At 72.1% G+C, this 114,604-nt stretch carries 98 protein-coding genes, 2 pseudogenes and 1 riboswitch (1 of these 101 cut by a window edge); of the genes and pseudogenes, 22 read left to right on the plus strand and 78 right to left on the minus strand.

Annotation, left to right across the window (positions count from 1 at the left end):
- The first annotated feature begins 439 nt into the window (after positions 1–439).
- Positions 440–895 (plus strand): PTS glucose transporter subunit IIA, encoded by a 456-nt coding sequence (locus ACIP8W_RS08900; RefSeq protein WP_402202474.1) that lies wholly within the window; start codon positions 440–442, stop codon positions 893–895.
- Between the two features lie 90 nt (positions 896–985).
- Positions 986–2,656, plus strand: a complete 1,671-nt coding sequence (gene ptsP, locus ACIP8W_RS08905) for a phosphoenolpyruvate--protein phosphotransferase (RefSeq protein ID WP_401949550.1) — start codon at positions 986–988, stop codon at positions 2,654–2,656.
- A gap of 98 nt (positions 2,657–2,754) precedes the next feature.
- Here the strand turns inward: ptsP and ACIP8W_RS08910 are convergent, their stop codons facing one another.
- On the minus strand, positions 2,755–3,660 hold the full coding sequence (locus ACIP8W_RS08910) for a hypothetical protein (protein ID WP_401949553.1): 906 nt from the start codon (positions 3,658–3,660) through the stop codon (positions 2,755–2,757).
- Positions 3,661–3,710: 50 nt separating this feature from the next.
- Complete coding sequence (locus ACIP8W_RS08915; protein WP_402202476.1) at positions 3,711–5,717, minus strand: acetoacetate--CoA ligase; 2,007 nt, start codon at positions 5,715–5,717, stop codon at positions 3,711–3,713.
- A 180-nt stretch (positions 5,718–5,897) separates the two neighbouring features.
- On the opposite strand from ACIP8W_RS08915, the gene ACIP8W_RS08920 reads away from it, so the two are divergent.
- The gene (locus ACIP8W_RS08920) at positions 5,898–8,255 is read left to right on the plus strand and encodes a TIM-barrel domain-containing protein (protein ID WP_401949557.1); all 2,358 of its coding nucleotides are present in this window, start codon (positions 5,898–5,900) and stop codon (positions 8,253–8,255) included.
- Positions 8,256–8,273: 18 nt separating this feature from the next.
- On the opposite strand, the pseudogene ACIP8W_RS08925 reads toward ACIP8W_RS08920, so the two are convergent.
- Positions 8,274–8,824: pseudogene (locus ACIP8W_RS08925) on the minus strand (NUDIX domain-containing protein).
- A gap of 60 nt (positions 8,825–8,884) precedes the next feature.
- Here ACIP8W_RS08925 and ACIP8W_RS08930 point away from each other — a divergent pair.
- Complete coding sequence (locus ACIP8W_RS08930) at positions 8,885–9,691, plus strand: M15 family metallopeptidase (protein ID WP_401949559.1); 807 nt, start codon at positions 8,885–8,887, stop codon at positions 9,689–9,691.
- 295 nt (positions 9,692–9,986) lie between these two features.
- On the opposite strand, the gene ACIP8W_RS08935 is transcribed toward ACIP8W_RS08930, so the two are convergent.
- From ACIP8W_RS08935 to ACIP8W_RS08950, 4 genes are read right to left on the minus strand one after another with little or no spacing between them, the layout of a single operon-like run.
- Complete coding sequence (locus ACIP8W_RS08935; protein ID WP_402202479.1) at positions 9,987–10,592, minus strand: GTP-binding protein; 606 nt, start codon at positions 10,590–10,592, stop codon at positions 9,987–9,989.
- A complete protein-coding gene (locus ACIP8W_RS08940; RefSeq protein ID WP_401949563.1) occupies positions 10,573–10,968 on the minus strand; it encodes a DUF742 domain-containing protein in 396 nt (131 codons plus the stop codon). The genes ACIP8W_RS08935 and ACIP8W_RS08940 overlap by 20 nt, the downstream gene beginning before the upstream one ends.
- A gap of 10 nt (positions 10,969–10,978) precedes the next feature.
- Positions 10,979–11,422, minus strand: coding sequence for a roadblock/LC7 domain-containing protein (locus ACIP8W_RS08945; RefSeq protein WP_401949565.1), 444 nt, complete (start codon positions 11,420–11,422; stop codon positions 10,979–10,981).
- A complete protein-coding gene (locus ACIP8W_RS08950) occupies positions 11,419–14,136 on the minus strand; it encodes a nitrate- and nitrite sensing domain-containing protein (RefSeq protein ID WP_402202481.1) in 2,718 nt (905 codons plus the stop codon). Before ACIP8W_RS08950 ends, ACIP8W_RS08945 begins: the two co-directional genes overlap by 4 nt.
- Before the next feature lie 458 nt (positions 14,137–14,594).
- Between ACIP8W_RS08950 and ACIP8W_RS08955 the strand changes: the two genes are divergently transcribed.
- On the plus strand, positions 14,595–15,095 hold the full coding sequence (locus ACIP8W_RS08955) for a hypothetical protein (RefSeq protein WP_402202485.1): 501 nt from the start codon (positions 14,595–14,597) through the stop codon (positions 15,093–15,095).
- Here ACIP8W_RS08955 and ACIP8W_RS08960 read toward each other — a convergent pair.
- The 5 genes from ACIP8W_RS08960 to ACIP8W_RS08980 form a co-directional block, all read right to left on the minus strand.
- Positions 15,064–19,755 (minus strand): hypothetical protein, encoded by a 4,692-nt coding sequence (locus tag ACIP8W_RS08960; RefSeq protein ID WP_401949573.1) that lies wholly within the window; start codon positions 19,753–19,755, stop codon positions 15,064–15,066. The two genes, ACIP8W_RS08955 and ACIP8W_RS08960, sit on opposite strands and share 32 nt — an antisense overlap.
- An 85-nt stretch (positions 19,756–19,840) precedes the next feature.
- On the minus strand, positions 19,841–20,752 hold the full coding sequence (locus tag ACIP8W_RS08965; RefSeq protein ID WP_401949576.1) for a hypothetical protein: 912 nt from the start codon (positions 20,750–20,752) through the stop codon (positions 19,841–19,843).
- A 54-nt stretch (positions 20,753–20,806) separates the two neighbouring features.
- Entirely contained in the window at positions 20,807–22,351 is a 1,545-nt protein-coding gene (locus ACIP8W_RS08970) for a hypothetical protein (protein ID WP_401949579.1), read from the minus strand.
- 161 nt (positions 22,352–22,512) lie between these two features.
- Positions 22,513–23,931, minus strand: coding sequence for a HEAT repeat domain-containing protein (locus ACIP8W_RS08975; protein WP_401949581.1), 1,419 nt, complete (start codon positions 23,929–23,931; stop codon positions 22,513–22,515).
- 372 nt (positions 23,932–24,303) lie between these two features.
- Positions 24,304–24,696 (minus strand): ankyrin repeat domain-containing protein, encoded by a 393-nt coding sequence (locus tag ACIP8W_RS08980; protein WP_401949583.1) that lies wholly within the window; start codon positions 24,694–24,696, stop codon positions 24,304–24,306.
- A 215-nt stretch (positions 24,697–24,911) separates the two neighbouring features.
- Between ACIP8W_RS08980 and ACIP8W_RS08985 the strand changes: the two genes are divergently transcribed.
- On the plus strand, positions 24,912–25,106 hold the full coding sequence (locus tag ACIP8W_RS08985) for a hypothetical protein (protein WP_114658195.1): 195 nt from the start codon (positions 24,912–24,914) through the stop codon (positions 25,104–25,106).
- A 38-nt stretch (positions 25,107–25,144) separates the two neighbouring features.
- Positions 25,145–26,734 carry a hypothetical protein gene (locus tag ACIP8W_RS08990; protein ID WP_402202488.1) on the plus strand — a complete coding sequence of 530 codons (1,590 nt, stop codon included), beginning with the start codon at positions 25,145–25,147 and terminating at the stop codon, positions 26,732–26,734.
- Between the two features lie 15 nt (positions 26,735–26,749).
- Here ACIP8W_RS08990 and ACIP8W_RS08995 read toward each other — a convergent pair whose 3' ends face one another.
- Positions 26,750–28,249 (minus strand): PLP-dependent aminotransferase family protein, encoded by a 1,500-nt coding sequence (locus ACIP8W_RS08995; RefSeq protein ID WP_401949589.1) that lies wholly within the window; start codon positions 28,247–28,249, stop codon positions 26,750–26,752.
- A 100-nt stretch (positions 28,250–28,349) separates the two neighbouring features.
- Here ACIP8W_RS08995 and ACIP8W_RS09000 point away from each other — a divergent pair, with 100 nt between their 5' ends.
- The 3 genes from ACIP8W_RS09000 to ACIP8W_RS09010 all read left to right on the plus strand — a co-directional run bounded on the left by ACIP8W_RS09000 (position 28,350) and on the right by ACIP8W_RS09010 (position 31,153).
- Entirely contained in the window at positions 28,350–29,018 is a 669-nt protein-coding gene (locus ACIP8W_RS09000) for a YitT family protein (protein ID WP_402150891.1), read from the plus strand.
- A gap of 160 nt (positions 29,019–29,178) precedes the next feature.
- Complete coding sequence (locus ACIP8W_RS09005) at positions 29,179–30,525, plus strand: MFS transporter (RefSeq protein ID WP_401949594.1); 1,347 nt, start codon at positions 29,179–29,181, stop codon at positions 30,523–30,525.
- A 253-nt stretch (positions 30,526–30,778) separates the two neighbouring features.
- Positions 30,779–31,153: an RNA polymerase-binding protein RbpA gene (locus ACIP8W_RS09010; protein WP_114627560.1), complete on the plus strand. Its 375-nt coding sequence runs from the start codon at positions 30,779–30,781 to the stop codon at positions 31,151–31,153.
- 211 nt (positions 31,154–31,364) lie between these two features.
- Here the strand turns inward: ACIP8W_RS09010 and fxsA are convergent, their stop codons facing one another.
- The 4 genes from fxsA to ACIP8W_RS09030 all read right to left on the minus strand — a co-directional run bounded on the left by fxsA (position 31,365) and on the right by ACIP8W_RS09030 (position 35,604).
- Positions 31,365–31,961, minus strand: coding sequence for an FxsA family membrane protein (gene fxsA, locus ACIP8W_RS09015; RefSeq protein WP_402202491.1), 597 nt, complete (start codon positions 31,959–31,961; stop codon positions 31,365–31,367).
- Positions 31,962–32,036: 75 nt separating this feature from the next.
- On the minus strand, positions 32,037–32,840 hold the full coding sequence (locus ACIP8W_RS09020; RefSeq protein ID WP_402202493.1) for a polyprenol monophosphomannose synthase: 804 nt from the start codon (positions 32,838–32,840) through the stop codon (positions 32,037–32,039).
- Between the two features lie 622 nt (positions 32,841–33,462).
- Positions 33,463–35,115, minus strand: coding sequence for an amidohydrolase (locus ACIP8W_RS09025; protein ID WP_402154012.1), 1,653 nt, complete (start codon positions 35,113–35,115; stop codon positions 33,463–33,465).
- 48 nt (positions 35,116–35,163) lie between these two features.
- A complete protein-coding gene (locus ACIP8W_RS09030) occupies positions 35,164–35,604 on the minus strand; it encodes an Lrp/AsnC family transcriptional regulator (RefSeq protein WP_401949607.1) in 441 nt (146 codons plus the stop codon).
- Between the two features lie 204 nt (positions 35,605–35,808).
- Between ACIP8W_RS09030 and ACIP8W_RS09035 the strand changes: the two genes are divergently transcribed.
- A complete protein-coding gene (locus ACIP8W_RS09035; protein ID WP_401949610.1) occupies positions 35,809–36,246 on the plus strand; it encodes a hypothetical protein in 438 nt (145 codons plus the stop codon).
- A 94-nt stretch (positions 36,247–36,340) separates the two neighbouring features.
- Here the strand turns inward: ACIP8W_RS09035 and ACIP8W_RS09040 are convergent, their stop codons facing one another.
- A complete protein-coding gene (locus ACIP8W_RS09040; protein ID WP_402202610.1) occupies positions 36,341–37,516 on the minus strand; it encodes an acyl-CoA dehydrogenase family protein in 1,176 nt (391 codons plus the stop codon).
- 380 nt (positions 37,517–37,896) lie between these two features.
- Here ACIP8W_RS09040 and ACIP8W_RS09045 point away from each other — a divergent pair, with 380 nt between their 5' ends.
- A complete protein-coding gene (locus ACIP8W_RS09045) occupies positions 37,897–39,072 on the plus strand; it encodes a glycoside hydrolase family 18 protein (RefSeq protein ID WP_402202611.1) in 1,176 nt (391 codons plus the stop codon).
- A gap of 68 nt (positions 39,073–39,140) precedes the next feature.
- Here ACIP8W_RS09045 and ACIP8W_RS09050 read toward each other — a convergent pair whose 3' ends face one another.
- From ACIP8W_RS09050 to ACIP8W_RS09060, 3 genes are all read right to left on the minus strand, one after another.
- Positions 39,141–39,809: a TetR/AcrR family transcriptional regulator gene (locus ACIP8W_RS09050; protein WP_402154815.1), complete on the minus strand. Its 669-nt coding sequence runs from the start codon at positions 39,807–39,809 to the stop codon at positions 39,141–39,143.
- A gap of 86 nt (positions 39,810–39,895) precedes the next feature.
- The gene (locus tag ACIP8W_RS09055) at positions 39,896–40,066 is read right to left on the minus strand and encodes an SCO1431 family membrane protein (protein WP_401949615.1); all 171 of its coding nucleotides are present in this window, start codon (positions 40,064–40,066) and stop codon (positions 39,896–39,898) included.
- A gap of 258 nt (positions 40,067–40,324) precedes the next feature.
- A complete protein-coding gene (locus tag ACIP8W_RS09060; RefSeq protein ID WP_402202496.1) occupies positions 40,325–41,689 on the minus strand; it encodes a peptidase C39 family protein in 1,365 nt (454 codons plus the stop codon).
- A gap of 166 nt (positions 41,690–41,855) precedes the next feature.
- On the opposite strand from ACIP8W_RS09060, the gene ACIP8W_RS09065 reads away from it, so the two are divergent.
- Positions 41,856–42,485, plus strand: a complete 630-nt coding sequence (locus ACIP8W_RS09065) for a uridine kinase (protein WP_401949620.1) — start codon at positions 41,856–41,858, stop codon at positions 42,483–42,485.
- Positions 42,486–42,846: 361 nt separating this feature from the next.
- Complete coding sequence (locus tag ACIP8W_RS09070) at positions 42,847–44,736, plus strand: AAA family ATPase (RefSeq protein ID WP_401949622.1); 1,890 nt, start codon at positions 42,847–42,849, stop codon at positions 44,734–44,736.
- 156 nt (positions 44,737–44,892) lie between these two features.
- On the opposite strand, the gene ACIP8W_RS09075 is transcribed toward ACIP8W_RS09070, so the two are convergent.
- From ACIP8W_RS09075 to ACIP8W_RS09125, 11 genes and pseudogenes are all read right to left on the minus strand, one after another.
- Positions 44,893–45,936 (minus strand): hemolysin family protein, encoded by a 1,044-nt coding sequence (locus tag ACIP8W_RS09075; protein WP_401949624.1) that lies wholly within the window; start codon positions 45,934–45,936, stop codon positions 44,893–44,895.
- On the minus strand, positions 45,933–47,411 hold the full coding sequence (locus tag ACIP8W_RS09080; RefSeq protein WP_401949626.1) for a hemolysin family protein: 1,479 nt from the start codon (positions 47,409–47,411) through the stop codon (positions 45,933–45,935). Before ACIP8W_RS09080 ends, ACIP8W_RS09075 begins: the two co-directional genes overlap by 4 nt.
- A gap of 197 nt (positions 47,412–47,608) precedes the next feature.
- A complete protein-coding gene (locus ACIP8W_RS09085; protein WP_401949628.1) occupies positions 47,609–48,082 on the minus strand; it encodes a PH domain-containing protein in 474 nt (157 codons plus the stop codon).
- A gap of 44 nt (positions 48,083–48,126) precedes the next feature.
- The gene (hisG, locus tag ACIP8W_RS09090; protein WP_401949631.1) at positions 48,127–48,975 is read right to left on the minus strand and encodes an ATP phosphoribosyltransferase; all 849 of its coding nucleotides are present in this window, start codon (positions 48,973–48,975) and stop codon (positions 48,127–48,129) included.
- Positions 48,976–49,035: 60 nt separating this feature from the next.
- Positions 49,036–49,308 carry a phosphoribosyl-ATP diphosphatase gene (locus ACIP8W_RS09095; RefSeq protein WP_401949633.1) on the minus strand — a complete coding sequence of 91 codons (273 nt, stop codon included), beginning with the start codon at positions 49,306–49,308 and terminating at the stop codon, positions 49,036–49,038.
- Positions 49,309–49,321: 13 nt separating this feature from the next.
- Complete coding sequence (gene ribH, locus ACIP8W_RS09100) at positions 49,322–49,828, minus strand: 6,7-dimethyl-8-ribityllumazine synthase (RefSeq protein WP_401949636.1); 507 nt, start codon at positions 49,826–49,828, stop codon at positions 49,322–49,324.
- Between the two features lie 53 nt (positions 49,829–49,881).
- Complete coding sequence (locus ACIP8W_RS09105; RefSeq protein ID WP_401949639.1) at positions 49,882–51,171, minus strand: bifunctional 3,4-dihydroxy-2-butanone-4-phosphate synthase/GTP cyclohydrolase II; 1,290 nt, start codon at positions 51,169–51,171, stop codon at positions 49,882–49,884.
- Positions 51,168–51,833, minus strand: a complete 666-nt coding sequence (locus ACIP8W_RS09110; RefSeq protein WP_401949641.1) for a nicotinamide riboside transporter PnuC — start codon at positions 51,831–51,833, stop codon at positions 51,168–51,170. The genes ACIP8W_RS09105 and ACIP8W_RS09110 overlap by 4 nt, the downstream gene beginning before the upstream one ends.
- On the minus strand, positions 51,830–52,435 hold the full coding sequence (locus ACIP8W_RS09115; RefSeq protein WP_401949642.1) for a riboflavin synthase: 606 nt from the start codon (positions 52,433–52,435) through the stop codon (positions 51,830–51,832). Before ACIP8W_RS09115 ends, ACIP8W_RS09110 begins: the two co-directional genes overlap by 4 nt.
- Positions 52,436–53,557, minus strand: a complete 1,122-nt coding sequence (gene ribD, locus ACIP8W_RS09120; RefSeq protein ID WP_402202613.1) for a bifunctional diaminohydroxyphosphoribosylaminopyrimidine deaminase/5-amino-6-(5-phosphoribosylamino)uracil reductase RibD — start codon at positions 53,555–53,557, stop codon at positions 52,436–52,438.
- Between the two features lie 187 nt (positions 53,558–53,744).
- Positions 53,745–53,875: riboswitch (FMN riboswitch) on the minus strand.
- Positions 53,876–53,976: 101 nt separating this feature from the next.
- A pseudogene (locus tag ACIP8W_RS09125) lies at positions 53,977–54,488 on the minus strand (ROK family transcriptional regulator); the annotation flags it as partial.
- A 99-nt stretch (positions 54,489–54,587) separates the two neighbouring features.
- Here ACIP8W_RS09125 and ACIP8W_RS09130 point away from each other — a divergent pair.
- Together ACIP8W_RS09130 and ACIP8W_RS09135 are read left to right on the plus strand one after the other, a co-directional pair.
- Positions 54,588–55,823 (plus strand): MFS transporter, encoded by a 1,236-nt coding sequence (locus ACIP8W_RS09130; protein WP_401949645.1) that lies wholly within the window; start codon positions 54,588–54,590, stop codon positions 55,821–55,823.
- 161 nt (positions 55,824–55,984) lie between these two features.
- Positions 55,985–57,343: a uracil-xanthine permease family protein gene (locus ACIP8W_RS09135; protein ID WP_401949648.1), complete on the plus strand. Its 1,359-nt coding sequence runs from the start codon at positions 55,985–55,987 to the stop codon at positions 57,341–57,343.
- Here the strand turns inward: ACIP8W_RS09135 and ACIP8W_RS09140 are convergent, their stop codons facing one another.
- From ACIP8W_RS09140 to ACIP8W_RS09150, 3 genes are all read right to left on the minus strand, one after another.
- Positions 57,344–58,594: a glycoside hydrolase family 6 protein gene (locus ACIP8W_RS09140; RefSeq protein ID WP_402202501.1), complete on the minus strand. Its 1,251-nt coding sequence runs from the start codon at positions 58,592–58,594 to the stop codon at positions 57,344–57,346.
- 151 nt (positions 58,595–58,745) lie between these two features.
- The gene (locus ACIP8W_RS09145; protein ID WP_401949654.1) at positions 58,746–60,437 is read right to left on the minus strand and encodes a flavin monoamine oxidase family protein; all 1,692 of its coding nucleotides are present in this window, start codon (positions 60,435–60,437) and stop codon (positions 58,746–58,748) included.
- Positions 60,438–60,494: 57 nt separating this feature from the next.
- Positions 60,495–61,292 carry a carbon-nitrogen hydrolase family protein gene (locus ACIP8W_RS09150; protein ID WP_401949657.1) on the minus strand — a complete coding sequence of 266 codons (798 nt, stop codon included), beginning with the start codon at positions 61,290–61,292 and terminating at the stop codon, positions 60,495–60,497.
- A gap of 204 nt (positions 61,293–61,496) precedes the next feature.
- On the opposite strand from ACIP8W_RS09150, the gene ACIP8W_RS09155 reads away from it, so the two are divergent.
- Positions 61,497–62,051: a Repetin gene (locus ACIP8W_RS09155; protein WP_402202503.1), complete on the plus strand. Its 555-nt coding sequence runs from the start codon at positions 61,497–61,499 to the stop codon at positions 62,049–62,051.
- Here the strand turns inward: ACIP8W_RS09155 and ACIP8W_RS09160 are convergent.
- The 7 genes from ACIP8W_RS09160 to fmt form a co-directional block, all read right to left on the minus strand.
- Positions 62,048–62,500, minus strand: coding sequence for an Lrp/AsnC family transcriptional regulator (locus ACIP8W_RS09160; protein WP_401949663.1), 453 nt, complete (start codon positions 62,498–62,500; stop codon positions 62,048–62,050). The two genes, ACIP8W_RS09155 and ACIP8W_RS09160, sit on opposite strands and share 4 nt — an antisense overlap.
- A 541-nt stretch (positions 62,501–63,041) precedes the next feature.
- Positions 63,042–63,917 (minus strand): RNA polymerase sigma factor SigF, encoded by an 876-nt coding sequence (locus tag ACIP8W_RS09165; protein WP_402202505.1) that lies wholly within the window; start codon positions 63,915–63,917, stop codon positions 63,042–63,044.
- A 120-nt stretch (positions 63,918–64,037) separates the two neighbouring features.
- Positions 64,038–65,501 carry a GuaB1 family IMP dehydrogenase-related protein gene (locus ACIP8W_RS09170; protein ID WP_401950433.1) on the minus strand — a complete coding sequence of 488 codons (1,464 nt, stop codon included), beginning with the start codon at positions 65,499–65,501 and terminating at the stop codon, positions 64,038–64,040.
- A 246-nt stretch (positions 65,502–65,747) separates the two neighbouring features.
- Positions 65,748–66,797, minus strand: coding sequence for a sugar-binding transcriptional regulator (locus ACIP8W_RS09175; RefSeq protein ID WP_401949669.1), 1,050 nt, complete (start codon positions 66,795–66,797; stop codon positions 65,748–65,750).
- Positions 66,798–66,910: 113 nt separating this feature from the next.
- Positions 66,911–67,594: a ribulose-phosphate 3-epimerase gene (rpe, locus tag ACIP8W_RS09180; protein WP_401949672.1), complete on the minus strand. Its 684-nt coding sequence runs from the start codon at positions 67,592–67,594 to the stop codon at positions 66,911–66,913.
- A 114-nt stretch (positions 67,595–67,708) separates the two neighbouring features.
- Complete coding sequence (locus tag ACIP8W_RS09185) at positions 67,709–69,139, minus strand: RsmB/NOP family class I SAM-dependent RNA methyltransferase (RefSeq protein ID WP_402202507.1); 1,431 nt, start codon at positions 69,137–69,139, stop codon at positions 67,709–67,711.
- Positions 69,140–69,176: 37 nt separating this feature from the next.
- Complete coding sequence (fmt, locus tag ACIP8W_RS09190; RefSeq protein WP_402202509.1) at positions 69,177–70,115, minus strand: methionyl-tRNA formyltransferase; 939 nt, start codon at positions 70,113–70,115, stop codon at positions 69,177–69,179.
- Positions 70,116–70,485: 370 nt separating this feature from the next.
- On the opposite strand from fmt, the gene ACIP8W_RS09195 reads away from it, so the two are divergent.
- Entirely contained in the window at positions 70,486–71,007 is a 522-nt protein-coding gene (locus tag ACIP8W_RS09195; protein WP_401949680.1) for a hypothetical protein, read from the plus strand.
- Positions 71,008–71,227: 220 nt separating this feature from the next.
- On the opposite strand, the gene ACIP8W_RS09200 is transcribed toward ACIP8W_RS09195, so the two are convergent.
- The 14 genes from ACIP8W_RS09200 to pyrR all read right to left on the minus strand — a co-directional run bounded on the left by ACIP8W_RS09200 (position 71,228) and on the right by pyrR (position 88,129).
- Positions 71,228–73,504 (minus strand): primosomal protein N', encoded by a 2,277-nt coding sequence (locus ACIP8W_RS09200; protein ID WP_402202511.1) that lies wholly within the window; start codon positions 73,502–73,504, stop codon positions 71,228–71,230.
- A 106-nt stretch (positions 73,505–73,610) separates the two neighbouring features.
- Positions 73,611–74,819 (minus strand): methionine adenosyltransferase, encoded by a 1,209-nt coding sequence (gene metK / locus ACIP8W_RS09205; protein WP_401949685.1) that lies wholly within the window; start codon positions 74,817–74,819, stop codon positions 73,611–73,613.
- 288 nt (positions 74,820–75,107) lie between these two features.
- On the minus strand, positions 75,108–76,349 hold the full coding sequence (coaBC, locus tag ACIP8W_RS09210) for a bifunctional phosphopantothenoylcysteine decarboxylase/phosphopantothenate--cysteine ligase CoaBC (RefSeq protein WP_402202513.1): 1,242 nt from the start codon (positions 76,347–76,349) through the stop codon (positions 75,108–75,110).
- A gap of 118 nt (positions 76,350–76,467) precedes the next feature.
- On the minus strand, positions 76,468–76,740 hold the full coding sequence (gene rpoZ, locus ACIP8W_RS09215; protein WP_005319902.1) for a DNA-directed RNA polymerase subunit omega: 273 nt from the start codon (positions 76,738–76,740) through the stop codon (positions 76,468–76,470).
- A gap of 64 nt (positions 76,741–76,804) precedes the next feature.
- Complete coding sequence (gene gmk, locus ACIP8W_RS09220) at positions 76,805–77,368, minus strand: guanylate kinase (RefSeq protein ID WP_401949692.1); 564 nt, start codon at positions 77,366–77,368, stop codon at positions 76,805–76,807.
- A gap of 38 nt (positions 77,369–77,406) precedes the next feature.
- Positions 77,407–77,730 carry an integration host factor gene (locus ACIP8W_RS09225; protein WP_401949695.1) on the minus strand — a complete coding sequence of 108 codons (324 nt, stop codon included), beginning with the start codon at positions 77,728–77,730 and terminating at the stop codon, positions 77,407–77,409.
- A 267-nt stretch (positions 77,731–77,997) separates the two neighbouring features.
- A complete protein-coding gene (pyrF, locus tag ACIP8W_RS09230; RefSeq protein WP_401949698.1) occupies positions 77,998–78,852 on the minus strand; it encodes an orotidine-5'-phosphate decarboxylase in 855 nt (284 codons plus the stop codon).
- Positions 78,849–79,958 (minus strand): quinone-dependent dihydroorotate dehydrogenase, encoded by a 1,110-nt coding sequence (locus tag ACIP8W_RS09235; RefSeq protein ID WP_401949701.1) that lies wholly within the window; start codon positions 79,956–79,958, stop codon positions 78,849–78,851. Before ACIP8W_RS09235 ends, pyrF begins: the two co-directional genes overlap by 4 nt.
- A 126-nt stretch (positions 79,959–80,084) precedes the next feature.
- The gene (gene carB, locus ACIP8W_RS09240; protein ID WP_401949704.1) at positions 80,085–83,396 is read right to left on the minus strand and encodes a carbamoyl-phosphate synthase large subunit; all 3,312 of its coding nucleotides are present in this window, start codon (positions 83,394–83,396) and stop codon (positions 80,085–80,087) included.
- Positions 83,389–84,546, minus strand: a complete 1,158-nt coding sequence (gene carA / locus ACIP8W_RS09245) for a glutamine-hydrolyzing carbamoyl-phosphate synthase small subunit (protein ID WP_401949707.1) — start codon at positions 84,544–84,546, stop codon at positions 83,389–83,391. Before carA ends, carB begins: the two co-directional genes overlap by 8 nt.
- Entirely contained in the window at positions 84,543–85,133 is a 591-nt protein-coding gene (locus tag ACIP8W_RS09250) for a hypothetical protein (RefSeq protein WP_401950436.1), read from the minus strand. The genes carA and ACIP8W_RS09250 overlap by 4 nt, the downstream gene beginning before the upstream one ends.
- 5 nt (positions 85,134–85,138) lie before the next feature.
- The gene (locus tag ACIP8W_RS09255; RefSeq protein WP_401949710.1) at positions 85,139–86,425 is read right to left on the minus strand and encodes a dihydroorotase; all 1,287 of its coding nucleotides are present in this window, start codon (positions 86,423–86,425) and stop codon (positions 85,139–85,141) included.
- A gap of 2 nt (positions 86,426–86,427) precedes the next feature.
- Positions 86,428–87,438, minus strand: a complete 1,011-nt coding sequence (locus ACIP8W_RS09260) for an aspartate carbamoyltransferase catalytic subunit (RefSeq protein WP_401949713.1) — start codon at positions 87,436–87,438, stop codon at positions 86,428–86,430.
- A 91-nt stretch (positions 87,439–87,529) separates the two neighbouring features.
- Complete coding sequence (gene pyrR / locus ACIP8W_RS09265; RefSeq protein WP_401949716.1) at positions 87,530–88,129, minus strand: bifunctional pyr operon transcriptional regulator/uracil phosphoribosyltransferase PyrR; 600 nt, start codon at positions 88,127–88,129, stop codon at positions 87,530–87,532.
- Positions 88,130–88,380: 251 nt separating this feature from the next.
- On the opposite strand from pyrR, the gene bldD reads away from it, so the two are divergent.
- Positions 88,381–88,881, plus strand: a complete 501-nt coding sequence (gene bldD / locus ACIP8W_RS09270) for a transcriptional regulator BldD (protein WP_023542978.1) — start codon at positions 88,381–88,383, stop codon at positions 88,879–88,881.
- 149 nt (positions 88,882–89,030) lie between these two features.
- Here bldD and nusB read toward each other — a convergent pair whose 3' ends face one another.
- The 15 genes from nusB to rpsD all read right to left on the minus strand — a co-directional run bounded on the left by nusB (position 89,031) and on the right by rpsD (position 103,444).
- A complete protein-coding gene (gene nusB, locus ACIP8W_RS09275; RefSeq protein ID WP_401949719.1) occupies positions 89,031–89,468 on the minus strand; it encodes a transcription antitermination factor NusB in 438 nt (145 codons plus the stop codon).
- A 2-nt stretch (positions 89,469–89,470) separates the two neighbouring features.
- Positions 89,471–90,037: an elongation factor P gene (gene efp / locus ACIP8W_RS09280; protein WP_401949722.1), complete on the minus strand. Its 567-nt coding sequence runs from the start codon at positions 90,035–90,037 to the stop codon at positions 89,471–89,473.
- Positions 90,038–90,087: 50 nt separating this feature from the next.
- A complete protein-coding gene (locus tag ACIP8W_RS09285; RefSeq protein WP_401949724.1) occupies positions 90,088–91,194 on the minus strand; it encodes an aminopeptidase P family protein in 1,107 nt (368 codons plus the stop codon).
- A 145-nt stretch (positions 91,195–91,339) separates the two neighbouring features.
- Positions 91,340–92,155 (minus strand): AAA family ATPase, encoded by an 816-nt coding sequence (locus ACIP8W_RS09290; RefSeq protein WP_402202518.1) that lies wholly within the window; start codon positions 92,153–92,155, stop codon positions 91,340–91,342.
- 141 nt (positions 92,156–92,296) lie between these two features.
- Entirely contained in the window at positions 92,297–92,737 is a 441-nt protein-coding gene (gene aroQ, locus ACIP8W_RS09295) for a type II 3-dehydroquinate dehydratase (RefSeq protein WP_401949730.1), read from the minus strand.
- Entirely contained in the window at positions 92,734–93,828 is a 1,095-nt protein-coding gene (gene aroB, locus ACIP8W_RS09300; RefSeq protein WP_401949733.1) for a 3-dehydroquinate synthase, read from the minus strand. Before aroB ends, aroQ begins: the two co-directional genes overlap by 4 nt.
- A complete protein-coding gene (locus ACIP8W_RS09305) occupies positions 93,825–94,412 on the minus strand; it encodes a shikimate kinase (RefSeq protein ID WP_401949736.1) in 588 nt (195 codons plus the stop codon). Before ACIP8W_RS09305 ends, aroB begins: the two co-directional genes overlap by 4 nt.
- Entirely contained in the window at positions 94,409–95,593 is a 1,185-nt protein-coding gene (aroC, locus tag ACIP8W_RS09310) for a chorismate synthase (RefSeq protein WP_401949739.1), read from the minus strand. Before aroC ends, ACIP8W_RS09305 begins: the two co-directional genes overlap by 4 nt.
- Before the next feature lie 251 nt (positions 95,594–95,844).
- A complete protein-coding gene (locus ACIP8W_RS09315; protein ID WP_402202521.1) occupies positions 95,845–96,696 on the minus strand; it encodes a shikimate dehydrogenase in 852 nt (283 codons plus the stop codon).
- Complete coding sequence (mltG, locus tag ACIP8W_RS09320) at positions 96,693–98,582, minus strand: endolytic transglycosylase MltG (protein WP_402202523.1); 1,890 nt, start codon at positions 98,580–98,582, stop codon at positions 96,693–96,695. Before mltG ends, ACIP8W_RS09315 begins: the two co-directional genes overlap by 4 nt.
- A gap of 121 nt (positions 98,583–98,703) precedes the next feature.
- Complete coding sequence (gene ruvX, locus ACIP8W_RS09325; RefSeq protein ID WP_401949747.1) at positions 98,704–99,168, minus strand: Holliday junction resolvase RuvX; 465 nt, start codon at positions 99,166–99,168, stop codon at positions 98,704–98,706.
- Between the two features lie 6 nt (positions 99,169–99,174).
- Entirely contained in the window at positions 99,175–101,844 is a 2,670-nt protein-coding gene (gene alaS, locus ACIP8W_RS09330) for an alanine--tRNA ligase (protein WP_401949750.1), read from the minus strand.
- Positions 101,844–102,167, minus strand: coding sequence for a hypothetical protein (locus tag ACIP8W_RS09335; protein WP_401949753.1), 324 nt, complete (start codon positions 102,165–102,167; stop codon positions 101,844–101,846). Before ACIP8W_RS09335 ends, alaS begins: the two co-directional genes overlap by 1 nt.
- A 7-nt stretch (positions 102,168–102,174) precedes the next feature.
- Positions 102,175–102,621 (minus strand): DUF948 domain-containing protein, encoded by a 447-nt coding sequence (locus tag ACIP8W_RS09340; RefSeq protein WP_401949756.1) that lies wholly within the window; start codon positions 102,619–102,621, stop codon positions 102,175–102,177.
- Between the two features lie 208 nt (positions 102,622–102,829).
- The gene (gene rpsD, locus ACIP8W_RS09345; RefSeq protein WP_401949759.1) at positions 102,830–103,444 is read right to left on the minus strand and encodes a 30S ribosomal protein S4; all 615 of its coding nucleotides are present in this window, start codon (positions 103,442–103,444) and stop codon (positions 102,830–102,832) included.
- A 194-nt stretch (positions 103,445–103,638) separates the two neighbouring features.
- Here rpsD and ACIP8W_RS09350 point away from each other — a divergent pair, with 194 nt between their 5' ends.
- Positions 103,639–104,343 carry a DUF2470 domain-containing protein gene (locus ACIP8W_RS09350; protein ID WP_401949762.1) on the plus strand — a complete coding sequence of 235 codons (705 nt, stop codon included), beginning with the start codon at positions 103,639–103,641 and terminating at the stop codon, positions 104,341–104,343.
- Positions 104,344–104,378: 35 nt separating this feature from the next.
- On the opposite strand, the gene ACIP8W_RS09355 is transcribed toward ACIP8W_RS09350, so the two are convergent.
- From ACIP8W_RS09355 to ACIP8W_RS09370, 4 genes are all read right to left on the minus strand, one after another.
- Entirely contained in the window at positions 104,379–105,731 is a 1,353-nt protein-coding gene (locus ACIP8W_RS09355) for a replication-associated recombination protein A (RefSeq protein WP_402202526.1), read from the minus strand.
- A 94-nt stretch (positions 105,732–105,825) separates the two neighbouring features.
- Positions 105,826–106,461: a vitamin K epoxide reductase family protein gene (locus ACIP8W_RS09360; RefSeq protein ID WP_401949768.1), complete on the minus strand. Its 636-nt coding sequence runs from the start codon at positions 106,459–106,461 to the stop codon at positions 105,826–105,828.
- A 146-nt stretch (positions 106,462–106,607) separates the two neighbouring features.
- A complete protein-coding gene (hisS, locus tag ACIP8W_RS09365; protein WP_401949771.1) occupies positions 106,608–107,870 on the minus strand; it encodes a histidine--tRNA ligase in 1,263 nt (420 codons plus the stop codon).
- A 13-nt stretch (positions 107,871–107,883) separates the two neighbouring features.
- A complete protein-coding gene (locus ACIP8W_RS09370) occupies positions 107,884–108,603 on the minus strand; it encodes an MBL fold metallo-hydrolase (protein ID WP_401949774.1) in 720 nt (239 codons plus the stop codon).
- Between the two features lie 170 nt (positions 108,604–108,773).
- On the opposite strand from ACIP8W_RS09370, the gene ACIP8W_RS09375 reads away from it, so the two are divergent.
- Together ACIP8W_RS09375 and ACIP8W_RS09380 are read left to right on the plus strand one after the other, a co-directional pair.
- The gene (locus ACIP8W_RS09375; protein ID WP_402202615.1) at positions 108,774–109,562 is read left to right on the plus strand and encodes a peptidylprolyl isomerase; all 789 of its coding nucleotides are present in this window, start codon (positions 108,774–108,776) and stop codon (positions 109,560–109,562) included.
- Between the two features lie 150 nt (positions 109,563–109,712).
- On the plus strand, positions 109,713–110,942 hold the full coding sequence (locus ACIP8W_RS09380) for a DUF349 domain-containing protein (RefSeq protein ID WP_401949777.1): 1,230 nt from the start codon (positions 109,713–109,715) through the stop codon (positions 110,940–110,942).
- 101 nt (positions 110,943–111,043) lie between these two features.
- Here the strand turns inward: ACIP8W_RS09380 and ACIP8W_RS09385 are convergent, their stop codons facing one another.
- The 3 genes from ACIP8W_RS09385 to secF form a co-directional block, all read right to left on the minus strand.
- On the minus strand, positions 111,044–113,551 hold the full coding sequence (locus tag ACIP8W_RS09385; protein ID WP_401949780.1) for a RelA/SpoT family protein: 2,508 nt from the start codon (positions 113,549–113,551) through the stop codon (positions 111,044–111,046).
- A gap of 172 nt (positions 113,552–113,723) precedes the next feature.
- Positions 113,724–114,269, minus strand: a complete 546-nt coding sequence (locus ACIP8W_RS09390; protein ID WP_401949783.1) for an adenine phosphoribosyltransferase — start codon at positions 114,267–114,269, stop codon at positions 113,724–113,726.
- On the minus strand, positions 114,266–114,604 hold the final stretch of the coding sequence (gene secF, locus ACIP8W_RS09395; RefSeq protein ID WP_401949786.1) for a protein translocase subunit SecF. The gene runs 774 nt beyond the window's last position; 339 of the gene's 1,113 nt are visible here — the last part of the coding sequence; its start codon lies beyond the right edge, outside the window; it ends in the stop codon at positions 114,266–114,268. Before secF ends, ACIP8W_RS09390 begins: the two co-directional genes overlap by 4 nt.

The raw sequence follows: 114,604 nt of genomic DNA on the forward strand, positions 1-114,604 counted from the left end.
TTGACTTTTGGCACACTGTTGAGTTCTCAAGGAACGGACGCTTCCTTTGTACTCACCCTCTCGGGCTTTCCTCCGGGCTTTCCCTTCGGTGTTTCGTTCTTGCGTTTCAAACTCTAGCAGGCCTTTTCGTTCTCCCTGACCACCGTTCCGCAGACATACGAAAGCAGAACCCTGGTAAGGATCAAGACTTGCTGGATTCCGCCGACCCCCGACTCAATGTCGTGTTGGTGTCAGGCAGGAGTACGACAGTACATCTCGTCGGACGACGCAAGCAAATCGTCTGCCGTGCGCCACCGGGTCGATCAACCCGCGGACAACAGGTAGCTCTTACCCGGAACCGTCACTTCCTATGACTTACCCTTCTGAACAGCGCGTCGCTCCCTCACGGAGGGTGACGACCGCCCCCTTGATCTTCTGCTTTGCCTCCGGGAGGCTCCCCATGACTGTCGTGACAGCTCCGCTGGGCGGACGGGCCATCGGGCTCGCCGCGGTGCCCGATCCGGTATTCGCCGGCGAGATGGTGGGGCCGGGGACCGCCATCGATCCCGTACGGGAGCCGGGGGTTGTTGTCTCACCGGTCGACGGCGTTGTGGTTTCCCTGCATCCGCACGCCTTCGTGGTGGTGGACGGAGAGGGGCACGGGGTGCTGACGCATCTGGGGATCGACACGGTGCAGCTCAATGGCGCCGGGTTCGAGCTGCTGGTCAACAAGGGCGACACGGTCGTCCGGGGACAGGGCATCGTGCGCTGGAACCCCGTCGAGGTGGAAGCGGCCGGCAAGTCCCCCATCTGCCCGGTCATCGCGCTGGAGGCCACCGCCGACTCCCTGACGGACACGCACGCCGGGAAGGGCAGTGAGGTAGCGACCGGCGACACGCTCTTCAGCTGGCGATGACACCTATGTCGTACATCAGGGACGGGCGCGGGACGCTCGTCATACATCCAACGCGGCGACCTCGTCGCCGCATAACCGCGGACGGGTGAAATGCAGACAACGCTGCGAGGCGTCGGGGTCAGTCACGGAGTGGCGATCGGTGAGGTCCGGCACATGGGCACCGCGGTGCTGGAGCCGCCGGCCAAGCAGATCCCGGTGGAGGACGCGGAGCGCGAACAGGCCCGCGCCCACCGGGCCGTCGAGGCCGTGTCCGCCGATCTGATCGCCCGCGGCAATCTCGCCGGTGGCGAGGCGCAGGCCGTGCTCGAGGCGCAGGCCCTGATGGCGCAGGACCCGGAGCTGATGGCCGATGTGGAGCGGCGGATCGCCGTTGGGTCCACGGCCGAGCGCGGGGTGTACGACGCGTTCGCCTCGTACCGCGCGCTGCTCGCGAACGCCGGGGAGTATCTGGCCGGGCGCGTCGCGGACCTGGACGATGTGCGGAACCGTATCGTCGCCCGGCTGCTGGGCGTTCCGATGCCGGGGGTGCCGGACAGCGACGAGCCGTACGTACTGATCGCCCGTGACCTCGCGCCGGCGGACACGGCGTTGCTCGACCCGGCTCTGGTGCTGGGGTTTGTGACCGAGGAGGGCGGGCCGACGAGTCACAGCGCGATTCTGGCGCGGGCGCTCGGGGTGCCCGCCGTTGTCGCGCTGCCGGGGGCCGGGGAGATCGGTGAGGGCACCGTGATCGCGGTCGACGGCAGCACCGGTGACATCTTCGTCGAGCCGAGCGCCGAGAAGCGGGCGGAACTGGCGGAGGCCGCCGCCGCGCGGAAGGCCGCGCTGTCCGCGTCCTCCGGGCCCGGCGCCACCTCGGACGGTCACACGATGCCGCTGCTCGCCAATATCGGTGGGCCCGCCGATGTGCCGGCCGCGGTCGCGGCGGGCGCCGAGGGCGTGGGTCTCTTCCGTACCGAGTTCCTGTTCCTGGACGACAGCGAGCGGGCTCCGTCCGAGGAGAAGCAGGTCGCCGCGTACCGGGCGGTGCTCGAAGCGTTCCCCGAGGGGCGGGTGGTCGTACGGGTGCTGGACGCGGGCGCGGACAAGCCGCTGGACTTCCTGACCCCCGCCGACGAGCCGAACCCGGCGCTCGGTGTGCGTGGTCTGCGGAGCCTGCTGGACCACCCCGAGGTGCTGCGGACCCAGCTGACGGCGCTGGCTAAGGCCGCCGCCGGGCTGCCGGTGCATCTGGAGGTGATGGCGCCGATGGTGGCCGACCGCACCGATGCCAGGGCGTTCGCGGACGCCTGCCGGGAGGCGGGGCTGACCGCGAAGTTCGGTGCGATGGTGGAGATTCCGTCCGCCGCGCTGCGCTCCAGGTCGATCCTCCAGGAGGTCGAGTTCCTGTCGCTGGGGACCAACGACCTCGCGCAGTACACCTTCGCCGCCGACCGGCAGGTGGGCGCGGTGTCACGGCTCCAGGACCCGTGGCAGCCCGCGCTGCTCGATCTGGTGGCGCTGTCGGCCGAGGGGGCCAGGGCCGAGGGAAAGAGCTGTGGTGTGTGTGGTGAGGCCGCGGCCGATCCGCTGCTCGCGTGTGTGCTCACCGGACTCGGTGTGACGTCGCTGTCGATGGGCGCGGCCTCCATTCCCTACGTACGGTCGACTCTGGCCAAGCACACGCTGGCGCAGTGCGAGCGCGCGGCCGCGGCCGCGCGGGCCACGGACACCGCGGAGGACGCCAGGGCGGCCGCGCAGGCGGTGCTGTCCGGCGAGTGAGCGGATGTGGGTGAGGGGGAGGGACTTCCCGCCGTCGTGCGGCGGGGAGCCCCTCCCCTTTTCGGAGCCCTTTCGGGGCCTTTCCGGGTGCCTTTCGGTCAGTGGTGGGTGCCGGTGTCGGCCGGGCCGAGGTCGAAGCCCGCGCAGTACTCCACGCCGGGCTCGGGGGAGAGCGGCTCTCCGGTGTCCGCGTCGGTGCAGTAGGCGCTGAAGACCTCGCCCACGGTGAGCGGGGTGAGGGCGCCGTGGCGCAGGCGCCAGCCGTGGAGCCGGTCCGGGGTGCCGGGCGCTGTCGTCCGCAGGACCACTCCCCCGGCGCTCTCCAGGGCGATGCCCGCCGCCAGGACCGTGACGAACTCGGCACCCTCGGAGGTGCCGAGGCGGGCAGGCGTCCCCGACGGCCCTGCGGTGGTGTGGAGGACGGCCATGAGCTGTTCGTCGGCGGCGGTGACGCTGCAGACGAGGTGGTGGGCGCCGGGCCCCGCGCCTTCGATGAGCCGCGGCAGAAGCTCGGACGCCCGCTCGAATGCCTCGCGTCCGATGTCCTGACCGCAGTCGGCGCACTCCCCCAGGTCGGCGAGGAGCATCGTCGCGTACTCCCAGGTGGCTCTGCGGACCGCCGTGTTGATGAGCAGCGGGATCAGGGCGTCGATGGGCTGGCCGGTGTAGGCGACGGCCGCGCCGGTCACCGGGATGACGGCGGTGAAGCGGCTGCGGCTCTCCGCGCTGTCGGGGGCGAGGCCCTCCTCCGCGCAGTATTCCGCGTACTCCTCCGGGTCGAAGAGCGCGACGGTGGTGTGCCCGCCCCGGGCGGCGAGGGATCTCAGCAGGGCCTCGACCTGCCGCAGATAGGCGGAGTGGTCGTCGAAGGTGAAGGTGCGGTACCCCCGCATCGCGGTGAAGTCCCGCTCGTCGGCCAGCAGGCCCACGGTGCTGGGGACTTCGCGCCGCAGTCTGCGGCGTGCGGTCCTGAGTGTCCTGTCACGGTGGTCGGTGTGCGCCATGGCTCCCCCTGAGCGCTGATTACTGAGTGCTGAGCACGGTCGAACCTTGCTCACTCACCGTAACCGAGGGGTCTGACAGCGCGGGTGCGGCCGAGGTCCTCGTAGAAGCGGAGCAGTTCCACGTTGTCCACGGAGCCCGCGTTGACGGCCTTGTCCAGCGGCGCGCCCTGGAGGAGGCGTTTGACGGGGACCTCGATGCGTTTGCCGGTGAGGGTGTGGGGGATGCCGGGGACTTCGATGATCTCGTCGGGGACATGGCGCGGGGAGAGCTGGGTGCGCAGGGCGGCGGTGATGTCGGCGCGCAGCCGTTCGTCGAGGGTCGCGCCCTCCGCGAGCTGGACGAAGAGCGGCATCCAGTAGCCGCCGTCCGGTTCCTCCACACCGATGACCAGGGATTCGCGGATCTCGGGGAGGCGTTCGACGACTTCGTAGATATCGGCGGAGCCCATCCGGACACCCTGGCGGTTGAGGGTGGAGTCGGAGCGGCCGTGGATGACGACCGAGCCCCGGTCGGTGAGGGTGATCCAGTCGCCGTGTCGCCAGACGCCGGGGAACATGTCGAAGTAGCTGTCGTGGTAGCGGCTGCCGTCCGGGTCGTTCCAGAAGCGGACGGGCATGGACGGCATGGGGTTGGTGACGATCAGTTCGCCGACCTCGCCGGTCACCGGCTCGCCCTGCGGGTTCCATGCCTGGAGGTCGGTGCCGAGGCAGGCGGCCTGGAGTTCCCCGATGTGGACGGGGAGGGTGGGTACGGCCCCGGCGAAGCAGCTGCACACATCGGTGCCGCCGCTGACGGAGGCGATCCACAGGTCGTCGGCCACCTCGTCGTGGAGCCAGCGGAATCCGTCGGGAGGCAGGGGCGATCCGGTGGTGGCGACGCAGCCGATACGGGAGAGGTCGTGGTCGCGGCCGGGGTGTACGCCGGCCTTGCGGCAGGCCATGACGTACGCCGCCGAGGTGCCGAAGAGGGTGGCGCCGGTGCGTTCGGCGACGGCCCACTGGGCGTCGACGGCGGGGAACCCCGGACTGCCGTCGTACAGCACGATCGTGGTGCCGGTGAGCAGACCGGAGACGAGGAAGTTCCACATCATCCAGCCGGTGGAGGTGTACCAGAAGAAGCGGTCCGCCGGGCCGAGGTCGCAGTGCAGGCCGAGCTGTTTGAAGTGTTCCAGCAGGATGCCGCCCTGGGACTGGACGATCGCCTTGGGCAGGCCGGTGGTGCCGGAGGAGTACAGGACCCACAGGGGGTGGTCGAAGGGGACCTGTTCGAAGACGGGGGCGGTGTCCTCGGCGCCCGTGGTGACGGCCGACCAGTCGAGGGCGCCCTCGGGGGCCGGGGTGCCCAGCAGCGGGACGTGGATCACGGCGCGCAGGGTGGGCAGTTCGCGGCGGAGTTCGGCGACCGTTTCCGTACGGGCGTGTTCCTTGCCGCCGTAGCGGTAGCCGTCGACGGCGAACAGGACGACGGGTTCGACCTGCTGGAAGCGGTCCAGGACACCGCGGGCGCCGAAGTCGGGGGCGCAGGAGGTCCAGACGGCGCCGACGGCGGCGGTGGCGAGCAGGGCGGTGACGGCCTGCGGGATGTTGGGGAGGTAGCCGCTGACGCGGTCCCCGGGGCGTACGCCCAGCGCGCGCAGTTCGGTGGCGAGCGAGGCCACTTGGCGGCGGAGTTCGGACCAGCTGACCTGGGTCTGTTCCGCTGTCTCGGCGACGTGCAGGAGGGCGGGTTCATGGGCACGGGAGGGGTCCTCGGCGGTGCACAGGGCGTGTTCGGCGTAGTTGAGAGTGGCGCCGGGGAACCACTGGGCGCCGGGCATGGTCCGGGCGCCGAGGACGCGTTCGTACGGGGTGGTGAAGCGGATGGCGAACCAGTCGGCGACGGCGGTCCAGAAGGTCTCCAGCTCCTCGACGGACCAGCGGTGCAGCGCCGCGTAGCCGCCCTCGGCGGGGGCTCCGTACCGTTCGGCGGCCCAGCTCTGGAAGCGGGTGATCCCGGCGGCGGCGATACGGTCGGGGCTCGGCTGCCAGAGGGGTTCGGGGCTGGCTGCTGCGGTCATGGGGGCGGCTCCCGGGACGTGTGTAAGCGCGTGGTGCGGGCTGTCACGGACGATGCCATGTGATCGTCCCGGGCACCAGACGCGGGCCTTCGTGGCGGTTCGGCGACATCGTGCGCCACCGCGGGTGAACGGGAGTTGAACGGTGCTTCGGAAGATCTCCGCGGGTGGCAGGCTGGCGTCATGGACGGTCGTGAGCTGGTGCGTTCGATGAAGGCGGTCGGTTCGGCGCGGGGGCTTCGCTCCCTGCGGTCGGCCTGGCGCGGGCGGCGTGCGGACGCCCGGGAGCGGGTGGCGCGCGGTCCGGAGCGGGCGCGGGTGCCGGGGCCGGTCGTCGCCGCCGAGCCGCTGCCGGGCGGGGGGACCGTGCGGTTCGCCCGCGCGGAGCTGAAGGTGTGCGTCATGGTGGGCGGCGCGGTGTTCTGGGGGTGGGACGGCGCGGCGCCGCTGCCGTCGTACGCGCTGGCCGACGCGGGGCCCGAGCCGGATCCGCGGGCGCTGCTGGAACCGGACAAGGACGGCGGCTGGCGGGTGGTGTCGGAGCGGGTGACGGTGGCGGTCTCCCGGCACGGCGGGGTCGAGGTGCGTACGCCGGGCGGTGTGGTGCTGCGGCGGGAGCTGCCGCCGCGCTGGTGGGAGCCGGTGGCGGGGGGTACGGCGCGCTGGGTGCAGCGGACGGAGGTGGCCGCGGACGCGCGGTTCTTCGGGCTGGGCGGCCGGGGGTCGGGGCCCCGGCTGCGGGACGGGACGTACCGGCTGTGGAACACCGATCCAGGTGGTGGGTTCGGTCCGGCCGACGATCCGCTGTACGTGACGATGCCGGTGCAGCTGGTGGTGGCGGACGCGGGGACGCATCTGGCGTTCCACGACAACGCGTGGGACGGCCGGGTGACGATCGGGGAGGGCGAGGAGGGGGCGGGTTCCGGCCATGACCGGCCGGGGACCAGTGAGTTGCGGATGGACGGCGGACCGTTGCGGTGCTGGGTGGTGACCGGGACGCCGGCCCGGGTGCTGCACGCCTGGACGGCGCTGAGCGGGGCTCCCGTGCCGCCTCCGTCGTGGGCGCTCGGGCCGCAGCACGCGCGGTGGGGGTTCGGCAGTGAGCGGGAGGTGCGGCGGATCGTGGCGGGGTACCGGGAGCGGGGGCTGCCGCTGTCCGCCGTCCATCTGGACATCGACCACTACGACGCGCACCGGGTCTTCACCGTCGACCGCGCGCGTTTCCCCGATCTGCCGGGGCTGGCCGGGGAGTTGCGGAAGGCCGGGATCCGGCTGGTCTCGATCGTCGATCCGGCGGTGCGGGCGGAGCCGGGTGTGGCGGTGTACGACAGCGGTGCGGCGGTGGGTCCCGCCGGGGCGTTCGTACGGGACGGGCGGGGCCGGGAAGTGCGGGGCGAGGTCTGGCCGGGCACGTGCGTCTATCCGGATTTCACCGATCCGGCGGTGCGCGACTGGTGGGGCGGGTTGTACGAGGAGCGGCTGGCGCAGGGGTTCGCCGGGGTGTGGCACGACATGAACGAGCCGGTGTCCTTCGCCCCGTTCGGCGATCCGACGCTGCCGCGTTCGGCGCGGCACCGGTTGGAGGGCCGGGGCGGTGACCACCGTGAGGCGCACAATGTGTACGCGCTGGCCATGGCGCGGGCGGGGTTCGAGGGGCTGCGGCGGCTGCGGCCGGACGAGCGTCCCTTCCTGTTCTCGCGCGCGGGCTGGGCGGGGATGCAGCGGTACGGCGGGACGTGGTCGGGGGATGTGTCGACGGGCTGGCCGGGGCTGCGGGCGTCGCTCTCGCTGGTGCTGGGGCTGGGGCTGTGCGGGGTGCCGTACTCGGGGCCCGATGTGGGCGGGTTCGACGGGAGTCCGTCGCCGGAGCTGTATCTGCGGTGGTTCCAGCTGGGGGCGTATCTGCCGTTGTTCCGTACGCACGCGGCGATCGACGCGGGGCGCCGGGAGCCGTGGGAGTTCGGTCCCGAGGTGCTGGAGCACGCGCGGGCGGCGCTGCGGGAGCGGGAGCGGCTGCGGCCGTATTTCGTGACGCTGGCCCAGCTGGCGCGGCTGACCGGGGCACCGTACGCGCGGCCGGTGTGGTGGGGGACGCCGGAGGACCGGGCGCTGCGGGACTGTGAGGACGCGTTTCTGCTGGGGGACGCGCTGCTGGTGGCGCCGGTGCTGGAGTGTGGCGCGGACCGGCGGGCGGTGCGGCTGCCTCCCGGGCGGTGGTACGACACGGCGACGGAGGAGGCGTACGAGGGCGGCGGCCAGGTGCTGCTGGACGCGCCCCGGTCGCGTATCCCGGTGCTGGCGCGCGCGGGTGCGGTGATTCCCGTGCGGGGTGCGGACGGTGGGCCGGCGCTGGAGGTGTGGGCTCCGGCGGCGGGGCGGGTGGGCGGCGGGCTGGTGGTGCGGGATCCGGGGGACGGCTGGGCGGTGGCGGAGGTCGAGCGGTACACCTCGCGGCTGGTGGACGGGGCGGTGCGGGTGGAGCGGGTGGGGACGGAGGGGACGGCGGTGCCGGACTGTCCCGTTCAGGTACGGGGGCGGTGAGCCGGGGGCGCCGTTCCGTCAGGCGTGCCGCGCGGTGTCGTAGCGGCCCGCGAACCAGGCGTACACCGCCTGCGTGTGCAGGGGGAACGCCGGCTCGGCCGGTGCGCGCAGGAGGTCGCGGCCCGCGGTCTCGTCGGGGATGGCCGGGGGTGGCAGCCGGTCCGCCGGGAGGGCCGGGAGCAGGCCGAAGAGCAGCAGGTGGCCGCCGGGCGAGCTGAGCGCGTCGGCGAGGCGGACCTCGTCCTGGCCGCCTCGATGCCGGTCTCCTCGCGCAGTTCCCGTACGACCGCGTGGCGCCGGTCCTCGGCGTGGTCGACGAAGCCGCCGGGCAGGGCGGCCTCCGTAGGCGGGTTCGACCGCGCGGGTGATGACGACGAGCGCGGTGCCCCGGTCGTCCGTGACGGGCTGGAGCGCGAGAGCGCGACGGCGACGGGCAGCGGGGTGCCGTACGCGGTGGTGCCGCAGCGGCCGCAGGTACGGGGCCGGCAGGCCGGGGCCGTGTACGGGGTGCCGCAGGCGCCGCAAGGGGAGTCGGGGACGGGCCGGGGTTCGTTTCCGGGGGCGGACACGCGCGGACGTATCCGCTCGCTCTTCCGCCCGGCCACGGGAACTGATAGATCCCTGTGCCCATGACAAAACTTGCGTCCCTGTTCCGTGCCCTGGCCGCCTCGGCCGCCGCCCTGCTCGCCGTCACCGCCGTCGCGCCCACCGCTCGGGCGGACGGGGAGCCCTCCGTACCGAAGGAGTTCGTGGCGCTGCGCCGGATCGCGCCGACGGTCATCCAGGAGATGCGCTACGTCACGCCGCACACCTTCCTGGGTGTGCCGGTGGACGGCTACCGGCAGCCCGTCTGCCTCGTGACCCGCTCCACCGCCGAGGCGCTGCGGCGGGCGCAGCTGAAGCTGGTGCGCCGGGGCTACTCGCTCAAGGTGTACGACTGTTACCGGCCGCAGCGGGCGGTCGATCACTTCGTACGGTGGGCCGGGGATCTCCAGGACGAGCGGATGAAGGCGGAGTTCTATCCGCGCGTCGACAAGTCGGCTCTGTTCGAGGACGGTTACCTCGCGGAGAAGTCCGGGCACAGCCGGGGCAGTACGGTCGATCTGACCCTGGTACGGCTGCCCGCCCGGCCGACGCGTCCGTACCTGCCGGGTGAGCCGCTCGCGCCCTGCTACGGACCGCGGGCGGAGCGGTTTCCCGACAACTCCGTCGATATGGGTACCGGTTTCGACTGTTTCGATACGCTTTCGCACACCGACGATCCCCGGGTGACGGACGAGCAGCGTGCCCACCGGCGGCTGCTGAGGTCGGCGCTGGCCGAGGTCGGGTTCGCCAACCTGCCCGAGGAGTGGTGGCACTTCACGCACCGCCCGGAGACCTTCCCGGACACGTACTTCGACTTCCCGGTGGCCTGGCCCCCGGGCGCCGGGCACTGAGCGCGGGCGCCGGTGGGCGGGACGGGAGACGGGCGGCCGGGACCACCCCCGTGGGCTCCGGCCGTCCGTCCTCCCTGGGGTGGGACGCCGGCCGGGCCCTTTCGGTTCTCGGGGCGCGCGGGTCTCTCGTACTCCACCGGACAGGCCGTGCCGCCGACGGTCTTGACGTGCCCCGGGCGCCGGTGAAAACTGCCCCTTCTCCGGCCGCCCCTCGGTGGCCCGCACGAGCCACGGCCCGTACCCCGGTCGGTGGGGGTGCGGGCCGTGTTCCGTAACCGGGGGCGGGTCCCGGAGGTCAGGTCGCCGCGGGCGCGTGCCGGGTGGCGGCCCGGTTCATGGCGTGTTCCACGACCGAGACGAGCACCTCCTTGACGGACTCGCGGTCGCGCGCGTCGCACATCAGCAGCGGGACCTCGGGGTCGAGGTCGAGCGCCGAGCGCACGGTCTCGCCGGGGAAACGGTCCGCGCCCTCGAAGCAGTTGACGGCGACGGTGAACGGGATGCCACGCCGCTCGAAGTAGTCGACCGCGGCGAAGGAGTCCGCGAGGCGCCGGGTGTCGGCGAGCACGACCGCGCCCAGGGCGCCCTGGGCCAGCTCGTCCCAGAGGAACCAGAAACGGTCCTGGCCCGGGGTGCCGAAGACGTACAGCACCAGGTCCTCGCGGAGCGTGATCCGGCCGAAGTCCATGGCGACCGTGGTGGTCGTCTTCTCCTCGACCCCCGCGATGTCGTCGACGGGGCGGCCGGCCTCGCTGAGTATTTCCTCCGTGCGCAGCGGCCTGATCTCGCTGACCGCGCCCACCAGGGTGGTCTTGCCCACCCCGAAACCGCCCGCGACCAGGATCTTCAGCGATACCGGATCGACCGGACGCGGTCTGTGGCTAGAGCGCCCGAAGACCATTGATCACCTCGCGGAGAATGCTCACGTCCGGCAGCTCGGCCGGCGGAACGGGACGGGTTACATGCACGAGCTCGTCCTCGACGAGATCGCCCACGAGGACCCGGACCACCCCGACGGGCAGGTCCAGGCTCGCGGCGAGCTCGGCGATCGACTGGGGGCTCGTGTAACAGCGTTCGACGATCTCCACATGCTCGGGGGAGAGCGTCTGGTCGCGGCCGGGGTCACCGGCCGCGGGTTCGCACACGACGAGCGCGATCAGGTCGAGCCTGTGGCGCGTGGCGGTGCTGGTGCGACCGCGTGTCATCGCGTAGGGACGTACGACCGGTCCGGCTTCGCCGTCGAACCAGTGCTGTTGATCCTGGCCTTCTTCACTCATGCCGGCCCGCTCATCCGCCGGCGGACAGGCCGGTGCGTGGTGCCGTGCCGAGATGGACTCCGACTCTCTTGACCATGAGGGTCATCTCGTAGGCGACCTGGCCGACATCGGAGTTCGCGTCGGACAGGACCGCCAGGCAGCTGCCGTCGCCCGCCGCGGTGACGAAGAGGAACGCGTCGTCCAGTTCGACGACGGTCTGCCGCACCGTGCCCGCGTCGAAGTGGCGGCCGACGCCCTTGGCGAGGCTGTGGAATCCGGAGGCGACGGCGGCGAGATGCTCGCCGTCCTCACGGGTGAGGCCCTTGGAGGTGCCGGTCGCGAGACCGTCGCCGGAGAGGACCAACGCCTTGCGGATACTGGCGACCCGCTCGACCAGCTCGTCGAGGAGCCAGTTCAGCTCCCCCATCGCATTGGGGCCGTTGGGGTTGCGTGCTGCGATGTTCGGTGCGGTCATCGACCGTCTCCCTCAGATGTGGTTCCTTGTGTCTCACCCGGGCCGGTGGTGTCGGCGTCATTCTGCCGACGACCGCGCTGCCAGCCCCGTTGGAGCGAAGCCATGCGACTGCGGACCTCGTCCGCGTCCCGCTCGTCGTGCCCCCGCGGGGGGGCGGAGTCGGCGGTCCGGTCCTGGGTGATGTCCCTCAGCTGGGGGGCGAGGCTGGCCTGCCGGACCCGGCGGGGCAGCCCGTCGATCAGTGACGGGGCGTCATCGGACGGCGCGCGGCGCGAGGTCTGCGCCGGTACGCCGGAGAAGGCGCGGCCGGTGGCCGGTTCCGCCACCGTACGGGAACGGCTCGGGTCGTCCACGCGGCGGCCCCGGTCCGCGACCAGGGCGGGGCGCTTGCGGCGGGGCAGGACCGGCTCGCCGAACCCGGTTCCGGCGCGGTCCGTTCCCGCGTCCGGTACGGCGTGGCCGTCGCGCCGCTCACGGGCGTCCCGGATGTCGCGGGTCCCTTCGGGCCCGTCGGACGGCTGTCCGGCGGCGGCGTGTGCCCGGTCCCTGGCGCGGAACAGGCCGCCGCGCTCGCTCTCCGTGTCATCGATGTCGCCGATGCCGTCACCTCCGCCGAGTACCGGAGGGCCCTGGCCGTCCAGAGCCCCGACCGGTGGTTCGAGCTCGACCGGGCCGTCGAGCACGGACGGGGCGGCGCCCTGTCCGGTGGCGATCTTCCCGAGCGCGGCGAGCCTGCCGCTCTTCTCGGCACGGCCACGTCCGCGCTCCACCCGCTCCGGGGCGTTCTTCCGTTCGAGCCGGAAACCGGTGCCCTCGGTCTCGGGGGCGTCGGTGAGCAGCACGACGGGCAGGAAGACGATCGCGGTCGTCCCGCCGTACGGGGAGGGCTGGAGGGAGATACGGACGTTCTGCCGCTGGGCGAGCCGGCTGACCACGAACAGACCGAGGCGGTCGGTGTCGGACAGCTCGAACTCGGGGGTCTCCGCGAGCCGCAGATTCGCGTCGAGCAGGACCTCGGGGGCCATGCCGAGGCCGCGGTCGTGGATCTCCAGGGTGAAGCCGTTGGCGACCCGCTCGCCGTGCACCTGTACCGCGGTGTGCGGCGGCGAGAACACCGTGGCGTTCTCCAGGAGTTCGGCGATGAGGTGGGTGAGGTCGGCGACGGCGGGGCCGCCGACGCCGATGCGCGGGAGCCTGCGGACCTCGATGCGCTCGTAGTCCTCGACCTCGGCGACGGCCGCGCGCACCACGTCCATGAGCTGGACCGGCTTGCGCCACTGCCGGGAGGGCGCGGCTCCGGAGAGGATCACCAGGCCCTCGGCGTGCCGACGCATACGCGTGGTGAGGTGGTCGAGCCGGAAGAGGTCGGCCAGTTCCTCGGTGTCCTCGGTACGGCGCTCCATGGTGTCCAGGAGCGTGAGCTGACGGTGGAGCAGGACCTGGTTGCGGCGGGCGAGGTTGACGAACACCTCGGAGACGCCGCGTCGGAGGTCGGCCTGTTTGACGGCCGCCTCGACGGCGGCGCGCTGGAGGGTGTTGAGCGCCTGGCCGACCTGGCCGACCTCGTCCTTCTCGTAATCCAGCCGGGGCGCCTCGGTCTCCACGTCGACCGGCTCGCCGGCGGCGAGGCGGCGCATCACGCTGGGCAGGCGTACGCCGGAGACCTCGTGGGCCTCCTTGCGGAGCCGGGACAGGTCTCTGATCAGGTCGCGGCCGACGCGTACGGACACGATGAGGGAGACCAGGAGCGCGACGAGACCGAGGGCGGCGGCGATGCCGACGCGGAGGAACACCTCGGCGCGTATGGGGTCGATGTGCTGCTGGTAGAGCGCGGTGGCCTCGACGCTCTCGTCGCTCAGGTCGTCGAGGACGGAGGCGGTCATCCTCTGCCAGGTCCCGGCGGTGACCGTCTTGGCCGTGGATCCGGCGCCCGCCGCGATGATGCGGTCCTCGGTCTGGCGCAGTTCGAGCGTGGCGGGGGTGCGCCAGTACCGCTCAAGTGTCGAGCGGTCGGAGAGGGGCAGGTCGGCGAGGTTGGTCTCGTACAGCAGCACACGGTTGGCGACCAGGTCGGAGGTGCCGCGTACGTCCTCGGCGGTCATCGTGCGCGAGATCAGCGCGGAGGCGACGAGGGCGTCCTCTCGGGAGAGCATCTCGGTGGCGCGGTCGAGGCCGATGAGCGCGCGGCCCCAGTTGTCGCCGTGTACGTCCTCCTGGCCGTACAGGGCCGCCAGGACGCTGTGGCCGGGGTCGACGAGTCCGTTGTAGAACGCCAGCGCGTCTTCCCGGGTGACGGTGCTCTGCTCCACGGAGCGGCGCATCAGCGCGAGGCCGTCCAGGGCCTCGGTGAGCCGGTCGAGCCGGTCCATGGTGATGTCGTCGATCCGGTCGCGCGCGCCGGACATGGCGTTGCGCCGGAGCCGGTCCAGCACGCGGTCGGTGTCGGCGCGTCTGCTGCGGAGTTCGGTCAGCGAGTCGGCGGCTCTGGGCGCGGCGAGGAAGATGAGCGTCTGGCGGCGCTCGCTCTGGAGGACCTTGATGGAGTCCTCGACAGGGTGGCCGATCCTGCCGAGGGCGTGCTCGGCGTCGATGAGCTGCTTGGCCTCGGCGCCGGCGAGCGTGGTGGCCAGGCTCCACAGGACGGTGAGCCCGATGAGCGGCACGAGCAACAGCGCCACGATCTTCCGGCGGATGGACTTTCCGCGAAAGCGCATGGCCTCCCCCTGGTCGAACCCCGCGCTGGGCGGGAGATGCGTCGAAACCCCGCGCGATGGTGCGGGAGATACTCCGTCAGCAAACGGCGCGAGCCTACTACTGTCACACCGGCAACTCGAAGACACGTCCGGATATTTTTCGGCCACTCCCTGCCGATTTGATCATGAGTTGTCCCGGTATTCGATGAGTTGCTTTCGGCGGTATCGGGCCGATGGGGCCGGACAGTACGCCAGTTACCGGTCAATACGGATGACTCAAATCATTCAGTCACCGCCCCGGCCGGGAATTTTTCGGCACGGCTATTCGTCCTTGTGTGCGGTGATCAGGGGGAAGTTGGGGGCACTGCGGCGATTCGCGCGCCACATTGGCTGCCTTTCGTTTCCGCGTCCGGCGTGAACGGCGTACAGCCGGGCAGTCACCCTGGTGTCGGACATGTGGGTGTGGGGAGTGACGGTCCATGGTGATGGACGAGCGGCGTGACACCGCGGCGGCGGAGGGTTTCGACAGGGTGGCCCGGGCGCTCTGGGTGGAGGAGCCCGCCGTGCGGTACCGCATGCCGGACCCGGTCAGGCAGGCCGCGGTCCGTGCGGTGATCATCACCTCGGTGACACTGATTCAGGCCATGATCGCCTTCCTCAGCACCCTGGCGGGGTCCTGGCTGGCCTTCCCCATGGTGCTGAGCAGTGTGGCCTCCACGGTGGTGGCGACCTGGGGCGTCCTGGACGTCTGGGTGACCCGCCAGGTGTGGAACCAGCGCCACGGGGTGGTGTCGGTGCCCAGCAGCACGGCGCGACAGCTGCGCCGTGAGCGGCGGCTGGCCCGGCGCGCGGCGCGCCGGGCCGCGCGCGAGGAGACCCGAATACGGCGTCGGTCCGGCGCGGACGGGGCGCCCCGTCCGCGCCGGAGCAACGAGCGGGCCGAGACGGCTACTCCCCGACAGGCTCCGGCGTCCGTTTGAACATCCGCGTCGCGGTGATCTCCCCGTGCACGGTCTCACCGTCCGGGTCCTGCTGCGGCAGCCCCGGCCGCAGATGCTCCTCCACGCTGATGTACTTGAGCCCCGCGCGCAGATCGGCGTCATTGCGCAACCGGATGACCAGCGGGAATTCAGCGAGCGCCGTCGTGTCGAAGAGGCCCGTGGTGTAGAGGAGCTGCACCCCCAGCGCGTCCGAGACCGCGCGCTGGAGCTCCAGCAGATAGGTGGCGTTGGCGCGGCCGATCGGGTTGTCCAGGAAGAGCGTGCCCGCGTGCCGGTGCTTGTCGCGGCCCCGGTCGTTGCTCCGCAGGGCCGCCATCGTGCAGTACAGGGCGATGGCGGCGGTGAGCAGCTGACCGCCGGAGAACACGTCGCCCATCTGCCCGACCGGTACGCGCTCGGCGCGCAGTACGGCGTCGGGCTTGAGGATCTCGACGGCGATGCCCCGGGGCTGCAACGCCGCCTGGACACCGCGCAGCAGCAGGGACATGCCGTCCCTGCGCAGGTCGGGGTTCTTCTTCAGGGCCGCGCGGGTCGCCTCGTCGACGACCTCGCCGAGCCGCTCGGTGAGCGTGGTCCTGTCCGGCTCCTCGAAGCGGATCCGCAGGAACTCCTGTCCGGACCACTCCCCCAGCCCCTCCGGCAGCCGGGAGAGCCGCTGCGCCGAACGCAGTGTCGTCAGCGCGGACTCCACCAGCCCGCGCAGCCGGTCGACGATGGAGTCACGGTTGCGCTCCAGCTGCGCCAGCTCGTCGGTGAGCACCCGCAGCCGGGGGGCGAACGCCTGCGCCCACGCCCCGGCGTGCTCGGGCAGCGCGGACGCGGGCAGTTCACGGATCTGCTGGCGGGCGGGGGTGCGCACCTGCTCGTACCGCGTGGAGTTGGCGTGCCGTACGAGCACGTCACACGCCTCCCGCACGCCGGCCTCCGCCGCGGAGAGCTCGGAGGCGCAGCCGCGCAGTGAGCGGCGCGCCTCGGCCGTGGACTGGCGCGCCTCCTCCAGGGTGCCCGGGTACGGCTCGGGCGGGCGGGCGGTCTCCTCCTCGGCCGTCTCGTCGGCCACCGCGCCGCGCAGCAGATCGCGCAGCAGGGCGGACGTCTCGTCGAAGCCGCCCGCGCCGTCCTCGGCGGCGCGGTGCGCGTACAGCAGCTCGCCGTGGGCGGCCCGCGCGGTCTCCAGCGCCTCGGTGCGGACGGCGAGTTCGGTGGTGGCGGTGCGCAGCAGGGTCTGCGCCTGCTCGGCGTCGGCGGGGATCCGCTCCTCGGGCAGCACGGTGTGCGCGTCGCCGTCGACGGGGGCGAGCCGCTCGGCCTCGCCGCGGAACCGTCCCAGCTGCTCGCTGGCGGTGGTGACGCGCGACTCCAGCATCTGGACGAGCGCCTCGGCGCGGGCGGCGGCGGCCTGGCGGGACGGGCCGTCCGCGCCGTCCGTGGATTCCAGGAGTGTGGCCGCGCGGGTACGGACCTTGTTGGTGAGCCGGTCCAGCTCGGCGAGCGCGGCGGACTCGTCGCTCTCGGCACGGGCCTGTTCGGCGCGCAGGTCGGCGCCGACGCCCACCTTCTCGTACAGCTGCGAGGCCGCGCGGTACGCCTCGCGCAGGGCGGGCAGCGAGGCGCGCGGAGTGTCCCGCTCGGGCTCCGGGAGCGTTTCGGGCGCGCCCGCGATCTCGGCGCGCTCGGCGCGCAGCGCGCGGGCGGTGCGGCGGGCGTCGTCCCCGGCGCGCTGGGCGGCCCTGCGGTCCTCGTCGGCGGCGCGGGCCCGCTCCAGGTAGACGGCGGCGCGCGCCTCCGACTCGGCGGCGTCCTCGGTCAGTTCGCGGAGCTTGGCCTGCCAGCGGGAGCGCTCGCGCAGCCGGTGGGCGAGGCCCGACAGGACATCGGCGACCCGGCGGGCGCGCTGGGCGGCCTCCTGCCGTTCGTCGCGGACCCTGGCCGTGTCGGCGGCGGCCTCGTCGGCCTCCGCCCGTACCGTACGGGCCTCGGTGAGCGTCTCGACGGCGCTCTCGGCGGCTTCCCCGGCCGCGGCGGCGGCCGCGGCGAGTTCGGTGAGCATCCCGGGCGGGCAGTCCGCACGCCACGAGCCGAGCCGGGCGGCGAGCGCGCGGTCACCGGCGAGCCGGGCCGCCAGTACGCGGATCTCCTCGTCCCGGACGGCGGCGCGGCTGCGCAGCGCGTGGCGCTCCTCGTCGGCGGCGTGCTCGTCGTGCATGGCGGGGTTGGGCGGTACGAGGAAGACCTCGCCGGCGCCCGCTCCGTCCGCGCCCGGCGGCGGGACGGGGGCCAGCAGCGCGGCGGCGGTGCCCACCGCGACGGTGGAGCGCGGCAGCAGGGCGGCGCCCGACAGGGCCTCCCGGGCGCGGGCGTGCGAGTCGGGGTCGGTGATCACCACCCCGTCGACCAGCTCGGGCCGGGCGGCCAGCACGGCCGCGTGGTCGGCGGGGTCGACGGCCTGGGCGAGATAGCGCCAGCCCGGCAAGGCGGGGATGCCGTGCTCGGCGAGGAACTCGACGGTGGCGAGGACATCGGGGCCGGGCGGCAGCAGCCCGCCGTCGCCGAGCGCGCCGAGGATCCGGAAGTCGTCGGCGGCGGCGGTGCGCAGTTCGAAAAGCTGGCGTTCGGCGGAGGTGACGCGCTGCTCCAGCAGCTCGCGCAGTTCGTCGGCGTACCGGTCGAGGTCCTCGGCGCCGAGGACGCCGCCGAGCGCGCTGTTGAGGACACCGCTGAGGGCGCCGGCCTGCTGGGGCGCGGTGGCGCCCGGCGCGCTGCGGGGGCCCGGGACGCCGGGCACCGCCACGGGCGCGGGCAGGCTGAGGAGTTCGGCGAGCCGCTCGTCCCCGGCGATCGACTCGGCGGCGCGGCGCTCCACGTCGTACGCCCGCTCCGCGGCCCGCGCGCCGTCGGCGGCGCGGGCGGCGGCCAGCTCGGCGCGGGACTCCGCGGCGGCGGCCTCCCTGGCCCGCTCCGCGGTCTCGCGGGCGGCGTCGCGGGCCGTCTCCCAGCCCGCGACGGCGGACTTCTCCGCGTCGCTCGCGGCAAGCGCGGCGCGGGCCGGGTCGGCGTCGGGCGCGGTGTCGTCCAGCCAGCCCGCCCGTACCGCCTCGGCGGTCTCCTGCTCGACCTCGGCGAGGCGCTGGCGCAGATGCCCGGCCTCGCTGCGGGCGCGCTGCGCCTCGGTGGCGGAGGAGGTCGCGTCGCGGTGGGCGGCCTCGCCGGTCTCCTGGAGCGCGGCGGAGCGCTCCTCCTCCTCGTTCGCCAGCCGCTCTCCCTCTTCGGCGGCGGCGTGCAGGGCCCGTACGAGATCGGCGGCGGCCGTGGCCCGCGCGGCCAGGGCGGGCGCGGCGTCCCGCTCGGCCTCCCGGATCGCGACGGCCACGCGGGCGGAGCGGTCGGCGGCGGCGCGGTGCCGCAGCACGTTCTCCGCGGCCTGCCAGGCCGCGTGCAGGGTCCGGGCGTCGGTCAGCTCCCGGCGCTGGGCGGCGGCCCGCTTCTCTGCCGCGGTGAGCGCCAGGGAGGCGTGCCGGTAGGCCAGTTCGGCGGCGATCAGCGCGCTGCGGCCGCGCGCCTCCTCGGCGGTGGTCACCGTGTGGGCGGCGGCGGTGACCTGGTGGGCGAGGTCGGCGGCCCGCGCGCGCTCCTCGCCGGAGCGGGCTCCGAGCCGTCGTACGAGCGTACGGGCCCGGCGCTCGGCGCCCGCGTGGATGTCCCGGGCGCGGGCACGGGCGTCGGCGGCCTCGACGATCCGGCCGAGCAGATCGACGGAACCGGCCGTGAAGTCGCGCTCGGCGGTGAGTTCGGCGCGGCGGCCCAGCTTGTTGCCGAAGCCTCCGACGAGGTCGGCGAGTCCGTCCGTGTCCCGGGTGTCGGTGACGGCCCGCAGCAGCAGATCGGTGAAGTCGGAGTCCTTCTTGACCGCGAAGAGGCCCGCCGCCTCGCCCTCGTCGGCGTTCATCTCGCGCTGGTAGCGGAAGAGTTCGGGGTCGAGGCCCAGCTCGCCGAGGTGTTCGTTCCAGCGGTCGTGGATCTCCTCCCAGTGGACGTCGAGGTGCGGATAGAACTTGTCCGCCTCGGTGATGGCGTCCCGGAAGCCCTTCATCGTGCGGCGCCGGCCCCGCGCGCCCGAGACCCCCTCGGCGGGCGGCCGGACCGTCGTCGACTCCGCGACCGGCAGCGAGTCGAGGCTGAGCCCGGGACCCGGCCGGAAGGAGTACCACGCCTCGGCGAACTTCCGCGGGTCGTTGGAGACCTGACGGCCGCGCCACTCGCTGGCCTTTCCGACGACCACCAGTTCGCCGGTGAGCGTGTGCTGCCACTCCAGGGCCACATGCCCGCAGTCGTCGGCCAGCAGGAACTTGCGCAGCACCCCGGAGCTGGCGCCGCCGAGCGTGTTGCGGTGGCCGGGCAGCATCACCGAGAAGATCAGCTTCAGCAGGACGGACTTGCCGCCGCCGTTCTCCAGGAAGAGCACCCCGGCGGGGGCCGGGCGGCGCGGCGGCCCCACCGGCTCCTCCTCGAAGAACTCCGCCTGGGTGGGGGCGGGGTGGGGCACGGGCGCGCCCACCCCGCGCAGATCGAGCACGGTGTCGGCGTAGCGCGCACCGGCGGGGCCGATGGAGTAGAGGCGGACCCGGGACAGCTCGTACATTTCGGCGGACTCTCGTCGTGGGGAGGGAAGGCGGGGTGGGGAGGGGAAACGGGTTACGCGGGGAAGGGAGTCCCGCGCCGCGAGGTCATGCGTGGAACGGGAGCCCCGCGTCGGAGACCAGGTCCAGGTCGTCCCCGTCCGGTGGCGGCAGCAGCGTCGCGGAGCCGTCCGTGACCGGGACGACGCCCAGCTCCAGCAGCTCCGCCATGGCTGCGTGGCCCGCCATGTCCCGGACCTGGAGCTGGTAGCGCGCGGTGGTGCGGTACGCGCCGCCCGCGTCGTCGCCGGTCCGCTGGAGGAAGCCGGAGTCGGTGAGGAACGCGACCGCCTTGCCGATGATCCCGGTCGTGGATCCGGCGAGCCTGCGCGCGTCCTTCGTGGCACCGGTCGCGCTGCGCCGGGCGTAGGTCCGCCACGCGGCCTCCAGGCCCGGCGCGTCGGTCGACGGGTCGGTGTTCTCGCCCTGTTCCTCGGCGCGCTCCTCCAGCCTGCGGCAGGCCTGCCGTACGAACGTGTCGACCCCGTTGACCGTGATCCGGCCGATGTAGCCGTCGTCGGCGAGGTCCTCGGGACGGGGGAACGCCAGCGCGGCGACGGCCAGATGGGCGAGACCGTGCAGGAAGCGGTCGGCGGAGTCGGGGGAGGCGCGGCGCGCGTAGTCGCCCATCCGGACCGCGAAGACGGAGTCGTCGCCCGCGGTCACGGCCATGCCCGCACGCGGGGAGACCTCCAGGACGATCAGGCCGAAGCCGGTGGCGACGGCGTCGGCCACGCGCGCGAAGGCCGGATTCTCCCGGTAGCGCCGCAGCAGTTCGGTGTACTCGCTGTCGCGCGCGGGCAGCAGCTTGGGCTGGAGCCCGAAGGAGACGAGCCTCGCGGCGTCGGCGGCGTCGGCGGGGGTGACGCCACCGCCGGACGGCTGCGCGGCGGGCTCGGCCGCCTCCGCGACGGCGCTCTCGCTCCACGCGGCGGTGTGCTCGGCGTGGTGGTCACTCACGGGGGCGGCTCCTTGTGCGGGTTCTCGGTGCGGTGTCGCGGGTACGGGGTGGTCTCATGCCGCTTCCGTGCGGTCCGCCGCCATACCCGCCGAGTCCAGGCGCGCCATGCCCACGATGAGGTCGGCGCCGCCGAATTCGGGATCGTCCAGCGGGGTGCCGTCGTCGACCGCGAAGACGAGGCGCTCCTCGCCCTGGCGGTACGCGGTGCCCACCGGGGGGCTGGCCGCGTGGATGGCCAGCAGGGCGACCAGATAGGGCAGTTCGGGGTCGCGGAGACGGGCCTCGGCCAGCAGGCCGGAGAGGCGGCGCGGCGCGTCGTACTCCAGGTCGAGGAGTTCCTTCGCGCTCGCCAGCTGCTCCTCGCTGAAGCGGCTGTCGTCGGGGGTGGCGATGAGGTCGGGCTCCGGCATCTCCGCGCCCAGGTTCTCCCGCTCGACCGGCGGGGTCAGCAGCAGGTCGACGAGGTCGCCGACCCGGACGGAGACGGGGGTACGCAGTCCGGTGCCCCGGGCGAAGAAGGCGTCCGTGACCCGGGTGGCCCGCTCGACGGGGAGCGGCAGGAGGGGGGCGACCAGCTGCCCGTACAGATCGAGTCCCGAGTTGCCGGTGGGGCGGGCGAATGCCTGCCGGTCCTGCTCCGCGCGGAACAGCGGGCCCGCCTCCAGCAGCCGGGACTGGAGCTGGGTGTGGCGGCGGATGCAGTCCTTGACGATGTCGACCAGCTCGGCCGCGCGCCGCTTGTGCTCGGCGGTCCTCGGGTCGGAGCCGGTCTCCGCCTCGTCGCGCGCCTTGCGGATGTTCGTCAGGATCGCGTTCTCGTGGCGGTACCGGTCGGCGACGTGGTCGAGGGCCTCGTCGATCATGTCGGGGACGGTGTTGAGCCAGTCGACCGCCCTGACGTCGCGGCGGGTCGCCTCCAGGGTCCTGCGCAGCGTCTCCGCGTACTGCACGGTCCGGTATCTGGCCTGCTCGGCGGCGAGTTGGGCGTCGGCGAGCCGGCCCCGGCTGATCAGGACCTCCAGCTTGACCTCGGCGGCGATCTGCGCGCTGGTGACATCCGTGTCGAGGGCGCCGACCAGGACGTTCACCGCTTCGTCGGTGGTACGGAGGAACACCTCGCCGCCGTGGCCCGGGACTTCCTCGATGAGCTTGAAGTCGTAGTCCCTGCGGGTGTAGACGCCGTCCGTGCCGAAGGTGCCGTAGACCGCGCGGAAGCCCCGGTCGACGCTGCCGACGTTGATCAGGTTCTCCAGGACCCAGCGGGCTACGCGTTCGTGTTCGGCGGCCGGGCGGGCGGGGGCCTGGGCGGCGACACGGGGAAGGAGTCTGGTCACTATCTGCTCGTGGTCGGCCCCGGTGTCGAAGTCCATGTTGAGCGTGACCAGATCGATCGCGGAGAGCGCGACCTCGGCCATCGCGTACACCGAGTACTCCCCCGCGAGATTGGCCTTGCGGGTGTCCAGGTCGTGCAGCGGCGCGGTGCAGGCGAGCGCGCGCAGCCGACGCGCGAGCCCTTCGTCGGCGGCCGGGCCCTGAGCGGGCCGCGGCCCCGCGCTGAGCTGGGGCGGAGCGAAGTCCGTCGAGGCAGGCGAAGTCACGGTGCACAGCGTAGGTCCTCGCACCGACAACGGTCGAAACGATGCCGAAGCGGCCGTGGCCGAATCCCGGTGCGCGGCCCGCCCGATCCCCCTTCGCCGCCCTCGGGGAACTCACTCACGAGGGCGGCGAACCGGATGACGTACCTACGCGGGACGGAGCGTCAGAGGGCGGCGGCGTCCGGGCCCATCCGGCTGCGTACGGCGGTCTGGACCTCGGCCTCCTCGGCCGGGTCGGAGGCGAGGCGCCTGAGCCGTTCCGCCACGCGCGCGTCGGCGGTCTCGGCGTGCAGCGCGGCCACCTCCCGGGTGGTCTCCTCGCAGTCCCAGAGGCATTCGACGGCGAAGCCGGTGGCGTACGAGGGGTCGGTGGCGGCGAGCGCGCGGGCCGCTCGGCCGCGCAGTTGGGAGGAGGCGGTCTCGCGGTAGACATAGCGCAGTACGGGCGCGGCGCAGACGATCCCGAGGCGGCCCGCGCCGTCGACGAGGGTCCACAGCCGCAGGGCGTCGGGCCCCTCGGCGCGTACGGTCTCGCGGAGCGCGCCGAGCACCAGCGGGGCGTCCTGCGCGGACCCCCGGGTGGCGAGCACGCCCGCGGCGGACGCCCCCAGCAGGTCGGGCCGGTGCACCCAGCCACGGGCCCGGTCGACGGCCTCCTCGCCGGTCATCCGCTCGAAGGCGGAGACGGCGGCGTCGGCGACGGTACGGTCCGGGCCGACGGCCGCGGCCTCGATCAGGTCGAGTACGGCCGGGTCGTGGAGTTCGGCGAGGTAGTGGAGCGCCGCGCAGCGGGCCCCCTCGGAGCCGCTCCGGGCGGCTCCGACGATCATCGGGCGGTCGCCGGGGCCCGCGACGGCGGTCAGACAGCGGGCGGCGGGGACATGCAGGACCGCTCCGCGCTCCAGGGCCTGCTGCGCCCAGTCGAAGACCGCCTGGACGCTCCAGCCGGGGCGTGGGCCGCTCGGCCGCATCTGGCGCTGCCATCGGTCGAAGGAGCCCTGCTCGCCGGCGGCCCTGATGCGCGCGCCGACGGTGGCGCGCGGGTCCTGCGCCCAGAGCCGCCAGGGCCGGGGCTCGAAGGCGTCCCGTACGGCGGTCGCCAGCTCGGCGTCGCCCTCGGGTCCGGCCGGGAACCGGGCGAGGACCGGGGCGGCGAGCGAGCGCAGCCCGGTGTCGTCGTCGCGCAGCGCCAGCTCGTCCAGCGCCCACGCCCAGTTGGCACCGGTGGCGGCGTAGCGCCTGAGCAGGTCCAGGGCGTCGCGCCGGCCGTAGGCGGCGAGGTGGCCGAGCACGGCGAGCGCGAGCCCGGTCCGTGACTCCTCGGTGTCGAAGTGGTCCTCGGTACCGAAGAGGTGCGCCTCGATGGCGTCGAGCCCGCCGTGGATGTCGAGATAGAGCCGGGCGTAGTACAGCGAGCGGTTCTCGACCTGCCAGTCGTGGCGGGGGTCGTTCAGTACGCAGTGGTCGAGGGCGGCGAGCGCCTCCGCGCGGGGCGCGGCGAGCGCGTGCAGCGTGCCGTCGCCGCGGCCTCTCTGCAGCAGCCCGAGCAGCGTGCCGCTCGGCGCTATGACTGGATCGAACATGGGGAAAGCCTCACATCAAGCTGTCGACGCGACCGGGGGTGTGGTGCCGAAGCCTCTCTCGGGGGCGGGACGGGCCGCCCCGCGCCTCGATCGGCGGCGCCACCCCGGAAGAGCAATGCCTGCCGGGAGGGCCCGAGGGCGTGTTGCGGAAGTCCCTCCCCGAGCCTCCGGCCGGGGGGCGCCCCCGGGCTCACGACGCCCGGCACGCCCTAGACCGCGCGGCAACATGATCGGCCGACCGTCGTCTTCCGCTTAACGCAGACCATCTTCCCTGCCTCTCGTCGGTGGCCCCTCGTGGGCCCCGTCGTCATGATGACCCAGCCATTTCGCCACCGCGACCACATTTCGCCCGGCCGCCCCACGGCATCCGTCTCACTGGGTCCCGAACAGCTCCAGAAGATGCCTCTTCCCAAACATGCGCGCGGTATCCACCGCGGAAGGATTTCCTCCGGTTGGATCCGCGCCACCGGCCAGCAGCGCCCTGATGACGTCGTCCTCGCCCTTGAAGACCGCGCCCGCGAGCGGGGTCTGGCCGCGGTCGTTGGCGCGGGCCGCGTCGGCGCCACGGGCGATGAGTGCCTGCACCGCCGCGGTGTGGCCGTGATAGGCGGCGAGCATGAGGAGCGAGTCGCCCCTGTCGTTGGTGAGGTCGGCGGAGACGCCCGCGTCGACATACGCGGCCAGCGCCTCGGCCTCGCCACGCCTGGCCAGGCCGAAGACCCTCGTGGCCAGTTCGACCACCTCGGGGTCCGGGGTTTCGCTCATCGGGGGCCGCCTTTCACGTCGTTGACCTGGCGAAAGCGTACTGCCCGCATGCCGAGGGGCCAGTCCGCCGAGTCCGCCACCCGGGCAGCGAACGAGCATGGACCAGTGCAGTGAAATAGCAGATATTTCACTCATTTGCACCTTTTGTCGCATGGATACTTCCCGTGATCCTGGAAGAACTCATGGTGACTGTCCCCACAACCAGGAGAAATCTCATGATTCTGTCCATGTCAGGCGTCGTGCTGCTCGGAATCATCGTCTTCCTCTTCTTCCGGAAGGACGGGCTCAAGGCATCCCACGCGATGGTGTGCGCCCTCTTCGGCTTCTACCTCGCGGGCACCGCCATCGCCCCGAGCATCACGGCCGGCGGCGCCAGCCTCGCCGGCCTGCTGGGCGGGATCAAGTTCTGATATCCGCCCCTCCCCACCGCACCCCCCAGGAGACAGACGTGGCCCGGCGACCACTCCCCCGCATCCTCACCAGCGGCAGCGACCGGATCGCGCGCGGCCGCGAGCTGGCCCGCACGGCCGCCGACAGCACCACCGACGTTCTCCAGCCGCTGATCACGGTCGGCCGTGGTCTGCGGCTGCTGGCCGCGGCGGGACGCCGGAAGTGGGCCGCGACGCCCAAGGAGCGGCGCGGTCCCGCGCTGTTCCTCGTCGCGGCCTGCGTCCTGGCCATCGGGATCGTCCCGTACGGGCCACCGCTGGCCCTGGTCTCGGTGATGGCCGCGGCCGCCTGGCGGGGACGCGCCCGTACGCCCGTGCGGACCGGGCCCGACGAGACCGAGGCCGCGCGGCTGAAGGCCCTCTACGAGGCGCTCGTCCCGTACTTCGCCGTACCGGACGACCCGAGTCCGCTCTTCGTCCACGGCGGCGCGTGGGACACGGCGTTCGACTCCTACGCGTTCGACGCGAACGGGCGGCCGACCCGGCTCCGGGTGAGCTACCCGCCGTACTTCCCCGACGGCGATCCGGAGGCGCGCGCCCGGATCGAGCGGCTGCTGCACGCCAAGTCGGGGCGTGGCCGTGAGTACCTCTTCGACTGGGACGAGGAGGCCAACCGGCTCGTCATGACCGTGCTGACCCCGCTCCCCACCACCATCGCCGCCCAGCGCTTCGTCACCGGCCCCGGCGAGAGTGTGCTCGGCTTCACCGACGACGGTGCCGTACGGCGTACCGTGCCGGTCGTCGCGGACGACGGTCCCCGGGACGCCTCCCCGGTGCTCTGGCGGACCGGACCGCGCTCCGCCGAGCCGCATCTGCTGATCGCGGGCCGGCCCGGCAGCGGCGCCACCGGCCTGCTGCGCTCGCTCGCCCTCCAGGCACTCCCGTACGGCGATGTGCTGATCGTCGAGGGCGCCGGCAACGGCGAGTTCGCCTGTCTGACCGGGCGGGCGGGCGTCCTGGCCGTGGAGTGCGGGCTGTCCGGCGCGCTCGCCGGCCTCGAATGGGCCGCGCGCGAGACGGAGCGGCGGCTGATCGCGGCCGACCAGGCGCTCCAGTCCGGCCATCCCGCGCCGGGGGACACCAGAAGGCCGCTGTGGATCCTGCTGGACCGGCCGAGCGCCCTCGGCCATCTCGCGGCGGCCGACGGGCGGCCCGATCCGCAGGCGCTGCTCGCGATGCCCCTGCGGCACGGCAGGGCCGCCCAGGTGACCGTGGTCGTCGCCGAGCAGCTGGACAGCCTGGACGCGCTGGACGGGGACGTCCTCGCGCACACCCGCGCCCGGATCGTCCTCGGCCCCGCCGCCCCCGCGCAGGTGGCGGCCGTGCTCGGGGCGCCGCCGCACACCACGCCCACGCCGGACGTCCCGCCAGGACGGGGGTACGCGCGCCTGGGTACCGGTCCGGTGCTCAGGATCCAGGTCCCGGCGACGCCCGATCCGTACGACGACGCGACGAGCGAGGCGCACCGGCGCGCGGTGCTGGACCTGCTGCCGCCCCGGCAGCGGGTCACGCTCGACAAGCCGCCCGGCCGGACGCCCGGCAAGGAGCCCGTGGAGCACGCCCCGGTCGCCGTGTCCACCGAGGGCTGACCGCTTCCGTCCCCCTCAGGCGACGAAGGTGCGGGGCGTGTCCGTGCCCGTACTCGCCCCGCTCTCCACCAGTCGCGCGGCGGCCGCCAGCCGGGCCGCCGCCTCGGCGGCGAGCGGCCCGCCGACGGTGAACGGCAGCCGTACGTACCCCTCGAACGCGCCGTCCACCCCGAAGCGCGGCCCCGACGGCACCCGTACGCCGACCCGCTCGCCCACCTCGGCCAGCCGCGAGCCGGAGAGCCCGCCGGTCCGCACCCACAGGGTCAGCCCGCCGCCCGGCACGTCGAACTCCCAGCCGGGCAGCTCCGCGCGTACCGCCGCCACCAGCGCGTCCCGGTTCTCCCGCGCCTGGGTCCTGCGCAGCGCGACGGCCTCCTCCCAGCCGCCGGTGCGCATCAGCCAGTTGACCGCGAGCTGTTCGAGGACCGGGGTGCCGAGGTCGGCGTACGCCCGTGCCGAGACCAGCGCGCGGATCACCTCGGGGGCCGCGCGGACCCAGCCGATCCGCATCCCGGCCCAGAACGCCTTGCTGGCGGAGCCGACCGTGAGCACCGTGCTGCCCGCCGGGTCGAAGGCACAGACCCGGCGCGGCATCTCGATGTCCGCGTCCAGGCACAGCTCGGACATGGTCTCGTCGACCACCAGGACCGTGCCCGCCGACCGTGCCGCGTCGACCAGCTCGCGCCGCTGGTCCTCGTCGGCCAGCGCGCCGGTCGGGTTGTGGAAGTCGGCGACGACATAGGCGAGCCGGGGCGCGGAGTCCCGCAGCACCTGGCGCCAGCGCCCCAGGTCCCAGCCGGTCAGCCCCTCGGCCATGGCGACCGGCACCAGCCGGGCGCCCGCCTCGCGCATCAGCTGGAGGATATTGGCGTAGCTGGGCGACTCCACCGCGACCCGCTCGCCCCGGCCCGCGAAGAGATGGCAGATGGCGTCCATGGCGCCCATCGCCCCGGTGGTGACCATGATCTGTTCCGGCATGGTCGGGATGCCGCACTCGGTGTACCGGTCGGCGAGCATCCGGCGCAGCGCGGGCAGTCCCGCCGGGTAGTCGCCGTGGGTGTGCGCGTACGGCGCCAGCTCCTCCAGCGCTCCCTGGACGCCCCGGGTGAGCCAGGGTTCCGGGGCGGGCAGGGAGGCGGTGCCGAGGTCGATCATCGAGCCGAGCGACTCGGGCGGCAGCGGTTCGAGTCCGCGCGAGGGCAGCGGATTGCCCGCCGGTACGGTCGTCCAGCTGCCCGCGCCCCTGCGGGACTCCAGGAACCCCTCCACGCGCAGCGCCTCGTAGGCGGCGGCCACGGTCGTACGGCTCACGGCCAGGGAGAGCGCCAGCTCGCGCTCGGCGGGGAGCCGGGCGGCGACGGGGACGCGGCCTTCGAGGACGAGGAGCCGGATGCCGTCGGCGAGGGCCCGGTAGGCGGGCGGGCGCCGGGTGCCGGGGCCCGCGGGCCGGTTCTGCTGGGCGTTGAGCTGCCGGGCGAGCTGTGCCGCGCCGACGGCCGAGGTCCACTGCGCCATGGAAATCAGTCCACCTTCCCCGAATTGGCCATGGTTGGTACGAAGCGGCCAGCCACAGAGTGACATCTGCCAGTCCACCATCGCATCAGGGGGCTCCCTCATGTCCATCACCTCCGGTTTCCGGGGTCCGCGTCTCACCCGCCGGCTCGCGCAGCTGTACATCGGGCTCTCGCTGTACGGGGCCAGCTCGGCGCTGCTGGTCCGCGGCGGCCTGGGGCTGGAGCCATGGGGGGTGCTGCACCAGGGGCTGGCGGAGCTGACCGGGCTGACCATGGGCGTCGTCTCGATCATCGTGGGCGCGGCCGTGCTGCTGCTCTGGATACCGATCCGGCAGCGCCCGGGGCTCGGCACGGTCTCCAATGTCTTCGTGATCGGGATCACGATGGACGCCACCCTGGCGCTGGTCCCGGACGGTGGCTCACTGGCCGTCCGGATCCCGCTGCTGATCGCCGGGATCGTCGTGAACGGGGCGGCCACCGGCCTCTACATCGCGGCCCGCTTCGGTCCGGGACCGCGCGACGGGCTGATGACCGGGCTGCACCGGCTGACCGGCCGGTCGGTGCGGCTGGTCCGTACGGCCATCGAGATCGCCGTCGTCGCCACCGGCTTCGCGCTCGGCGGCTCGGTGGGGATCGGCACGGTCGCGTACGCCCTGGCCATCGGCCCGCTCGCACAGCTCTTCCTCCGCGTCTTCGCCGTCCCGGGGACGGACGGGGGACCCGCGGTCGCCACCAGCGGGACACCGGAGCAGGCCATACTGCGGCCGTGACCCCTGTACACCGTCCCGGCCCGCCGCGACCGCCCTCCCCGCCCGGCGCGGATGGCATCATGCACGGACCGGCTGGATGCGCCGACCGCCGCGTTGACCGCTGGGGGAGCCCGGCGCCGGCCGGGCACGGCGCCGGTACGGGGACGACGGGAGGGCGCGGGTGACCGCCGACACGGTGGAGCGGGATCCGGACGCGACCGCCCGGAGACGCGAGCAGCACGGCTGGTACTTCTACGACTTCGCGTGCTCCGTCTATTCGACGAGCGTGCTCACGGTCTTCCTCGGCCCGTATCTGACCTCGGTGGCGAAGGCCGCGGCCGACGCCGACGGCTTCGTCCATCCGCTGGGCGTCCCGGTGCGGGCGGGCTCTGTCTTCGCGTACACGGTCTCGCTGTCGATCGTGGCGGCGGTGCTGGTGATGCCGCTGGTGGGCGCGGTGGCCGACCGTACGGGACGCAAGAAGCCGCTGCTGGCGGCCTCGGCGTATCTGGGGGCCACCGCCACGGCGGGCATGTTCTTCCTGGACGGCGACCGCTATCTGCTGGGCGCGTTGCTGCTGATCGTGGCGAACGCCTCGCTGGCCGTCTCGATGGTGCTCTACAACGCGTATCTGCCGCAGATAGCCGGGCCCGACGAACGCGACGCGGTCTCCTCCCGGGGCTGGGCCTTCGGCTACACCTCCGGCGCGCTGGTGCTGCTGCTCGACCTGGCGCTCTACACCGGCCACGCGTCGTTCGGGGTCTCGGAGTCCGAGGCGGTACGGATCTGCCTGGCGACGGCCGGCCTCTGGTGGGGCGCCTTCACCCTCGTACCGCTGCGCAGACTGCGCGACCGGCGGGTGGAGCGGACGGGCGAGGGGGCCGTGGGCACCGGCTGGCGCCAGCTGATGGCCACGCTGCGGGACATGCGCCGCCATCCGCTGACGCTGTCCTTCCTGCTCGCGTATCTGATCTACAACGACGGCATCCAGACCGTGATCTCCCAGGCGTCCGTCTACGGCTCCGAGGAGCTGGGCCTGGACCAGACGACGCTGATCACCGCCGTGCTGCTGGTGCAGATCCTGGCCGTCGTGGGCGCGCTCGGGATGGGCCGACTGGCTCGCTCCCACGGGGCCAAGCGGACCATTCTGGGCTCGCTGGCCGTCTGGACGCTGATCCTCGCCGCGGGCTATTTCCTGCCGTCGGGCGCACCGGTGGCGTTCTATCTGATGGCCTCGGCGATCGGCCTGGTCCTGGGCGGCAGCCAGGCGCTGTCCCGCTCGCTCTTCTCCCATCTGGTGCCCGCGGGCAAGGAGGCGGAGTACTTCTCCGCGTACGAGATGAGCGACCGGGGCCTGAGCTGGCTGGGGCCGCTGGCGTTCGGGCTGGCCTATCAGCTCACCGGCAGCTACCGGGACGCGATCCTCTCCCTGGTGGTCTTCTTCGCGCTAGGGTTCGGCCTGCTGGCGCGCGTACCGGTGAGGCGGGCGATCGAGGCCGCGGGAAATCCCGTACCCGAGAGTATTTAGACGCCGAACACAAAGGGCGGTAGTGTACGCGTTTGGCCTGCCAGGCGGACCGTTACTGCGTAGTTGAGGAACGGAATCGCCGGGTGACATCTCCCGTTAGATGTGACAAACCGGGCGCCGGTGGGTACAACAAGGGGCGGCACGACGGGCGACGCAGACCCGAACGGGAATCTTTACCGCCGACCGGACGTTGACCGGATGACGACGACAGCGACACCTGTCCTGTGGGCGACAAGCCCGGGAGGCACGATTCATGAGTGAGCGAGCTCTCCGCGGCACGCGACTTGTGGTTACCAGCTACGAGACGGACCGCGGCATCGATCTGGCCCCGCGCCAGGCGGTGGAGTACGCATGCCAGAACGGCCATCGATTTGAGATGCCGTTCTCGGTAGAGGCGGAAATTCCGCCGGAGTGGGAGTGCAAGGCGTGTGGCGCCCTGGCACTCCTGGTGGACGGGGATGGCCCCGAAGAGAAGAAGGGCAAGCCTGCGCGTACGCACTGGGACATGCTCATGGAGCGGCGCACACGCGAGGAGCTGGAGGAGGTGCTGGCCGAACGGCTGGCCGTCCTTCGATCCGGCGCCATGAACATCGCTGTGCATCCGCGGGACAGCCGGAAGTCCGCCTGACCGCGTAACCACCGCACGAGACAAACGAATAGCAGGACAGCCGCGGGCCGCGGCGCACTTCGGATGCGCCGCGGCCCGCGGCTTGTCGTGCGTGTCCGCCGCAGCGTCGAGCCCCCGCCGGACAGCTCCCGCCGGAGGGTGTGAACCCGTCCGGCGTGAACAGCGTCGAGCCCCCGCCGGACGGATCCGGCGGGGGCTCGACGTGCTCGACTCATGGCGTCAGCGGGGGCCTGGGGTCACCGGGGCGTCCGGGGCCGTCCTGCTCGTCCTGCTCGTCCTGCTTGATGACCTCGCCCTGGACGACCTTGCCGTCCGGGGCGCGCATCCGGGCCTGCTGGAACGCCTCCCCGAAGCTGCCGGGAACGGACGCCGCCGCCCGCACGCGCCGCTCCAGGGAGCGTTCCGCGTACCGGCCGAGCATCGTCCGTACGAAGGGGACGAGCAGCAGCAGGCCCAGCAGATCGGTGAGCAGTCCGGGGACCATGATCAGCAGGCCGCCCAGCATGAGGAACCCGTTGCCGGTGCTGCCCGTGCCCCCGCCGACCTCCGGCGGGGCCGTGGGGTGCTGCCGGCGCTGGAGGGTCTCGGTGAGGTTGCGGAAGGCCCGGCGACCGGCGCTCTTGATGACGACGGCGCCCAGCACGACCGAGCCCACGATGAGCAGCAGGAGCACCAGCCCGCCCGCGGTGTCGGCCACCACGGTCAGCAGCCAGATCTCCAGCACCAGCCAGGCGGCTATGGACAGGGGGATCAGGGTGCGGGCACGGGAACGCTGGGGAACGGGCCGGGGCGATTGCGCGGTCGACATGCCTCCAGTGTGCCCGGTCGCGCGCCGGTACGGCATAAACGTGCGAGCCGGTGGGCGGTACCCGGGGTACGGAGGTCAGGCGCGGGCCGAGCCCGTGGGCTTCCTGGACGGGGTGATGGCCTTCCGGCCGAGGAGCCGGTTGGCGCGGGAGGCGACGCCCCAGGCGGTGACGCGCCAGAGCGCCTCGACGAAGATGTCCTTGCTCATCTTGGAGTCGCCCAGCTCCCGCTCGACGAAGGTGATGGGCACCTCGACCACATGGCAGCCCGCCTCGACGGCGCGTCTGGCCAGATCGACCTGGAAGCAGTACCCCTGGGAGGCGACGGCGTCGAGGCCGAGCTCCTCCAGGGTCTCCGTACGGAAGGCGCGGTAGCCGCCGGTGACATCGCGCATCGGGACGCCCAGCAGGACACGGGAGTAGGTGCTGCCACCGCGCGAGATCAGCCGGCGGGTCCTGGGCCAGTTGACGACCCGGCCGCCCGGCACCCAGCGCGAGCCGAGGACGAGGTCGGCGCCCTTGAGCGCGGTCAGCAGCCGTGGCAGCTCCTCCGGCTGGTGGGAGCCGTCGGCGTCCATCTCGACGAGGACACCGTAGGCACGCTCGATGCCCCAGCGGAAACCCGCGAGATAGGCGGCGCCGAGCCCTTCCTTGCCCTTCCGGTGCAGGACCCTGACCTGGCTGTCCGCGGCGGCCAGCTCGTCGGCGATCCGTCCGGTGCCGTCGGGGCTGTTGTCGTCGGCGATGAGGATGTCGGCCGACGGTACGGCGGCGCGCACCCGGGAGACGATCGACGTGATGTTCTCGGCCTCGTTGAAGGTCGGGATGATCACCAAGGCTGTACCGAGCGGGCCGTACCGCCTCTGGCCACCGTCGTCCACTGCTGCCCCTATATGAATCGCCTGAATCCGCCGTACGCGCAGGTCCCAGCTTAGCGAGCACGCCGGGGGCGCCGACCACCCCGGCGACGGGATCCCGGAGGGTACGGGCGGGGATGTCCGGAGATGGCGGGCGGATCCACCGATCCCGCCGCGGGACACGTACCCCTGGGCCCCGCCCCCCTCGGGCCGCCGGCGGTCCCTCCCCGCTGAACCCTTCCTGCGGATCGGGACCCGGCGTCCTTCGGGCCGGCCCGGGACCCCGCTGGCTGCGGGTCGGCCGAAAGCCGTTGTCTACTGAACGCCGGGGCCCCGTCCGGGTCGCACCTGCCGGCCGGCTGAAGCCTTCCCTCGCCCCCGAGACGCGCGTGCTGGACCTGGCTCCCAGTGGCGGTGCGCCGGTGCGGCACACCGCCCATGGCCCAGCGGCGTTCGACGACTGCGTGGAGACTGACCGGACGGACGTCCTGCGGTGGACCCGGCCGAACCTACCCGCCGGTGGCAGCCACCTGTCAATAGCCGTTTGACCTGCGCAGTTGACCCGAACCAGCAGGTCAGCGGGGGAGATCCGCAGGTCGAGGAGGAGACCGGGAAGCATCGGTCGGCCGTACGAAATGTCGCTATGTCACTCGTTCGGTCGCACAAAGACCGTTCGCCCGCCGACCACGGTCCGCAGGCACTCGGGCAGCGGGCGGCCCGGGGTGAGATCGGGCAGTCCCGGGGTCCCGGAGCGGGGGTCGGTGGACCAGCGGGCCACCCGGTCGTCGGGGGCCTGGACCACCAGTTCCTCCGTACGCCAGACCGCGTAGTCGGCCGGGGCGCCCGGCACCAGCGTGCCCGCGTCGTCGCGCCCCACGGCCCGCCAGCCGCCCCGGGTGTGCGCGGTGAACGCGGCCCGCGCCGAGATCCGGTGCGCGGGCGTGCGATGGAAGGCGGCGGCCCGGACCGTGCCCCAGGGGTCCAGCGGGGTGACCGGGCTGTCGGAGCCGAAGGCCAGCGGGACCCCGGCGCGCAGCAGCGCGGCGTACGGGTTCAGCGTGGCGGCGCGGGAGGCGCCGAGCCGGCGCGCGTACATCCCGCTCCCTCCGCCCCAGACCGCGTCGAAGGCGGGCTGTACGGAGGCGGTGAGCCCCAGTTCCGCGAAGGCGGCGACGGTGGCGGGAGCGATCATCTCGGCGTGCTCCACCCGGTGCCGGGCGGCCCGGATCCGGGCGAGGCCGAGCCGCTCGGCGGCTTCCCGTACCCCTGCGGCGACCGCGTCGACGGCGGCGTCCCCGATGGCGTGGAAGCCGGCCTGGAGCCCCGCCTCGGTGCAGGCGGCGACATGGGCGGCGATCTCGGGGACGGTGAGATGGAGGGTGCCGGTGTGGTCGGCGTCGGCGTACGGAGCGCACAGGGCGGCCGTGTGGGAGCCGAGGGAGCCGTCGACGAAGAGATCGCCCGCGGCTCCGTGCGCGCCCAGCGCGCGGATCCGCTCCGCGCCCTTCGCGTCGCCGATCCGCTCGGCCCAGTAGCCGATGATCCGCGGTCCCGGCTCCTCCCCCGCGAGGCGCAGCAGCGCGGTGAAGTCCTCCTCGTCGGAGATCTCGGGCCCGGCGCACTCGTGGAGCGTGCCGATGCCGAGCTCCGCGGCCCGGCGCCGCGCCGCCCGCTGGGCCTCGGTGCGCTGGCGCGCGCCGACGGCGCCGTGGGCGGCCTCGCGTACGGCGTGATGGGCGTCGCCGGTCAGCGGGGCGTCCGCGTGATAACCGGTCAGCGAGGTGACCTGGGGGACCAGGTCGAGCAAGGCGGTGGTGACCACGGCCGAGTGCACGTCGACCCGGGGCAGATAGAGTGCCCGCCCGCCCGCCGCCGCGTCCAGTTCGGCGCGGGTCGGGGGACGCCGCTCGGGCCAGTTGTCGCTGTCCCAGCCGTGGCCGAGCAGGATCCGGTCGGCGGGGTGGGCGGCGCGGTGTCCCCGTACCCGCTCCAGCGCCTCGTCCAGCGTCCGGGCGCCGGAGAGGTCGAGGCCGGTGAGCGCGAGGCCCGTCGAGGTGGTGTGCACATGCGCGTCGGTGAACGCGGGGGTGACGAGCGCGCCTTCGAGATCGACGACCTCGTCCACCCCGGAGACGAAGGAGTCGGCCGCGCCCTCCGAACCGACCCAGGCGATATGGCCCCGCTCGACGACCATCGCCGTGGCGAAGGGGTCGGCGGGGCTGTGGACTTCGCCGCCGCGCAGCAGCACGGTGCGGTGTTCCTCGTCCGGGAGGGCTCGGGGGCCGGTGCGTTCGGTCATGGTGCCCAGTGTCGCGGGTGGGAACGGGCGGGGCGGGGCCAGGGGCCGTCAGAGGGAGGGCGGGCGGGATTCGTACGGGGTGGAGAGGACGACCGTCGTCCGGGTGGAGACGCCCGCCAGGGAGCGGATACGGGTGAGGAGGTGCTCCAGCTCCAGGGGGGTGGCGACCCTGACCTTGAGGATGTAGTTCTCGTCGCCCGCCACGCTGTGGCATGCCTCGATCTCGGTGATCCCGGCGAGGCGTTCCGCGATGTCGTCCGGCGCGCTCGGGTCGAACGGTTTCGCCGAGATGAACGCGGTCAGCGGCAGCCCGACCGCCTCCGGGTCGACGACGGCGGCATAGCCGCGGATGACTCCACGCTGCTCCAGTCTGCGGACCCGCTGATGCACCGCCGAGGTGGACAGGCCGGTGGCCTTGCCCAGGTCGGTGTAGCTCATCCGGCCGTCCTTGACGAGCAACTCCACGATCTGACGATCCAGCTCCTCCATACGGATCAACCTATTGCCCCGGGTCGCCTCCGGCACAGTCGGCGGGCGCGCGCGGGGGCACTCCCACCCGGCATGTGACGAAGACCACAGCCCCTCGGGCCGGTCCGTCGAGACCTTACGGTTACCTGGCTCGCGCGACGGGAATTGCTTGCTGTGGTCGAGACCACAAGTGCCTGGTCGGCCCATCCGAGGGGGAATGTCTCCATGCAGAGCCTGAAGCACGCCGGACGTACCGGACCGGGGTCCGCCGACGCCGCGGAGCCCGTCGATTACGCGGACGCCGGTGAACTCATCGGCGCCGACGACGAGTTCGACTCCTACGACACCTTCGAGATGTACCGGGTCGTCTGCCCCGACTGTGTCCAGCCCATCGCGCTGCTGGCGGACGAGGACACCCTGCCGGAGCACGCGCTGTGCCCCACTCCCTGGAACCCGTTCGTACTCGCGGTGTGCTCGGGTACGGGCCGCCCGGCGGCGGACGCCCGGCCGGCCGGGGAGTCGGCCGAGGTCCAGGAGCGGGACACGGTGCTGCTGCTGACGCTCCCCCAGGGGCTGGACTGGCGGACGCAGCCGTTCTCGCATGTCGGCGGTCCCGGCTCGCGCCCGTTCAAGGTACCCGCCGCGCGGCGGCACGCCGCCTGAGAGGCGGTGGCGCCCGGCGGCGGCCGTGATCCGGGGCCCGAGCGGGTCGGGGATCCGGGCCGCGCACCGGGGCTCTCCCGGTGTCCCGCCGGGCTCAGCGTGTCTCCGGGCCCACCAGATGCCGTGCGATGACCATGCGCTGGATCTGGTTGGTGCCCTCCACGATCTGGAGCACCTTCGCCTCGCGCATATAGCGCTCGGCCGGGAAGTCCGCGGTGTAGCCGTAGCCGCCGAGGACCTGTACGGCGTCGGTGGTCACCTGCATCACCATGTCCGTGCAGAACAGCTTGGCCATGGCGGCCTGGCGGGAGAACGGCAGCTCCGCGTCGCGCAGCCGTGCCGCGGCGAGATAGAGGGCGCGTCCGGCCTCTATCCGGGTGGCCATGTCGGCGAGCAGGAAGCGCAGCCCCTGGAAGTCCGCGACGGGCTTGCCGAACTGCCGCCGTTCGGTGGCGTATCCGACGGCCACGTCGAGGGCCGCCTGGGCGACTCCGACGGCGCAGGCGGCGATGCCGAGGCGGCCCGAGTCGAGCGCGGACAGCGCGATCGGGAAGCCCTGGCCCTCCTCGCCGAGGCGGCGGCTGTCGGCCACCCGTACGCCGTCGAAGTGGAGTTGGGCGGTGGGCGAGCCCTTCATACCCATCTTCTTCTCGGGGGCGGCGGCGCTCAGGCCGGGGGCGTCGCCCGGTACGAGGAAGGCGGTGATGCCCCGCGGGCCCTCGGCTCCGGTGCGCGCCAGCACCGTGTAGAAGTCGGCGATCCCGCCGTGGGTGATCCACGCCTTGGTACCGGTGATGACCCAGTCGTCGCCGTCCCGGACCGCGCGGGTGCTGAGCGAGGCGGCGTCCGAGCCCGAGCCGGGTTCGGAGAGGCAGTACGCGCCGAGCAGACCACCGCCGAGCATGGCGGGGAGGTGCTCGGCCCGCTGGGTGTCGCTGCCGTAGCCCGCGAGGGCGTGGCAGGCCAGGGAGTGGACGCTCACGCCGAGGCCCACGGTGAGCCGGGCGGCGGCGAGTTCTTCGAGGACCTGGAGATAGACCTCGTACGGCTGGTCCCCGCCGCCGTGGGCGGAGTCGTACGGGAGGCCGAGCAGCCCCGACTCCGAGAGGAGCGCGAAGAGTTGGCGCGGGAACTGTCCCGCTTCCTCCTCCTCGGCGGCGCGGGGCGCGATCTCCCGCGCGGCGATGTCGCGTACGAGGTCGAGGAGGTCCTTGGACTCCTCGGTGGGCAGCCGGCGTTCCACCGGTTGCGGGGCGCGGTCGTCGGGCATGGCGGCGCTCTCCTCCCTGTCGGGCACTGCGGCGGTCACACGGGCAAAGGTGTGGGCGTGCGCCGCCGACTGGGTCCGGGGTCTCCCCGAACGGCGATCTGTCCGGCCGATGTTGCCTTCCCGGATCGCGGGGAGAGGCTGATCAACGGCTGTGGCGGGTTGAGTATGCCCGATCGGAGTCCGTCCGTCACCAGGGGAAAGGCAGGGAAAAGGCCCCTCGCGGCGGGCCCGGGACGGCCGCGGGATGGTTCGGGAGGGCCGGGACGGTGCGATGCTGGGGCCATTGCCCCCGACTCTTCCCTCCCCCCACGAGGAGCCCTGTGTCCAAGCTCTCCCACCGCCGTTACCGGCTGGTTGCCGCCGCGTGTGCCGCCCTCGGCATGACCCTGCTCGCCGGAGCCTGCGCCGCGCCGCCCGACCGGTCCGTCGACGACGCGGCCCCGGCCGCCGCGAACGGTCCCAAGGTGGTCGGCTACTTCACCAACTGGAGCGGCTACGACCGTGATTACCACGTCAAGGACATCGAGACCTCGGGGTCGGCGGACCGGCTCACCCACATCAACTACGCCTTCGGCAATGTGACCGGCGGGGCGTGCGCGCTCGGTGACGCCTTCGCCGACTACGAGAAGGCGTACCCCGCCGCGAAGAGCGTGGACGGCGAGGCCGACGCGGCGGACCAGCCGCTGCGCGGCAACTTCAACCAGCTGCGCAAGCTGAAGAAGCTGCACCCGGGTCTCAAGGTCATCTGGTCGTTCGGCGGCTGGAACTGGTCCGGTGGGTTCGGTGAGGCGGCGAAGGACCCGGCCACCTTCGCGAAGTCCTGCCGCAAGCTGGTCGAGGACCCGCGCTGGGCGGATGTCTTCGACGGCATAGACATCGACTGGGAGTACCCCAACGCCTGCGGGCTGTCCTGCGACACCAGCGGCCCCGCCGCGTTCGGGAAGCTCGCGAAGGCGCTGCGCACCGAGTTCGGGAAGGACGCCCTGGTCACGGCGGCGATCACGGCCGACGGTTCGAAGGACGGGAAAATCGACGCGACGGACTACGCGGGCGCCGCGAAGTACTTCGACTGGTACAACCCGATGACGTACGACTACTTCGGCGCCTTTGAGCCGAAGGGTCCCACCGCCCCGCACTCGGCGCTCACCTCGTACGAGGGGATCCCGACCGCCGGCTACCACTCGGATGCCGCCATCACCAAGCTCAAGGGCCTCGGCATCCCGGCCGGCAAGCTGCTCCTCGGCATCGGCTTCTACGGCCGCGGCTGGGCCGGTGTGACCCAGAAGGAGCCGGGCGGCGCGGCCGGGAGCGCGGCTCCCGGCACCTATGAGGCGGGTGTCGAGGACTACAAGGTCCTCGCGAAGCGCTGTCCGGCCAACGGTACGGTCGCGGGCACCGCGTACGCCTTCTGCGACGGCCAGTGGTGGAGCTACGACACCCCGGAGACGATCGCCGGGAAGATGGCGTACCGCAGCGAACAGAAGCTGGGCGGCACCTTCTTCTGGGAGCTGAGCGGGGACACCCCGAACGGTGAGCTGATCAAGGCCATCCGGTAGCCCTCCTGCCGGGCGGATGTCCGGGGAGGGGGCGGGGGAGGCGTTCTCCCCCCGCCCCTCCCCCGTGGTCACGGGGTGTCCCGGCGGCCCGTGAAGGGGTGCCAGTCGGGGTCGGGCGGGGGCGCCGGGCACTCGGGGGCGAACTCCTCGATCGTGTCCAGTGTGTGGCGCAGCATCCGTACCAGCAGGTCGCGCGGGATCTCGCGCTGGAGTTCCTCCCGGTACTCCAGCCATTCGAGCGTGAGCCACTCGACGCTGCTGAGCCAGCCGAGCAGCGCGAGCCGGGCGATGGGCGGGATGTCGTGGTGGCCGTACGCGCCCTCGGCGACAGTGGAGACCAGTCCGGTGCGTACGGCGTCGCGGATCTCCTGGACCTGGGTGTCGAAGCCGACCCCGCCGGTGATGATGGTGCGGTACGCGGCCTCGTTGTGCTGGGCGAAGCGGAGGTACGCGTCGACCGTGCCCCGGACGCGCAGGGCACGGGGGAGTTCGGCGCCGCCGGCCGCGAGTGTGACGAGTTCCGCGACGGAATCCTCGACAATCGCGAGATAGTAGCCGCGCTTGCTCTTGAAGTAGTAGTAGATCAGCCCTTTGGCGACGCCCGCGTGGTGCGCGATGTCGTCCATCGAGAGCGCGTCGTAGGACGTGTCGGCGAACAACTTCCGCCCGGTTGCGATGAGTTCGGAGCGCCGCGCCTGCGATCGTATGGAAGAACCACGCTGTTGACTGCTATTCACATTCGCGTCCTGGTCTCCGGCTGCCACGGAATTCCCGCAAGAATTCCCGCAGTATCGCAGAGACACGAGGAGCACTTGTGAAGTGGTTACAGAAGTCCGGTGTGCGAGACGAGGACGGCCAGCAGGACGACCAGGGTCCAGCCGAGCAGCTGCTCCAGCAGCTGCGGCCCGTCGTCCTTGGGGCCTCCGGTGCGGGCCCGGTCGCGGACGCGGTCGAGGGAGGCGCTGACGGTGGTGAGGGCGGCGGTGGCGGTCATGGGCTCTCGCTTGCGTTGAGTACGGCGGTGGACACCCCCCGGGCCACCGTCCCCCCGGTGGCCCCCTCACAGTGCCAGCGAAACCGGCCCCGGGGCAGTGACCTGGGCCACTGCCCCGGGGACCGGCCCCGTCCCGGCGTGCGGCTGCGGGGGCGTACCGTCCGGAATGTGCCGGACGCCACAGCCGTCGGGCCCGCGCGTCCGGCCCGGCCGGACGGCCCGGCCGGACGGGCCGGCCGGACGGGCCGGCCGGACGCGTCAGAGCAGGCCCACCGACCGCAGGGCCGTGCGCTGGGCCGACGAGGGCTCGGCGGGCCAGAAGACGTAGCAGACCCCGCCCGTCCCCGACACGACCTTGCCCGTGGCGTTGTACCGCTTGGTGCGCAGCCAGACCGTCTCCCACTCCGCGCGGCGGTAGACCCGGCGTACGGCGGGGTTGTCCGGCGAGTTGGGGTCGTTGGCGATCACATCGCCGTCGGCGGTGAAGCCGATCAGCGTCATCAGATGGCCCGAGGTGCCGTACCCGGCCCCGGTCAGCTCCTCCTTGAGGAAGGACTGCGAGGTGATGAGGGGGATCCCCGCGCGGATGAGCGTCTCGGCCTCGGTGAGCGAGCCGAGCCGGGTGACGGCGGAGCCGATGTCGCGGTACGTGGCGGCGTACGCGGCGCTGAACGGCCAGTTGCCGCAGCCCTCGTACTGGTAGTCGTAGGTGTACCGGGCCGCGTGGCAGACCTGCGGGTCGGCGAAGGCGGGGTTCACCCAGGCGAGCTGTTCGGCGGTGGGCCGCCGGCCCCAGTACTCGATGATCATCTGCGCGGAGGTGGGACTGCACCACGCCTCGCCGCCGTTGTCGTACTCCGGGTACTGCCCGATGTGGATCTCCTGCGAGTAGCGGGGCACGGACAGCTCGCGCGCGAGCCGGGGGGTGGAGGCGGGGACGGTGAAGCGGTCGGGGACGTCCGAGGCCATCGCGCCGACCCGGTGGACCAGCGGTGTGAGCCCGCTGCCCGGCCTGCGGTGGAGCGTGAGCCGCAGCAGGTACGAGACGAGGCGCTCCCCGCTCGCCGGGGCGTCCACCGCCCAGGTGTCCGTCCAGACGCTGGAGCGCCCGTCGCTCTGGCCGTCGAGGGAGGTGCGGCGGATGTCGTCCTCGCCGTCGCCGGAGGTCCAGCGGCCCATCACGTACCAGGGGGTGTCGGTGCCGTCGGCGTACCGGCCGCTCAGCTCGATCCGGAGCCAGGTGCCGGACGGGGTGTGCGCGTTCCAGGAGGCGATCACCTCGGTGGCGGGGACCCTGGAACGGTGCCGGGGCGAGGTCCAGGTGGCGTACTCCCAGGTGGTGACCTTGCCGGTGTGCGGATCGGTGTAGTCGGTACGGCCGGCCGGCTCGGCGATCACCAGCGCGGGCCGGGCCCCCGCGACGGCCCGGGTGCCCTCGGTGGTGCCCGCGCTCCAGTCCGCGTACGAGGTCCAGAAGGCGTTGTCCACGAGGGCCTCCGGGAGCGGAGGGGGCAGCGGGGGCGACGAGGCGGCGTCGGCCGGGGCGGCGCCCGCCACCCCGGTGGCGGCGGCGACCGCGAGAGCGGTGGTGAGGACGGTCCTGCGCGAGGTGGGACGGATCATGGGGGCCTCCGGGGGACGGGGCTGCTCGGGCAGTCGTTCACTATCCCGGTAGCGGGCGGTCTCCTGCCACCGATTCGGGCCGCGTCGGCCGGGCAGTACCGGCCCGGCGGTACGGGCGGGGCGGCGCGCTTCGTGCGGCGGCGCGGTTCCTTCGTACAGTGGCCCCATGGACTCCCTGACCGGCACCGCCGAGACCCTGCGCGCCCTGCCGCCCTCCTGCGGTCCGGTCCGGCTGATCGCGGTCGACGGCCACGCGGGGTCGGGCAAGAGCACCTTCGCGGCCCGGCTCGCGGCGGCGCTCGGTGGCACTCCGGTGCTGCGGCTCGACGACCTCGCGACCCACGAGGAGCTGTTCGCGTGGACGGAGCGGCTGACGGAGTGCGTCATCGGGCCGTTCTCCCGAGGCGCGACGGCATGGTATCCGGCGTACGACTGGACCGCGCGCCGCTTCGGCGCCCCACGCGCCCTGCCCGCCTCCGCCGTCGTGGTGATCGAGGGAGTCGGGGCCGGGCGGGCGGCCCTGCGGCCGTATCTCGCGCGGCTGCTCTGGATGGACCGGGGCGCCGAGGAGTCCTGGGACCGCGGGCGGCGGCGCGACGGACCCGCCCAGTCCGTTTTCTGGGACGGCTGGACAGTGGCAGAGACACGCCACTTCGCCCTCGACCCGTCCCGGCCTTTCGCCGACACCCTGGTACGTGAGAGGCAGAAGGGGTACGAGGTGCTCCCGGGGCCTCATGCCACGGCCGGACAGGATCCGAACGTCACCCACGGTGATCACCTTCCGTCTCCGTACTGAGCGGCCGGCGATCGGTCCGGGCCCAGTGCCCAACTCGGCTTGACCGGGGGGCGGGACAGGTCTTACGTTCTTAATGTGCGGCTTTTCGGAGCCGCCGCGGACGCGAAGCCCCCGGTTGTTCCCCCGTGATCGGGGGCTTCGTTCCGCCCCTCCGCCGCCGTTCCCCGCGTGCCGCGCCCCTCCCCCGCTCACTTTGGGTCACCGGCCGGACCCCGGACGGCGCCCTTAGTCGCACACCCTCTGCGCAGGTACGATGCCTCTCGGTGCGGTCAATTCCCGTCCGCGACACAGTGGTTCAGCACGCTGCCGACGGGCGCCCGCCCGGCGGGACATCACGGGGGCACGGTTTGTGGGGGACCTGATGGAAATCGGCACGCAGGGCACCGGTGCCCCGGCCGACCTCGCCTGGGTGCGCGGCGTGGACGCCTACACCATGGGGGCGTACCCCCAGGCGGAGGAGGAGTTCGGGACCGCCGTACGGCTCGACCCCGGGATGGCCGACGGCTGGCTCGGGCTGCACGCGCTGCGTGTCGACACCACCTCGGCCCTGCTCCACATGTACCGCCACCGCGACCGCTTCGGCGAACAGCGCTCCCGCCACCGTCGCACCCTCAACTCCTGGTACTGGCTGGGCTGGTGGGTCCAGCCGCTGCTGGAGAGCGGCCGCGATCTGCTGCTCGCCCACGCCTCCCACTGGCTGGACGGCCGCCATGTCCCGGACCTGGACCGGGCGTTGGCCGGACTGCCACCGGTCGACGCCGATCCGCAGGTGCGCTTCCTGCACGCCTGCCGCGCCTATCTGGTCAAGGACTGGGACCAGTTGGTGCGCCACACCGAACCGCTCGTCCACGACCCGCTGCTGGGCATCGAGGCCGGACTCTTCGGCGGCATGGCCCGGGTCCGGCTGGAGATGTACGGACAGGCCGAACCGCTGCTCGCCACCTCGCTGATGCGCTGCCGCAGCGAACAGCCCCAGCGCAAGGAGCTGCGGTACTGGCTGGCCCGCGCCCACGAGGGCACCGGCCGCAGCGCCGCCGCGCTCCCCCTGTACCGGGCCGTGCACCGGCTCGACCCCGCGTTCATGGACACCGCGGCCCGGCTCGCCGCGATCACCGACTCCGACGGATACGAAGGCCCGGACGACCCGATGGGCCTCGCCTCCGTCGCGCTGGCCGGGCTCGGCCAGGACACCGTGGACAGCTCCGAGGCCCAGACCCAGCCCATCGAGACGGAGAGCCCGCTCGGCTCCGACCTGCCGTTCGGCGGCCAGGCACCGCCGGGACCACCGCCCGGCGGCCCGCCGTCCACCACCCCCGAACCCATCCGGGAGAAGGCCCCGCCCGCCCCCGCCCAGCCGCCGCCCCCGCGCTTCCCCCAGGGCCCCACCGATCCCGCGCTGCTCGCCGACGCCCTCGCGGAACTGGAGCGGATGGTCGGTCTGGAACCGGTGAAACGCCAGGTCAAAGCCATCTCCGCACAGCTGAACATGGCACGGCTACGGGCGGGCGAGGGCCTTCCCGTCCAGCCGCCCAAACGCCACTTCGTCTTCTCCGGCCCCTCCGGCACCGGCAAGACCACCGTCGCCCGGATCCTCGGCCGTATCTTCTACGCCCTCGGCCTGCTCGGCGGCGACCATCTGGTCGAGGCCCAACGCGCCGACCTGGTGGGCGAGTTCCTCGGCCAGACCGCCGTCAAGGCGAACGAGCTGATCGACTCGGCGATCGGCGGGGTCCTCTTCGTGGACGAGGCGTACAGCCTCTCCAACTCCGGCTACAGCAAGGGCGACGCGTACGGTGACGAAGCCCTCCAGGTCCTCCTCAAACGCGCCGAGGACAACCGCGACCACCTCGTGGTCATACTCGCGGGCTACCCCGAAGGCATGGACCGGCTGCTCGCCACCAACCCCGGGCTCTCCTCGCGCTTCACCAGCCGTGTCGACTTCCCCAGCTACCGCCCCCTCGAACTCACCGCCATCGGCGGCGTACTCGCCGCCGAGAACGGCGACGTCTGGGACGACGAGTCCACCGACGAGCTGCGCTCCATCAGCGGCCATGTCGTCGACCAGGGCTGGATCGACGAACTCGGCAACGGCCGCTTCGTCCGTACCCTGTACGAGAAAAGCTGCGCCTACCGCGACCTGCGCCTCTCCGGCTACACCGGCCGCCCCACCCGCGCCGACCTGGCCACCCTGCGGCTGCCGGACCTGATGCAGGCATACGGCGAGGTCCTCTCGGGCCGCAAGGGCGGATAGCGCGCGGTCCGCCCCCGGCGCCCCTTCGGCGAGTGGACCGAAGGGGCGCGCCGCTGTCGGAAAAGGAGAGCGCGCGGAGGTTCGTGAGGAACGAGCGAACCGAGCACGGTCGGCTGTCGACAGCGGCAGGAGCGCCCCGGAGGCGAACCCCGAGCCTTAAACAGCGGCCACCTTGTGCGAGGGGTCCCGTACCTCTCCCACCAGCATTTCCAGTACGTCCTCCAGGGCCACCAGCCCCAACACCCGCCCCGACGCGTCCGCGACCTGGGCGAGGTGGGTGGCGGCCCGGCGCATCACGGTGAGCGCGTCGTCCAGCGGGAGTTCCGCCCGCAGCGTCGCCATCGGCCGCCAGACGTGCTGCGGTACGGCCCGTTCGCGGGCCTCCAGGTCCAGGACGTCCTTGACGTGCAGGAAGCCCATGAAGGCACCGCTGCCCTCCGCGCAGACCGGGAAGCGGGAGTAGCCGGTGCGTACCGTCAGCTCCTCGATCTCGCGCGGGGTGACCGCCGGGGTGACCGCCACCAGTGAGGCGCGGGTCAGGAGCACATCGGTGACCGGTCGGCTGCCCAGCTCCAACGCGTCCTCCAGCCGCTCCTGCGCCTCGGGTTCGAGCAGTCCGGCCTGGCCCGAGTCCTCGACGAGCCGGTTGAGCTGCTCACTGGTGAACACCGCCTCCACCTCGTCCTTGGGCTCGACGCGGAAGGCCATCAGCACCAGCCGCGCGCAGGCCCCGAGTCCGGCCGTCACCGGACGGCAGAGCCGGGCGAAGCCGACCAGGGCGGGGCCGAGCCGGAGCGCGGTCCGCTCCGGCGCGGCCATGGCGAGGTTCTTGGGGACCATCTCGCCGATGACCAGGTGCAGGAAGACCACCAGCGCCAGGGCGATGACATAGCCCAGCGGATGGATCAGGCCCTCCGGCATGTGGACCGCGTGGAAGACGGGCTCCAGCAGTTTCGCCACGGTGGGTTCGGCGACGGCGCCGAGGGTCAGGGAGCAGACGGTGATGCCGAACTGGGCTGCCGCCATCATCTGCGGCAGATTCTCCAGGCCGTGCAGCACCTGCCGGGCCCGCGCCGAGCCGAGCGCGGCATGCGGCTCGATCTGGCTGCGGCGTACGGAGACCAGGGCGAACTCCGCGCCGACGAAGAAGCCGTTGGCCAGGACCAGCAGGAGGGCGAAGGCGAGTTGCAGGGCGCTCATCGGGCGCCCTCCGCCATGGCCGCCAGCTCGGCGGGGACCGCCTCGGGAAGCGCCTCGGGCACCGCCCGGTACGGCGGGTCGGCGGGGACCTCCTCGGCCGGCGGGTCCGCGGGAACATCGGCCGGGACGTCCGTGGGCCGGTCGGACAGGACGCCCACCGGGGCGTCTGCGGTCCGTACCAGCCGGACGCGCTCGGCCCGGTAGCGGTCCACCTGGCGTACGGAGAGCCGCCAGCCGGGCAGTTCCGCCCGGTCGCCGGGGGCCGGGATCCGGCCGAGCAGCTCGGCGACCAGTCCGGCGAGGGTCTCGTAGGGCCCGTCCGGTACGTCGAGGCCGATCCGCCGCAGGGTGAGCACCCGGCAGCTGCCGTCGGCCTCCCAGACGGGCCTGCCGTCCTCGGGGGCGACGGGGGTCGGGTCGGGGTGCCCGTCGCCCTCGGCGTCGTGCTCGTCGCGTACCTCGCCGACCAGTTCCTCGATGATGTCCTCCAGGGTGACCACCCCGGCCGTGCCGCCGTACTCGTCGATCACGACGGCTATCGGCTGCTCGCTGCGCAGCCGCTCCAGCAGCTGCTGTACGGGCAGGGTCTCGGGCACCAGCAGCGCCGGGACGGCGATCCGGCCGACCGGGGTGCGCGGTCGCTCCGGTACGGATACGGCGAGCGCGTCCTTGAGGTGCACCATGCCGACGATCTCGTCGATGCGCTCCCGGTAGACGGGGAAGCGGGACAGCCCGGTGGCACGGGTGAGGTTGAGGACGTCCGCCGCGGTCGCGTCGTACTGGAGCGCGCTGACCTTCACCCGGGGGGTCATGACGTGCTGCGTGGTGAGCCGGCCGAGCGAGAGGGTCCGTACGAACAGGTCGGCGGTGTCCTGTTCGAGGGTGCCCGCGCGGGCGGAGTGCCGGGCCAGGGAGACGAGCTCGCCGGGGGTGCGGGCCGAGGCCAGTTCGTCGGTGGGCTCGACGCCGAACATTCTGACGAGCCGGTTGGCGACGGTGTTGAGCAGGGTGATCACCGGCCGGAAGACGGTGGCGAACCGGTGCTGGGGCCCGGCCACGAACCGCGCGACCTGGAGCGGCCGGGAGACCGCCCAGTTCTTGGGGACGAGTTCGCCGATCACCATCTGGACGGCGGAGGCCAGCAGCATGCCGAGCACCACCGCGACCCCGGGGACGGCCCGGGCCGGCAGGCCGGTCGCCAGGAGCGGCCCGTCCAGCAGCTGGGCGAGCGCGGGTTCGGCCAGCATGCCGACCACGAGGGAGGTGATGGTGATGCCCAGCTGGGTTCCGGAGAGCTGGAAGGAGAGTTCCCGCAGGGCCCGTACGACGGACCGGGCGCGGCGGTCGCCCTCGGCCGCCGCGCGTTCGGCGTCGGGCCGGTCCACCGTGATGAGGCCGAACTCGGCTGCCACGAAGAAGCCGTTGGCCAGAATGAGAAGGAACGCTGCGGCGAGCAGCAGAAGGGGGATGGTCATGCCGCCGCCTCTTCGAAGGGGGCGGCGCAGGTACTACCGGATGATCCGTCCATTGCTGGAGGGAGTCACTCCTCGTGTCGCAGGTGCCTCGCGGGCCGGACACGGCCGTCGCCCGCGGGGCGGGGCGCGCTCGGCGCCTCCGCGACAAGAGTAATCACGACAGGGCGTGCGGGGCAGTGCGCTCGGAAGACCGGTGATCAGCCGCCGCTGCCGGAACCCGCGATAGCGCTCGCGGCCCGGGACTCCGCGAGGGCGCGCAGGGCACGCGCGTCGCGGATGGCCTGCTCGGCGGCGATACCCGGCTGGATGCCCATCGCCGCCAGGCTGCTGCCGTCGCTGAGGTCGAGGAGGACCCAGGCGTCGCCGGACCGCAGATTGACCCGGACGATCTCGGCCCAGTCCAGTCTGCGGCTGCGCGTGATATTGACGACGGTCACCCCGGTCTCGTCGGCGACGACCTTGGGACGGCTGAGCAGTACCAGTACGCCGAAGAATCCCACCGCCGTGAGGATGAAGCTCAACCGCTCCCCCGGGTTCAGCTGCTCCAGCAGCAGAGCGATGGCCGTGATGACGATGCACATGACCGCGCCCACGGTCAGCAGTACGGCCCGGGTACGGGTCGGCCGGAAGGTGACCGGCAGCGTGGGCAGTTCGGGCTGGGGCGCGGACATGGGTTCTCGTCCTCCCGGAGTGGGGTCGGAGCCGGTGGGGAGCGTCAGAGCCGGCAGGCGTGGATGGCCGTGGTGAGGATGGCCCGCGCGCCCAGCTCGTACAGATCGTCCATGATCCGCTGCGCCTCCTTGGCCGGGACCATCGCGCGGACCGCGACCCAGCCCTCGTTGTGCAGCGGGGAGACGGTCGGCGACTCCAGGCCCGGGGTGAGGGAGACGGCGCGCTCCAGGTGCTCGGCGCGGCAGTCGTAATCCATCATCACGTACGTACGGGCGACGAGGACGCCCTGGAGGCGGCGGAGGAACTGCCGTACCTTCGGCTCGTCGGCGTCCGCGCCGATACGGCGGATGACGATCGCCTCGGAGGTCATGATCGGCTCGCCGATCACCTCCAGCCCCGCGTTGCGCAGCGAGGTGCCGGTCTCGACGACATCGGCGATGATCTGGGCGACGCCCAGCTCGATCGCGGTCTCGACGGCGCCGTCCAGGTGGACGACGGAGGCGTCGACGCCGTTGACCGCGAGGTGGTTGGCGACGATTCCCTCGTACGAGGTGGCGACGGTCATCCCGCCGAAGTCCTCGACGCCGCCCGCCGTGCCCGGCCGGGTGGCGTAGCGGAAGGTGGAGCGCGCGAAGCCGAGGGGGAAGATCTCCTCCGCCTCGGCCTGCGAGTCCAGCAGCAGGTCCCGGCCGGTGATGCCGATGTCGAGCCGGCCGGAACTCACATAGATCGCGATGTCGCGGGGGCGGAGGTAGAAGAACTCCACCTCGTTGTCCGGGTCGACCAGGACGAGTTCCTTGGACTCCTTGCGCTGCTGGTAACCCGCCTCATGGAGCATCGCCGACGCAGGTCCCGAGAGTGAACCCTTGTTGGGAATCGCGATGCGCAGCATGAGGTGGGGTTCCTTTGCACGAGAGGGTGGACGGAAGGAGCGGTGATCCCGGGTACAGGCTCAGAGATGGGCGTACACGTCGTCGAGGGAGATGCCACGCGCCACCATCATCACCTGGACGTGGTAGAGGAGCTGGGAGATCTCCTCGGCGGTGGCTTCCTTGCCCTCGTGCTCGGCGGCCATCCAGACCTCGGCCGCCTCTTCGACGACCTTCTTCCCGATGGCGTGCACGCCTTTGCCGACGAGTTCGGCGGTGCGCGAGGTGGCGGGGTCGCCCGTGGCGGCCTTCTGCTGGAGCTCGGTGAACAGCTCCTCGAACGTCTTCTTCGGCATGATGGGGGTCACTTTAGCGGCCCGCTCCGGACGTCTGGCGCCAGGGTTCGGCAATGGTGCGCAGGGTGGTCGCGGTGGCGACGGCGGCGGTGACCGCTTCGTGCCCCTTGTCCTCGTGCGACCCTTCCAGACCCGCGCGGTCGAGCGCCTGTTCCTCGGTGTCACAGGTCAGTACGCCGAAGCCGATGGGCACCCCGGTGTCGACCGAGACCTGGGTGAGGCCCTGGGTGACGCCCTGGCACACGTACTCGAAGTGCGGGGTGCCGCCCCGGATGACCACGCCGAGGGCGACGACCGCGTCGTATCCGCGTCCGGCGAGCACCTTGGCGACCACCGGCAGTTCGAAGCTGCCGGGGACGCGCAGCAGGGTCGGTTCGTCGATGCCGAGGTCCCGCAGCGCGCGCAGGGCGCCGTCGACGAGACCGTCCATGATCTGCTCGTGCCACTGCGCCGCGATCACGGCGACCCGGAGGTCTCCGCAGTTCTTCACGCTCAGTTCGGGTGCGCCCTTGCCGCTCACGTCTCTCCTCGGGGGTCGTGCCTGCTGAGTTGGGTGCTGAGTTGCCTGGTGGATTACTGGTTGCCGCAGGTGGCCGCCGCCGGGTCGAGCCACGGCAGGTCGTGGCCCATCCGGTCGCGCTTGGTCCGCAGGTAGCGCAGGTTGTGCTCGCCGGCCTGTACGGGCATGGGCTCGCGCCCGGTGACCCGCAGCCCGTGCGCGACGAGCGCCGTGATCTTGTCGGGGTTGTTGGTCATCAGCCGCAGGCCGCGTACCCCGAGGTCGTCGAGGATCCGCGCGCCCGCCGCGTAGTCGCGGGCGTCGGCGGGCAGGCCGAGTTCCAGGTTGGCGTCGAGGGTGTCCCGGCCGCGCTCCTGGAGTTCGTACGCGCGCAGCTTGGACAGCAGGCCGATGCCGCGCCCCTCGTGGCCGCGCAGATAGACGACGACCCCGCGCCCCTCGGCGGTGACGCGCTCCATGGACGCCTGGAGCTGCGGGCCGCAGTCGCAGCGCTGGGAGCTGAAGATGTCGCCGGTCAGGCACTCGGAGTGGACGCGGACGAGCAGGTCCTCGCCGTCGCCGATCTCCCCGTGGACGAGGGCGACATGCTCGACGCCGTCGATGACCGAGCGGTAGCCGTACGCGGTGAAGTGGCCGTACGCCGTGGGCAGGCTGACCTCGGCCTCGCGGCGTACGGTCGGCTCGGAGGTCCGGCGGTAGGCGATCAGGTCCTCGATGGAGATGATCGTCAGCCCGTGTTTGCGGGCGAACGGGATCAGCTCGGGCAGCCGCAGCATCACCCCGTCCTCGCCCGCGATCTCCACGATCGCACCGGCCGGGCGCAGTCCGGCGAGCCGCGCCAGATCGACGGCGGCCTCGGTGTGGCCGTCGCGGGCGAGCACCCCGCCCGGCTTGGCGCGCAGCGGGAAGACATGGCCGGGGCGTACGAAGTCACCGGGGCCGCTGTCGCCGCCGGCGGCCAGCAGCCGCAGGGTGGTGGCCCGGTCGGCGGCGGAGATGCCGGTGGTGACGCCGTGTCGGGCGGAGGCGTCGACGGAGACGGTGAAGGCCGTACGCATCGACTCGGTGTTGTTGCCGACCATCTGCGGGAGTTCGAGGCGGTCCAGCTCCGGCCCCTCCATGGGGGCGCAGATCAGTCCCCGGCACTCGCTCATCATGAACGCGATGATCTCGGGGGTGGCCTTCTCGGCCGCGAGGACGAGATCCCCCTCGTTCTCGCGGCCCTCGTCGTCCACGACGACGACCGGGCGGCCCGCCGCGATATCGCGTACGGCCTGTTCCACGGGGTCGAGCGAGAGGTCCTCGACATTGTCGACGGAGTACCACGTGGGCGGTGTGCTCATGCTGTTGCTCCTTCCAGGGACGGCGACGGGGCGCCGGCTCGGGAGCGCAGCCACCAGTCGCGCAGCCCCCACAGGACGAGGGCGAGGTAGACGACGTACACGAGGCCGGAGAAGGCGAGCCCGCTGCTGAAGGCGAGCGGTACGCCGACGAGGTCGACGAGCAGCCAGGCGAACCAGAACTCGACGAGCCCCCGGGCCTGGGCGACCATCGCGGCGAGGGTGCCGACGAAGATGTACGCGTCGGGCCAGGGGTTCCAGGACAGCTCGGGTACGGCGACGAACAGTCCGCCGACGGCGAGGGTGCCCAGGGCCGCACCGCCGAGGAGGACTCCGCGCTCGCGCCAGGTGGCGAAGCGGACGGCGATCGAGCCGAAAGAACCGTCATCGGCTCGCCGCCTCCCACGCTGCCAGAGCCGCCAGCCCCACAGCGCCACGCCCATGACGAGCAGCTGCTTGCCGACTCCGCCGCTGAGCTGGGCGGAGGAGTAGGCGGCGACCAGGATCAGGCCGGAGAGGAACTGGGCGGGCCAGGTCCAGATCGAGCGGCGCCAGCCGAGCGCGAGCGCGGCCAGTCCGATGGTGTTGCCGATCATGTCGGACCACAGGATGTGCTGGTCGAAGGCGGTGAACGCCTCACTGTTCAGCCAGGACAGGGTACTCACCGGGTCTCCTCGGTACCGTGGCCGAGCAGCCGCTCGACGTACTTGGCGATGACATCGACTTCGAGGTTGACCGGGTCGCCGGGTCCCTTGATGCCGAGCGTGGTCAGCGCGAGGGTGGTGGGGATGAGGCTGATGGTGAAGTAGTCGGTGCCCGCGTCGACGACCGTGAGGCTGACGCCGTCGACGGTGATCGAGCCCTTCTCGACGACATAGCGGGTCAGCGCGGCGGGCAGCGAGACCTTGACGATCTCCCAGTGCTCGGACGGGGTGCGCTCGACGATGGTGCCGGTGCCGTCCACATGGCCCTGGACGATATGTCCGCCGAGCCGGCCGCCGAGGGCCATGGGCCGCTCCAGATTGACCCGGGAGCCGGTGCTCAGCGCGCCGAGGCTGGACCTGTTGAGCGTCTCCGCCATCACATCGGCGGTGAACTCGCCGTCGCCGAGGTCCACGACCGTGAGACAGACACCGTTGACGGCGATGGAATCGCCGTGCCCGGCGCCCTCGGTGACGACGGGTCCGCGCAGTCGGAAGCGAGAGGCGTCACCGAGGTTCTCGATGGCGGTGACCTCACCCAGTTCTTCGACGATTCCGGTGAACACTCAACGCTCCTTTGTGACAGGCGGGACAGTCATGGCAGGCATGGCAGGCATGGCAGGCATGGCAGGCGTGACAGGAAGGGATTCGGGGGTCGCGGTGATCCGCAGGTCGGGGCCGATCCGTACGGCCTCGGTCAGCCGCAGCCGCAGCGCCTCGGCGAGCGTGCCGATCCCGGCGTCCGCGAGGGCCGCGGGGCCCGCGCCGAGCAGGACGGGTGCGAGATAGCCGACGACCTTGTCGACCGCCCCGGCGGCGATGAACGCCCCGGCCAGGGTCGGCCCGCCTTCGAGGAGTACGGAGCGCACACCGCGCTCGTGGAGGGCGGCCAGCAGGGCGGGGATGTCCAGTCCGGTGGCGGCGCGCGGCAGCCGTACGGTCCCGGGCAGCGCGCCCGCGTCGGCGTCCTCGGCGATCGCGATCAGGGTGGGCGCGGCGCCGTCCAGGACCCGGGCGCCGGGCCGCACGGCGGTGGCGGAGGTGTCGACGACCACCCGCAGCGGCTGGACGGCGCCCTCGATGCCGCGCACGGCGAGCTGCGGGTCGTCGGCGCGGGCGGTACCGGAGCCGACCACGACCGCGTCGGCCTCGGCCCGCAGCCGGTGGACATCGGCGCGCGCCTCGGGGGAGGTGATCCAGCGGCTGGTGGAGTCGGCGGCGGCGATCCGGCCGTCGAGGGTCGCCGCGTACTTCCACAGGACATAGGGACGGCCGAGCCGTACGGAGGTGAGCCAGGCGGTGTTCCCGGCCGCCGCCTCCTCGGCGAGCAGCCCCTGCCGTACGCGGATCCCGGCACCCCGCAGGGTGTCGCCGCCGCCGCTCGCCTGCGGGGTCGGGTCGGCCACCGCGTACTCGACCCGGGCGATACCGGCGTCGATGAGCGCCTGGGCGCAGGGGCCGGTGCGGCCGGTGTGGGCGCAGGGTTCGAGGGTGATGTACGCGGTACCGCCACGGGCCCGGGGGCCGGCCGCGCGCAGTGCGTGGACCTCGGCGTGCGGGCCGCCGGCGCGGAGGTGGAACCCCTCGCCCGCGAGCTGTCCCGAGGCGTCGAGGATCACGCAGCCGACGACCGGGTTGGGGCTGGTGGAGCCGAGTCCGCGAGCCGCCAGCACTACGGCGCGACGCATGGCGTCCACGTCGGTGACGGTCTGGGCCTGGGTGGCCACCGGGTCCTCCTGCCTCTTCGGGCACGGACTCCGGGGCCTGTCGATGACGACAGATGAAGCGGAACGCGTACGGGAACGCCGAAGCCGAAGGACCGGCCCGTCCGGAGACGGACCGCCCACAAGGCGGCGTACCTGTGCGATCGATCCGCCGCGCACTGCCTCCCATCCGGACTTTCACCGTCGGTACAGGAATCTCACCTGCTCAACCGACCGCTGGATGCGGACGGGTCGCGGACTATAACCGCCGGTTCGGAATTACACCGACCCCGGAGTGCGCTAGCTATTGGTACTCGACCAGTGTGCCACGGCTGATCGTCGGCCATCCGGGTGACTTATGTGGCCTGACTCACAAAAGGGACCTCGTCTCGACAGCTGGACGGTCAGGGGGCGGAATGTCCCGCGGTGAAGAGTTCGTCCTGTGCCGCGTCCCACGCTGTGAGCAGCGCGCCGGTCAGGACGGCGGCGCCGCCGAGCGTTCCGGCCCTGACCTCCGTGCGCAGCGGGGACATCGCGGCGAGCCGGTCCTCGACGCGGGCGGCCAGGGCGGCGCCGCCCGCGTGGCCGACCTCACCGGCCAGCACGATCCGGCCGGGGTCGAGTACGGCGCTGACGGAGGCCGCGCCGAGGGCCAGCCGGTCGGCGAGCGCGTCGAGGAACCCGCCCGCGTCCATGGGCCGCCGGTGCCGCTCCCCGGACGCGCCCGATGACCGGCGTCGCGCGCCACCGCCACGCGGACCAGGGCGGCGGCGGGCGGTTCCGGCGGCTGTGCGGCGGCCTCGATCCCGTACTCCGCGGCCAGTTCACGGACGGCGGCCGAGCCGGCCAGACTGTGGAAGCCGCCGTCGCAGGAGAGCGCCGAGGGCAGGCGTACGATGCCGGGCACGGGCAGGAAGATGGGCAGGACGGCCTCGGCGAAAGGGGCGCCCAGCAGGTCCGCGACGACGACGGAGACGCTGTGGGTGCGTACGTCGCAGGAGGGAAGCAGGACCCCATGTCCGTCGAAGCGGTTGATGGCCCGTCCGGACCGGACGGGCCGTATGACCCGCGGAGGCTGCGGCGCGCCAGGTACGCCGTCGCCGCCGTCTTCTGTGTGCACGGAGCGGTCACCGGGAACTTCGCCACCCGGGTCCCCTGGATCCAGGACCACACCGGGATCAGCGCGGGACAGCTGGGCCTCGCGCTGGCCTTCCCCGCGCTCGGCGCCTCGCTCGCGATGCCGCTGGCCGGCGCGGTCAGCCACCGCTTCGGCGCGCGCACCGCGCTGCGCGGACTGCTCGCGCTGTGGACCCTCTCGCTGACCCTGCCCGCCGTCGCGCCCGATCTCCTGACCCTGTGTCTGGCGCTGTTCGTGTACGGCGCGAGCGCGGGCATGTCGGATGTGGCGATGAACGCCCTCGGGGTCGAGACCGAGAAGCGCCTCGACAAGTCGATCATGTCCGGCCTGCACGGCATGTGGAGCGTGGGCGCGCTGATCGGCTCGGCGGCCGGAGCGCTCGCTGCGCATCTGGGCAGCGATGCCCGGCTGCACCACCTGCTGGCGGCGGTCGTGCTCACGGCGCTGGGCATGGCGGCCTGCCAGGGCGTACTGGACCTGCGCGGCACGCCCGGCGAGGAGGCGCCGCCGCGCTTCGCGCCGCCGCCGAGGTCCGCGCTGCTCATCGGCGCGATCGGGTTCTGCGCGGTGTTCGCGGAGGGCGCGAGCCTGGACTGGTCGGCGGTCTATCTCCGGGACGTCCTGGACACCTCCCCCGGTGTCGCGGCGGCCTCGACCACCGCCTTCGCGCTCACCATGGCCGTGGCCCGGCTCGCGGGCGACCGGGTGGTCGACCGGTTCGGTGCCGTACGGACCGTACGGACGAGCGGGGTGCTGGCCGTCGCGGGCGGTCTGCTGATCGTCCTGGCCCCGTACCCCGTGGCCGCGATGGCCGGTTTCGCGCTGCTGGGGCTCGGGGTGGCCGTGGTGGTCCCGCTCGCCTTCGCGGCGGCGGGGCGCGCCGGGCCGAACCCGAGCCAGGCCATCGCGGGGGTCGCCACCATCACGTACACCTCGGGGCTGATCGCGCCCTCGGCGATCGGCGCGGTCGCCGATGTGACCTCGCTGGTGGTGTCGTTCGGGCTGGTGACGCTGCTGGCCTGCGGTCTGGTGCTGGGCGCGGGGGTGCTGCGTACGGGCGACCGGCGGCCGTCGGGGGCGGCCCCGGCGAGGAGCGGCCCGCCCGTGGAGTGAGCCGGGCCCGTCGGGGGCGGGAGAGCACGGCATTTACCATGAGCTGATCTTTTCGGGCCATGGGTTTCCCGGCCGCCGCCGGTTCTCCCTGCGGCCCACGCTCAGTTCCGTACACGTCGTACGCGTTTTCCGTACACGTTCTCGTACAAAGGTGGAGCCTCATGAATCTCGGCGTGCGCTGGACCCTGCACGGCGACGGGAAGACCCCCGCCCCCGGCGCGGTCGTCCGCCCCGACGAGCGGCTCTCCTGGCCCCGTACGGCGGGGCTCGGCGCCCAGCACGTGGTGGCGATGTTCGGGGCGTCGTTCGTCGCGCCGGTGCTGATGGGGCTCGACCCCAACCTCGCGATCATGATGTCCGGGGTCGCCACGGTGATCTTCCTGCTGGCGACCCGGGGCCGGGTGCCGAGCTATCTCGGCTGTTCGCTCTCCTTCGTCGGGGTGGCCGCCATCATCCGGGCCTCGGGCGGCGACAGCTCCACCGTCACCGGCGCGATCCTGGTGGTCGGCGCGGTGCTCTTCCTGACCGGGCTCGCGGTCCGGCACTTCGGTGCCCGGATCGTCCACGCCGCGATGCCGCCCGTGGTGACGGGCGCGGTCGTGATGCTGATCGGCTTCAACCTGGCGCCCGTGACGGCCTCGACGTACTGGCCGCAGGACCAGTGGACCGCGCTGCTGGTGATGGCGTTCACCGGGTTCGCCGTGGTCTGTCTGCGGGGTTTCTGGTCCCGGATCGCGATCTTCCTCGGGCTGGTCTTCGGCTACGGGATCTCCTGGCTGTTCGACCGGATCCTCGGCCGGATCCACTCCCCGGCGGGCGGCGCGGAGGCCGTCGACCACTGGCGGCTCGATCTGTCGGGCGTCGGCTCCGCGCCGTGGATCGGACTGCCCGACTTCCACGCGCCGAGCTTCGAGTGGTCGGCGATCCTGGTCGCGCTGCCGGTGGTCATCGCGCTGATCGCGGAGAACGCCGGGCATGTGAAGGCGGTCGGCGAGATGACGGGCGAGTCGCTCGACGACCAGCTGGGCACGGCCATCGCGGCGGACGGCGCGGCGTCGATGCTCTCCACCGCCGTGGGCGGGCCGGCCAACACCACGTACTCCGAGAACATCGGGGTCATGGCGGCCACCCGGGTCTACTCCACCGCCGCCTACTGGGCCGCCGCGGGGTTCGCCCTGCTCTTCGGGCTCTGCCCGAAGTTCGGCGCGGTCGTGGCGGCGGTCCCCGGCGGGGTGCTCGGCGGGATCACCGTCATCCTGTACGGGATGATCGGCCTGCTCGGCGCCCAGATCTGGACCAACGCCGGGGTCGACCTGCGCAATCCACTCCATCTGGTGCCGACCGCGGCGGGCATCATCATCGGGGTCGGCGGGGTGGGTCTGAAGATCACCGACAACTTCGAGCTGAGCGGGATCGCGCTCGGCACGCTCGTGGTGATCATCGGCTACCACGTGCTGCGGGCGCTCGCCCCGGCGCATATGAGGGAACCGGCCGCGCGGGACCGTACCTCCCCGCGGTGATCAGCCCTTCGCCAGCTCATAGGCGTGGTCGGGGGTGAACGAACCGGCCGCGCCCGTGCAGCCGTCCGACTCCCCCGGCAGCTTCACCCACAGATACGCGTCGATCCGCGCCTCGCCCGTCTCCGTCGTCGGCGGCTGCCCCAGCGCCCGGCCCGCCGGATCGCACCACTGTCCGGCGGGCGGCGCGCCGTTGCCGTTGCGGCTGGTGTCGATGACGGCGCCGAGCCGGGCGGGGCCGTCGAGCGCGGCCAGCACCTGCCGGGCGTAGACCGCTTCGTCGGGGGTGCGGTGGAAGTTGGCCACATTGGTGAAGATGCCGTCCCCGCTGTCGGCCGCGCCCGCCGCCCGCAGCAGGGACGCCTGCTTGGTCGCGGCGTGCCAGCCGGAGTGCCCGGCGTCGAAGTAGACCTTCGCCCGGGGCGCGGCGGCGTGGATCGTCCGTCCCGCGCGGGCCAGTGAGGCGTAGCGCGCGGCCCGGTCCCGGGGTTCCAGGCAGTCGGAGAGCGCGACCGAGTCGGGTTCCAGGATCACGATGGCGGGCCCGTCGGCGAGTCCGGCCGCGAAGTCCTCGATCCAGCCGTCGTACGCGGCGAGGTCGGGCGCCCCGCCCGCGGAGGCGCCGCCGCAGTCCCGGTCGGGTATCGCGTACGGCACGAGCACGGGCGTCCGCCCGGCCGCCGCCGCCCCGGCCGCCACCGAGCGCACCTGGCCGGTGACGGTCCCGGGGTTGTACGCGGCGAACCAGACCGCCGCCGGACGCGCCGCGATCCGGGACGCGATCAGCGGGCGCCGGGGGTCGCCGGGGTGCTCGGCGACCCAGTCGAGCACCTGGGACGCGGGGTGCCGGTAGAGCGCGGCGGCGGCCGGTTCCGTACGGGCGGGCGCCGCCGCGTCCGGCGGCGCGGACCCGGCCGTACGGGACGGGGACGGGGAGGCGGCCGGGCCCCCGCTCGGTATCCCCGTCGACGGCTCCGTCGACGGCTCCACCGACGGCCGCGCCGGGGGCGGCGCCGGGAACGGTGCGGCCGGGGGCGACGGGGTGGGAACGGCGGGCAGCGGTGCGGGCGTCATCGATTCGGTGATCTCGGGGGCGGCGGTGTTCCGCCCGGCCGGGCCGGCCGTCGCGGTCAGCACTCCGGTGACCGTCCCGACCGCCACCACCACGGAGGCCGCGGCGGCCATCACATGGTGCCGGGCCGCACGCCGCCGTTCGAGCCGCTGCGCACGGCGCCGGATACGCGTTCCCGCCACGTCGGGACCCCCCTCCACACGGTGCCCCGGAGCGGCGCACCTCCAGGAGCGTACGGCCGGAAACGTCCCGTCCCGGCGCGGATCGAACGCGTTGGTCCGCCGGGCGCCAGGGGCCGTGGACACCTGTCGTACGGTGGCCGGGCAGGCCGTCTCAGTCCTCCGGGAGTTCGACCGGCGCCAGCGCGTCGTACAGATCCCCGGGGCCGGGGTTGGTGGCGTCCGTGGCGCCGCCGAAGTGGCGCATCACGCCCCACACCGCGTTGAGCGCGGTCTGCACCGCGCCCTCGGCCCAGCCCGCGGTCCAGGAGATGTCGTCGCCCGCGAGGAAGATCCCGCGTTTGTCGGCGGGCAGCCGGTCCTGCATGAAGTGGGTGAACAGCCGCCGCTGGTAGCGGTAGTGGCCGGGCAGATTGGCCTTGAACGCGCCCATGAAGTACGGCTCGTTCTCCCAGGACACGGTCACCGGGGAGCCGATCAGATGTTTGCGGATATCGACCGAGGGATAGATCTCGCGCAGCGAGTTGAGCATGACCTCCATCCGCTCCTCGGCCGACAGCGGCAGCCATTTGAGACTGTCGTCGCACCAGGTGTACGACAGACAGATGACGGCGGGCCGGTCGGGACCGTCGTCGAGCAGATAGGTCCCCCGGGTCATCCGGTCGGTGAGCGTCATGGACATCGTGTCGCGTCCGCTCACCACGTCCTTGTCCAGCCAGAACGGCCGGTCGACCGGGACGAACAGCTTGGAGGACTCCATGTAATGGGTGCGCTCCATCGCCGTCCAGTGGTCGATCGGGAAGAGCGCGTCATCGCAGGCGATCTTGGAGAGCAGCAGCCAGGACTGCGCGGTGAAGACGGCCGCCCGGTATGTACGGATACGGCCCGAGGCGTCGGTGACGGTGATCCCGTTGCCCGCCGTACGGTGCAGCCGGGTGACGGCGGGCCGGGGCGTACCGTCGTGCAGCGAGGCCAGCGAGGTCCCGGCCGGCCAGTGCGTGATCTTGACGGGCGCGCGCTCCCACAGCCGCACCGGCAGCTGCCTGCTGCCGCCGACGATGGAGCGGTGGTGGTCGTCGGCCTCGGTGTAGACGACCCGCAGGATCTCCAGGATGGAGTGGGGGAAGTCGGTGTCCCAACCGCCGGTGCCGAAGCCGACCTGTCCGAAGATCTCCCGGTGCCGGAAGGACGCGAAGGCCGGGGAGTCGCAGAGGAAGCCGTAGAAGGTCTGGTTGTCGAGCTTCTCGACGAGCCGCGCCCAGATCTCCCGGACGCGGGGGATGTCGCGCTCGCGCAGGGCCCGGTTCATCGCGGAGAAGTCCGCGCCCTCCTCCAGACAGGTGTTCCAGGCGTCCATCACCTCGTGGAAGACCGGGGGCAGCTCGTCGACGGTCCGCGCGTAGTGGGAGCGGCCCTTCAGATCCACGACGGTCGACGAGGTGGCGGGGGCCAGCGGGTTGGGGAACGGCCGGGTCTCCAGCTCCACCAGGTCGATGTAGTGCTGGAGCGCGGTGGAGGACGGCGGGAAGCGCATCGCGCCCATCTCGGCGGTCAGCCCCGGGTCGCAGCCGTCGAAACCGACCGTGCGCAGCCGGCCGCCGATCCGGTCGGCCTCGTACACCACCGGCTTGAGGCCCATCTTCATCAGCTCGTACGCCGTGATGACCCCGGAGAGCCCACCGCCGATGACGGCGACCTCGGCGCCGTGCTCGGTCGCGGGGATCTGGCCGAGCCCGGCGGGGTGCGCCAGGAAGTCGTCGTACGCGTAGGGAAAGTCGGGCCCGGACATGGTGATCGGCGGGCGCGCGTCGGTGTGCCGGCCGGCGGTGGGGACCATGGACGTCATGGGAGAAGGGCTCCTGGCTGGTACGGCGAAGGAAGAAGGAAGAGGAACGGGTCGCGCTCACACCAGCGGCGGGTAGAGCCCGGGGCGGCGGTCCCTGAGGTACGGATTGGCCGCGCGCGAGGCGCTCAGCAGCCCGGTGTCCACCTCACCGAGGACCAGTTCCTCGCCCCGGCCCGCGCGGGTCCGGGTGGCGCCGTCGGGAGCGGCGAGACAGCTCAGCCCGACGAACTCGAACGCGCCCTCCTCGCCGGTCCTGTTCACGTACGCCACATAGAGCTGGTTCTCGAAGGCCCGTACGGGCACCAGGGATTCCGCGACGAACTGGAACGGGTGCATCTGGGCGGTGGGGACCAGCAGCAGATCGGTCCCCGCGAGCGCGTGGGCCCGTACGTTCTCCGGGAACTCCACGTCGTAACAGATCATGATCCCCAGCCGCAGCCCGGCCAGCTCGGCCTGGACGACGGGCAGCTCGCCGGGGGTGAACCAGGCGCGCTCGAAGTCGCCGAAGAGGTGGGTCTTGCGGTAGTTCGCGAGCCGCTCGCCGTCGGCGGCGATCAGCTGCGCGGCGTTGAAGATCCGCCGGCCGTCCCGCTCGGGATAGCCGTACGCCACCGCGATCCCGTGCCGTACGGCGATCTCCGCGACGGCCCGCGCCCCCGGTCCGTCGGCGGGCTCCGCCAGCCGGGGCACCGCGTCGCCGATGGCGTAGCCGGTCAGGAACATCTCGGGGCACGCCAGCAGCCCGGCCCCGGCCGCCGAGGCCCGCCGCGCCGCGTCGTCCAGCACCGCCAGGTTCCCGGCCACCGAACCGGGTCGGCCGGAGCTCTGGAGCAGGGCGGTGCGCAGCGACGGCATGGCTGACCTCGGACGATGCGGGTGACGGGGGACGCACTGACGGTACGGTCCGGCCGCCGCCCCGGACAAGACGCGGCCGTTGCGCGGGGACCACCGATCCCTTGCGCGTTCCGGCGCCCGCCCGGCGATCTGTTGCGCGGGACCCGGAAGACCCGTATCCCGGAAGGGTCGGAGCACCGCACCCCTCCCCGGAAAGGCGGCCCCATGCCCGGACCGTCCCGCCCCCGCACCGCCGCCCTCGTCGCGGCGCTGCTCCTGGCCCCGGGCGCCACCCCGGCGACCGCCGCACCGCTGCCCGGACCGGTGGCGCGCGAGGCGGCGGCGCTCACCGGCAGCGCGAAGCTGTACCGGTCCGCCGGGGACGACATCACCTTCGCCTTCGACGCGCGGCTGGCCGCCGAGGACCGCGCCGACCCGACGAGGGCGACCGGCACGTTCGCGTTCAGCCACGAAGCGCCCCGCGTCCACGGCTCGGCCGAGGGGCGGGTCGACTGTCTGCTGACGGGCGGGAAGGTGGCCGTGGTCAGCGGCGTCATCACCCGGGCGGACCGCGATCTGGCGGGTGCGGTGGGCACCCGGGTCGGGATGACCGTCCACGACCGGGCGGGCGGCGACCGGCTCGGCTACAGCTGGGCGCTGGCCGGCACACCCACCGCCCGGGCCGGGAACCTGCCGCGCTGTGTGAGCTCCGCGCCCTTCGAGCGGGTCGCGGAGGGCACCGGCGACTTCGTGGTGGTGCCCTGGCGGCCGACGGCCTAGAAGGTGCCCGAGGAGTAGCGCCTCAGCAGCGGGGACAGGACGAGGACCGACTTGGTGCGCTCCACATAGGGCTCGCCCGCGATACGTTCCAATACCCGCTCGAAGTGGCGCATATCGGCGGCGAAGACCTGGACGATAGCGTCCGCCTCGCCGGTGACGGTCGAGGCGGCGACGACTTCCGGCATCCGTTCCAGCCCCCGGTGGATGGCCTCGGGCGAGGTGTTGCGGCCGCAGTAGATCTCGATGAACCCCTCGGTCTCCCAGCCGAGGGCCGCCGGATCGACCCGTACGGTGAAACCGGTGATCGCCCCCGCCGCCCGCAGCCGGTCGACGCGGCGTTTCACGGCGGGCGCGGAGAGTCCGACGCGTGAGCCGATGTCGGCGTAGGTGCGGCGGGCGTCCTCGGCGAGGGCGTGGACGATGCGTTCGTCGAGATCGTTGAGTCGCACTGCTGGTGGTTCACTTCTCCGCGTGGCCGGTCGGGAACGGCGGGGCCGGGGAGCGGCGGCGCCGTACCGAAGTAGAACACGAGCGGCCGGACCGGGCCCCGGTGGAAGCCCGCCGCCGGGGCAGAAGAACGGGTGATGGGCGACGAGCCGCATGTGGTGGTCGTGGGCCCGTCGCACCGGGACAGTGCGGCTGCCCGCGGCGCAGCCGCCGAATTCCTCGAACAGCACTGTCCCTGGGCCGGTCTCGACGCGCTCCTGATCGTCGTCTCCGAGCTGGTCACCAACGCGATCCGGCACACCGCCGGATGGTGGCGCCTCCATCTCACGGCGGGGGGGCTGCGTCCTGACCGTGGAGATGGACGACTTCAGCCCGGACCCGCCGGTCGCGCGCGGGCCGGATCCGGCGGGCGGCGGTGGGTCCGGCCGGCACATGGTGGCGCGCCTGGCGGGGCGGGTGGAGATCGGACCGCTGCCGGGCGGCCAACACGTCCGGGCGAGCCGGCGCCGCCCGGCGGCCCCCTGAGCACGGGGCGCGACGGGGCTACTCCACCGCCAGCAGCCCCGCCCGGAGCCGTCCGGTGATCCGGGACAGCAGCCGGGACACATGCATCTGGGAGACGCCCAGTTCGGCGCCGATCTCGGACTGGGTCATCTCGTCGCCGAAGCGCATCCGCAGGATCCGGCGCTCCCGCTCGTCCAGCTCCTCGATGAGCGGTTTCAGCGCCTGGACGTTCTCCGCCGCCTCCAGCCCGGGATCGGGCGCGCCGATCCGGTCGGAGAGCGGGGACGGGGAGTCGGCGGAGCCGTCCGCCGGCAGGTCGAGGGAGCCCGCCGTATAGCCGTTGGCGGCGACGACACCCTCGATGATCTCCTCCTCGTCCAGTCCGAGCCGGGCGGCCAGTTCGGCCGTGGTCGGCGCGCGGTCGAGTCGCTGGGACAGCTCGTCGGTGGCCTTGGCCAGATCGATCCGCAGCTCCTGGAGCCGGCGCGGTACGTGTACGGCCCAGCTGGTGTCCCGGAAGAACCGCTTGATCTCGCCGACGATGTACGGCACGGCGAAGGTCGCGAACTCCACCTCGCGGCTGAGTTCGAACCGGTCGATCGCCTTGATCAGCCCGATGGTACCGACCTGGACGATGTCCTCCATCTGCTCCGAGCGGTTACGGAACCGGGTGGCCGCGTAGCGCACCAGCGCCAGGTTCAGCTCGATCAGGGTGTTGCGTACGTACTGGTGGTCGTGGGTGCCCTCGTCCAACTCCGCCAGCCGGACGAAGTAGAGCTTCGAGATCTCCCGCGCGTCCCTGGGTGCCACTTCCGCCGGGCACTCCACGGCCGGAAGCCCCGGGTCGGCCGCTGCCGGCCGCCCCCGGACTCCGTACCGGACGTGTTCGGTCGGGACCGTGCTCGCCGTGGACACTTCGGCCTCCCCTGCTCGTGGTCGATGCAGGGCGCGTGTACCCCGTACCCGGCCACTCATGCGCACCACCTGGACCCGGCCCCCGCGCATGGCGGAGGACCGGGCCCTGGAGCTGGGGCACTAGCTCCAGCTGGCGTGCAGCGGCTTGCCCTCGGCGTATCCGGCGGCGCTCTGGACGCCGATGATCGCCTTCTCGGCGAACTCCTCCAGGGAGTTGGCGCCCGCGTAGGTGCACGAGGAGCGCACCCCCGCGATGATCGAGTCGATCAGGTCCTCGACCCCGGGGCGCGCCGGGTCGAGGAACATCCGCGAGGTGGAGATGCCCTCCTCGAACAGCGCCTTGCGGGCCCGGTCGTAGGCCGATTCCTCGCTCGTACGGTTACGGACGGCGCGGGCGGACGCCATACCGAAGGACTCCTTGTAGAGCCGCCCGTCGGAGGCCTGCTGAAGGTCGCCCGGGGACTCGTACGTACCGGCGAACCAGGAGCCGATCATCACGTTCGAGGCACCGGCGGCGAGCGCCATGGCGACATCGCGGGGGTGCCTGACCCCGCCGTCCGCCCAGACGTGCTTGCCGTGCTTCTTCGCCTCGGCGGCGCACTCCATGACGGCCGAGAACTGCGGCCTGCCGACGCCGGTCATCATGCGGGTGGTACACATCGCGCCGGGGCCGACCCCCACCTTGATGATGTCCGCGCCGGCCTCGATCAGATCGCGCACGCCCTCGGCGGCGACGATGTTGCCCGCGACGATCGGCACCTTCGGGTCCAGCGCGCGGACCGCGCGGACCGCCGCGATCATCGACTCCTGGTGGCCGTGGGCCGTGTCGACGACGAGGGTGTCGACGCCCGCGTCGAGGAGCTGCGCGGCCTTGCCCGCCACATCACCGTTGACACCGACGGCGGCGGCGATCCGCAGCTTCCCCCCGGCGTCGGTGGCGGGCGTGTAGAGGGTCGCGCGCAGGGCGCCCTTGCGGGTGAGGATGCCGACGAGCCGGCCCTCGGCGTCGACGGCCGGGGCGAGCTTGCGGTTGGCGCTGTCGAGGGTGGTGAATGCCTCGCCCGGGTCCATGTCGGCGGAGATCAGCACCAGGTCCTTCGACATGACCTCGGAGAGCTGGGTGAAGCGGTCGACCCCGGCCAGATCGTGGTCGGTGACGATCCCCACGGGCCGCCGCTCGCCGTCGACCACGACGCCCGCGCCGTGTGCCCTCTTGGGCAGCAGGGACAGCGCGTCGCCGACGGTCTGGAAGGGGGTCAGCACGATCGGGGTGTCGAGCACCAGATGGCGGGTCTTGACCCAGGAGATGACGTCGGTGACGACCTCGATCGGGATGTCCTGCGGAATGACGACGAGACCGCCGCGCCGGGCGACCGTCTCGGCCATCCGGCGGCCCGCGATGGCGGTCATGTTCGCGACGACGAGCGGAATGGTGGTGCCGGTCCCGTCCTGGGCGGCGAGGTCCACCGCCTGGCGGGAGCCCACGGCCGACCGGCTCGGGACCATGAAGACATCGTCGTAGGTCAGGTCGTACGGCGGCTGGAGGTCGTTGAGGAAGCGCACGTGCTGAACATCCCAGTCGATCGGAGGTGCCCCGGTCGGTGGAGCCGGGGAAAACGCACGTACTTGATTCTCCCACGGCGGCCCCCGTAATCCCGGCGGGAGAAACCCCCAATAACGGACGGGGCCCTCTGGTGCGATCCACCAAAGGGCCATCCCGCCCGGTCGTCGGGCCTCGGTCGTCGGCGCTCGGTCGTCGGCGCTCGGTCGTCGAACCTCGGGCAGCGGGCCCGATCGTCGGACTCGGTCGTCGGGCCTCGGTCGTCGGACTCAGTCGTCGTCCGGGTCCGCGCGGTCCAGCGCGGGGTGCGGCGCCGGGGTGAACCCGGTGAGCAGGAAGTCCGCCGCCGCGGTGTCCGTGACCAGGCTGGTGACCAGCCCGGAGCGCAGGACCGCCCCGATCGCCTCGGCCTTGCGCAGTCCGCCCGCGATGGCCACGACCTCCGGAATCCGGCGCAGCCGGTCGGCCTCCACCGTGATGCACCGTTCGCCCAGGTCACGGCCGACGAGCCGGCCCTCGGCGTCGAAGAGGTGCGCGGACATCTCGGCGGCGACGCCGAGCGTGGAGTAGTGGGTGCGCTCCTCGTCGGTGAGCATGTCGTGCACCGTGGAGATGCCGGGCTCCCAGGAGCCGATGGAGACGGCCGCGACGGTGACCTTGTCGAAGTACTCGAAGGCGCGCGCGATCCCGGTCTGGCCGCGCAGCGCGGCGGCGGTGGCCGGGTCGGGGAGCAGCATCGGCGCGTAGATCGGGTGCGCCTCGCCGCCGGAGACCTGGGCGGCCCTGCGGACAGCCTCGACAGAGCCGCGCTCCGCGGTGCCCGCGTCGTACACCCCGGTGAGCTGGACGACCGTGCAGGGCGGCAGCCGGTCGAGGGCGGCGGCCATATGGATGGTGGAGCGGCCCCAGGCGAGGCCGAGCACATCGCCCTCGACCACCAGTTCGCCCAGCAGTTCGGCCGCGACCTCACCGAGGTTCTCGGGGTCGGGCGACTCGGCCTCGCCCTCGGCGGGCGACTCGACGACCACCGCGTGCCGCAGGCCGTAGCGGGCGCGCAGCGCGTCGGAGCGCTCCGCGTCCAGCTCGGAGGGGACGCGGATCTCGATCCGTACGAGATCGCGCTCCAGCGCCGTCTCCAGGACCCGGGCCACCTTGAAGCGGCTGACGCCGAACTCCTCGGCGATCTGGATCTTGGACTTGCCCTCCAGATAGAAGCGGCGGGCCATGGCCGCCGCCTGCACCAGCTCCGCGGGTCCCATCCGCAGAGCCGGCCGACCCGCCGACATACCAGGCACCGCGATCTCCTCACTTCTGTTCACATCTGGACCCGCTGTTCATCCTGTCAGATCCGGTGGACCTTGATCGTCCCCGGAACGCTCCGTTCATGTTCCCGTGGCCCACTGGTCCGCCATGACCGTGCGCCGCCCCCGGCTCAGTGCCCGCAGGCCCAGGAGGCCGCGGCGGTGGCCCGGTCCGCCTGCTCGCGCAGCGCCCGGACGGCCGCCGCCGGGTCGTCCGCGCCGTACACCGCGGATCCCGCGACGAACACATCGGCGCCGGCCTCCGCGCAGCGTTCGACGGTCTCCGCCGAGACCCCGCCGTCGACCTGGAGCCACAGGTCGAGGCCGTGCTTGGAGATCAGCTCCCGGGTCCGGCGGATCTTGGGCAGCATGATGTCCAGGAACGCCTGGCCGCCGAAGCCCGGCTCCACGGTCATGATCAGCAGCATGTCCAGCTCGGGGAGCAGGTCCTCGTACTGTTCGACGGGGGTCGCGGGCTTCAGCGCCATCGACGCCCGCGCGCCCTTCGCCCTGATCTCGCGCGCCAGCCGTACGGGAGCGGCGGCGGCCTCCGCGTGGAAGGTGACGGAGCCGGCCCCCGCCTCGACGTACTGCGGGGCCCAGCGGTCCGGGTCCGCGATCATCAGATGGCAGTCCAGCGGGGTGTCCGTCGCCCGTCCGAGCGCCTCGACCACCGGCACGCCCAGGGTCAGATTGGGCACGAAGTGGTTGTCCATGACATCGACATGGAGCCAGTCGGCGCCGTCGACGGCCTTCGCCTCCTCGGCGAGGCGGGCGAAGTCGGCGGAGAGGATGCTGGGGTTGATCTGGGCCATGTACCAAGCCTGCCATGCTCCGGGCGTCTTCCTGACCGCCCGGCGAACCCAGGTGCGAACCGATACCTCGCAGTCCGCGCAATCCGCGCGTCTCGCCCCGGGCCCGCCCCTCCGTCAGGCGGTACGCCGCAGCAGCGCCAGATACATGGCGTCGGTGCCGTGCAGATGCGGCCACAGCTGTACGTCGGGACCGTCGCCCAGCGCCGGTACGCCCGGCATCAGCGGCCTGGCGTCGACCCACTCGGCCTCGACGGCCGGGCCGCCGCGCCCCTTGAGGACGTCCTCGACGACGATCCGGGTCTCCGCGAGATGCGGGGAGCAGGTCGCGTATCCGACGATCCCGCCGACCCGTACCGCCGCGAACGCCTCGCGCAGCAGCGCGCGCTGGAGCGGCGCGAAGCCGTCCAGGTCCTTGGGGATACGCCGCCAGCGCGCCTCGGGCCTGCGCCGCAGCGCGCCCAGGCCCGAGCAGGGGACGTCGACCAGGACCCGGTCGAAGACGCCGGGGACCCAGGGCGGCCGGGTGCCGTCGGCGGTGATGACCTGGTACGGGCCGGGGTTGCCGGCGAGGGTGCGCTCGACGAGGCGGGCGCGGTGCTGCTGCTTCTCTGCGGCGAGCAGGAACGCGCCGCGTTCGGCGGCGAGCGCGGCGAGCAGCGCCGCCTTGCCCCCGGGGCCCGCGCAGCCGTCGAGCCAGCGGGCGTCGGCGCCGTCCAGCGGGGCGTTGGCCACGGCCGCCGCGACCAGCTGACTGCCCTCGTCCTGGACCCCGGCCCGGCCGTCCCGTACCGCTTCGAGCGCCCCCGGCTCGCCGCCCTCGGCGAGCCGTACGGCATACGGCGACCAGCGCCCCGGCAGCCCGGAGTCCTCGCCCAGCTCGGCCATCAGCTCCTCGGTGGTGGCGCGGCCGGGCCGGGCGACCAGGGTCACCTCGGGCCGTTCGTTGTCGGCTTCGAGGAGGTTCTCGATACCGGCGCGGCCACCGCCCAGCGCGTCCCAGAGCGCGGAGACCACCCAGCGCGGGTGCGAGTGGACGACCGCGAGATGGTCCTCGGCGTCCTCGTCGTACGGCGGGGCGACCCGCTCCACCCAGGTCTCCAGGTCGTCCCGCGAGATCTTGCGCAGCACGGCGTTGACGAACTTGGCGCGCCCGTCGCCGAGCACCACCCGGGCCAGCTCCACACTGGCCGAGACGGCCGCGTGGGTCGGGATCCGGGTCCCCAGCAGCTGGTGCGCGCCGAGGGCCAGCACATCGAGCACCGGCGGGTCCACCTCGCGCAGCGGCCGGTCGACGCAGGCCGCGATGATCGCGTCGTACGTGCCCTGACGGCGCAGTGTCCCGTACACCAGCTCGGTGGCGAGAGCCGCGTCCCGTGCCTCGAAGTCGCTGTTCTCACGGGCCTTCTTGAGCAGCGGGGGCAGGACGAGGTTCGCGTACGCGTCCCGCTCGTCGACGGCCCTGAGCACCTCGAAGGCGATGAGCCGTACGGGGTCCTTCTTGGGGCGGCGGTACGGCTTGGAGGGGCGGGGGGCCTGCTGGTTCAAAGGTGCTCCGCGGTGAGAAGAGTCGAACCCGCCCAGCCTACGTCGTCGGGCCGAGCAGCTCACCCGGGGCGATCCTCACCCCGCGCGCCCAGTCGGCGGCGCGCATCGGCTTCTTGCCCTGGGGCTGCACCCAGACCAGCTCGACCTCGTGCGATCCGGTGCCCGCGTACACGTTGTTCTTGCCGACGGCGAGCGCGCCCGGCGCCAGTTCCGTACGGTCGGGGACCAGCGCCACCTGGATCAGCTTGAGCCGCTCGCCGCGGAACACGGTCCAGGCGCCCGGCGCGGGGGTGCAGCCGCGCACCACCCGGTCGACCCGGAGCGCGGGCTCCGCCCACTCCACCTGTGCGTCCTCGACCTTGATCTTCGGCGCGAGCGAGACGCCCTCGGCGGGCTGGACCACCGGCTCCAGCGTGCCGTCCTCGATCCCGTCCATGGTCGCCGCGAGCAGCCCGGAGCCGGCGAAGGCCAGCCGGGTGAGCAGGTCGCCGCTGGTGTCGGTGGGGCGCACCCGCTCCGTGATCACGCCGTAGACCGGCCCGGAGTCCAGCCCCTCCTCGATCCGGAAGGTGGCCGCGCCGGTCACCTCGTCACCGGCCATGACCGCGTGCTGTACGGGCGCGGCGCCGCGCCAGGCGGGCAGCAGCGAGAAGTGCAGATTGACCCAGCCGTGGACCGGCACGTCGAGGGCGGCCTTCGGCAGCAGCGCGCCGTACGCGACGACCGGGCAGCAGTCGGGGCCGATCTCCCGCAGCCGCGCCAGGAACTCCTCGTCCCGGGGCTTCGCCGGCCTGAGCACCTCGATCCCGGCCTCCTGCGCGCGCTGCGCCACCGGACTGGCCACCAGCCTGCGCCCCCGCCCGGCCGGCGCGTCGGGCCGGGTCACCACGGCGACGACCTCGTGCCGGTCGGAGGCGATCAGTGCGTCCAGGGCGGGTACGGCGACCTCGGGGGTGCCGGCGAAGACGAGCTTCATCGGTGACTGACTGCCTCTCGGGCTGACGCGTGGTGGGCGCCCAAGTCTACGGCGTGTCCGGCGAGTCCCCGGTCCGTGCGCCGGGAGGTTCCGCCGGCGCGGGACGCCGGACGAGGCGGGGCGGAACGGGGGCGAGGCCGGGGCGGAGGCGGGGACAGGACGGTAACAAGGCTGGGGACGAGGCGCTCTGCGTACCCGTCCGGACGCCCGCACCACAGGGGGCGTACGACGGCCCGTGCGCCGGGCGCATACGCGCATACGCCCCCGCAGCGTGACCACAGAGCCGGGTAACGCGTTGTCAAGAGAGATTGACCACGCGGACCGCCCCGGTGCGGTCCCTCCTTTCCACGCCGGTTCGAGAGGCTTGTTCATGGCCGACCACGCAACCCACGACGCACAAGCCCGTGCAAGTCTGCACCTGTTGGTGCGGGATATCGAACGGGTCCGGCGACAGGTGGACGCGCTGCGCACCCTCACCGCCCAGCTGGGCAATGTCTACCGCCCACGGCGCTCGGGCCCCTCCACGGGCTTCGTCGTCTACGGCAGGGCCCCCGCCCCGACCGTCCGGCTCGCGCAGGAGCTGCGGGACAGCGTCGAGACCCTGGTGACCGCGGCGGTGGACTTCGACCGCTCGCTGGGGTTCTCGTGGGACGCCGTGGGCTCGGCGCTGGGCGTCACCAAGCAGGCGGTGCACCGGCGTTACGGCACCCGCCGGACCACCCAGCAGCCCGGCGCGGCCGATACCGACCGCCCCCAGGAGTCCCTCGCCCACCGTCCCCCGGTCCCGTCCCTGCCGGGCACCCAGACCGCCACCCCCGTGGTCCCCGCGGCCCGTTCGATGCCCCCGCAGCCCACGGCGCACGCCCCCTTCCCCGCCCCCAGGGGCGGCTGACACCCCGTCGGGCCCCCGGCCGACCCCGCGCCCACCCCGTCCGGAAACGGCGGGCAGGGCGCGGGGCCCGATACCCCGGATCCGGTCGGACGAACGCCGGTGGAGGGCCCGAAGGCCGACGTCCCGAAGCCCCGACGTCTGAAAGCCGGGCGCCCGAACCGGGGTGACCACCGATCAGGCGTCCGCAGGCCGGACGCCCGGAGGTCACCCCGGCAGCCGCTCACCCGATGTCCGGCGGATCCATCCGGATCCGTACCGGCTCGCCACCGGCGCGCGGGGCCCGCGCCAGCCGCGCCGCCTGCGCCGCCTTCAGCGCCCCCGCCAGCGCGGCCCCGTTCCCCGGCGGCACCCGCAGCAGCGCCCGCTCCCACCGCTCCCCCGGCGGCGGGTCGCCGGGCCTGCGCGGCCGGCCCGGGTCCGCCGGCTCCAGCCCCACCGGCCCGAGAACCTCCACGTCGCCGGGCAGCTCCGCGGCGGCCAGGAACGCCCGCACCGCGTCGGGCGGCCCGGTCACCGCCGCCATCCTCGAGACGGGCGGGAACCCCAGCTCGGCCCGCTCCGCCAGCTCACGCCGCGCGTGCCCGACCGGGTCCCACCGCACGAGCGCCTGTACGGGCCGGAGCGTCGGCTCGGCCACCACGACCACCGTGCCGCCCTCGCTCTGCCCCCGGACCAGGGACGACGCCTGTATCCAGCGTCGGAGGGCCTCCTCCCCCGCCCGCAGATCGGGCCGGGTGAGCATCGCCCAGCCGTCGAGCAGCAGCGCCGCCGCGTAACCGCCCTCCGCCACCGGTTCGGCGCCGGGGGTGGAGACGACGAGCGCGGGGCGGCCCGGCACCGAGTCGAGCACATGGTCCCGCCCCGACGTACGGACCGGGACGGCCGGGAACGCCCGGCCCAGCTCCTCCGCCGTCCGCCGCGCCCCCACGATCCGCGCGCGCAGCCGGAACCCTCCGCACTCCGCGCAGTGCCACCCCGGCTCCTCCCGGCCGCACCAGCCGCACCCCAGCCGCCCTTCCGCCGGGGCCTCCAGCGGCCCGGCGCAGTGCCGGCAGCGGGCGGGCGCGCGGCAGCGTTCGCAGGCCAGCCGGGGCGCGTAACCCCGCCGGGGCACCTGCACCAGCACCGGTCCGGTCCTCAGCCCGTCCCTGACCGCCTGCCAGGCGAGGCTGGGCAGCCGGGCCACCCGCGCGGCGCCGTCCCGCGCCAGCTCGCCGTCGCCGATGGTACGGACCAGGGGCGCGGCCTCGCGCACCCGCTCCCTGGAGGCCGCGAGCGGCAGCGCCCAGCCCGTGCCCACCAGCTGGGCCGCCTCAACGGTGCATCCCGTGCTCCCCACCAGGAAGGCGCACCTGTCGTGGGCCGCGCGCAGCAGCAGGACCTCGCGGGCGTGCGGCTGGGGCGCGTGCTGTTCGCTGTGGCTGCCGTCGCCGTCGTCCCAGATGGCGACCAGGCCCAGATCACGGACCGGGGCGAACATCGCGGCCCGCGTCCCGACGACGGCCCGCACCGCGCCGCGCCGCACCGCGAGCCACTGCCGGTAGCGCTTCTCCGGGCCGGCCTCCGCCGTGAGCAGCGCGTGCCGGCCCTCGCCGAGCAGCCCGGTGAGCGCCGCGTCGACCCGCGCGGCGACCCGCCCGTCCGGTACGACGACGAGCGCGCCCCGGCCCGAGGCCAGCGTCGCCGCCACCGCGCGCGCCAGCTCGTCCGCCCAGTGCGGCCCCGGCAGCGCGGTCCATACGGCGCGCGGCGTCCCGCCCCCGGCGAGCGCGCCGAGGAACGCGGGACCGTTCGCGTACCGCTCCCAGGTGCCCGCGTCCGGCGCGGGCGGCGGCGGGGGCGGCTCCGGGGAGGGCTTCGCCTCGGCCCGCGCGTTCCTCGGCGGGATCGCGAGCTGGAGTACGTCCGCGAGGCTTCCCGCGTACCGGTCGGCGACCGCGCGCGCGAGCCCGAGCAGCTCGGCGCTGAGCACCGGCTCGGGCGACACCACCCCGGCCAGCGCCGCCAGCGGCCCCGCGTAGTCCGACTCGGCCCGCCGCTCGACCACGAACCCGTCGATCAGCCCGCCGCCCTCCCGGCGCCCGCCCCGCACCTGCCGGGCCCCGGCCCCGAACCGCACCCGCACCCGCACCCCCGGCTGCGCCGCCCCGTCGAGCTCTTCCGGCACGGCGTAGTCGAAGAACTGGTCGAGGTGCAGCACCCCCTTGTTCACCACCACCCGCGCGACGGGCAGCTCCGCCGCCAGCGCGGCCCCCCGCCAGGTCCGCGGCTTCGCCCGCGGCACCTTCGCCTGCCGCACGCTCTCCCGGATCAGCGCGAGCTGCTCGGGACCCCCACCCCGGACGGGCGCCCCGGCCCCGGCGGACTCCTCTCCCCCGGCGGGCTCCCCGGCCCGGGTGGGCTCCCCTCCCCCGGCAGGCTCCCCGCCCGCACGGCGCGCCCCTCCCCCGGCGGGCTCCCCGGCCCCCCTGTCCTGCCTGCCGTCGTCGCTGCTCACGGCCTCATACCTACCAGACCGCACTGACAAGCCCCCACCACGCGACAAGGCCCCGGACCGTCGATATACCGAACGGTCCGGGGCCTCATGGCGAAACGGGGGGAGATCAGACCCCGGCGGCAGCGCGCAGCGCGTCCACGCGGTCGCGGCGTTCCCACGTGAAGTCGGGGAGCTCGCGGCCGAAGTGGCCGTACGCCGCGGTCTGCGCGTAGATCGGGCGGAGCAGGTCGAGGTCGCGGATGATCGCGGCCGGCCGGAGGTCGAAGACCTCCGCGATGGCCTGCTCGATCTTCTCCGTGTCGATCGTGGCGGTGCCGAAGGTCTCGACGAAGAGGCCGACCGGCTCGGCCTTGCCGATCGCGTAGGCGACCTGGACCTCGCAGCGCGCGGCGAGACCGGCGGCCACGACGTTCTTCGCGACCCAGCGCATCGCGTACGCGGCGGAGCGGTCGACCTTCGACGGGTCCTTGCCCGAGAAGGCGCCGCCGCCGTGGCGGGCCATGCCGCCGTAGGTGTCGATGATGATCTTGCGGCCGGTGAGGCCGGCGTCGCCCATGGGGCCGCCGATCTCGAAACGTCCGGTCGGGTTGACCAGCAGGCGGTAGCCCTCGGTGTCGAGCTTGATGCCGTCGTCGACGAGGCCCTTGAGGACGTACTCGACGACGAACTCGCGTACGTCGGGGGCGAGCAGCGAGTCCAGGTCGATGTCGGACGCGTGCTGCGAGGAGACGACGACCGTGTCGAGGCGGACGGGCTTGTCGCCGTCGTACTCGATGGTGACCTGCGTCTTGCCGTCGGGGCGCAGGTACGGGATGGTCCCGTTCTTGCGGACCTCGGAGAGCCGGTTGGAGAGCCGGTGCGCGAGGTGGATCGGGAGCGGCATCAGCTCGGGCGTCTCGTCGCAGGCGTAGCCGAACATCAGGCCCTGGTCGCCGGCGCCCTGCTTGTCCAGCTCGTCCTCATCGCCCTCGACCCGCTGTTCGTAAGCGGTGTCGACACCCTGCGCGATGTCCGGCGACTGCGCGCCGATGGACACCGAGACGCCACAGGAGGCGCCGTCGAAGCCCTTCTTCGAGGAGTCGTAGCCGATCTCCAGGATCTTGTTCCGCACCAGCTGGGCGATGGGCGCGTAGGCCTTGGTGGTGACCTCTCCGGCGACATGCACCAGACCCGTGGTGATCAAGGTCTCCACGGCGACCCGGGAGGACGGGTCCTCTGTCAGAAGCGCGTCAAGAATGGTGTCGCTGATCTGGTCAGCGATCTTGTCGGGGTGACCTTCGGTCACGGACTCCGAGGTAAAAAGACGGCGGGACACATCGCTCCCTGGGGTTGCAGCGGCTGCTGGCTGATCATTGGCGGACCGGCGGGAGGCTGCAGGCCCCGCGACGATCCACGACCACTTTATCGGTCGCGTCGTGGTCGTGGGGGCAAGTTCTCGATCTTTGGGCGCCCCGGTGACCCGACGACTGCATTATGCGACACCGTGATCGTGCCTGGCCAGAGGCACTCTTGCCGAATTTCACCCGATTCCGCGCCACCAAAGGACGAACTATTCCCTCGTGTGAAAAATAACGCGCAGCGCTGAATTCACACGGCGCCCCGCTCAGTCCCCGTCCCGGGAGAGCCTCGGTGCCACCAGGTCCCAGACCACATCCGCCAGGGCCTCCTTCGGCCCGTACGGTACGGGGGTCTCGCCGCCGTCCGAGGCGAGGACGACCGCCTCGTTCTCCTCGGCGCCGAAGGTCTTCCGCTCCCCGACCTCATTGACGACCAGCAGGTCACAGCCCTTGCGCCGGAGTTTTGTCCGCCCGTTGGCCAGAACGTCGTCCGTCTCCGCGGCGAAGCCGACGACCACCTGGCCGGGGCGGGCCCGCTCGGCCGAGATCTCGGCGAGGATGTCCGGATTGCGGACCAGCGCGAGGGGCGCGGGCTCCTCGCCGTCCTTCTTCTTGATCTTGCCCGCGGCGTGGACGAGCGGCCGGAAGTCGGCGACGGCCGCCGCCATGACCACGGCGTCGGCGACGGCGACGGCCTTCAGTACGGCTTCGCGCAGCTGCATCGCCGTGCCGACATGGACCACGTCGACGCCCGCCGGGTCGGCCATCCCCGTGTTGGCCTCGATCAGGGTGACCCGCGCCCCCCGTGCCGCCGCCGTACGGGCCAGGGCGTACCCCTGCTTCCCGGAGGAGCGGTTGCCCAGATAGCGCACGGGGTCCAGCGGCTCACGCGTACCGCCCGCGCTGATCACGACATGGCGCCCGGCCAGATCGGGGCGGACCGCCCCGCGCGCCAGCACCCGGCGGCAGACCTCGAAGATCTCGCCCGGGTCGGGCAGCCGGCCCTTGCCGGTGTCGGCCCCGGTCAGCCTGCCCACGGCGGGCTCGATGACGACGGCGCCCCGGCGGCGCAGGGTCGCCACGTTCTCCTGGGTGGCCGGGTGCTCCCACATCTCGGTGTGCATGGCGGGCGCGAAGACGACCGGACAGCGCGCGGTCAGCAGCGTATTGGTGAGCAGGTCGTCGGCGAGGCCGTGCGCCGCCTTCGCCAGCAGGTCGGCGGTGGCCGGGGCGACGATCACCAGCTCGGCGGCCTGGCCGGTCCGTACGTGCGGCACCTCGTGGACATCGGTCCAGACCTCGGTGGACACCGGGTGGCCGGAGAGCGCCGACCAGGTCGCGGCCCCCACGAAGTGGAGCGCCGACCCGGTCGGTACGACCCGTACGTCGTGGCCGGACTCGGTGAGCCGCCGCAGCAGCTCGCACGCCTTGTACGCGGCGATGCCACCCGCGACCCCCAGCACGACCTTCGGCCGGTCCGCCCCGCCCACGCCACTGACCTTCTCCACCACGTCTCCCCTTCGCGAACGAACCCGTGCCGTAACGAACCCGTGCCGTACATCCCCATGACACACCACAGGCCCGGCGGTCGCGCCGCCGGGCCTGTGGTGAAAGTGCGTGTGCCGCCTACTGGGCCGGGCCCTCGATGGCCTCGGAGGTCAGCAGACCCGCGTTGATCTCACGCAGGGCGATCGAGAGCGGCTTCTCGTGGACGTGGGTGTCCACCAGCGGACCGACGTACTCAAGCAGGCCCTCACCGAGCTGCGAGTAGTACGCGTTGATCTGGCGCGCGCGCTTGGCCGCGTAGATCACGAGGCTGTACTTGGAGTCCGTGGCCTCAAGCAGCTCATCGATCGGCGGGTTGATGATGCCCTCGGGCGCGGTGATGGAAGAGGACACTCTCTTGCCTTCCGAAGAAAATTCAGGGAACTACAGAAAATGCTGAAACGCTAATAACGCTGAGTCAAGCAACTGCCATCAAGGCTAGCAGCTCACGCGCCACATCCTCGACGGAGGTGTTGACCAGCGTCGTATCGAACTCCGACTCGGCCGCCAGTTCCACCTTGGCCGCGTCCAGCCGGCGCTCGATCACCTCGGCCGATTCGGTGCCCCGCCCGGTGAGCCGGCGGACCAGCTCGTCCCAGCTCGGGGGGGCCAGGAAGACCAGCCGCGACTCGGGCATCGATTCCTTGACCTGCCGGGCACCCTGGAGATCGATCTCCAGGAGTACGGGCTCACCCGCCGTCAGCCGGTCGAGGACCGCCTGACGCGGGGTGCCGTAGCGATTGCCCGCGAACTCCGCCCATTCCAGCAGCTCGCCGTTGGCGACCAGCTTGTCGAACTCGTCGTCGGAGACGAAGAAGTACTGGACGCCGTGGCGCTCGCCGGGGCGCGGTTTTCTCGTGGTGGCCGACACCGAGAGCCATACCTCGGGGTGGACCTTGCGCATATGGGCGACGACCGTGCTCTTACCGACCCCGGAGGGGCCGGAGAGCACGGTCAGCCGCGGTCGTGCCTCTGCTGCCATGCAGCGATTATCCAGGTTCCCGGGAGTGCCCGGGAACGTCAGGCGGCCTTGCCGCCGAACTCGCGCTCCAGGGACGCGATCTGGTTGGAGCCGAGACCGCGGACGCGGCGGCTTTCGGAAATACCCAGCCGCTCCATGATCTGCTTGGCGCGGACCTTGCCCACGCCGGGCAGCGATTCGAGCAGGGCGGAGACCTTCATCTTCCCGATGACGTCGTTCTCCCGACCCTGCTTGATCACGTCATGAAGGGACGCACCGGAGTGCTTGAGTCGATTCTTGACCTCGGCCCGCTCCCGGCGAGCCGCGGCGGCCTTTTCGAGCGCGGCTGCGCGCTGTTCAGGGGTAAGGGGCGGAAGAGCCACGCCTACGTCACCTCGGATGTCGAACTGTCGGATACGGACCGGTGAGGAAGCTAATCGCCCCACACCCAGGCGAGCAACGGGCAAGGGCTGCACGTTGGCTCTCGACGGAGACTAGCGGCCAAGTCCGCCCGAGTCAGCGAGAACAGACGAAAAGTCCTGGTCAGCATCTACCATCGGTAAGATTTGAGATGTTTTGCCCAAATTTTTGGACAGGATCCCGGACACCCTTGTCCTCACGCGTCGCCGAAAGTCACCCCGTGAGCCTCTTCACTCACCCGCGAGCCCCTTCGCGCCCCCGTCGACCGCCGCCCGTACCTCGTCGGCCAGCCGCAGCGCGGCCTCCCGCAGGGCGCCGGTGTCGGGACCGTGCCGCAGGACGCCCCGGCTGACGCTCGGGACCACGTTGCCGGCCGCCGCGCCGAACACCTGGGGCAGATCGGCCGGGGTCGCGCCCTGCGCGCCGATCCCCGGGGCCAGCAGCGGCCCGTTGATCGCCAGGTCCACGCCCGGCGCGCCGAGCGTCGCGCCGACGACCGCGCCCGCCGAGCCGAGCGGGGCCGCGCCCGCGTTCTCCGCCGCCAGATGGTCGAGCATCACCCGCGCGAGGGACCTGCCGTCCGCCGCCGTGGCGCGCTGCACCTCGGCGCCCTCCGGGTTGGAGGTCAGCGCGAGGACGAAGACCCCCGAGCCGGCAGCAGCCGCCGCGTCCAGCGCCGGGCGCAGCGAGCCGAAGCCGAGGTACGGCGAGAGGGTGACCGCGTCCGAGAAGAGCGGCGACGACGGGTCCAGATAGGCCGCCGCGTACGCGCCCATGGTCGAGCCGATGTCGCCGCGCTTGGCGTCCATCAGGACCAGCGCACCGGCTGCCCGCGCCTCCTCGACGGCCCGTTCCAGTACGGCGATGCCGCGCGACCCGAAGCGCTCGAAGAACGCGGACTGCGGCTTGAGCACGGCCACCCGGTCGGCCAGCGCCTCCACGACCGTACGGGTAAAGCGTTCGAGGCCCGCGATGTCGTCGCCGAGGCCCCAGTCCGTCAGCAGCGAGCTGTGCGGGTCGATGCCGACACAGAGCGGGCCCCGGGTGTCCATGGCGTGGCGCAGGCGGGTGCCGAAGGGGGTCATGAGGTCACCTTCCGGGTGTCCGCGCCGACTGCCTCGGCGAGGGTGCGGTACGGGCTGACCGCCAGGCGCGCGGCGAGCCCCTTGTGCAGGGAGCGGCTCCAGAACGGGCCCTCGTAGACGAAGGCGCTGTAGCCCTGGATCAGGGTGGCGCCCGCGAGGATGCGCTGCCAGGCGTCCTCGGCGTTCTCGATGCCGCCGACCCCGACCAGGGTGATCCGGTCGCCCACGCGCGCGTACAGCCTGCGCAGGACCTCCAGGGAGCGCGCCTTGAGGGGCGCGCCGGACAGTCCGCCGGTCTCGGCCGTCAGGGCGGGGGCGGAGACGAGGCCGAGGGAGGCGCGGGCGATGGTGGTGTTGGTGGCGATGATGCCGTCCAGGCCGAGTTCCACGGCGAGGTCGGCGACGGCGTCGACGTCCTCGTCCGCGAGGTCGGGCGCGATCTTGACGAGGAGCGGGACCCTGCGGTCGGTGACGGTACGGTCGGCGGCTTCCCGTACGGCGGTGAGCAGCGGCCTCAGCTGGTCGACGGCCTGGAGGCTGCGCAGCCCGGGGGTGTTGGGCGAGCTGACGTTGACGACGAGGTAGTCGGCGTGCCGGGCCAGCCGTTCGGTCGACAGGACGTAGTCGCCGACCGCTTCGCTCTCCGGGACGACCTTGGTCTTGCCGATGTTGACGCCGACGGTGGTCCTGAAGACGGCCTTGCGGGCCCCCAGCCGGGCCGCCACGGCCGCGGAGCCCTCGTTGTTGAAGCCCATCCGGTTGATGAGCGCGCGGTCCGCCACGAGCCGGAAGAGCCGCTTGGGCGGGTTGCCGGACTGCGGCTCGCCGGTGACCGTACCGATCTCGATGTGGTCGAAGCCGAGCATGGACAGGCCGTCGATCGCCACGGCGTTCTTGTCGAAGCCCGCGGCGAGCCCGAAGGGCCCGTGCATCCGCAGCCCGAAGGCCTCGGTGCGCAGTTCCCTGTGGCGGGGGGCGAGGGCGGCCGCGACGAAGACGCGCAGAACGGGGATCCGGGCGGCGAGCCGGATCCACCGGAAGGCCAGCCGGTGGGCACGTTCGGCGTCCATCCGCCGGAAGACCAGTCGGAAGAAGAGCTTGTACATGGGGTGTTTTGTCCTCTGGGACCTCATGACGAGGGGGACACCGCATCCGGTGTCCCCCTCGTCGGAGTGATGGAGGCGGACCGGCGCACGGGGGCGGCGTCGCGGGGCCCCATGCGCCGGTCCGTCTTAGTCCTGGCGGGCCGCGGTCAGCCGTTCCGCGTGTTCCTGGAGGGAGCACACGCCCACGTCGCCGTGTTTGAGTGCGTCGATGCCCTGGACGGCGGCGGCCAGCGCCTGGACCGTCGTCAGGCACGGGACGCCGCGCGCCACGGCCGCCGTGCGGATGTCGTAGCCGTCGAGCCGGCCGCCGGTGCCGTACGGCGTGTTGACGATGAGGTCGACCTCTCCGTCGTGGATCAGCTGGACGACGGTCTTCTCGCCGTTCGGGCCCTCGCCCTCGCTCTGCTTGCGTACGACGGCGGCGTTGATGCCGTTGCGCTTGAGGACCTCGGCGGTGCCGGAGGTGGCGAGCAGCTCGAAGCCGTGGCCGACCAGCTCGCGCGCCGGGAAGATCATCGAGCGCTTGTCGCGGTTGGCGACGGAGATGAAGGCGCGTCCCTTGGTGGGCAGCGGCCCGTACGCCCCGGCCTGCGACTTGGCGTACGCCGTGCCGAAGGCGGAGTCGATGCCCATGACCTCGCCGGTGGAGCGCATCTCCGGGCCGAGGACGGTGTCCACCCCGCGGCCGTGGATGTCGCGGAAGCGCGACCACGGCATCACGGCCTCCTTGACGGAGATCGGCGCGTCCAGCGGCAGGGTGCCGCCGTCGCCCTGGGCCGGCAGCAGCCCCTCCGCGCGCAGCTCCGCGACGGTGGCGCCGAGCGAGATCCGGGCGGCGGCCTTGGCCAGCGGTACGGCGGTCGCCTTGGAGGTGAAGGGGACCGTACGGGAGGCGCGCGGGTTGGCCTCCAGGACGTACAGGATGTCACCGGCCATCGCGAACTGGATGTTGATCAGCCCGCGGACGCCGACCCCGCGCGCGATGGCCTCGGTGGAGGCGCGCAGCCGCTTGATGTCGAAGCCGCCCAGGGTGATCGGGGGCAGGGCGCACGCCGAGTCACCGGAGTGGATACCGGCCTCCTCGATGTGCTCCATGACGCCGCCGAGGTACAGCTCGGTGCCGTCGTAGAGCGCGTCCACGTCGATCTCGATGGCGTCGTCGAGGAAGCGGTCCACCAGGACCGGCCGGGTGGGGCTGATCTCGGTGGACTCGGCGATGTACGAGGAGAGCCGGGTCTCCTCGTACACGATCTCCATCCCGCGTCCGCCGAGGACGTACGACGGGCGGACGAGGACGGGGTAGCCGATCTCGTCGGCGATGGCCTTGGCCTCGGCGAAGGTGGTGGCGGTGCCGTGCTTGGGCGCGGGCAGCCCGGCCTCGGCGAGGACCCGGCCGAAGGCGCCGCGGTCCTCGGCGGCGTGGATCGCCTCGGGGGGCGTGCCGACGACCGGTACGCCGTTGTCCTTGAGCGCCTGGGCGAGGCCCAGCGGGGTCTGGCCGCCGAGCTGGACGATGACCCCGGCGATCGGGCCCGCCAGGGTCTCGGCGTGCACGATCTCCAGGACGTCCTCCAGGGTGAGCGGCTCGAAGTAGAGCCGGTCGGAGGTGTCGTAGTCGGTGGAGACGGTCTCCGGGTTGCAGTTGACCATCACCGTCTCGTAGCCCGCGTCGCTGAGCGCGAAGGAGGCGTGGACGCAGGAGTAGTCGAACTCGATGCCCTGGCCGATCCGGTTGGGCCCGGAGCCCAGGATGATCACCGCGGGCTTCTCGCGCGGGGCGACCTCGCTCTCCTCGTCGTACGAGGAGTAGAAGTACGGCGTCTTCGCCGCGAACTCGGCGGCGCAGGTGTCCACCGTCTTGTAGACGGGCCGGATGCCCAGCGCGTGCCGTACCTCGCGTACGACGTCCTCGCGCAGCCCGCGGATCCCGGCGATCTGCGCGTCCGAGAAGCCGTGCCGCTTGGCCTCGGCGAGCAGCTCGGGGTCGAGCTTGTCGGCGGCGGCCAGCTCGTCCGCGTACTCCTTGATCAGGAACAGCTGGTCGACGAACCACGGGTCGATCTTCGTGGCGTCGAAGACCTCCTCGGGGGTGGCCCCGGCGCGCATCGCCTGCATGACGGTGTTGATCCGGCCGTCGGTGGGGACCTTGGCGGTCTCCAGCAGCGCGTCCTTGGCCCCGGGGTCGCCCGTGAAGGTGAACTGGCTGCCGGCCTTCTCCAGCGAGCGCAGGGCCTTCTGGAGCGCCTCGGTGAAGTTGCGGCCGATGGCCATGGCCTCGCCGACCGACTTCATGGTGGTGGTGAGGCTGGCGTCGGCGGCCGGGAACTTCTCGAAGGCGAAGCGCGGCACCTTGACGACGACGTAGTCGAGGGTGGGCTCGAAGGAGGCCGGGGTCTTCTCGGTGATGTCGTTGGGGATCTCGTCCAGCGTGTAGCCGACCGCGAGCCTGGCGGCGATCTTGGCGATCGGGAAGCCGGTGGCCTTGGAGGCGAGCGCGGAGGAGCGGGAGACGCGCGGATTCATCTCGATGACGATGACGCGGCCGTCGTCGGGGTTGATCGCGAACTGGATGTTGCAGCCGCCGGTGTCGACGCCGACCTCGCGGATGACGGCGATGCCGACGTCCCGCAGGATCTGGTACTCCCGGTCGGTGAGCGTCATGGCGGGGGCGACGGTGATCGAGTCGCCGGTGTGCACGCCCATCGGGTCGAAGTTCTCGATGGAGCAGACGACCACGACGTTGTCGTGCTTGTCGCGCATCAGCTCCAGCTCGTACTCCTTCCAGCCGAGGATGGACTCCTCCAGGAGCACCTCGGTGGTCGGGGAGAGCATCAGGCCCTGTCCGGCGATCCGGCGCAGGTCCTCCTCGTTGTGGGCGAAACCGGAGCCGGCGCCGCCCATGGTGAAGGAGGGACGTACGACGACGGGGTAGCCGCCGAGCGTCTCGACACCGCCCAGGACGTCGTCCATGGTGTGGCAGATGACCGAGCGGGCGGACTCGCCGTGGCCGATCTTCGCGTGGACGGCCCTGACGACCTCCTTGAAGAGATCGCGGTCCTCGCCCTTGTTGATCGCCTCGACATTGGCGCCGATCAGCTCGACGCCGTACTTGTCGAGGGTGCCCGACTCGTGGAGCGAGATCGCGGTGTTGAGCGCGGTCTGGCCACCGAGGGTGGGCAGCAGCGCGTCGGGGCGCTCCTTGGCGATGATCTTCTCGACGAACTCGGGGGTGATCGGCTCGACGTAGGTGGCGTCGGCGATCTCCGGGTCGGTCATGATCGTGGCCGGATTGGAGTTGACCAGGATGACGCGCAGGCCCTCGGACCTGAGGACGCGGCAGGCCTGGGTCCCGGAGTAGTCGAATTCAGCGGCCTGGCCGATGACGATCGGTCCTGAACCGATGACCAGGACGGACTGGATATCGGTGCGCTTAGGCACGCTGGTCCTCCATAAGCTGTACGAAGCGGTCGAAGAGGTACGCGGCGTCGTGCGGGCCCGCGGCCGCCTCGGGGTGGTACTGGACGCTGAAGACCGGCCGGTCGAGCAGCCGCAGCCCCTCCACCACCTGGTCGTTGAGGCAGACGTGGGAGACCTCGGCGCGGCCGTAGGGGGTGTCGGAGACCCGGTCGAGCGGGGCGTCGACGGCGAATCCGTGGTTGTGCGCGGTGACCTCGACCTTTCCCCAATTGCCGTCGGCGTCTCGTTCCTGCACCGGCTGATTGATACCGCGGTGGCCGTACTTCAGCTTGTACGTGCCGAAGCCGAGCGCCCGCCCGAGCAGCTGGTTTCCGAAGCAGATCCCGAAGAGCGGGGTGCCGCGCTCCAGGACGCCCTTGACGACGGTGAGGTCGGCGGTGGCGGGGTCGCCGGGGCCGTTGGAGAGGAAGACCCCGTCGGGGGCGGTCGCGTACACCTCGTCGAGGGTGGCGGTCGCGGGCAGGACGTGCACCTCGATGCCGCGCTCGGCCATCCGGTGCGGGGTCATGCCCTTGATGCCCAGGTCGAGGGCGGCGACGGTGAACTTCTTGGCGCCGATCGCGGGGACGACGTACGCCTCGGTGGTCGAGACCTCGGCGGAGAGGTCGGCGCCGGCCATCTCGGGGGCCTGCTGGACCCGGGCGAGCAGGGTCGCCGGGTCGGCCAGCGACGCGCCGGAGAAGATCCCGACGCGCATCGCGCCGCGCTCGCGCAGATGGCGGGTGAGCGCGCGGGTGTCGATGCCGCTGATGCCGACGACGCCCTGGGCGACGAGTTCGTCGTCGAGCGACCGGCGCGAGCGCCAGTTGGACGGGGTGCGGGCGGGGTCGCGTACGACATAGCCGGAGACCCAGATCCGCCGGGACTCGGCGTCCTCGTCGTTGACGCCGGTGTTGCCGATGTGCGGGGCGGTCATCACGACGACCTGGCGGTGGTAGGAGGGGTCGGTGAGGGTCTCCTGGTAGCCGGTCATGCCGGTGGAGAACACCGCCTCGCCGAAGGTCTCCCCCACGGCCCCGTAGGCACGGCCGCGGAAGCTGCGGCCGTCCTCCAGGACGAGTACGGCGGGAGACGCCTTGGGGCGGGCGGTTCCCCGGGTGGAGGTGGTCATCGTGCGGGGCCTTCCGTCGTGATCAAGTGGTTCATGGAGTTGATGGCGTCGGCCCAGGCGGCGTGGTCGGCCGAGCGGTCCGCGCGGAAGCCCGAGTCGATCAGCTTGTCGCCGTGGCGCCAGGTGACGATCAGCAGACCGCCCTCGGCCAGGACCTTGCCCGCGATGCCCTTGTCGAGCCGGGCCTCGCTCAGCTGTCCGGCCGGGACGAAGAAGTCGTTCGCCCCGGGGCGTACCACGTCCAGTCCGGCGTCGGTGAGCGTCAGCTGCACCCGGCTGCGGGCACCGAGGCCATGGGCGACGATCCGGTCGAGCCACTGCCCGGCGGTCGTGGAGCCGTGGTACCGGCCGGTGAGGAGGGGCAGCTTCGGCGCGCCGGGGTCCTCGGGAGCGGTGGGCAGCTCCGGCAGGTCCGACTGGAGACTGCCGCGCCATTTCCAGCCCTGGCGCATCAGCCAGTAGACGAACACGACGAAGAGCAGCAGACCGACGACCCAGCCGATCCTGGCCGCCCAGTCCGTCACGTCCGCCGATTTCTGTTCGGCGGCCAGCGGAAGGAAGAACTTCGCGCTTGTCACCTGTGTCACTTCACTCACACCAGATTCCCGTCGATGACCGTGGCCCGGCCCCGCAGGAAGGTGTGGGTCACACGTCCCGGCAGCTCACGGCCCTCGTACGGGGTGTTGCGGCTGCGGGAGGCGAAGCCCGCGGGGTCCACTGCACCACGGTATGCCGGATCGACCAGGGTGAGGTTGGCGGGCTCGCCTGCCGAGACGGGACGGCCGTGGCCGTCGAGCCGGCCGATGCGCGCCGGGCGGACCGACATCCGGTCCGCGACGCCCGCCCAGTCCAGCAGTCCGGTGTCGACCATCGTCTCCTGGACCACCGACAGAGCGGTCTCCAGCCCCACCATGCCCATGGCGGCGGCGGCCCACTCGCAGTCCTTGTCCTCGTGCGGGTGGGGCGCGTGGTCGGTGGCCACGCAGTCGATCGTGCCGTCCGCCAGGGCCGCGCGCAGGGCCAGCACATCGGCCTCGGTGCGCAGCGGCGGGTTCACCTTGTAGACCGGGTTGTACGACCGGACCAGCTCGTCGGTGAGCAGGAGGTGGTGCGGGGTGACCTCGGCGGTGACGTTCCAGCCCTTGGACTTCGCCCAGCGGACCAGGTCGACCGAGCCCGCCGTGGAGAGATGGCAGATATGGACGCGGGAGCCGACGTGGGCGGCCAGCAGCACATCGCGGGCGATGATCGACTCCTCGGCCACCGCGGGCCAGCCGCCGAGCCCCAGCTCGGCCGAGACGACGCCCTCGTTCATCTGGGCGCCCTCGGTGAGCCTCGGCTCCTGGGCGTGCTGGGCGACGACGCCGTCGAAGGCCTTCACGTACTCCAGCGCCCGGCGCATGATCACCGCGTCGTCGACGCACTTGCCGTCGTCGGAGAAGACGCGCACGTTCGCGGCGGAGTCGTGCATGGCGCCCAGCTCGGCGAGCTGCTTGCCCTCCAGCCCGACGGTGACGGCGCCGATCGGCTGGACGTCGCAGTAGCCGGACTCCCGGCCGAGCCGCCAGACCTGTTCGACCACTCCGGCGGTGTCGGCGACGGGGAAGGTGTTGGCCATGGCGTGGACGGCGGTGAAGCCGCCCACGGCGGCGGCCTTCGTGCCGGTCAGAACGGTCTCGGAGTCCTCGCGGCCGGGCTCGCGCAGATGGGTGTGCAGATCGACCAGGCCGGGCAGCAGGATCAGGCCGGCCGCCTCGACGACGGTGGCGCCGTCGGCCGTCAGGCCCGTACCCACCGCTTCGATGGTCTCGCCGTCGATCAGTACGTCCCGTGCCTCGCCGCCGAGGATCTTCGCGCCCCGGATCAGGATCTTGCTCATGATTACTTGCTCTCCTCGGTACGGGACGTGGTGACGGCGGGCTCGTTGCCGCCCAGCAGCAGATAGAGCACGGCCATCCGGATCGACACCCCGTTGGCGACCTGCTCGACGGCCGTGCAGCGGTCGGAGTCGGCGACCTCGGCGGTGATCTCCATGCCGCGGTTCATCGGGCCGGGGTGCATCACGACGGACGTCTCGGGCATCCGTCCCATGCGGTCGCCGTTGAGGCCGTAGCGGCGGGAGTACTCGCGCTCGGTCGGGAAGAACGCGGCGTTCATCCGTTCGCGCTGGACCCGCAGCATCATCACGGCGTCGGAGCCGGGCAGGACCCGGTCGAGATCGTAGCTGACCTCGCACGGCCACTTCTCGACCCCGATGGGGACGAGGGTGGGCGGGGCGACCAGGGTGACCTGGGCGCCGAGGGTGTGCAGCAGCAGGACGTTGGAGCGGGCGACCCGGCTGTGCAGCACGTCGCCGACGATCGTGACCCGCCGGCCCTCCAGATCGCGCCCGATGCCCGCGTCCGCGCCGACCAGCCGGCGGCGCAGGGTGAAGGCATCGAGCAGCGCCTGGGTCGGGTGCTCGTGGGTGCCGTCACCCGCGTTGACGACGGCGCCGTCGATCCAGCCGGAGGTGGCGAGCCGGTAGGGCGCCCCGGAGGCGCCGTGCCGGATGACGACGGCGTCCGCGCCCATCGCCTCCAGGGTCAGGGCGGTGTCCTTGAGCGACTCGCCCTTGGAGACGGACGAGCCCTTGGCGGAGAAGTTGATGACATCGGCCGACAGCCGCTTGGCGGCGGCCTCGAAGGAGATGCGGGTGCGGGTCGAGTCCTCGAAGAAGAGGTTGACGACCGTACGGCCGCGCAGGGTCGGCAGCTTCTTGATGGGCCGGTCGGCGACCCGGGCCATCTCCTCGGCGGTGTCGAGGATCAGCACGGCCTCGTCACGGCTGAGGTCGCCTGCGGAGATGAGGTGGCCGGGTGTACGGGGGCTTGCCCCGGGGAGACGCAGCATCGGGAGAGTGCTCCGGTGTGTGGGATGTGCGGGCGTGCGGGCGCACGGACGCATCCGTTACGGGACGGCGGCGGGGGAGCGGGTCGGTGCGCTACCGCTCGCCGGGCCGCTGGAGGCCGAGCAGCACGGTGTCCCGGCCGTCCTCCTCGGCGAGCTGGACCTTGACGGTCTCCCGCAGGGAGGTGGGGAGGTTCTTGCCGACGTAGTCGGCGCGGATCGGCAGCTCGCGGTGGCCCCGGTCGACGAGGACCGCGAGCTGTACGGCCCGGGGGCGCCCGATGTCGCCGAGCGCGTCCAGGGCGGCGCGGATCGTACGGCCGGAGAAGAGCACGTCGTCGACGAGGATGACGAGCCTGCCGTCGATGCCGTCGCCGGGGATGTCGGTGCGGGCCAGCGCGCGGGCGGGCCGCAGCCGCAGGTCGTCGCGGTACATGGTGATGTCGAGGGAGCCGACCGGGATGACGCGCCCGGTGATCCCCGCGAGCTTTTCGGCCAGTCTGCGGGCCAGGAAGACGCCCCGGGTCGGAATGCCGAGGAGCACCACGTCGTCGGCGCCCTTGGCGCGTTCGACGATCTCGTGGGCGATACGGGTCAGGACCCGCGCGATGTCGGGGGCCTCCAGGACGGCGCGTGCCGCGCCGCCGGGGTCATCCGTGGTGCTGGGGCTGTCGGGGGTACCGCTGGTGTCCATAGAAAACGGACCTCCTTCTCCGCCTCACGGGACGGATCTTAAAGGACGTCGAAAAATGCCGGAATGCTGAAATTACGCCACCCAGGCTAGCAGGACGTCCGCGCCCCTCCCGGCCCCACCCCCCACCGGAGCGCGGTACACAGGGCGGTACGGAGCCGGATGTGGACCTTTCCACTCTCGTTCGGCTTGACGCATCCAAGTAACGCTGCGTAACCTCACAGTGAGTTACCAGACTTCGTCCGGGGAGCTATATGTCCAGCGAATACGCAAAGCAGCTCGGGGCCAAACTCCGTGCCATCCGCACCCAGCAGGGCCTCTCGCTCCATGGCGTGGAGGAGAAGTCCCAGGGCCGTTGGAAGGCCGTGGTGGTCGGTTCGTACGAGCGCGGGGACCGTGCGGTCACGGTGCAGCGCCTCGCCGAGCTGGCTGATTTCTATGGGGTCCCGGTGCAGGAGCTGCTTCCCGGCACCACGCCCGGCGGAGCAGCCGAGCCGCCGCCGAAGCTCGTCCTCGACCTGGAGCGGCTCGCCCATGTGCCGCAGGAGAAGGCAGGCCCCCTCCAGCGCTACGCGGCGACGATCCAGAGCCAGCGCGGCGACTACAACGGGAAGGTGCTGTCGATCCGCCAGGACGATCTGCGCACGCTGGCGGTCATCTATGACCAGTCGCCGTCGGTCCTGACCGAACAGCTCATCAGCTGGGGTGTCCTGGACGCGGACGCGCGGCGCGCCGTCGCCCACGACGAGGGCTGAGCCGGGCCCGGATCAGCAGAAACGTCACCTCCGGAGGGCGGATCCGTCGTTGGACGGGTCCGCCCTCCGGCGCTGTGTCCTCACGTTCCCCCGGGCGGGCCGGGACCGGTCCGCCCGGGGGAACGTGAGGACAGAACACTCAGAACCTGTCAGACGCTCTCGTCGCGGCGCAGGCTCGGCTTGAGGCTCTTGAAGCGGCCCAGCAGGCCGTTGACGAAGGCAGGGGAGTCATCGGTGGAGAACTCCTTGGCGAGCTGTACCGCCTCGTCGATCGCCACCGCGTCCGGGGTCCCGTCCTCCCACACCAGCTCGTACGTGCCGAGCCGCACGATGTTCCGGTCGGCGACGGGCATCCGGTCGAGATCCCAGTCCGTCGCATAGGTGGAGATCAGCTCGTCGATACGGTTCGCGTACTCCGCGTACCCCTCGACCAGCACCATCGTGAACTCACCGACGGGCGGCTGGCGGTCGTCGCTCCGCGAGTGCCGAATCCAGTCCGCGAGAACCGTCTCCACGGACTCCCCGCGCTGGTCTGCCTCGAAGAGGATCTGGAAGGCGCGCTTGCGGGCCTTGCTCCGGGCAGCCACGGTTAGCTGTTCACCCGGCCGAGGTAATCGCCGGTGCGGGTGTCGACCTTGATCTTCTCGCCGGTGGTGATGAAGAGCGGGACGCCGATCTCGTAACCGGTCTCCAGCGTGGCCGGCTTGGTGCCGCCGGTCGAACGGTCGCCCTGGACGCCGGGGTCGGTCTGCTGGATGGTCAGCTCGACGGCGGCGGGCAGCTCGACGTAGAGAACCTCGCCCTCGTGCGTGGCGACGCTGGCCTTGAAGCCCTCGATCAGATAGTTGGCGGCGTCGCCGACTGCCTTGCGGTCGACCATGAGCTGGTCGTACGTCTCCATGTCCATGAAGACGTAGTACTCGCCGTCCATGTACGAGAACTGCATGTCACGGCGGTCGACGGTGGCCGTCTCGACCTTCACACCGGCGTTGAAGGTCTTGTCGACGACCTTGCCGGAGAGCACGTTCTTCAGCTTGGTACGCACAAAGGCCGGGCCCTTGCCGGGCTTGACGTGCTGGAACTCGACGACGGACCAGAGCTGGCCCCCGTCGAGCTTGAGTACCAGGCCGTTCTTGAGGTCGTTCGTGGAAGCCACGGTTGCGGAATCTCCTGGACTGAATGCTGGCGGACGACCGAGGGTGCGCGCTAGAGCGCGAGCAGTTCCTTGGTCGTGATGGTGAGTAGCTCGGGTCCGCCGTCCGCCTCGGGGCGGACGACGAGCGTGTCATCGATCCGGACACCGCCCCGGCCCGGGAGGTGGACCCCCGGTCCGACGGTGACCGGCACACAAGCGTCCAGTTTACCCATGGCGGCGGGGGCGAGCTGCGGGTCCTCGTCGATTTCGAGTCCGACACCGTGTCCGGTACGGGGGGCGAGCCCTCCGCCGTGCCCGGCGGCCTCCAGCGGCTGCCGGGCCGCGCGGTCCACCTCGCGGTAGCCGGCGCTCGGCACACAGGCCTCCCGACCTGCCCGTTGTGCCGCGAAGACCAGTTCGTACAGCTCGATCTGCCAGTCGGCGGGGGACGTTCCGATGACAAACGTACGGCCGATCAGACAGCGGTATCCGTGGTAGTCGGCGCCCAGCCCCACGGAGAGGAAATCACCCTCCTCCACCCGCCGGTCCGAGGGCCGGTGGCCGCGGCGGCCCGCGTGGGGTCCGGTGGCGACGGTCGTCGGGAACGCGGGTCCGTCCGCGCCGTGGTCGACGAGCCGGCGTTCCAGCTCCAGCGCCAGATGGCGTTCCGTGCGGCCCACCAGGATCGATTCGAGGAGTTCGCCGAGCGCCTGGTCGGCGATCTCCGCCGCGATCCGCAGACAGGCGATCTCCTCCTCGTCCTTGACGATCCGCAGCTGCTCCACGGTGCCGCCCAGGTCCATGAGCCGCGCCCGGGGCGCGACCGAGCCGACCGCCCGGTGCCTGGCGACGGTCAGATGGTGTTCCTCGACCGCCAGCGAATCGGCCCCGGCGGGCAGCAGCCCGGCCGCCGCGACGGCGGGGTCCCCACTGGGGGTGGGGAGCACGGAGATCCGCAACTGTCCGTCCAGGCGCCCGGCCGGCTCGTCCCCGGCGGTACGCGGGCAGAGCAGCGTGTCCGTGTCCTTGTCCCGTCCCAGCAGGAGGACGGCGCCCGGCGGCGCTCCGCCCGCGAGATAGCGGACGTTGGCGGGGCAGGAGACCAGGGCCGCCGCGCTGCCCGCCGCGGTGTACCGGTCACGCAGCCGCGCGCGGCGGGCCGCATAGACGTCAGACATGACCCGATCGTATGAGCGGACTCGTCATACGGCCGGTTGAACGCGTCCGAACAGGGGGCAGCCCCGCGTCCGGACCAGGGACCGCCCGGCGCCCGGTGCGGGGGTCACGCCCGCCGGTCGGTGCGGGGCCACGCCCGCCGGTCGGTCACCAGTTCGGCGGGGAGGCCAGCGAGCGGGCCAGGACGTCGTCCAGGACCCTGGCCGTGGTCTCCACGTCGTACGCGGAGTTGTCGATGATCGGCAGCCCCGAGCCGTACCAGCCCGCCATCCGGCCGTGGATCCCGGCGACCTCCTCGTCGGCCAGCCGGCGGTTGCCGCTGCGCTCCGCGTTGCGCTCCAGCACGATCTCCAGCCCGGGGAGCAGCACGACCGGCAGCAGCCCGGGGCCCACATGGCGCTTCCAGCCGCCGAGCCCGACGACCGGGCGGTCGGGGAAGACCGCGTCGTCCAGGATGCAGGAGATGCCGTTGGCCAGGAAGTTGCGCGCGGCGAAGCCGCAGGTGCGGCGGGCCAGCCGGTACTGCGCCTCGGAGTGGTCGTTCCAGCCGCTCTGCGGGTCGGCGAAGCCGGCCCTGACCCATTCGCGGACGTCGTCGAGGCTGATGTGCGCGGTGGGCACCCGGCGGCTGTTCGCCCAGTGGCGCGCCACGGTGGTCTTGCCCGCACCGGCCGGACCGATCAGCAGTACGGCGAGTGTCGCGCTGCCCGTGCCGCTCTCGGCGGGCGGCGGCGCGGGGACCGGCACCGGGCCGCCGGGCGGCAGCCGTACATGCCCGGTCGCGTCCTGCGGCGGCACCGACGGCGGCGGGGGCACCTGCGGCAGGGGGGCGTGCGGCTGTCCGGGAACCGGCGCTCCGGGCCAGCCCGGGGCGGGCCGCTGCCCCTGGCCGGGCTGCGCCCATCCGCCGGTTCCGTGCCCCGGTCCCGGGTGAGGCAGCGGAACCCCCGCTGAGTGCTGCATCCGGTGCCACTCCGTCTCGTACGACTGACGCTGATCGGCGATAGGCCGTCGGTACCGAACGGTACCGCCCCCGGCCGCCTCGGAGTCCGTCGGGTGACAGGCCCTCCGTGGGAACGGCCGGGGTACGCCCAAGGTGCCCCGTCAGCCGGTGAGTTCCTCCGCGAGAGACCTCAACGCGAGCCGGTACGAGCCGATGCCGAACCCCGCGACCGTCCCACTGGCGACCGCCGCGACCACCGAGGTGTGCCGGAACTCCTCGCGCGCGTACGGGTTCGAGAGGTGCACCTCAATCAGCGGGGCGGTGCGCTGCGCCGCCGCGTCCCGCATCGCGTACGAGTAGTGGGTGAACGCGCCGGGGTTGAGCACCACCGGAATCCGGCCGTCCGCCGCCTCGTGGAGCCAGCGGATCAGCTCGCCCTCGTCGTTCGTCTCGCGTACGTCGACATCGAGGCCCAGCTCCTCGCCGAGCGCGCGGCAGGTCTCCACCAGACCGGCGTACGAGGTCGTGCCGTAGACATCGGGCTCGCGCGAGCCGAGACGCCCCAGGTTGGGCCCGTTGAGCACGAGGACCCGTCGGGTCACGCCGACACCTCCCCGTACGCGGCGAGCAGCACCGCCGGGTCGGGTCCCTCCAGCACGGTCGGCTTGGCCAGACCGTCCAGCACGATGAAGCGCAGCAGGTCGCCGCGGGACTTCTTGTCGACCTTCATGGTCTCCAGCAGCTTGGGCCACTGGTCGCCGCGGTAGGTCAGCGGCAGTCCGACCGACTCCAGTACGGAACGGTGCCGGTCGGCGGTCGCGTCGTCGAGCCGGCCGGCGAGCCGGCCCAGTTCGGCGGCGAAGACCATGCCGACCGAGACGGCCGCGCCGTGCCGCCACTTGTAGCGCTCGTTCTTCTCGATGGCGTGCGCGAGGGTGTGGCCGTAGTTGAGGATCTCGCGGAGCCCGGACTCCTTGAGGTCGTTGGAGACAACCTCGGCCTTGACCCGGATCGACCGCTCGATCAGCTCGGCGGTGTGCGGCCCGGCGGGCGTACGCGCGCCCTGCGGGTCGGACTCGACCAGTTCGAGGATGGCCGGGTCGGCGATGAAGCCCGCCTTGATGATCTCGGCCATGCCGCTGACGTAGTCGTGGACACCGAGCGAGTCCAGCGCGGCGAGGTCGCAGAGCACCCCGGCGGGCGGGTGGAAGGCCCCGACGAGGTTCTTGCCCTCGGCGGTGTTGATCCCGGTCTTGCCGCCCACCGCCGCGTCGACCATGGCGAGCACGGTCGTCGGTACGGCGATCCAGCGCACCCCGCGCAGCCAGGTCGCCGCGACGAACCCGGCCAGGTCGGTGGTGGCGCCGCCGCCGACGCCGACGATCACATCGGTACGGGTGAAGCCGGTCTGGCCCAGCGCCTTCCAGCAGTACGCCGCGACCTCGACGGTCTTGGCCTCCTCGGCGTTGGGCACCTGGATCGCGACGGCCTCGTACCCCTGGTCGGCGAGGTCCTGCCGCAGGGTCTCGCCCGTGCCCGCGAGCGCCTCCGGGTGCAGGACCGCGACGCGCTTGGCGCGGGGGCCGATGAGCGCGGGCAGTTCGCCGAGCAGTTGCCGGCCGACCAGCACCTCGTACGGGTCGTGTCCGGCGGAACCGCCGACCTGGATACGGGTGACTGTCTGCTCCGTCATGCCTGCTTCTCCTTGCCGGGCTTCTCTTCGGCGGGAACGCGCTCTTCCACGGGGACGTGCTCCTCCGCCGGGAGGCGCTGGAGCCCCAGGGCGTCGAGGACGGTGTCCGTGATCTCTTCCGGTGTGCGGTCGTCGGTGGCGATCACGACTCTGGCGACATCGGTGTAGAGCTGCCGGCGCCCCTCCATCAGCAGCTTCCACTGCTGGCGGGGGTTGATCGCCAGCAGCGGGCGGGCCGTATTCAGTCCGGTCCGCTTGGCCGCCTCGTTGACCTCCATCGACAGATAGACGACGGGCAGCCCGGCCAGCTCCTGCCGGGTGGTCTCGTCGAGGATCGCCCCGCCGCCGAGCGCCAGCACGCCCGTGTGCTCGGCGAGCGCGAGCCGTACCGCCTCGCGCTCCAGCCGCCGGAAGCGCTCCTCGCCCTCGTCGACGAAGATCTCCGCGATCGACCGGCCCTGGGCCGCGACGATATCGGCGTCGGTGTCCCGGAAGGCCGCGCCGAGCCGCCCGGCGACCAGCTCACCGACGGTGGTCTTGCCGACGCCCATGGGGCCGACCAGCACCACTGCGGGGGCGCTCATCGGATCTGGAGGTTGTCGAGGAACGAGCGGACGTTGCGCCGGGTCTCCGGGACGCTGTCGCCGCCGAACTTCTCGGCGACGGCGTCCGCGAGGGTCAGCGCGACCATGGCCTCCGCGACGATGCCGGCGGCCGGCACCGCGCAGACGTCGGAGCGCTGGTGGTGCGCCGTGGTGGCCTCGCCGGTGACCACGTCGACGGTGGCCAGCGCGCGCGGCACGGTGGCGATGGGCTTCATCGCGGCCCGGACCCGCAGCACCTCACCCGTCGTCAGCCCGCCCTCGGTGCCGCCGGAGCGGCCGGTGGCGCGCCGGAGGCCGTCGTCCGTCTTCACGATCTCGTCGTGCGCCTGCGATCCAGGCACCCGGGCGAGCCCGAAGCCGTCGCCGACCTCGACGCCCTTGATGGCCTGGATGCCCATCAGCGCGGCGGCGAGCCGCGCGTCGAGCCGCCGGTCCCAGTGGACGTGCGAGCCGAGCCCGACCGGCACGCCGTACGCCAGGACCTCGACGACCCCGCCGAGGGTGTCGCCGTCCTTGTGGGCCTGGTCGATCTCCGCGACCATCGCCTCGCTCGCGGCCGCGTCCAGACAGCGCACCGGGTCCGCGTCCAGCCTCGCCACATCGGCGGGGGTCGGGTACACCCCGTACGGGGCCTTCGCCGCGGCCAGCTCGACGACATGGGAGACGATCTCGATCCCGGCCGTCTCCTTCAGGTACGAACGCGCCACGGCGCCCAGCGCCACCCGCGCCGCGGTCTCCCGCGCGCTGGCCCGCTCCAGCACCGGCCGGGCCTCGTCGAAGCCGTACTTCTGCATCCCGGCGAGGTCGGCGTGGCCGGGCCTGGGCCGGGTCAGCGGCGCGTTGCGCGCCAGCGCGGCCAGCACGTCGGGCTCCACCGGGTCGGCCGCCATGACCTGGTCCCACTTGGGCCACTCCGTGTTGCCCACCATGATCGCGACCGGCGACCCCATGGTCAGCCCGTGCCGTACCCCGCCGAGGAAGGTCACCTCGTCCTGCTCGAACTTCATCCGGGCACCGCGACCGTAGCCAAGGCGCCGCCGGGCCAGGTGGTCCGCCACCATCTCCGTGGTGATGGGCACACCGGCGGGAAGACCCTCCAGCGTCGCCACGAGTGCGGGGCCGTGCGACTCCCCCGCGGTCAGCCAGCGCAACCTGCTCAACGGTGCTCCCTCATCTTCGCGCCTGGAACTGCTAGCGGCACGACCGGGTGCGGCCCTGGCCCGCCGTGGCCGATTCTCCCACGTCACCGGGGAGGCAGGTCCATCCGTCCGGGGAGCGGGACGGATCGGCCCGGGGCGCGACCGGCCGCAGCGCACCACGGGCCCCACCGGTATCAGCTGTCGCCACCGTGGCGGACAGCGCGCGGGAGAGTCCGGGTTGCGGGCCGAATCACCGCTGGTTCACGGCCGGTTCATGGCCGGATCTGTTCCGTGTGTCCGAAGAGCGCGCCCGCGCCCGCCTCCCGCATCGCGCGCAGCGGCGCGGGCGACACCCCCGTCATCAGCCCGACCTGAAGCGCCGCCTGGTGGACGAGCAGGTCGAACCCGCTCACCAGGGCCCCCCCGCGCTCGGACCAGGCCGCGGCCAGCGGCGTCGGCCAGGGGTCGTACAGCACGTCGAAGAGCGTGCCGGGAGCGGCGGGGACGCGCGCGGCCAGCGCGTCGGTGGTGCCCGCCGGGGTCGTGGCGATGACCAGCGGCGCCCCGAAGGCCCCGGCCGCGTCCGCCCAGTCGGCGGTACGCAGGTCGACGCCGAGCCGCTCGCCCCAGCCGCGCATCTCGGCGGCGCGGGCTCCGCTGCGTACGTACACGGTGACCGGGCCCGTACAGATATGGGAGAGCGCGGCCAGCGCGGACGACGCGGTGGCGCCCGCGCCGAGGATCGTCGCGGAGGCGACCTTGTCCACCCCACGCTCGCGCAGGGCTGCGATCATCCCGGGGATGTCGGTGTTGTCGCCGGTCCTGCGGCCGCCGTCGCCGAACACGACCGTGTTGACGGCCTCGACCGAGGCGGCGGCCTCGGTGACCTCGTCGAGCAGCGGGATGACCGCGCGCTTGAGCGGCATGGTCAGCGAGAGCCCGGCCCAGGAGGCGTCGCCCGCGAGCCCCTCGAAGAAACCGGGCAGCCCGGCCTCGTCCACCTCGAAGCGGTCGTACGACCAGTGCTCCAGGCCGAGTTCCCGGTACGCGGCACGGTGCAGCACGGGGGAAAGAGAATGAGCGATGGGCGATCCGAGGACCGCCGCCCGCCTTGTTCGACTCACTGTTTGTTGTTTTCCTTCTCGTACTCCCGGCGGTTCTCCTCGTGCTCCGCGTTGGTGACGGAGAAGAGCGTCTTGTCCTCGGTCACCGAGACGAAGTAGTACCACGGGCCGGGCGTCGGATTGAGCGCCGAGTGCAGGGCATCGTCCCCGGGGTTCGAAATGGGCCCGGGAGGGAGACCCTTTATGTTGTACGTGTTGTACGGGTCGATAATTGTCCGCAGATTGTCGACCGAGCCGATCTGCAGCTTGCTCTCGCCCTTGAGGTAGTTGACCGTGGAGTCGAATTCGAGGCGTCCGACCGTTTCCATGTTGTCCGGCTTCAGGCGGTTGTACACCACACGCGCGACCTTGTCGAAGTCGTGCTTGTACTTCCCCTCCTTCTGCACGAGGCTCGCGACGGTGATCACCTGGAGAGGCGAGGAGAGGCCGAGCTTTCGCGCCTGGGCGGCCAGATCCTGCTTGTCGTATTCGCTGTTGGCCCGCGCGACCATCTTCTTGAGGATGGCCTCCGGTTTCATTCCCTTGGCGACGGGATAGCTCGCCGGGAAGAGGAAGCCCTCCAGCGGATCCTTTATTTCCTTGTCGCCGGGCTTCGGCGCCCAGTCCGGCAGACCGAGTTTGTTCGCCTGCGACTTGGCGATCGACGCGGTCTCGCCGTCCTTGATGTCGAGACGCTTGTCGATCAGCTTGTAGATATCCGAATTGCGCGTGCCCTCGGGGATGATTAAAGCGTTGCGGCTGCTGGGGCTCAGCATTTTCGCCACCGCGTTCGACGCGGACATTCCCTTGCCGAGCGTGTAGACACCCGCCTGGATCGTGTTCCCCTTGGGGTTTTCCTTCTGCGCGGCGACGAAGGCGCGCTGGCTCTTCACCACGCCGTTCTTCACCAGAATGGCGCCGATCTCGTTCCCGAGAGCACCTTGCGGGATCTCCACCTGGACATCGCCCGAGCCCTCGCCCGCGTAATCCGGCGGGGCGCCGAACTTGCTCTGCCAGAACTGGTAGCCGAAGTAGCTGACGCCGCCCCCGCCACCGACGAGCACCACGGCCACGACCAGGCAGGCGACGCCGTTGCGGCCGCCCTTCTTCGTCTTGCCTCGGCGCTCCCGGCCACCGCCGTCCCCCCGGCCGGCGGCCGGTTCTCCGTCGCGGCCGGCGGCGCCGTCGTCACGGCCGTCGTCGCCGGTGAAGAAGGGGTGGGTCTCCTGCTGCTGCGGCCCGGCGGTGCCGGGTTCGGCGTCACCGGGCTCGGGCTCGGCCGGCGCCTGCCGCCGGGACGGGGACTCGGGCTGGACCGGAGGCTGTGGGGGCCCCTGGCCGGCGGAGGGTTCCGGTTCGGCGTGGCGCTGGCCGGGCGGCTGTGGGGGCGGGTAGGCGTCCGGGGTGGCGTAATAGTCCCGGTTCTCGCCGTAGCCCCCCTGCGGGGTCACGTAGGGGCCCGAGGGGGTACTTCCGTACGGCATCTCGGCCTGCTGTCCCTGGTCCCAACCGCCGTTGTACTGGGGATCGTTGTACTGCTGCGGCTGCTGCGGACGCTGGTCGCCGTAGGGGGGGGTCCCGTACGGCTGGGGGTCACCGACGTACTGCTGAGGGGGATACTGCTGCGGCTGCTGGGGGTCGACGTACTGGGGGTGCTGCTGGGGGTCCGCGTACTGCTGCTGCGGGTCGTACTGCTGGTACTGCTGCTGGTACGGGTCCTGTCCGCCGCCGTACCGCGGCTGCTGCTGCGCCTGCTGCGGGTACTGCTGCTGAGCCTGCTGCGGCTGCTGCTCACCGTAGGGGGCTCTGCCGTCGGTGGCCGGCTGTGGCGCCCATCCCTGGTCCCCATACAGGGGATCCCCCTGGTGCCACGGTTCGGAGCCGGGGCCCCGGCCATAGTCAGTCATCGATCCCCTTGAGCCGCGAGGCGGCGACCGCTGAGCACAGGGCACGGCGTCCGTTTCGCCTCTCACTGTGCGGCAGCTGTTCGAACACTGCCGCATCGCGCGGAACGTTACCGTATCGCGATCAGATGACCACTTCGACGCCCTCACCGGGAGGATTACCTGATACCCGTTCGGCCTCCAGCGCGCTCTGGAGGATGACAACCGCCGCCACTTGGTCGATGACCGACCGGCCTTTCTTCGACTTCACGCCGGAGGCGCGCAGTCCCTGACTGGCCGTTACCGTGCTCATCCGCTCATCGACCAGTCGTACCGGCACCGGCGCGATCCCCCGCGCCACCTCCTGGGCGAACACACGTACCTTCGCCGCGGCCGGTCCCTCGCCCCCGTTGAGGGACCGGGGAAGTCCGATCAGGACTTCCACCGGCTCGTATTCCTCCACGATCAGCCGCAGCCGCCGGTGGGCGGCCGGGACATCGCGTCCCGGCACGGTCTCCACCGGCGTGGCGAGGATCCCGTCGGGGTCGCAGGAAGCGACCCCGATCCGGGCGTCCCCGACATCGATCGCGAGTCGGCGTCCTCGTCTCATACCGCGTCAGGCCGTCTCGGCGACAAGGCGTTCCACAGCGGCCACGGCATCCCCGATGGCGTCCGGGTTCTGACCGCCGCCCTGGGCGACGTCCGGCTTGCCGCCGCCACCGCCACCGAGGGTCTTGGCGGCGGTACGGACCAGGTCACCGGCCTTGAGGCCGCGCTCCCTGGCCGCCTCGTTGGTGGCGATGACCGTGAGCGGACGGCCGCCCGCCGTGGTGAACAGGGCGACGACGGCCGGCCGGTCACCGCTGATCCGGCCGCGTACGTCGAGGACCAGCTTGCGCAGGTCGTCCGCCGAGGTGCCGTCCGGGACCTGCCCGGTGACCAGGGCCGTGCCACGTACGTCCTGGGCGCTGTCGGCGAGTCCGGCGGCGGCGGCGAGCACCTTCTCGGCGCGGAACCGCTCGATCTCCTTCTCCGCGTCCTTCAGCTTGGCGAGCATGCCGGAGATCTTCTCGGGCAGCTCCTCGGAGCGGCCCTTGACCAGCTCCTGGAGCTGGGCGACGACGGTGTGCTCCTTGGCCAGGAAGTTGTACGCGTCCACCCCGACCAGGGCCTCGATACGCCGTACACCCGAGCCGATCGACGACTCGCCGAGCAGCTTGACCAGACCGAGCTGGGCGGTGTTCTTGACGTGCGTACCGCCGCACAGCTCCTTGGAGAAGTCCCCGATGGTCACGACACGGACCCGCTCGCCGTACTTCTCACCGAACTCGGCGATGGCGCCCTGCTTCTTGGCCTCGTCGATGGACATGACCTCGGCCTGGACGTCGAGTTCGCGGGAGAGGACTTCGTTGATCTTCTGCTCGACATCGGTGAGGACCGTGCCGGGTACGGCGGCGGGCGACCCGAAGTCGAAGCGGAAGCGGCCCGGCGAGTTCTCCGAACCGGCCTGGGCGGCGGTCGGGCCGAGCGCGTCGCGCAACGCCTGGTGCGTGAGGTGGGTGGCGCTGTGGGCGCGGGCGATGGCGCGGCGGCGTCCCAGATCGATGGCGGCGAAGGCGGAGGCACCCACCGTCACCTCGCCGACCTGCACCGTTCCCTTGTGTACGGAGACACCGGGCACCGGCTGCTGGACATCGCGGATCTGGACGACGGCGCCGGTGTCCAGCCGGATCCGGCCCTGGTCGGCGAGCTGGCCGCCGCCCTCGGCGTAGAACGGGGTGCGGTCGAGCACGATCTCGACCTCGTCGCCCTCGGTGGCGGCGGGTGAGGAGACACCGTCGACGAGCAGGCCGACGATGACCGACTCACCCTCGGTGGAGGTGTAGCCGGTGAACTCGGTGGAGCCGCTGCTGTCGGCGACCGCGCGGTAGGCGGAGAGGTCGGCGTGGCCGGACTTCTTGGCCTTGGCGTCGGCCTTGGCCCGCTCCCGCTGCTCCTTCATCAGACGGCGGAACCCGTCCTCGTCCACGGACAGGCCCTGTTCTGCGGCCATCTCCAGGGTGAGGTCGATCGGGAAGCCCCAGGTGTCGTGGAGCAGGAACGCCTTGTCGCCGTCGAGCACCTGGCCACCGGCGGCCTTGGTCTCGGTGACGGCGGTGTCGAGGATGTTCGTGCCGCCCTTGAGTGCCTTGAGGAAGGCGGCCTCTTCGGCGAGGGCCACGGTCTCGATGCGCTTGCGGTCGGTCTCCAGCTCGGGGTACTGCTCGCCCATGGTCTTGATGACCACGTCGATCAGCTCGGCGACGACCGGCTCGGTGGCGCCCAGGAGGCGCATGTTGCGGATGGCGCGGCGCATGATGCGGCGGAGGACATAGCCGCGGCCCTCGTTGCCGGGGGTGACGCCGTCGCCGATGAGCATGGCCGAGGTGCGGATGTGGTCGGCCACGACGCGCAGCGAGACGTCGGAGCCGTGCTCGGCTCCGTACCGTACGCCGGTCAGCTCGGTGGCCTTGTCCATGACGACGCGCAGGGTGTCCGTCTCGTACATGTTCTGTACGCCCTGGAGGATCATGGCGAGGCGTTCGAGACCGAGACCCGTGTCGATGTTCTTGGAGGGAAGCTCACCGAGGATCGGGAAGTCCTCCTTGCCCTCGCCGGCGCCGCGCTCGTACTGCATGAAGACCAGGTTCCAGATCTCCACGTAGCGCTCGTCGTTGACGGCGGGGCCGCCCTCGACGCCGAACTCGGGCCCCCGGTCGTAGTTGATCTCGGAGCAGGGGCCGCAGGGGCCGGGGACGCCCATGGACCAGAAGTTGTCCTTCTTGCCCAGCCGCTGGATGCGCTCGGCCGGTACGCCGATCTTCTCGCGCCAGATCTGCTCGGCCTCGTCGTCGTCCAGATAGACGGTGATCCAGAGCTTCTCCGGCTCCAGGCCGTAGCCGCCGTCCGCCACGGAGCTGGTGAGCAGCTCCCAGGCGAACTTGATGGCGCCTTCCTTGAAGTAGTCGCCGAAGGAGAAGTTGCCGCACATCTGGAAGAACGTGCCGTGCCGGGTGGTCTTGCCGACCTCTTCGATGTCCGGGGTACGGACACACTTCTGCACGCTGGTGGCACGGGCGTACGGCGGCTTGACCTCGCCGAGGAAGTACGGCTTGAAGGGCACCATGCCCGCCGGGACCAGCAGCAGAGTCGGGTCGTCCGCGATGAGCGACGCCGAAGGGACGACGGTGTGACCGCGCTCCTCGAAGAAGCTCAGCCAGCGGCGACGAATTTCAGCCGACTCCATCAGTGGTCCTCATTCCGATTGTGCGGGTTGTAGGGGTGCGTGGTGTGTTCGATGGCGACGAGTCGCCGGGGCGCGGCCAGCGCGGTGGGATCGGCCGGGGCGTCGAGGCCGAGCGCCTCGCCCAGCTCCGCCTCGCGGCGGACCATGCCCGACCTGATGTCGACGGCGAACTCCCTGACCTTGTGTCCGGCGTCGATGGCCTTGTTCGCGGCCTGGGCCGCGAGGCTCTCCGGGGTCAGCTGCCTGAGCTTCTGGTGGACCTTGGTGGTGGCCCAGACTCCGGCCGCCGCGCCCGCGGTGAACCAGAACGTACGACGGAACATCGCTGCGTCAGCCCTTCTTCTTCCTGCGGCCGGGGGACGGCAGGGTGCGGCCGACGACCACCGTGCGGCGGGCCACCGGCTCGGCCGGCCCGGTCCCGGTGGTCTGCGTTCCCCTGCGGCCCATGGCCTGCCGTACGCCGTAACCGAACGCCGCGACCTTGACGAGGGGGCCGCCGAAGGTCGAGGCGACCGTGGTGGAGAGCGCCGAGGCGTTGGAGGTGACTTCCTGGACGTCGGAGGCGATGGCGTCGACCCGGTCGAGCTGGGTCCGTGCGGAGCGGACGGTCTCCGACGCGTCCGCAAGCAGGGGGACGGCCTGTTCGGTGATGTCCGCCACCAGCCGGGTGGTCGCCCTGAGCGTCTGCGCCAGTCTCACCAGCACCACGGCCAGGAAGGAGACCAGGATGGCCCAGAACACGGCCACCAGGATCCCGGCAACCTCTCCACCGGTCACGCCGCACCGCTCCCTGATCGTCGACGGTCATCTGGAAAGCGACTGGAAAGTCGTTCTGCGACCTTATCGCGCCGGTGGTGGCACCCCGTACCGGATATCCCCGTGGGCACGGCCGGATCGGGCCGGGAACGGCGAAGGCCCGCCGACTCCCCCGCCGGAAGGGCGGGAAAGCGGCGGGCCGAAGCGCTGTGGAGCTACCGCGCCCGGATCAGCGGGCGTAGTACTCGACGACCAGCTGCTCGTCGCAGATGACCGGGATTTCCTTGCGGTTCGGGTCGCGGTCCAGACGGAACGCCAGCGCCTTCAGGTTCACCTGGAGGTAGCGCGGGGTCTCGCCGTCCGTGTCGTAGCCACCCTCGCGGGCGACCTGGAAGGGGACCTTGTCACGGCTGCGCTCGCGGACCATCACGATGTCGTCGGGACGGACGCGGAACGACGGCTTGTCGACCTTGCCACCGTTGACCTCGATGTGGCCGTGGACGACCATCTGACGGGCCTGGTAGATGGTGCGGGCGATGCCCGAACGCAGGACCAGGGCGTCGAGGCGACGCTCCAGCTCGACGACCAGGGCCTCGCCGGTCTTGCCGCCGGCCTTCTTGGCGCGGTCGTAGGCGCGGGCCATCTGGCGCTCGCTGATGTCGTACTGGGCACGCAGACGCTGCTTCTCCAGCAGACGGACCTTGTAGTCACTGTTCTGCTTGCGTCCGCGGCCGTGCTCGCCCGGCGGGTAGGGGCGGGCCTCGAAGTACTTGACAGCCTTCGGCGTCAGCGCGATACCGAGCGCGCGTGACTTCTTGACCTTGGGACGCGACTGGTTAGGCACGTTCTCCAGACCTCCGTTGTAGGTTAGGTTAGGCTCACCTTACTTAAGGAGATCGCATGTCTCGCCCTGGGAACACCACGCGCATCACAGACAGCAGCCTCGACGCCCGCACAGAGAGTGACAAGGGCGACGATTCGACGGAGGTCCGATCAGCTCATGGTCAGCCGCGTCCCAGCGGGCTTGAAATCGATCGGATGCCGTCAGCAGCCGAACGCACACGAACTCTCGTACAGAGTACATGCTCGGCCGTACTGATCATTCCGGGCCTGGAAGGAGCCCTGCCCTACCAGCTGATGCCCGACCACCGCTCCGTGGGCCCCGACGGCGAGGTGTTCCTCGTCTTCCCCGCCGACTCCCCGGCGGTCCGCGCGGCCACCCACGCACAGGACGACGAGCTGACCGCGGTGCTGGAGATCACGGACGTCGCGCCCGTCTCCGTACCCCACCGTATCCGAGGCCGGGCCTGGCTCTCCGGCTGGCTGACCCGCGGCCCCGACCAGGTGGAACCCGGCCGTACGGTGCTGCGCCTGGAGATCGGCGAGGCATGCGTGGACGACCTCTGGGGCGCCGAGCCGGTGGAGCCCGAGGAGTTCGCCACGGCCGTCGCGGACCCGCTCTCCGAGCACGAGGCGGAGCTGCTCCAGCATCTGCACTCCGCCCACAGCGCGGAGGTCCAGTCCCTGCGCGAGCTGCTCGGCGAGCGCGGCGGACAGCTGCCCCCGGCCGGCGACCCGGCGGGCACCGCCGCCGTACCGGTCGCGGTCGACCGCTTCGGGCTGCGGGTGCGCTTCACCGGTGTCCAGTGCTTCGACGCGCGCTTCGACTTCCCCGAGCCGGTACGCGACATCAACGGGCTCCGCCACGCCATGCACACGCTCTTCGACGCGGCGGCGCGATAGCCGGGCCGGACGGACGGCGGCCCCGCCACCCCGGCTCAGCCGCCGTCCCCGCGCAGCCGCTCCCGTACCTTCTCGACCACATCCGCGTAGCGCGCCTCGGCGCCGTAGCGCGTGGGCTCGTAATACCGCAGGTCGCGCACCGCGTCCGGGGCGTACTGCTGGGCGGCGATCCCGCCCGGCACATCGTGCGGATAGACATAGCCCTGGGCATGGCCGAGCTTGGCCGCGCCCTTGTAGTGCCCATCCCGCAGATGCGCGGGGACCGGTCCGGTCAGCCCCTTCCGTACGTCCTCCAGCGCCGCCCCGATCGCGGTCGTCGCCGCGTTCGACTTCGGGGCGAGGGCCAGCGCGATGGTGGCGTGGGCGAGGGTGAGCGCCGCCTCCGGGAAGCCGATCATGGCAACGGCCTGGGCGGCGGCGACCGCGAGCGGCAGCGCCGCCGGGTCGGCGAGACCGATGTCCTCGCTCGCCGAGATCATCAGCCGCCGGGCGATGAACCGGGGGTCCTCCCCCGCGTCGATCATCCGGGCCAGATAGTGCAGCGCGGCGTCCACGTCGGACCCGCGGATCGACTTGATGAGCGCGCTCGCCACGTCGTAGTGCTGGTCGCCGTCGCGGTCGTACATCACCGCCGCCCGGTCGACCGTCTCCTCCACCGTGGTCAGGGCGATCTCCGCCTCGCCCTTGTCGAGCGCGGCGCCCGCCGCGGCCTCCAGCGCGGTCAGCGCGCGCCGGGCGTCGCCCCCGGCGATCCGCAGCAGATGCGCCTCGGAGTCCTCGGGCAGGGTGAGCGCGCCGCCGAGCCCGCGCTCCTCGCTGAGCGCGCGCCGCAGCAGCCCGCGCAGATCGTCGTCGGTCAGCGGCTCCAGCGTGAGCAGCAGGGAGCGGGAGAGCAGCGGGGAGATGATCGAGAAGTACGGGTTCTCCGTGGTCGCGGCGATGAGGGTCACCCAGCGGTTCTCCACGGCGGGCAGCAGTGAGTCCTGCTGCGCCTTGCTGAAGCGGTGGATCTCGTCGAGGAAGAGGACGGTCTCCTTGCCGTACCCACCGGAGGCGCGGCGGGCGCCGTCGATGACGGCCCGGACCTCCTTGACCCCGGCGGTGATCGCGGACAGCTCGACGAAGCGCTTGTTGGTCGCCTTCGAGACGACATGGGCCAGGGTGGTCTTCCCGGTGCCCGGTGGGCCCCAGAGGATCACCGACGAGGGTCCGGCCGGGCCGCCGCCCTCCCCCACCAGTCGGCGCAGCGGGGCGCCCGGCTTCAGCAGATGGCGCTGGCCGGCGACCTCGTCGAGGACGCGCGGGCGCATCCGGACGGCCAGCGGGCTGCTGGACGGGTCCTTCTCCTGGCGGTCTTCGGCCGCTGCCGTAAAGAGGTCTGGCTCCACGGGTGGAGCCTATGCCAGAGCACTGACAGCGCCGCCGGGCGCGGCGGGACTCAGCCGCTCCGGCGGCGGCCCCCGGCCGAGTCCGGCGGCGGGATCAGCTGGTCCAGAAGTCCCACCAGCGGGTCAGGATCAGCATGCCGATGATCCCGATGTGCACCGCGGGCAGCAGCCAGGCGAACTCCCCGAGGAAGCCGCGCAGCCAGGACGGCGCGGGGATCGCGCCGGTGCGGACGTTGTGGGCCGTGACGTACCAGAACATGATGATCGTGCCGACCCAGGCCAGACAGCACCAGAGGCAGAGCGAGTTGATGTTGTACAGCGACTGGTACTGGAGCCAGGTGCAGAACCCGACGCCGAAGAGCGCGCCCGCGTTCAGCCCGAGCCAGAACCAGCGGCGGTAGCGCGCCCCGGCCAGCAGTCCCATGCCGACACAGATCACCACGGCGTAGCCGACGAGCCCGAGCATCGGGTTGGGGAAGCCGAAGACCGACGCCTGCGCGCTCTTCATGATGTTCCCGCAGGAGACCACCGGGTTCAGACTGCATCCGGGGGTGAAGCCCGGGTCCTCCAGCAGTTTGAACTTGTCGATGGTGATGACCCAGGCCGCGAGCAGTCCGGCCGCGCCGGTGATGATCAGCAGCAGCGCCAGCGCCCGGCTGCCACCGGTCGTCCCCGCGCTGTCCCCCTCCCTCCGGTCGGAGGAGACGTCGTCAACCGTTTCACTCGCCATGTCGAATCGCCGTTCATCACTGTGGGGCCGATGGGGCAGGCTCATTGTGCCGCAAAGGCCCCTGTGCGCACCGTTCGCTCCGGATAAGGAACGACGGCGGGGCCGGACGGACACATGTCCGGGCCCCGCCGCCTCCGTACAGAAGCTCAGCCGAGCCGCCGTGTCACCTCCGTCACCAGCGCGTCGAGCGCCACCGGCATCTGCTCGCCGGTCTCCATGTCCTTGAGCTGTGCCACGCCCTCGGCGAGATCGCGCTCGCCCGCGACGATCGTGTACCGGGCGCCGGACCTGTTGGCGTTCTTCATCGCGCCCTTCAGCCCCCGCCCGCCGTACGAGAAGTCGGCGGCGATCCCCGCCCTGCGCAGCTCGGTGACGACGCCGAAGAGCACCTTCCTGGCCTCCTCGCCCAGCGGCACCGCGAACACGCCGACGGTGCTCGGCAGGTCGAGCGTGATGCCCTCGGCCTCCAGCGCCAGCACCGTACGGTCCACTCCGAGCGCCCAGCCGACCGACGGGAGCGCCGGGCCGCCGATCATCTCGGAGAGCCCGTCGTAGCGCCCGCCGCCGCCCACCGCGGACTGCGCGCCGAGGCCGTCGTGGACGAACTCGAAGGTGGTACGGGTGTAGTAGTCGAGGCCGCGGACGAGCTTCTCGTCGTTCTCGTACGTGACGCCCGCCGCGGTCAGCAGCTCCCTGACCTCGTCGTGGTACGCCGTGCACGCGTCGCACAGGTGGTCGCGCAGCAGCGGCGCCCCGACGAGCTGCTTCTGGACGTCGGCGCGCTTGTCGTCGAGGACCCGCAGCGGGTTGATCTCGATCCGGCGGCGGGTCTCCTCGTCCAGGTCGAGGGCGCGCAGGAAGCCCTGGAGCGCCTCGCGGTAGACGGGCCGGCACTCCTTGTCGCCGAGGGAGTTGAGCAGGATACGGAAGTTCCGCAGCCCCAGCGCGCGGTACGCCTGGTCGGCCAGGATGATCAGCTCGGCGTCGAGCGCGGGGTCCTCCGCGCCGATCGCCTCGGCGCCGACCTGGGAGAAGTGGCGGTAGCGGCCCTTCTGCGGGCGCTCGTAGCGGTAGTACGAGCCGGAGTACCAGAGCTTGACCGGCAGCGATCCGGCCTTGTGGAGGTTGGCCTCCAGCGCGGCGCGCAGCACGGAGGCGGTGCCCTCGGGGCGCAGCGCGAGCCGGTCGCCGCCCTTGGTCTCGAAGGCGTACATCTCCTTGGAGACGATGTCGGTGGATTCGCCGACCCCGCGCGCGAACAGCTCGACGTTCTCGAAGCCGGGGGTCTCGATATAGCCGTAGCCGGAGTTCCGCAGCGGCGCGGAGATCGCTTCCCGTACCGCGAGGAAGGTCGCGGAGACGGGCGGGATCAGGTCATAGGTGCCCTTGGGCGCCTGGAAAGTGCTCATGGAGATCGGTGCTTCACATTCCTCGTCGCGGAGCGGCTCCCGGGCCGCTTCCGTAGCCGGTGGCCACATGTCTCAGATACGGATTGGTGGCCCGCTCCCGGCCGATGGTGGTCTGGGGACCGTGGCCGGACAGCACCACGGTCGAGTCGTCGAGCGGCAGGCACACCCGGCCCAGCGAGTCGAGGATCTCGGCGTGGTCGCCGCCGGGCAGATCGGTGCGTCCGATGGAGCCGGCGAACAGCAGATCGCCCGAGAAGAGGACCGGCGGGATGTCCGCCCCGGCCGCCTCGGGCATCGCGAAGGTCACCGACCCCTTCGTATGGCCGGGCGCGTGCGCGACGGTGAACTCCAGCCCCGCCAGCGCCAGCGCGGCGCCGTCGGTCAGCTCGCGCACGTCGTCGGGCTCGCCCACGGTCAGCTCGCCCATCAGCGGCATCCCGATCGAGCGGCCGAGGGCCTTCTCCGGGTCGCTCATCATGTAGCGGTCCGCGGGGTGGATCCATGCCGGTACGTCGTGTGCTCCGCACACCGGGACGACCGAGGCCACATGGTCGATATGGCCATGGGTGAGGATCACCGCGACGGGGTTGAGCCGGTGCTTGCGCACCGTTTCCTCGACGCCCTGGGTGGCCTGATGGCCGGGGTCGATGATCACGCACTCCTCGCCCGCGGCGGGGGCGACCACATAACAGTTGGTCCCCCAGGCCCCGGCGGGGAACCCGGCAATGAGCACGATCGTCCTTATATGTCGTCCGTATATGTCACCCGGCGGGAGGCCGTCGGGTGATCCATCGGGAGAATGCGGCAGATCAGAAGCCTACCGGCGCTCCTCATTCCACAGCCAACCCATATACCGTACGGGGCCAGATGCCCGAAGCAGTCGAGATTCGAGGAGAAGACCCGGTGGTCAACAACGATCAGCGGCGGCGGCAGCTCGCCAGGGAGAAGTTCGAGCGGCAGCAGCAGCGGCGAGTCGAGACCCGGAAGAAGGCGAAGCGCCGCAACGCGGTCATCGCGTCCGCGCTGGCGGTGGCGGTGATCGGGGGCGGTGGCGCGTACGCCCTGGCCAACCGGTCCGGTGGCGAGGACAGGAGCGACGCCGCGGCCGAGGCGACCGCGTCGCCGTCCCCGTCGGCGAGCGAGAGCAGCGCGCCCGAGCCGAAGATGACGATCGACAAAACGGCGAAGTACACCATGGAGCTCAAGACGAACCAGGGTGACATCTCGATCGCGATGGACGCCAAGAAGACACCGCACACGGTGAACTCCTTCAACTCCCTCGCGAGCAAAGGTTACTTCAACGACACGAAGTGTCACCGGCTGACCACCCAGGGCATCTTCGTGCTCCAGTGCGGCGATCCGAAGGGCGACGGGACGGGCGGTCCGGGCTACACGATCGAGGACGAGAATCTGACGGCCCTCGGCAAGGCGGGCGCGGACGGCTCCGTCACGTATCCGGCGGGCACGGTGGCGATGGCCAATACCGGCCAGCCGCACACCGGTGGCAGCCAGTTCTTCCTGGTCTACAAGGCGACCAAACTCCCGCCCGCCTACACGCCGTTCGGGACCATGGACGCCGCGAGCCTGAAGATCGTGGAGGCCGTGGGGAAGGCCGGGGTCGAGGGCGGCGCGAGCGACGGCGCGCCCAAGAAGGCCGTCACCGTGGAGAAGGTCACGGTCGACAAGGCGTGACCCTGTGAATTTCGGCCGCGCTGAGTGCGGACAGCCGGGTGGCCGGTCGCCTAGATTGGCGTCGTGCAGGGCGGGCGCGGCCCGCCCCAGGAAACTGTGGATGATGCCCGGGGGGTTCTGCCCCCACGGACATCAGGTGGAGGAGACGCTGTGAGCAGCGACCCGTGGGGCCGTGTCGATGAGACGGGCACCGTGTACGTGCGGACGGCCGAGGGTGAGCAGGTCGTCGGATCGTGGCAGGCAGGCTCTCCGGAGGAGGCTCTGGCCTATTTCCAGCGCAAGTACGAGGGCCTGGTTGTCGAGATCGGCCTCCTCGAACGGCGGGTGAGGACCACCGACCTGTCGGCGAAGGACGCGACGACGGCCATCGGCCATCTGCGGACGCAGGTGGACGAGCACCACGCCGTCGGCGATCTCGAGGCGCTGCGCGAGCGGCTCGACGCGCTGGTGGCGACGGTCGACTCGCGTCGTGAGGAGCGCAAGGCCCAGCGGGCGAAGCAGACCGACGAGTCGCGCGAGGCCAAGGAGAAGCTGGTCGTCGAGGCCGAGGAGCTGGCCGCGAGCGACCAGTGGCGGTCGGCCGGTGAGCGGCTGCGCGCGCTCGTGGACATCTGGAAGGGCCTGCCGAGGCTGGACCGGAAGTCCGACGACGAGCTGTGGCACCGCTTCTCGCACGCGCGCTCGGCGTTCTCCAAGCGCCGCAAGGCGCATTTCGCGGCGCTCGACGCGCAGCGCGAGGAGGCCCGCAAGGCCAAGGAGAAGCTGGTAGCGGAGGCCGAGTCGCTGTCCGGTTCCACGGACTGGGGCGGGACCGCGGCCCGTTACCGCGAGCTGATGACGGACTGGAAGGCGGCGGGCCGCGCCCAGCGCGAGGCCGAGGACGAGCTGTGGAACCGCTTCCGCGGCGCCCAGGACGTCTTCTTCGCGGCGCGCGGCGAGGTCTTCGCCGAGCGTGACGCCGAGCAGACCGAGAATCTGAAGCTCAAGGAGGAGCTCGCGGCCGAGGCCGAGCTGCTGGTTCCGGTCACGGACCTCAAGGCCGCCAGGGCCGCCTTCCGCGCGCTCAACGAGCGCTGGGAGGCCGTCGGCCATGTGCCGCGCGACGCCAAGCCGCAGATCGAGGGCCGGATGCACGCGGTCGAGCGGGCTCTCCAGGAGTCCGAGGAGACCGAGTGGCGCCGGACGAACCCGGAGGCGCGGGCGCGTGCCGCGGGTCTGACCGGTCAGCTCCAGGCGGCCGTCGACAAGCTGCGCACGCAGATCGACACGGCGCGCGCGGCGGGCAACAACTCCCGGGCGGACAAGCTCTCCAAGGAGCTGGAGGGCCGCCAGGCGCTGCTGGACCAGGCACTGAAGGGCCTCCAGGAGTTCGGCGGCTGAGAGAGCCGAGAACGGTCGGGCGCTGACGCCGGAGGGGCTTTCCGTACAGGAGATGTACGGGAAGCCCCTCCGGCGTTCCGTGGCGTGATCCGGCCCCGTGGCTACGGCCTGCGCGCCGAGGTGACCCGGTAGACGTCGTAGACGCCCTCCACGCCCCGTACCGCCTTCAGGACGTGTCCGAGGTGTTTGGGGTCGCCCATCTCGAAGGTGAAGCGCGAGGTGGCGACCCGGTCGCGGGAGGTCTGGACGGCGGCGGACAGGATGTTCACATGCTGGTCGGAGAGGACCCGGGTGACGTCCGACAGCAGCCGGGAGCGGTCCAGCGCCTCGACCTGGATGGCGACCAGGAAGACCGAGGACTGGGTGGGCGCCCACTCGACCTCCTTGATCCGCTCGGTCTGCTGGGACAGCGAGTCGACGTTGACGCAGTCGGCCCGGTGGACGGAGATACCGCTGCCCCGGGTGACGAAGCCGATGATCGGGTCGCCGGGGACGGGCGTACAGCAGCGGGCGAGCTTGACCCAGACGTCGTCGACGCCCTTGACGACCACACCGGGGTCGGTGCTGGAGCGGCGCTTGCCGCGTCCGTGCGAGGGCGGGGAGTCCTCCGCGATGTCCTCGTTGGCGGCCTCCTCGCCACCGAGCGCCTGGACGAGCTTCTGTACGACGCCCTGCGCGGCCACATGGCCCTCGCCGATCGCCGCGTACAGGGACGAGATGTCGGGGTAGCGCATCTCGTGCGCGAGCGTGACCAGCGAGTCGCCGGTGAGGATGCGCTGGATCGGCAGGTTCTGCTTGCGCATGGCGCGCGCGATGGCGTCCTTGCCCTGCTCGATGGCCTCGTCGCGGCGCTCCTTGGAGAACCACGCGCGGATCTTGTTCCTGGCCCGGGGCGACTTGACGAAGCCCAGCCAGTCGCGCGAGGGACCGGCGCCGGACGCCTTGGAGGTGAAGACCTCCACCAGGTCGCCGTTGTCGAGCGTCGATTCGAGCGGTACGAGCCGCCCGTTGACCCGGGCTCCTATGGTCCGGTGGCCGACCTCCGTATGCACGGCGTACGCGAAGTCGACGGGGGTGGCGCCGGCCGGCAGCGCTATGACATCGCCCTTGGGCGTGAAGACGAAGACCTCGTTGCGCGACAGGTCGAAGCGGAGCGACTCCAGGAACTCGCTGGGGTCCTCGGTCTCCTTCTGCCAGTCCAGCAGCTGGCGCAGCCACGCCATGTCGTTGACGGTGTCCTGGTTGGCACCCCGGCCCACGCTTCTGGGCACATCGGTACGGACCTTGGAGGCGCCGGCCACGGCCTCCTGCTTGTACTTCCAGTGCGCGGCGATGCCGTACTCGGCGCGGCGGTGCATGTCGAACGTACGGATCTGGAGTTCGACCGGCTTGCCGTTGGGCCCGATGACCGTCGTGTGCAGCGACTGGTACATGTTGAACTTGGGCATCGCGATGTAGTCCTTGAACCGCCCCGGCACCGGGTTCCACCGGGCGTGGACGGTGCCGAGCGCCGCGTAGCAGTCACGGACCGTGTCGACGAGGACCCGGATGCCGACCAGGTCGTAGATCTCCGCGAAGTCCCGGCCCCGGACGATCATCTTCTGGTAGACGCTGTAGTAGTGCTTGGGCCGTCCGGTGACAGTGGCCTTGATCCGGGCCGCGCGCAGATCCGACTGGACCTCGTCGGTCACTATGGCCAGATACTCGTCGCGCTTGGGGGCGCGCTCGGCGACCAGCCGGACGATCTCGTCGTACATCTTGGGGTAGAGGATCGCGAAGGCGAGGTCCTCCAGCTCCCACTTGATGGTGTTCATGCCCAGCCGGTGGGCCAGGGGCGCGTAGATCTCCAGCGTCTCGCGGGCTTTCTTCTCCTGCTTCTCCCGCTTGAGGAAGCGCATGGTGCGCATGTTGTGCAGCCGGTCGGCGAGCTTGATGACCAGGACCCGCGGGTCCTTGGCCATGGCGACGACCATCTTGCGTACGGTCTCGGCCTGCGCGGCCTCGCCGAACTTGACCTTGTCCAGCTTGGTGACGCCGTCGACCAGCAGCGCGACCTGGTCGCCGAAGTCCCGGCGCAGGGTGTCGAGGCCGTACTCGGTGTCCTCGACGGTGTCGTGGAGCAGCCCCGCCATCAGCGTGGCCGGGTCCATCCCCAGCTCGGCGAGGATGGTCGTCACGGCGAGCGGATGGGTGATGTACGGGTCGCCGCTCTTGCGCTTCTGGCCGCGGTGCCAGCGCTCGGCGACCTGGTACGCGTTCTCGATCTGCCGGAGCGTCGCGGTATCGATCTTGGGGTCGTTGATCCGTACGGTGCGCAGCAGCGGTTCGAGGACCGGGTTGTACGGGGAGGACCGCTGCACCCCGAGCCGGGCGAGCCTGGCCCGGACCCGGTTGGACGACCCGCCGGACCGCGACGCGGCCGTGGCACCCGTCCTGGGGGCGACGGCGGGCGGAACGGGGCGCTCGGGAGGCGTGACGGGCTCCGCCGGCGGACGCGCGGCCCGCTCCCCCGCGGTGGCCTTGTCCTGCGGCACGGCTGGCGCCGCCGCGGCCCGGTCGTCAGAGCGATCGGGCCTCGCGGCGCCCAGTGGCTGAACCTCGTCTGGCAAGGGGCGCTCCTCATGCGGATCCAGGTCCCCCGGTCAGGCCCGGAGGTTCCATGGTATCGACCTCGGGCGTCCCTCTCGCCCCAGGGATCCTGGCCCCCGCCCCGGACACGGCACGACGGAGGGCGGGCACCCGGTGGTCCCGGGTGCCCGCCCTCGTGTGCCGGAAGGCCGCTCAGAGCGTGATCAGGGCCTCCAGCGGGGCCCCGCGCAGTGCGGGTTCCAGCCTGGCGCGGCCGTCGAGGAAGCCCAGCTCCATCAGGACGGCGACGCCCACGACCTCGGCGCCGGCCCGCCGGACCAGGTCGATGGATGCCTCGGCCGTACCACCGGTGGCCAGGACGTCGTCGATGACGAGGACGCGGTCGTGGTGGTCCAGGTCCTCGGCGTGGATCTCGATCACCGCGGAGCCGTACTCCAGGTCGTACGACTGCGAGAGCGTCGCGCCCGGGAGCTTGCCCGCCTTGCGTACGGGGATGAACCCGACGCCGGCCCGGACCGCCACGGGGGCGGCCAGGATGAAGCCGCGGGCCTCCAGGCCCACGATCTTCGTCGCGCCGAACCGTACGCACAGCTCGGCGAGCGCGTCGGTCAGCGCCGTGAAGGCCTTGGGGTCGGCGAGCAGCGGGGTGATGTCCTTGAAGACCACGCCCGGCTTCGGGTAGTCCTCGACGTCACGGATGCGGCTGAGCAGCAGTTCCCGGGTACTGGCGTCGGTCATCGGCGCCTTCCCGAGCCGGAGGGACGGCCGCGGCCGTCCCTGCCCCGCTGGCCGCCCACGGCGGCCGCTGCCTCGGCGTCCTCGTCCTCCGGGCCGTCCGCGTAGACCTCCTCCGCCTCCTCTGCCGACTCGCCCTTGGCCGCGGCGGTCGCCCGCTTGGCGAGGATCCGCTTCTTCAGCGAGATCATCTGCGGGTCGCGTTCCTTGAGGTCGGCGACGAGCGGGGTGGCGATGAAGATCGAGGAGTACGCGCCGGCCGCGAGGCCGACGAAGAGCGAGAGCGAGATGTCGTTCAGCATGCCCGCGCCGAGGAAGCCGCCGCCGATGAAGAGCAG

This window comes from Streptomyces sp. NPDC088554, from assembly GCF_044752945.1.
In the GTDB taxonomy this organism is placed as follows: Bacteria; Actinomycetota; Actinomycetes; order Streptomycetales; family Streptomycetaceae; genus Streptomyces.

Excerpts from the sequence above, each read along its gene's own strand:
- ACIP8W_RS09085 (WP_401949628.1), bottom strand. The coding sequence starts at position 48,082 with ATGTCCGCGCCCCAGCCCGAACTGCCCACGCTGCCGGTCACCTTCCGG.
- pyrR (WP_401949716.1), bottom strand. The coding sequence starts at position 88,129 with ATGGACACCAGCGGTACCCCCGACAGCCCCAGCACCACGGATGACCCC.
- ACIP8W_RS08975 (WP_401949581.1), bottom strand. The coding sequence starts at position 23,931 with ATGTTCGATCCAGTCATAGCGCCGAGCGGCACGCTGCTCGGGCTGCTG.
- ACIP8W_RS08950 (WP_402202481.1), bottom strand. The coding sequence starts at position 14,136 with ATGCGCTTTCGCGGAAAGTCCATCCGCCGGAAGATCGTGGCGCTGTTG.
- ACIP8W_RS09105 (WP_401949639.1), bottom strand. The coding sequence starts at position 51,171 with ATGAGCACACCGCCCACGTGGTACTCCGTCGACAATGTCGAGGACCTC.
- fmt (WP_402202509.1), bottom strand. The coding sequence starts at position 70,115 with ATGAAGCTCGTCTTCGCCGGCACCCCCGAGGTCGCCGTACCCGCCCTG.
- ACIP8W_RS08900 (WP_402202474.1), top strand. The coding sequence starts at position 440 with ATGACTGTCGTGACAGCTCCGCTGGGCGGACGGGCCATCGGGCTCGCC.
- ACIP8W_RS09145 (WP_401949654.1), bottom strand. The coding sequence starts at position 60,437 with ATGACGTCCATGGTCCCCACCGCCGGCCGGCACACCGACGCGCGCCCG.
- ribD (WP_402202613.1), bottom strand. The coding sequence starts at position 53,557 with ATGCGTCGCGCCGTAGTGCTGGCGGCTCGCGGACTCGGCTCCACCAGC.
- ACIP8W_RS08920 (WP_401949557.1), top strand. The coding sequence starts at position 5,898 with ATGGACGGTCGTGAGCTGGTGCGTTCGATGAAGGCGGTCGGTTCGGCG.
- ACIP8W_RS09155 (WP_402202503.1), top strand. The coding sequence starts at position 61,497 with ATGCCCGGACCGTCCCGCCCCCGCACCGCCGCCCTCGTCGCGGCGCTG.
- ACIP8W_RS08980 (WP_401949583.1), bottom strand. The coding sequence starts at position 24,696 with ATGAGCGAAACCCCGGACCCCGAGGTGGTCGAACTGGCCACGAGGGTC.
- ACIP8W_RS09055 (WP_401949615.1), bottom strand. The coding sequence starts at position 40,066 with ATGACCGCCACCGCCGCCCTCACCACCGTCAGCGCCTCCCTCGACCGC.
- ACIP8W_RS08930 (WP_401949559.1), top strand. The coding sequence starts at position 8,885 with ATGACAAAACTTGCGTCCCTGTTCCGTGCCCTGGCCGCCTCGGCCGCC.
- ACIP8W_RS09135 (WP_401949648.1), top strand. The coding sequence starts at position 55,985 with ATGAATCTCGGCGTGCGCTGGACCCTGCACGGCGACGGGAAGACCCCC.
- ACIP8W_RS09080 (WP_401949626.1), bottom strand. The coding sequence starts at position 47,411 with ATGACCATCCCCCTTCTGCTGCTCGCCGCAGCGTTCCTTCTCATTCTG.
- ACIP8W_RS09065 (WP_401949620.1), top strand. The coding sequence starts at position 41,856 with ATGGACTCCCTGACCGGCACCGCCGAGACCCTGCGCGCCCTGCCGCCC.
- ptsP (WP_401949550.1), top strand. The coding sequence starts at position 986 with ATGCAGACAACGCTGCGAGGCGTCGGGGTCAGTCACGGAGTGGCGATC.
- hisS (WP_401949771.1), bottom strand. The coding sequence starts at position 107,870 with ATGAGCACTTTCCAGGCGCCCAAGGGCACCTATGACCTGATCCCGCCC.
- ACIP8W_RS09305 (WP_401949736.1), bottom strand. The coding sequence starts at position 94,412 with ATGAGCGCCCCCGCAGTGGTGCTGGTCGGCCCCATGGGCGTCGGCAAG.
- ACIP8W_RS08995 (WP_401949589.1), bottom strand. The coding sequence starts at position 28,249 with ATGGCGCAGTGGACCTCGGCCGTCGGCGCGGCACAGCTCGCCCGGCAG.
- ACIP8W_RS08940 (WP_401949563.1), bottom strand. The coding sequence starts at position 10,968 with ATGAGTGAAGAAGGCCAGGATCAACAGCACTGGTTCGACGGCGAAGCC.
- ACIP8W_RS09235 (WP_401949701.1), bottom strand. The coding sequence starts at position 79,958 with ATGTACAAGCTCTTCTTCCGACTGGTCTTCCGGCGGATGGACGCCGAA.
- ACIP8W_RS09285 (WP_401949724.1), bottom strand. The coding sequence starts at position 91,194 with ATGTCTGACGTCTATGCGGCCCGCCGCGCGCGGCTGCGTGACCGGTAC.
- ACIP8W_RS09035 (WP_401949610.1), top strand. The coding sequence starts at position 35,809 with ATGCAGAGCCTGAAGCACGCCGGACGTACCGGACCGGGGTCCGCCGAC.
- ACIP8W_RS08935 (WP_402202479.1), bottom strand. The coding sequence starts at position 10,592 with ATGGTCTTCGGGCGCTCTAGCCACAGACCGCGTCCGGTCGATCCGGTA.
- mltG (WP_402202523.1), bottom strand. The coding sequence starts at position 98,582 with ATGACTGACTATGGCCGGGGCCCCGGCTCCGAACCGTGGCACCAGGGG.
- ruvX (WP_401949747.1), bottom strand. The coding sequence starts at position 99,168 with ATGAGACGAGGACGCCGACTCGCGATCGATGTCGGGGACGCCCGGATC.
- rpe (WP_401949672.1), bottom strand. The coding sequence starts at position 67,594 with ATGGCCCAGATCAACCCCAGCATCCTCTCCGCCGACTTCGCCCGCCTC.
- ACIP8W_RS09000 (WP_402150891.1), top strand. The coding sequence starts at position 28,350 with ATGTCCATCACCTCCGGTTTCCGGGGTCCGCGTCTCACCCGCCGGCTC.
- ACIP8W_RS08985 (WP_114658195.1), top strand. The coding sequence starts at position 24,912 with ATGATTCTGTCCATGTCAGGCGTCGTGCTGCTCGGAATCATCGTCTTC.
- ACIP8W_RS09060 (WP_402202496.1), bottom strand. The coding sequence starts at position 41,689 with ATGATCCGTCCCACCTCGCGCAGGACCGTCCTCACCACCGCTCTCGCG.
- ACIP8W_RS09260 (WP_401949713.1), bottom strand. The coding sequence starts at position 87,438 with ATGCTGCGTCTCCCCGGGGCAAGCCCCCGTACACCCGGCCACCTCATC.
- ACIP8W_RS09335 (WP_401949753.1), bottom strand. The coding sequence starts at position 102,167 with ATGTTCCGTCGTACGTTCTGGTTCACCGCGGGCGCGGCGGCCGGAGTC.
- ACIP8W_RS08960 (WP_401949573.1), bottom strand. The coding sequence starts at position 19,755 with ATGTACGAGCTGTCCCGGGTCCGCCTCTACTCCATCGGCCCCGCCGGT.
- ACIP8W_RS09025 (WP_402154012.1), bottom strand. The coding sequence starts at position 35,115 with ATGACCGAACGCACCGGCCCCCGAGCCCTCCCGGACGAGGAACACCGC.
- ACIP8W_RS09360 (WP_401949768.1), bottom strand. The coding sequence starts at position 106,461 with ATGGCGAGTGAAACGGTTGACGACGTCTCCTCCGACCGGAGGGAGGGG.
- ACIP8W_RS09095 (WP_401949633.1), bottom strand. The coding sequence starts at position 49,308 with ATGCCGAAGAAGACGTTCGAGGAGCTGTTCACCGAGCTCCAGCAGAAG.
- carA (WP_401949707.1), bottom strand. The coding sequence starts at position 84,546 with ATGACCACCTCCACCCGGGGAACCGCCCGCCCCAAGGCGTCTCCCGCC.
- hisG (WP_401949631.1), bottom strand. The coding sequence starts at position 48,975 with ATGCTGCGCATCGCGATTCCCAACAAGGGTTCACTCTCGGGACCTGCG.
- ACIP8W_RS09075 (WP_401949624.1), bottom strand. The coding sequence starts at position 45,936 with ATGAGCGCCCTGCAACTCGCCTTCGCCCTCCTGCTGGTCCTGGCCAAC.
- ACIP8W_RS09255 (WP_401949710.1), bottom strand. The coding sequence starts at position 86,425 with ATGAGCAAGATCCTGATCCGGGGCGCGAAGATCCTCGGCGGCGAGGCA.
- ACIP8W_RS09030 (WP_401949607.1), bottom strand. The coding sequence starts at position 35,604 with ATGGAGGAGCTGGATCGTCAGATCGTGGAGTTGCTCGTCAAGGACGGC.
- ACIP8W_RS09010 (WP_114627560.1), top strand. The coding sequence starts at position 30,779 with ATGAGTGAGCGAGCTCTCCGCGGCACGCGACTTGTGGTTACCAGCTAC.
- ACIP8W_RS09040 (WP_402202610.1), bottom strand. The coding sequence starts at position 37,516 with ATGCCCGACGACCGCGCCCCGCAACCGGTGGAACGCCGGCTGCCCACC.
- ACIP8W_RS09045 (WP_402202611.1), top strand. The coding sequence starts at position 37,897 with ATGACCCTGCTCGCCGGAGCCTGCGCCGCGCCGCCCGACCGGTCCGTC.
- alaS (WP_401949750.1), bottom strand. The coding sequence starts at position 101,844 with ATGGAGTCGGCTGAAATTCGTCGCCGCTGGCTGAGCTTCTTCGAGGAG.
- ACIP8W_RS09350 (WP_401949762.1), top strand. The coding sequence starts at position 103,639 with ATGCCGTCAGCAGCCGAACGCACACGAACTCTCGTACAGAGTACATGC.
- ACIP8W_RS08910 (WP_401949553.1), bottom strand. The coding sequence starts at position 3,660 with ATGGCGCACACCGACCACCGTGACAGGACACTCAGGACCGCACGCCGC.
- ACIP8W_RS09070 (WP_401949622.1), top strand. The coding sequence starts at position 42,847 with ATGGAAATCGGCACGCAGGGCACCGGTGCCCCGGCCGACCTCGCCTGG.
- ACIP8W_RS08915 (WP_402202476.1), bottom strand. The coding sequence starts at position 5,717 with ATGACCGCAGCAGCCAGCCCCGAACCCCTCTGGCAGCCGAGCCCCGAC.
- ACIP8W_RS08945 (WP_401949565.1), bottom strand. The coding sequence starts at position 11,422 with ATGACCGCACCGAACATCGCAGCACGCAACCCCAACGGCCCCAATGCG.
- pyrF (WP_401949698.1), bottom strand. The coding sequence starts at position 78,852 with ATGACCCCCTTCGGCACCCGCCTGCGCCACGCCATGGACACCCGGGGC.
- gmk (WP_401949692.1), bottom strand. The coding sequence starts at position 77,368 with ATGGCAGCAGAGGCACGACCGCGGCTGACCGTGCTCTCCGGCCCCTCC.
- ACIP8W_RS09150 (WP_401949657.1), bottom strand. The coding sequence starts at position 61,292 with ATGCCGTCGCTGCGCACCGCCCTGCTCCAGAGCTCCGGCCGACCCGGT.
- ACIP8W_RS09290 (WP_402202518.1), bottom strand. The coding sequence starts at position 92,155 with ATGCAGCACTCAGCGGGGGTTCCGCTGCCTCACCCGGGACCGGGGCAC.
- bldD (WP_023542978.1), top strand. The coding sequence starts at position 88,381 with ATGTCCAGCGAATACGCAAAGCAGCTCGGGGCCAAACTCCGTGCCATC.
- fxsA (WP_402202491.1), bottom strand. The coding sequence starts at position 31,961 with ATGTCGACCGCGCAATCGCCCCGGCCCGTTCCCCAGCGTTCCCGTGCC.
- ACIP8W_RS09390 (WP_401949783.1), bottom strand. The coding sequence starts at position 114,269 with ATGACCGACGCCAGTACCCGGGAACTGCTGCTCAGCCGCATCCGTGAC.
- aroB (WP_401949733.1), bottom strand. The coding sequence starts at position 93,828 with ATGACGGAGCAGACAGTCACCCGTATCCAGGTCGGCGGTTCCGCCGGA.
- ACIP8W_RS09130 (WP_401949645.1), top strand. The coding sequence starts at position 54,588 with ATGTCCGTCGAAGCGGTTGATGGCCCGTCCGGACCGGACGGGCCGTAT.
- ACIP8W_RS09195 (WP_401949680.1), top strand. The coding sequence starts at position 70,486 with ATGGCCGACCACGCAACCCACGACGCACAAGCCCGTGCAAGTCTGCAC.
- ACIP8W_RS08955 (WP_402202485.1), top strand. The coding sequence starts at position 14,595 with ATGGTGATGGACGAGCGGCGTGACACCGCGGCGGCGGAGGGTTTCGAC.